Raw genomic sequence first — 113407 nt, 5'->3', positions numbered from 1 at the left:
ACGCGGAACGCGTTTGCGCGGAGATCATGCCCAAACTAAAGGCCTGAAGCGCGAGGACGATTCACCCCAATCTCATCGCGCTTAGCGCGCCTCCAGCATGGCGACGCGGACGCCGAGATAGATGAAGAGCGCGCCGAGCGAGCGGTTGATCCAGGCGATCACGCCGGCCGATTGCCTGATACGGCCGGCGGCCGTCGCCGCAAAGGCGGCGAGACCGAAGCACCACAGCGTGCCGCCGGTGATGAAGATCAGCCCGAGCACCAGGAAGGCCAGCGTCTTGTGCGGCGCGTCCCCCGCCACGAACTGCGGCAGGAAGGCCAGGAAGAACAGCGCCACCTTGGGATTGAGGATGTTGGTGAGCGCGCCCTGCCAGAACACGCGCGAGATCGAGGTCTCACCGCCCTGCCCGGCGATCTCCGCGACCGGCTTGGCGCGCGACAGCAGCATCTGCAGGCCGGTCAACACCAGATAGGCCGCGCCGATCAGCTTGACGGCCAGGAACGCGGTCGACGACGCCATCAGCAGCGCCGACAGCCCGATCGCCGCGCCCAGCACGTGGACCAGGCAGCCGCAGCTGATACCGATTGCCGCAGCTGCGCCGCCGCGCCATCCCAGCTGAATCGTGCGCCCGATGATGTAGGCGGTATCCGGGCCCGGCGTGATGTTGAGCAGCAGCCCGGACAGGACGAAAAGCCAAAGTTCGTGAATTCCCAGCATATCGGCGCAATTAACCTATGTAAGTAACGGCCGGATAAGGATGGTCAGCCGACGGGCGCCATCCCGGCGACACACGAATTCAGTAGACAAACGGACTGTACGATCCGTTGGTCGCATGCCAATTCCTGCTACTATGCATTATAGGTGCCTGCAAACCGAGCTTCCGCCGAACCCGGCCTGTCTTGTAAGTATCGGATTCGGTCACCTCGGCTGAGTGGCCATTCCAGGGCACAGGAAATATGGAAAGACGGCTCGCTGCCATTCTTTGCGCTGACATTGCCGGCTATTCCCGCATGATGGGCGCCGACGAGGCGGGGACGCATGCCTCGTTCAAGGCGCACCGCAGCGCGATCTACCCGATCATCCTCAACCATGGCGGCCGAATCGTCAAAAACACCGGCGACGGCTTCCTGCTGGAATTTCCGAGCATCATCGGCGCCATCGAGGCTGCCGTCGCCATGCAGACCATGATGGCCGAGCGCAACGAGCATTTGCCGGCCGACCGCGCCATGCACTTCCGGATGGGCGTCCACATGGGCGACGTCATGGCCGACGAGGACGAGGTGTTCGGCGACGACGTCAACATTGCCGTCCGTCTCGAGACGGTCGCAGCGCCCGGCGGCATCGCGGTATCGGACAAGGCCCGCACCGAAGCGGGGCGGCGGCTTGCCGTCATCCTGGCGGACGCCGGCCCGCACCGCTTCAAGAACATCGCCGAACCGATCCATGTCTGGACCTGGGCGCCGGCCGGATCCGATCTGCAGGAGAAGACCCCGGACGATGGCCCGCATCTGCCGGGGCAATACCGGACCGCAATCGTCGGCGTGCTGCCGCTCGACAATCTCAGCGGCGGCGCCGACGAGTATTTCTCCGACGGCCTGACTGAGGATCTGATCCACGCGCTGTCGCTGCAATCCTTCTACCGCGTGCTGAGCCGCAACTCGACCTTCGCCTACAAGGGCAAGAGCGTCTCGACCCGCCTGATCGCGCGCGAGATCGACGCGACCTATTTGATCCAGGGTTCGGTCCGGCGCGCCGGCAACAAGATCCGCGTCTCCGCCGAACTGATCGCGCCCGAGAAGGGCGAGCAGCTGTGGACCGGCCGCTATGACCGCGACATGGGCGACCTGTTCGCGATGCAGGACGAGATCACCGCCAACCTCTCCGCCGCGGTGGCCCAGGAGATCTACCGTGCCGAGGCCTCGGCACCGGCGCGCTCGCCGAATGCCGAACTGACGGCGTGGGACCGCTTCCTGAAGGGCCTGTCGCACTACTATCACCAGACCAAGGACGACTGCGACACCGCGATCGCGCTGTTCAAGGAGGCGATCGAGCTCGACCCCGCGCTGTCGATCGCGCGCGCCTATCTCGCGCTGATCCAGATCCAGAGCATCCAGTTCGGCTGGATTCCGAGCACGCGCGAATTGTGGGCCTCGTCGGTCAGCCTGGCCGAGAGCAGCGTCCGGCTCGACCCACGCTCCTCGTTCGCGTTTTCGCTGCTGGCCTATCTGCACGCGATGCAGGGCCACTACGAAGCCGCGATGGATGCCATCAAGCGGGCGATCGAGCTCAACCCCTACGACATGGGCGCGCGCGGCGTGCTCGGAATCTGTCACATGGTGATCGGCGACCACCGCAAGGCGGTCGACCTGTTCTCGACGGCGGTCCAGCGCGGCAACAGCGACCCGCGCTACCAATGGGCCGGGCTGAATGCGTTCAGCCACTATCTGCTCGGACAATATGACGCGTCGCTGTCGTGGTCGCGCGAGGGGCTGTATCTCAACCCGAACCATCTGCAGTGCCTTGCGGTGCGCAGCGCGGCGCTCGCCCAGCTTGGCCGCGCCGACGAGGCCGCCCAGGCGGCAGAGGCGCTGCTCGCCGATCATCCCGATCTGACGGTCGAACGTCATTTGCGGAATTTCCACTGGAAGAACCCGGCCGACATCGCGCATTACCGCGAAGGCCTCTTGAAAGCCGGCCTGCCCTTCGGCAAACTCGTTCTGGTTGCATCTACGCCGAAATTCGCCGCTGAATCCTGAGCGAGTTCATCCGCTGTAATGGATGCTTTTTGGGCTGAAGCTTTTCAGGATGTGGTTTGATGTCCGATATGCCTGCAGCTGAGTCCCCTGCCCGGCAGGTCTCTCCCAATAATCCCTGCCCGTTCCTGCGCGCACTCGTCGCCGGCAACTATGTCGGCGGTCATATCGTGCCGCTGCCCGAACTGACCGGGACGATCGGACGCGCCACCGGCAAGACGGGCCTGGCGGGTGCGGACGCAAAGGCGAAGATCTTCATGGTCGCGCAGATGGCCAACGGCATCGGCCCGTTCAGCCAGTTGCGCAGCCTGACCCAGGGCGCGATCCTCGACGAGCTGCGCAACGGCCCGCTCGACAAGCACGGCGCCGGCTCACGCATCCTCGACCAGCATGCGGTGGTGCATGAGGACGAGATCGCCCGGCTCGCCACCTTCGGCAAGGACTATCCGAATCCTGACGGTGGCACCGAACGCGGGCTGTCGGCGTCCGACATCAAGACCTTCATGGCCGCGAACTTCCAGCGCGCCAAGAACGAGCAACCGCCGTCCTACGCGATCCTGCACGGCTACTATCCGCTCTTGATGCTCGGCGAGTGGCCGGTGCTGCTCGACATCATGGGCAAGGGCGACGGCAACGACCGCTATCTCAGCGTCGCCGAGGTCAGGACGCTGTTCGTCGAACGGCGCTTTCCTGACCGCATCGTCGCCTTGCTCAACGGCTGAGCCACAGGCCTTCCGCAAACACGTGGATCATTTGAAAAGCGGCGTGCCCGGCACGAAGGCGTCGAACGCCGCCCAGAATTGCGCGCGGTAGCGGTCCTGCTCCTGCAGGATCTCGTGCTTGGAGCCGGCGATCACGAGATGCGAGCCGGCGCGCAAATGATAGGCGAACTCCTCGATCGCCGCCGTCGACACCACCTCGTCATTGCTCGCTGCCAGCATCAGGATCGGCTGACGGATTTCGGACGGATACGACATGCCGCGGAAGGTGCGCATCGCCTTGAACGCGGTATCGGCCCAGGCAATGGTCGGCGCCGCGATACCGAGCGTCGGGTCTTCCTCCAGGATCGCCGCGTTGCGGGCGTGGCGCACCAGATCGCTGGTCACCGGATTGCCGATGAAGGGCGCGAGGCCGACCAGCTCGCCGCCGCCGCCCGGAACGTAGCGGCCGCCCTGCCCGGCCAGGCGCATGATCCGGAGCAGCGTGCTCGGAAAGAACGACACCCGCCGCCGCGGCAGGTCGATCATCGGCGCCGACAGCACCATGCGGTCGAACCAGCGCTTGCCGGCATGCGCAAGCCGCAGCATCACCGCGCCGCCCATCGAATGCGCCAGCGCGAAATAGGGCGGCGGGCAATCCGGCAGCACCACCTGCTGCACGAAGGTCTCGACGTCGACCTCGTAGTCGGCGAAGTCGCGCACGTAACCCTTGCGCGGATCGCGCAGCCGCCGCGACGAGTGGCCCTGCCCGCGCCAGTCGATCGTCGCCACCGCAAAGCCGCGGTCGCGCAAATCGCGCACGGTCTCGAAATATTTTTCGATCATCTCGCCGCGCCCGCCGAACACGCAGACCGTGCCCTTGCGGCCGGGCGGCGGGGCCCAGCGCGCAAAGCGCAGCTCGGCCCCGTCGGGTGTCTTGATGGTGCCACTGACCACGTCGTCCGGAACCGGATTGGCGGGAATCGAGACGAGCGTCATGCGGGGAACCGGTAGGTGGGACGGAGTGGAGATCAAGGGCACGGGCGTCAAAAGCGACGCTGTTTCCGTCCCTTGAACGCGACGTAACCCCTCCCATATCACCTCAGTGCAGGCCGCTACCAGTGTTTCGGAACCGGAACATCAGGCTGCACACATCTAAGCCCGGCCCGATGGCGGGCGGGTAACTGAAACAGTCGCTCACTGGAGGACTAACCCTATGCGTACCTACGACCTCACTCCGTTCTATCGTTCGACCGTCGGCTTCGACCGCCTCTTCAACCTGCTCGATCAGGTGACCTCGGACGGCAGTCCCGGCTATCCCCCCTACAACATCGAGCGCACCGGCGAGAATGCTTACCGGATCAGCGTCGCGGTCTCCGGCTTCTCGCAGGCCGAGCTGTCGATCGTCGCGAAGGAGAACACGCTGACGATCAAGGGCGAGAAGACCGCCAACGAGAACTCCGGCAACACCTCCGAAGTGCTCTATCGCGGCATCGCCTCTCGCGCCTTCGAGCGCGTCTTCCAGCTTGCCGACTTCGTGCAGGTGAAGAACGCCTCGCTCGAGAACGGTCTGCTCCACGTCGATCTCGTCCGCGAGATTCCCGAGGCCAAGAAGCCCCGCAGCATTCCGATCGGCGGCGGCGAGAAGGCTCCGCAGGTCGTTGACGGCTCGGCGAAGGTCGCGGCCTAAGCAACACGTCCCGCGTCAGCAGATATTGGCTGCACGCGAAAACGCCCCGGGAAACCGGGGCGTTTTTTGTTGCTGGTAACCGTCACTCCAACCCCTGCACCTTCGGCATGTCCTGGGTGGGCAGGATCGCGGGCGCGGGTGGCGGCGGAGCGGCCTGGCCGACGGTGGGAACTTCGGCACGCTGAACGGCCTGCGGCGCCGGAACGGCCTGCGGCGCCGCCTGGGCCTCGGCCGGCTTCGGCGCTGCTGTGGCCTGCTGGTCAGGCTCAGGCGCGGCCGCCTGGGTGGGCGCGGGCTGCGGGACCGCGGCCGGGACAGCCGCTTGGGCAGCCGGAGCCGAAGCGTCCGCGGGAACCTGCGCCTTGGCCGCAAGCGGACTGCGCTTCGGCACCGGCACGCGGCTCGCGACATGGGGAATCGGAGCCGGCGGCCGCGGCACCCGGGCCTGGATCGGCCACGGCATCGGGCCGACCGGGCCGTAGTTCGCGCTCAGCTCCTCTTCGTAATTGTCGCCGAGCCGGTAGGCCGGGGTGAAGCGGATGATGTGCCCGTCGCGGGCGTCGATCACCAGCCGGCCGTCGTCGCCGCCCTGGTCGATCACAGAGATCGTGTAGACGAAACCGCGCTGCCGGGGGGCGCCGAGCGGCAGGTACCCGTTCTCGCGAAGCACGGTGTAGACCTCGACCGGCGGCAGCAGGCTCGGGACTCGGCCGAAGCGCGGCGGTGGCGGAACCTCGGGCATGGCGGCATAGGGCCCGCCCATGTCGGATACCTTGATCAAAACCGGGCTGCCGATCCGGGCCGATGTGGCCAGCTGGGCCTGGGCCGAGAGTGCGCTGAGCGCGAGGGCGGCGGCTGCAACCGAACCTGTGAACAACTTCATCGCCGTTACTCCTGTCTTGCCCACGCCCTTAAGGAGCTTCCCGCTCTCTGGCCGGCTTGCCCGGAGTAAAATTTCAGTTTGAAATCCGGCGGTCCTTGGTCCCTCCTTGGGCCAGATCACGGCGTGTTTGCTTCGAATCAGGGGCGCGGCGGGCCGGCCGAGCCGTTCGTTCCGAGCATGCGGGCGAGGACTTCCTCGCGCTTGTGTGATAGACAAAAATTTGGCAAGGTCGAAGTTAGGACAGCAAGACTGTCTCAAATTCGAGGCCATTCCGGCATAGGGATTGCAACGAAACCTCGGCGCCCCGGGCTCCGAGAATGCTGCAGGCAGGGCCGTTCCGCAGGGGACGTTGAAACGCCCGACGTCTGAATTTAGGAAAATGCGGCTCGCGGCGGACGAGCGGTGGCCCGGTGGGTGCCGCAACGTCCAAGGTGCGCCAAATACGGTGAGGCCCCTGACGCAAGGGAGAGGACACATGAGCGGGTCGGAATTCGAGCGCGAAATCATCGTGGCAGGTGCGCTGTCGGCGACCGCGGACTCGAAAGCCGCCGATGCCGCGCATGATGGGTCTTTTGGACCCTTCACTCCCGAACTGCACACTTGGCGCCCGCAAGCCGAAGGCCTGTACGACCTCAGCCTGGAAAAGGATTCCTGCGGCGTCGGCTTCATCGCCAACATCAAGGGCCAGAAGTCGCATCAGATCGTCTCCGATGCGCTGAGCATCCTGTGCAACCTCGAGCATCGCGGCGCCGTCGGCGCCGACCCGCGCGCCGGCGACGGCGCCGGCATTTTGGTGCAGATCCCGCACGCCTTCTTCGCGCGCAAGGCCGCAGAGCTCGGCTTCAAGCTGCCGCAGCCCGGCGAATACGCCATCGGCGCGCTGTTCATGCCGCGCGATGCCGCGTGGCGGAACGTGATCAAGAGCATCATCGCCGACGAGATCAAGAACGAGGGCTTCAAGCTGCTCGGCTGGCGCGATGTACCCAGCGACAATTCCTCGCTTGGCGTCACCGTGAAGCCGACCGAGCCCTATCACATGCAGGTCTTCATCGGCCGCAACGGCGCCGCCAAGACCGAGGACGATTTCGAGCGCCGGCTCTACATTCTGCGCAAGTCGATCTCGCAGGCGATCTATCAGCGTCGCGACCGCGGCATGGCGGGCTACTACCCGTGCTCGCTGTCGTGCCGCACTGTGATCTACAAGGGCATGTTCCTGGCCGACCAGCTCGGCAAGTATTATCCCGACCTGCATGAAGCCGATTTCGACAGCGCGCTGGCGCTGGTGCATCAGCGCTTCTCGACCAACACCTTCCCGACCTGGTCGCTGGCGCATCCGTACCGGATGATCGCCCATAACGGCGAGATCAACACGCTGCGCGGCAACGTCAACTGGATGGCGGCGCGGCAAGCTTCGGTGCATTCGGAAGCTTACGGCAAGGACATCAGCCGTCTCTGGCCGATCTCCTATGAAGGCCAGAGCGACACCGCCTGCTTCGACAACGCGCTCGAATTCCTGGTGCAGGGCGGTTACTCGCTGCCGCACGCGGTGATGATGATGATTCCGGAAGCGTGGGCCGGCAATCCGTTGATGGATGAGCAGCGCCGCGCCTTCTACGAATATCATGCCGCGCTGATGGAGCCGTGGGACGGCCCGGCCGCGATCGCTTTCACCGACGGCCGCAAGATCGGCGCCACGCTCGACCGCAACGGCCTGCGCCCGGCGCGCTATCTCGTCACCAAGGACGACCGCATCGTGATGGCGTCCGAAATGGGCGTGCTGAAGATTCCGGAGGACCAGATCGTCACCAAGTGGCGGCTGCAGCCCGGCAAGATGCTGCTCGTCGACCTCGAGCAGGGCCGCCTGATTCCGGACGACGAGATCAAGGCCGACCTCGCCAAGAGCCATCCCTACAGCGACTGGCTGCATCGCACGCAGATCCAGCTCGAGGAGCTGCCGGATGCGGCGGCCAAGGGCGTGCGCTCCAACCTGCCGCTGCTCGATCGCCAGCAGGCGTTCGGCTACAGCCAGGAAGACATCACCATCCTGATGACGCCGATGGCGGCCACCGGTGAGGAAGCCGCCGGCTCGATGGGCAACGACACGCCGATCTCGGCGCTGTCGGACAAGCCGAAGCAGCTGTTCACCTACTTCAAGCAGAACTTCGCGCAGGTCACCAACCCGCCGATCGACCCGATCCGCGAGGAGCTGGTGATGAGCCTCGTCTCGATCATCGGGCCGCGGCCGAACCTGTTCGACCTGCAGGGCCTGGCCTCGACCAAGCGCCTCGAAGTGCGCCAGCCGATCCTGACCGACGCCGACCTCGAGAAGATCCGCTCGATCTCCGACGTCGCCGAGACCCACTTCAAGTCGCGCACGCTCGACACCACCTTCCACGCCGGCTTCGGCGCGGCGGGCATGGAGCAGGTGCTCGACGAGCTCTGCGCGCGTGCCGAGGGCGCGGTGCGCGAGGGCATCAACATCATCATCCTGTCGGACCGCATGACCGGCACCGACCGGATTCCGATCCCGTCGCTGCTGGCCTGCGCCGCCGTGCATCATCATTTGATCCGCACCGGCCTGCGCACTTCGGTCGGCCTGGTCGTGGAATCCGGTGAGCCGCGCGAGGTGCATCACTTCGCCTGCCTCGCCGGCTACGGCGCCGAAGCGATCAACCCCTATCTCGCGTTCGAGACCATCCTCGCGATGAAGGACCGGCTGCCCGCAGCACTCGACGACTACGAGATCGTCAAGCGCTACATCAAGTCGATCGGCAAGGGCCTGCTCAAGGTGATGTCCAAGATGGGCATCTCGACCTACCAGTCCTATTGCGGCGCGCAGATATTCGACGCGGTCGGCCTGAAGGCGGACTTCGTCGCCAAGTATTTTGCCGGCACCCATACAAGGATCGAGGGCGTCGGCCTCGCGGAGATCGCGGAAGAGACCGTGCGTCGTCACGACGACGCGTTCGGTGACGGCCAGATCTACAAGAGCGCGCTCGATGTCGGCGGCGAATATGCCTACCGGACCCGCGGCGAGGACCATGCCTGGACCGCGGAATCGGTCTCGACGCTGCAGCATGCCGTGCGCGGCAACTCGCTGGAGCGCTACCGGGCGTTTGCCAAGATCCTCAACGAGCAGTCGGAGCGTCTGCTGACGCTGCGCGGCCTGTTCCGGATCAAGAGCGCCGAGGACGACAAGCGCAAGCCGGTCAAGCTCGAGGACGTCGAGCCGGCCAAGGACATCGTCAAGCGGTTCTCGACCGGCGCGATGTCGTTCGGCTCGATCTCGCGCGAGGCGCACACCACGCTCGCGATCGCCATGAACCGGATCGGCGGCAAGTCGAACACCGGCGAAGGCGGTGAGGAATCCGACCGCTTCAAGCCGCTGCCCAACGGCGACAGCATGCGCTCGGCGATCAAGCAGGTTGCCTCGGGCCGGTTCGGCGTGACGACGGAATATCTCGTCAACTCCGACATGATGCAGATCAAGATGGCGCAGGGTGCCAAGCCCGGCGAAGGCGGCCAGCTGCCCGGCCACAAGGTCGACGCGACCATCGCCCGCGTGCGGCATTCGACGCCGGGCGTCGGCCTGATCTCGCCGCCGCCGCATCACGACATCTACTCGATCGAAGACCTCGCCCAGCTGATCTACGACCTCAAGAACGTCAATCCTGACGGCCAGGTCTCGGTCAAGCTGGTGTCGGAGGTCGGCGTCGGCACGGTTGCCGCCGGCGTCGCCAAGGCGCGCGCCGACCATGTGACCATCGCGGGCTTCGAGGGCGGCACCGGTGCCTCGCCCTTGACCTCGATCAAGCACGCCGGCTCGCCGTGGGAGATCGGTCTCGCCGAAACCCATCAGACGCTGGTGCGCCAGCGGCTGCGCAGCCGTATCGCGGTGCAGGTCGACGGCGGCTTCCGCACCGGCCGTGACGTCGTGATCGGCGCGCTGCTCGGCGCCGACGAGTTCGGCTTCGCCACCGCGCCCTTGATCGCGGCGGGCTGCATCATGATGCGCAAGTGCCACCTCAACACCTGCCCGGTCGGGGTTGCGACCCAGGATCCGGTGCTGCGCAAGCGCTTCACCGGCCAGCCCGAGCACGTCATCAACTACTTCTTCTTCGTCGCCGAGGAAGTCCGCGAGATCATGGCGCAGCTCGGCTACAAGAACTTCGACGAGATGGTCGGCCAGGTCCAGATGCTGGACCAGACCGCTTTGGTCTCGCACTGGAAGGCCAAGGGCCTCGATTTCTCCAAGCTGTTCGTGCGGCAGCAGGAGGAGAAGGGCCAGACGATCTATCACTCGGAAAGCCAGAACCACCATCTGGACGCCGTGCTCGACCGCCGGCTGATCGACAAGGCGCAGGCCGCGCTCGATCGCGGCGCGCCGGTCAGGATCGAGGAAGAGATCAACAACACCGACCGTTCCGCCGGCGCAATGCTGTCGGGCGCGGTGGCCAAGATCTACGGCCACGCCGGCCTGCCGCTCGACAGCATCCATGTCAGCCTGAAGGGCACCGCGGGACAGGCGTTCGGCGCCTGGCTCGCCAAGGGCGTCACCTTCGATCTCGAGGGTGAAGGCAACGACTATGTCGGCAAGGGCCTCTCGGGCGGACGCATCATCGTCAAGCCGCCGAAGATCTCCGGCATCGTTCCGGAGGAATCGATCATCGTCGGCAACACCGTGATGTACGGCGCGATCGCGGGTGAGTGCTATTTCCGCGGCATCGCCGGCGAGCGTTTTGCCGTGCGTAACTCCGGCGCGGTCGCGGTCGTCGAAGGCGCCGGCGATCACTGCTGCGAATACATGACCGGCGGCATCGTGGTGGTGCTCGGCAAGACCGGGCGCAACTTCGCGGCCGGCATGTCCGGCGGCATCGCCTATGTGCTCGACGAGGCCGGCGACTTCGCCAAGCTCTGCAACCTGTCGATGGTCGAGCTCGAGCCGGTGCTGTCGGAGGAGCTGATCAACGCCGGCACCTACCACCACTCCGGCGATCTCGAAGCGCATGGCCGGGTCGACGTGTTCCAGAACCTGCTCGACTCCGATGTGGAGCGGCTGCATGTCCTGATCACGCGTCACGCCAAGCTGACCGGCTCGAAGAAGGCGGCCGAGATCCTCGCCGACTGGAAGAGCTGGCTGCCGAAATTCCGCAAGGTGATGCCGGTGGAGTACCGCCGCGCGCTGAAGGAAATGAAGGCGAACGCCGACGCCGAGCCGAAAATCGCGATCGGCGCGTAATATCACCAGGCGTCATTCCGGGGCGCGCGAAGCGCGAACCCGGAATCTCGCCAACCGACTTCGGGACCTTCGGGTCTGCGCCTCGCGGCGCAGCCCGGAATGACGGAACAACTGAGATGCAGGGGCATCGGGTTTCAATGGGTAAGATCACAGGTTTTCTCGAGATCGAGCGGCATGAGCGCAAGTACGAGCCGGTCGCCGAGCGGCTCAAGAACTTCAACGAGTTCGTCATTCCGCTGAGCGAGAAGGACACACGCGACCAGGCGGCGCGCTGCATGAACTGCGGCATCCCCTATTGCCACGGCACCGGCTCGACCGCGCCGGGCACGCCGGGCTGCCCGGTCAACAACCAGATCCCCGATTTCAACGACCTCGTCTATCAGGGCAACTGGGAAGAGGCCTCGCGCAATCTGCACTCGACCAACAATTTCCCCGAGTTCACCGGCCGGATCTGCCCGGCGCCGTGCGAAGCGTCCTGCACGCTCAACATCGACGACAACCCGGTCACCATCAAGACCATCGAATGCGCGATCGTCGACCGTGCCTGGGACAATGGCTGGCTGAAGCCGGAGATCGCTCCCCAGAAGACCGGCAAGAAGGTCGCCGTGATCGGCTCCGGCCCCGCCGGCATGGCCTGCGCGCAGCAGCTCGCGCGCGCCGGCCACGAGGTGCATGTCTACGAGAAGTTCGCCAAGGCCGGCGGCCTGCTGCGCTACGGCATTCCCGACTTCAAGATGGAGAAGAACATCATCGACCGCCGCGTGGCGCAGATGGAAGCCGAGGGCGTCACCTTCCACTACGGCATGGCGGTGGGTGGCTCAACGCCCGGCGCGATCGATCCGCAGGAGCTCGCCAAACAGTATGACGCAGTGGCGCTGACCGGCGGCGCGGAGGCCCCGCGCGATCTGCCAATCCCGGGCCGCGAGCTCGCCGGCATCCACTTCGCGATGGACTTCCTGCCGCAGCAGAACCGCCGCGTCTCCGGCGAGCCGCTGGACGGTACCGCCGACATCCTCGCCGGCGGCAAGCATGTCGTCGTGATCGGCGGCGGCGACACCGGTTCGGACTGCATCGGCACCTCGTTCCGTCAGGGTGCCAAGTCGGTGACCCAGCTCGAGATCATGCCGGCGCCGCCCGAGCACGAGAACAAGGGCGTGACCTGGCCGAACTGGCCGCTGAAGATGCGGACGTCGTCGAGCCAGGCCGAAGGCGCGGTGCGCGAATACGCCGTGCTGACGACGAAGTTCGAAGGCAAGGACGGCAAGGTCGCCAAGCTGCATTGCGTCAAGGTCGACGACAAGTTCAAGCCGCTGCCCGGCACCGAGTTCACGCTCGAGGCCGAGCTCGTGCTGCTGGCGATGGGCTTTGTCCATCCGGTGCACGAGGGCCTGCTCAAGACGCTCGGCGTCGAGCTCGACCAGCGCGGCAACGTCCGCGCGTCCTTGCACGACTACCAGACCTCGCGCGCCAAGATCTTCTCCGCCGGCGACATGCGCCGCGGCCAGTCGCTGGTGGTCTGGGCGATCCGCGAAGGCCGCCAGTGCGCGCGTTCGATCGACGGCTTCCTGATGGGGAAGACCGACCTGCCGGGGTAATTGCCCGGGCGGTTGCCTCGAATTGTAGCCACACACCGAACTGTCATCGCCCGCGAAAGCGGGCGATCCAGCATTCCAGAGGCGTCAGAGTTCGAACGGACAGGCCGCGGCGTGCTGGATGCCCGCACGCGCGGGCATGACGATCAATGGGTGATGTAGCTACAGCGAACTCCCCGTCACGCATTCCCGCATTGTCATACCCATCACGTTGACGTTCCGGCACACTGCACCGGAGCCCGGGATTTCCGGATTATCGCAATCGTTGTGGCACACCCGCATTCCGTTCTCGGTGTGCCAACCGACCGACGGGTCCCGCGAGTCGCGATTGTAAACGGTCGCGGGCCGCCCACTGCGCTTCAGCGTGTCGGACATGAAGCGGTATCCGAAACCACGCATGCAATCCTTGAAGGCCTCGGGAATATAGCCCTGATCCGGTTCGCCCAGTCGCTGGTTGCAGGCGCTCACGGCGGCCATGCCGACGGCATTCGGCCGCTTGTGTCCGTGCGGTCTGATGGTGTCGTACCACCTGACCGTGAGTTGATCGGCGTGGGCTTGAACGGCGGCGCTCATCAGCAATGCGGCGACGATGACGATGCGTTTCATGTGACTCTCCAGCTCTGCAGAGAGTGGTGGGTCCCAGCGCGCGCCTCGTTCAAGGCCGCCGGATTACAAGTTGGCAATAACGCGGCGACGACATCCTATCCGGGCAGAAGAGGCTAGTTCTGCACTCGCACGCCGAGCATCACCACGGTCGATGCCGAGCTCTGTCCTACGAGGTTCGAATCCAGCCAGTCGCGGCGCAGCGTGCCCTTGATCCAGAGGCTGCGGGTCATCTTGTAGATCAGGTCGCCGGACACCGAGTAGATGGTGTCGTTGCGGTTGTCGCCCTGGTAATCGAGCGTGCCGTAGGTGAACTTGCCGATGCCGGTCAGCCAGCGGCGGAAGTCGTGGTCGACCTCGACGGTGTAGGTGCGCGACAGCACGCCCGAGGTGCCGGGCAGCGTGGTCTCGCCGAGCTGGGTGTCGGAATAGAATTTGGCCGTGGTCAGCGGCGTCGCATTCCAGGTCAGCGAGGCCGTGGTGAGCAGGCCTTCGAGTGGGCTAAGCCGCGGGTCGACATAGTCGCGCCTAGCATAGCCAATCGAGACCTCGCCGAACAGAATCCGCGTGAACTCGAACGACGTACCGACCTTGGCATAACCGCCCGACGAATTGCGCGCGTAGCCGGAGCGGTCGAGATAGAGATCATGGAAGCGGCTGTCGCCCTCCACTTCGACAAAGGCCTTCACGGCCGGATTGAGCTCATAGCTGACGCGGCCGACGCCGCCATACTGGGTGAAGTTGCGGTCGTCGTTCGACGACGAGGTGCCGTCGGTGAGCTTCGACCATTGGTAGTCGGTGCGGTCGACGGTGGCGCCGAGCGAGACCTGCATGCGGTTGAAATGCTGGTCGATGCCGAAGGTGCCGCCGACCGTGGTGTAGATCGGATATCTGGCGAGACCAGCCTGCACGTTCGGGCTGCCGGGATTGTCGGTCGAGACCAGCAGGCGGGCCTGCCCCAACAGATGCGTGTCTCTGGAGACGTCAAGACGGCCGTCGATATGGCCGGTGAAATTCGGACGGTCGACATCGAGCGGCGCCGACAGCGGCGTGCCGTCGGCGTTCGGCGTCAGCTGCGAGCCATAGCCGGTGAAGGAGCCGCGCAGGTCGGCGACGACAGCGTGACGCTCCCAGTCCGACACCGCGAGGAATTCCGGCGCGACCATGTAGAACGCCCTGCCCTGCGGCGAATTGAGACGGCCGGGATTGGTGTCGTAGCCGGCCATCACCTCGACCGCAGTTTTGACCATGAACGAGCCGGCGTAGTCGCCGACCGCACCGAACGGATCGTCGTCGATCTTGAGCCGCCTGCGCGGCGGCTGGCCGACGATGGTGCCGGCCATCGCCGGCGGCAGCGGCGGCTTGCTGGCGGTTTCCGACGGCGGGATCGACAGCCGCAACTGCCCGCTCGCGTTGAGCGGCGGCGGTGTAGGCACCGGCGAGCCGGGTCCCGGCGGCGGCTTCGGCTTGGCCTGGCCCGGATAATATTTCGGCTTCAGGCGTTTGCGGTTGAGCGAGTCATAGCCCGACGTCGCGGCGCCGTTCGCAGCCGGCAGCCCGTAGGTCGGGACCTGCCCGATCCGCTGTGACGTCGACATCGATGAAGATGACGAACGCCGGTCGCGATCGGCGTCCGGCAGCCTTAAGCTGTTGAGCGGATCGAGCGCCTCGGCCGTGGTCCGGCGCAGCGGCGAATCCGGTGTGATCACCTGGCTCTGGCGGCTCGGACTGAACAGATCCGGCGTCACGGTCTGGGCCTCGGCGAGCCCACCGCTGGCGGTCAGCGCAAGAGCAGTCAGCAAAGGACATGGCAAAACCACGCGAACGAGGCGTCCGCGCCGATTTGGGCCGCTTGCTGGCCGCCGCCACACGATGGAAATACTCCAACGAATTCATGTACTTGACGTATGCATCCCGCCGGGCGGCGGAAAACGTCCTTAATGGAGTTAAAACAATTATGGTTAATGACCCGTTGAGGATCGGCCGCCGCGCGTCGCATCGCGGAATCGAACGTGCTAAGGGAGACGCCCGGGTGCAAAACCCCTCCCCTGGAATGCGAAATGGCCAAACCGAAACCGCTGATGACCAAATCATCCGGCCCCGATGACGGCGCCATTCAGTCGGCGCTCCGCACCCTCGATGCCGAAGCAAGCGGCGTCGCAGCCCTTTCCGCGGCCCTGAAGTCCGACCTCGGCGCGCCGTTCGCGGCAGCGGCCGAGCTGATCGGCAAGGCCAAGGGACGCCTGATCGTCACCGGGCTCGGCAAGTCAGGCCATATCGGCCGCAAGATCGCCGCGACCTTCGCCTCGACCGGCACGCCTTCGTTCTTCGTGCACGCCGCCGAAGCCAGCCACGGCGACCTCGGCATGATCACCGTCGATGACGTGATCCTGGCGCTGTCATGGTCCGGCGAGCAGCCGGAGATGCGCAATCTGATCGCCTATGCCGCGCGGTTCGGCATTCCGCTGATCGCGATGACCGCCGACAAGGATTCGACGCTGAGCAAGGCCGCCGACGTGCAGCTGACGCTGCCCAAGGCCCGCGAGGCCTGCCCGCACAATCTGGCGCCGACCACCTCCTCGCTGATGATGCTGGCGCTCGGCGATGCGCTGGCGATCGCGCTGCTCGAAGGCCGCGGCTTCACCTCGACCGATTTCAGCGTGCTGCATCCGGGTGGCAAGCTCGGCGCGCTCTTGAAATATGCCCGCGACCTGATGCACAGCGGCGACACGCTGCCGCTGAAGCCGCTCGGCACCAAGATGTCGGATGCGCTGGTCGAGATGACCTCCAAGGGATTCGGCTGCGTCGGCATCGTCGACCGCCACGGCCATCTCGTCGGCATCGTCACCGACGGCGATCTGCGCCGCCAGATGCGCCCCGATTTGCTGGCGCTGTCGGTCGACGAGGTCATGACCAAAACGCCGAAGACAATCAGCCGCGACACGCTGGCCGGCGAAGCGCTGGAGCTGCTCAACGCCTCGAAGATCACGACGCTGATCGTGACCGATGCGAAGAAGCCGGTCGGTATCATCCATCTGCACGATCTGCTTCGCGCCGGCGTGGCGTAAGCCCTTTTGTCATTCCCCGATGCGCAATTGCGCATCTGAGGGCGCGCCTCTTGGCGCGAGCCCGGAATCCATACTCACGATGGTGGTTATGGATTCTCAGATGTGCAATTGCACATCATAGCTCGCCGCTTCGCGTCGCCCCCGAATGACGGTTAGCTCGGAAACCGCGCCGCCGTCGCCTCGAGCGGCAGGGCCAGCGCGTTGGCGAGGTAGGAGACGGTGCGGTAGAAGCCGCACAGCAGGATGATCTCCAGCACCTGATCGTCATCATAATGCGCCGACAGCGCCGCATACTCCGCGTCGCTCAACGTCGCGTGTGCATGCAGCGCATCGACCGCCGCGATCATCGCCTGCTCGGCCGGCGACCAGCAGTCGGCGTCGGCCTTGCCGCGCACGGTGGCGTCGACCTGCTGCTCCGACAGCCCGGCGGCGGCGCCGAACGCCGTGACATGCACGCCCCATTCATATTCGCATCCATTGAGCGCACAGGTGCGGTCGATCACGATCTCGCGCTCCCGCAAGGGAAGCGGCCCGCGGTCGAGCAGGCTGCCGCCGCGAAACTTCTCCCAGGCGCGCGGATGGCCGGCCATCATGCGGAACAGTACCAGCGGCGGCTTGCCGCGCATGATGCGATCGAAATGCTGTTGAACGTCCGCCGCGTAGGGCGGATCGAGCGGCGCGATACGTGACATGGCTCGATCTCCTTGCTACATTTACTGTAGCATCACGCTACAATATCTGTAGCGCCCGACGCAAGCGGGATTCAGGAGGGATTCACGGCATGGCAAGGCAGGCTCCCGCCACAAAACCCGGCGTTCGCGGCTCGCGGAGCGGCCGCCCGATCATGGCGCTGCTCGATCTCTTGGGACGGCGCTGGACCTTGCGCATCATCTGGGAGCTGCGCGAGACCGCGCTGACCTCGCGCGCGCTGCGCAGCGCGTGCGACGAGGCCTCACCGACGATCCTGCAGACGCGATTGACCGAGCTGCGCGAGGCAGGGTTCGTCGAGCTGACGAATGATGGTTACGGCCTCACCGCGCTCGGCAGGGAGCTGTTCCAGACCTTCACGCCGCTCAATCGCTTCGCCGAGCGATGGAGCAAGCGCTGATCTTCCCCCTCTCCCCGTTCTTACGGGGTCGAGACGAGCGGAGCTCGCTCTGAGAGGGTTGGGGTGAGGGGCTCTATCCGCGAGTGAGCCGAGAGTTGGGACCTGTACCCCCTCACCCGGATCGCATCTGGACGATGCGATCCGACCTCTCCCCGCAAGCGGGGCGAGGTAAGCAAGGGCCTCGTTTGGCGGAGGTTAAGCTATCGCCACCGTCAGGCTCGCACCGTCGGCGCGGACCACCTTGACCCGGCTGCCGGCCGGCGCATCGGGGCCGGCGACACGCCAGACCGTGTCGTCGATCCGCACCGTGCCTGAGCCGTCGACGATCGGCTTCTCCAGCGTGAATTCGCGGCCGACCAGGGCTTCGTTGCGGCGGTTGAGGAATGGATTGCTCTTGCTCGCCTCGGTCGCGCCCCTGGCGAAATGCCGCCAGACCGGCACCGCGAGCGCAGCAAAGACTGCGAACATCAGGAGCTGCATCTGCCAGGACGGCGTGAAGACGAACGACAGCAGGCCGACCAAGAGCGCTGCGAGCCCGAGCCAGAACAGGAACACCCCGGGCGCCGCGAGCTCCAGCGCCATCAGGATGAAGCCGAAGATCAGCCAGTTCCAGGTACCCAATGTCGAAAACATCTCGGCCATGACATGACCTCTATCATTGCGGGCGTGACGCCGTCACGCCCTACCGCTGCGGCGGCACCGGCGGCGGCGGCGTTGGACCTGCCGGCGGCACCGAGCCGCGCCGCGCGGCGGCCGCGGCGGAGGCAGCGCTCTCACCGAAGGTGGCCTTGGCGATCTCGCCGATGCCGGCGAGCGAGCCGAGGATGCTGGTCGCCTCGATCGGCAACATGATGATTTTCTGGTTCGGCGAGTCGGCCAGTTGCCCGAACGCCTTGATGTACTTGTCGGCGATGAAATAGTTCAGCGCCGCGACGTCGCCCTTGGCGATGGCATCGCTGACCATCTGGGTTGCCCTCGCCTCGGCCTCGGCGGAACGCTCGCGCGCCTCGGCGTCGCGGAACGCAGCCTCCTTGCGGCCTTCGGCCTGCAGGATCTGGCCCTGCTTGGCGCCCTCGGCGCGCAAGATCTCGGACTGCCGCTGGCCTTCGGCCTGCAGGATGTCGGCGCGCTTGACGCGCTCGGCCTTCATCTGCCGGCCCATCGCCTCGACGAGGTCGGCCGGCGGCACGATGTCCTTGATCTCGATGCGGTTGACCTTCAGGCCCCAGGGCGAGACCGCGGCGTCGACCACGCGCAGCAGCCGCTCGTTGATCTCGTCGCGATGCGACAGCACCTGGTCGAGATCCATCGAGCCCATCACCGAGCGGATGTTGGTCATGGTCAGCACGATGATCGCCTGGTTGAGATTGGCGACCTCGTAGCTCGCCTTCGCGGCATCGAACACCTGGAAGAATGCGACGCCGTCCACCGTCACGGTGGCGTTGTCCTTGGTGATCACCTCCTGCTCGGGGATGTTGATCACCTGCTCCATCATGTTCATCTTGCGCCCGATGCGATCGAAATAGGGCACGATCAGATTGAGGCCGGGCGACAGCGTGCGGGTGTACTTGCCGAACCGTTCGATGGTCCAGTCATAGCCCTGCGGAACGGTCTTGATCCCGGCGAACAGCGTGACGATGACGAGAAGAACAAGCGCGATCGCGAAAATGTCGAAGCCAGTCATAAAGTCCTCCAGGGCCCGCGAGACCATCGCCAGGCACGGTCCGTGCATTGGTCGGCAGGACCGCTCCGCCGGTTCAGCCAGCGGTTGTTCTCCCTAGCACATAGGAAGCTGTTGTCGGATGACCAGATACAAGCGAATGGCCGTGTCCGGTGTCACGGATCGTTAACAATGAGCCTCAGCCTTGTTAGATCCAGCCTTGCAGCTCGCGCAGCACGAGCTGGCGGATCACGTCCATGCCGCCGTCGCTGTCGTTGAGGCAGGGGATGGCGGCGAACTGCTCGCCGCCATTGTGACGGAAGATTTCCGCGTTCTCCTGCGCGATCTCCTCGAGCGTCTCCAGGCAATCGGCGGAGAAGCCGGGCGTAACCACTGCCATCCGCCGCACGCCGTCCTTGGCCAGCTTCTCGACCGTCTTGTCGGTATAGGGCTGCAGCCACTCGGCATTGCCGAAGCGCGACTGGAAGGTGAGGATCAGCCTGTTCGCATCGAGCCCGAGCCGCTTGCGTAGCGCGTTGGTCGTGGCAATGCATTGCGCCTGATAGGGATCGCCCTTGTCGACATAGTCCTGCGGCATGCCGTGGAACGAGGCGATGATGATCTCGGGTTGGAACGGCAGCGTCGCAAGATGCTCATTGATCGAGACCGCGAGCGCCTCGATGTAGTCGGGGTCGTCGTAATAGGGCGGCGTCACCCGCAGGATCGGCTGCGCGCGCATGGCGGCCAGCACGCGAAACGCTTCGTCGCAGACGGTCGCCGACGTCGCGGCGGAATATTGCGGATAGAGCGGCACCAGCAGCAGCCGGCCGCAACCCTGCGCCGCCAGCGTCTCGATCCGCTGCTTGATCGAGGGATTGCCGTAGCGCATCGCCCAGTCGACCACGACATGGTCGTGATCGGCGATCGCCTCCGCGAGCTTGTCGGCCTGCGAGCGCGTGATCGTCTTCAGCGGCGACTCGTTCTTCTCGGTGTTCCAGATCTTCAGATAGTCGCGCGCCTTGCGGGCCGGGCGGACGCGCAGGATGATGCCGTTGAGGATCAGCTTCCAGACGAGGCCCTGATCCTCGATCACCCGCGGATCGGATAAAAATTCCTTGAGATAGACCCGTACCCCCGTGGCATCCGCGGTATCCGGCGTGCCGAGATTGACCAGCAGCACGCCGACGCGTTCCGGCTTCGGCGCCGCGGCAGGCTTCGCGCTCTCGAAGGGGATGACGGTGCTCATGATCGCCTTGCGCTTGGGGAAGTTGGGCTTCGCGCGTTGCTCCAACCTTGTCAAGCCGAGTGCCGGTTGGCTACGTTCCCGTCCGGAATATGGGAGGAACCATGACGATCGCCGAATGGTGCGTCTTCGGGACGCTGATGCTTTCGCTCCTGACGATCGTATCGGTGAAATGGGCCGGCATCCGCGGGTTCGACAATTCGAAGCCGCGCGATCCCGACTTCTACGACGACCCGATCCGCGCGCGGGCGCTCGGCGCCCACCAGAACGGCATCGAGGCCTTCCCGTTCTTTGCATTCGCCGTGCTGCTCGCCGAATTCCGCGTCGGCCCGCTGCGGCTGATCGACGAGCTCGCGGTGCTGTTCCTGATCGTGCGGATCGCTTACGTCTTCACCTATATCGGCAACCGCCCGACCTTGCGCTCGATCCTCTGGAGCATCGGCTTTGCGATCAACATCGCGATCTTCTTCCTGCCGGCGATAAGGGGATACCTGACGAGCTGAGCGCGGCTCTCCCCCGTTATCCGTCATCCTGAGGCGCCCGCGGAACGCGGGCCTCGAAGGATCGACGGCCACCGGCCGGGCCGTTCATCCTTCGAGGCTCGCTCCGCTCGCACCTCAGGATGACGGATCAGATACGCTATGGGACCTCAAAGGCACGTCGCCCGTTCGGCCGCGACATAGCCGAGCAGCAGCCCGAGGCCGAACAGCAGCACCAGGCCGGCGGCGGCGAACTCCAGGCCGCGCATGATGACCATGCCGCCGCCGTCGCGCGCCGCGCTCAGCCGCTCGGCCAGGCCGCGCGCCGACACCGCGACCAGCGCGATCGCGGCCACCGTGATGGCGGTACCGAGTCCCATCACGAAGGTCGCGGCGATGCCGGCCCAGAACAGGCCCTGCGCCAGCGCGAACACCAGCACCAGGATCGCGCCCGAGCAGGGCCGGATCCCGACCGTGAGGATCGCGCCGAGGCCGCGCCGCCAGCCGCCGGGACCGGCGAGCTCGGCCGGCGTCGGCCCGTGCGAATGGCCGCAATGCTCGTCATGGACATGCTGCGCGTCATGATCATGATCGTGGCCGTGATGGTGATCGTGGTGATGATGGCCGTGATCGTCATGGGCATGGTCATGGTCATGGGCATGGTTTTGGGCGTGCCGATGATGTTGATCATGGCCATGGTCGTGGTCATGGTGACCATGGTCGTGATCGTGCTGATGCGCGCCAGCCATCGCCAGCGCCGGGCGCGGCACCTGCAGCGCGCGGAAGAAGCCGCCGCCCTTGACCCAGACCAGCCGGGCGCCGAACGCCGCGATCAGCGCGTAGCTTGCGATCTCGATCCCCTTCTCGGCCCCGCACATGGTCTTCGCCGTCGCATTGAGCAGCCAGGCGCAGACGCCAACGATGAGAACGGCGACCAGCGACTGCATCAGCGCCGAGGCGAACGACAGCACGATGCCCCGTCGCGCAGTCTCGCGATTGGCGACCATGTAGGACGAGATCACCGCCTTGCCGTGACCAGGGCCGGCCGCATGGAAGATCCCGTAGGCAAAGGAGATCGCAAGCAGCGTCCAGACCGCCGAACCGTCGGATTTCGCGGCGCGGATGGTCTGCGAGATCTCGCGGTAAAATTCCGACTGTTTTGCCAATAGCCAGCCGACCAGCCCGCCCTGCGGCTCCGCCGCACGCGGCGCCCCGAACGGATTTTGCGCCAGCAGCACATGTACCGCGCCATCGAACAGCGCCATTGCAGCAACCACGACGGCGGAGACGACGAGGCCGCGGGTCACCCGGGAGACGATCGACGTCATGGGCATTCCACCGTGATCTTGTTGGCGAACATCATGGCGAAGTTGCCGGCATTGCCGTCGAGGAAGTTCTGCTCGCCGAGCTTTGCCGCGGCGGCGGTGCCGTCGTTCGGCCGCTGGAACGCCAGCTTGCAGTCGGCCGCGGCGCCGACCAGCTTGATCGGCTCCTTCTCGGCATACTGGAAGTCGATGAAGTAGGTCGGGTCGAACACTTCGAGCGAGAGCTGCCTGGCCTTGAACGGCGTCTTCACCGGCAGAGTGAAGTGCAGCGTCAGCGCCGAATCCTTGTATTCGAGGTAGTAGTCGACCGGCTCGGTGAACTTCTGCTTCTTGCCGTCGCCCTTGGCGAAGGTGAAGTAGGCGTATTCCTTCAGCGATTCGACGTTGGTCTGCGCCAGCGGCGCCAGTTCCTCGCGGCTGTAGGCGCCCTTCACCTTGGTCTCGATGCCCTGCAGCGCGTAGGTCGAGAACATATCGTCGAAGGTCCAGGCGTGGCGGACCCCGGTGATGGTGCCGTCAGGCGCGTAGATCAGCTCGCTCCGGGCGGTGATCCAGACATGCGGATGGGCCTCGGCGGCCGCCGTGCCGAGCACGACGGAGGCCGCAAGCACCAGCCAGGCGATCAGGCGGCTGAAGGCGGGCCGCACCTTCAGGCCGCCTCGGGCGTTTCAAGCAGGCCGCGACGGCGCAGCAGCGCGTCCGGCTCGGGCTCGCGGCCGCGGAAGGCGACATAGGCCTCCTCCGGATCGCGCGAACCGCCCGACGAATAGATGTCGTCATGCAGCCGCTTGGCGGTTGCCGGATCGAAGATGTCGCCGGCCTCCTCGAAGGCGCCGAAAGCGTCGGCGTCCATCACCTCCGACCACATGTAGCTGTAATAGCCGGAGGCATAGTGGTCGCCGGAGAAGATGTGGCCGAACTGGGTCGGCCGGTGCCGCAGCGAGATTTCCGCGGGCATGCCGATCTTTTCCAGTTCCTTCTGCTCGAAGGCCCTGATATCGCGGCTCGCCGCCGCCGGCTGGGTGTGGAATTCGAGGTCGACCAGCGCCGAGGAGACGAACTCCACGGTGGCAAAGCCCTGGTTGAACTTGCGCGCGGCGAGGAAGCGCTTGAGCAGGTCGTCCGGCAGCGCCTCCCCGGTCTGGTAGTGGCGGGCGAAACGCTGCAGCACCTCGGGCCGCTCCTGCCAGTGCTCGTAGAGCTGCGAGGGCAGCTCGACGAAGTCCGTGAACACGCTGGTGCCCGACAGCGACGGATAGGTCACGTCGGAGAGCATGCCGTGCAGGCCGTGGCCGAACTCGTGGAACAGGGTCCGCGCATCGTCGGGCGACAGCAGCGACGGCGCGCCGTCGGCGCCCTTGGCGAAGTTGCAGACATTGATGACCAGCGGCGCGACGGCGCCGTCGAGCTTCTGCTGGTCGCGCAGCGAGGTCATCCAGGCGCCGGAGCGCTTCGAGGGCCGCGCGAAGTAGTCGCCGTAGAACAGCGCCTTGTGCTTGCCGTCGCGGCCCTTGACCTCCCAGACCCGGACGTCCGGATGCCAGACCGGCACGTCCTTGCGCTCCTCGAAGGTGACGCCGAACAGGCGGGTGGCGCAGTCGAAGGCGGCCTCGATCATGTGGTCGAGCACCAGATAGGGCTTGATCGCGGAATCGTCGAAATTGGCGCGGCGCTGGCGCAGCTTCTCGGCGTAATAACGCCAGTCCCAGGACGCCAAAGTGAAATTGCCGCCCTCTTCAGTGATCAGCGCCTGCAGCGCGTCGCGGTCGGCAAGCGCCCGCGCCCGCGCCGGCTTCCAGACCCGCTCCAAGAGGCCGCGCACCGCCTCCGGCGTCTTGGCCATGGAATCCTCGAGGCGATAGGCGGCGTAGGTCGGGAAGCCCAGGATCTTCGCGGTCTCCTCGCGCAGCGCGAGGATCTCGACGATGGTCGCGTTGTTGTCATTGGCGTTGCCATTGTCGCCGCGTGCTGTGAAGGCCTTGTAGACCTTCTCGCGCAGGTCGCGGCTTTCAGAGCTCTGCAGGAACGGCTCGACCGAGGAGCGCGACAGCGTCACGATCGCCTTGCCACCCATGCCGCGCAGTTCCGCCGCGGCCTTGGCGGCCGCCACGAATGTATCGGAGAGGCCGGCGCGGTCGTCCTCGCCAAGCTCCATGGACCACTCCTGCTCGTCGCCGAGCAGATGGTGGCTGAACGAGGTGCCGAGATGAGCGAGCCGCTCATTGATCTCGGCCATGCGGGCCTTGGCCGCGTCGTCGAGCCCGGCGCCGGAGCGGTGGAAGCGGGTATAGGTGCGCTCCAGCAGCCGCATCTGCTCGCCGGTCAGGCCGAGCGAGGCGCGCTTCTCGTGCAGCATGGCGATGCGGCCAAACAGCACAGCGTTCATCATGATCGGATTCCAGTGCCGCGCCATCCGGGGCGACACCTCCTTGTCGATCTCCAGGATCGCGGGGCTCGAATGGGCCGAGACCAGGTCGTAGAACACCGCGGAGACCTTCGACAGCAGCTTGCCGGAGCGCTCCAGCGCCGTGATGGTGTTGTCGAAGTCGGGCAACGCCGGATCATGGGTGATCGCAGCCACTTCAGCCGAATGGTCGGCGAAGGCCTGCTCGAAGGCAGGGAGGAAATGCTCCGGCTTGATCTCGGCAAAGGGCGGCGTCTCGAGCGGCGTCTGCCATGCCTTCAGGAGGGGGTTGGCCAAACTCTGGACTTCGGCCTCTGCGCTGGTTTCTGACATCGAATGTCCCGTTTTTCGCCTTGAAAATGCGGCCCAATCTATATCACGCGATACGGCATTTTTGGGCCTTTTGCGCTTGATAGATGGGCACTTTTCGGAGAGATTGCGCCCCCTGAACAGGACCTATTCCATGACCATGCAGCCTTCCACCTCAGGCAACCGCACCATCGCCTGGCCGAGCGTCATCACCGTCATCTCGGCGGCGATCCTGATCGGCGCGGAAGTGTTCGGCGCGGCGTTCGCCGGCGGCTGGGCGCTCGCGATCCTGCTTGGGCTCAGTGATGTCGGCGCGCACATCCTGCAGGCCGTGCTGTTCGGCGTCGGAGTCCTGATCATGATCGCCTTCATCCGCGCGGCGCAGCGCGTCGAGCCGTTCACGCGTCGCGCCTGACCGCTGCGATTCAAGAAAGCGCTGTGGCACAGGGCTAAAGCGCCACACGCTTCGTTAGTCATTCTTAACAGCCGTTCATCCTCACCGCCCCGACCGTGTGCTGCGCGCGAGATCGCAAGCACGCGTTAGGGAAATTTGTCGCTACCGCAAAAAAAATCTTGCACCCCGAATTCAAAAGACTTATTTCCTGCCTTGCCCAATTTCGCACGTGCCTGTGGTCGTGTGTCAGTCGGTAGGTATCCGGACAAGAGGCCGGACAGCCGCCAAGGGGTGGAAGAACCGAGGGTCGCTTACGTCCATCAGGACACGAGGCGGCCAGCCTCCCTCTCCAGGGATGCCGTTGAAGGTCTCACCACTCTTTGCAACCGTGACTGGCAGCCGGAGGCGAACCGGCGCACCCCGCTCTCAACGGGGGACGCGACTTAAAGCAACGACGGATCGGGCTTTTTTGGTCTCTACCGGCAGTCCAAAGCCGGCGCGGGCTACTGAAAAGGCTTGTCCTTCATTGCCAGGTGTGCGGGCGGGAAACTCTCCCAACCAATCCACGGCAGCACAGTCTGGTTTGAGTCTTTTGGCTTCGTTGCGCCTCCATTGCGCAATGTGGCCAGAGCACTCCTATCCGACGTCACGTTGATGCGGATCCCGTCGCTGGGGCCGTTGGAGAGTGCCATGACCGAACGTATCCAGGAATTCCTGCGTCACCGCCGCAGCGAAGGTCTCGACACCGAGCCGTGCCTCGTCGTCGACCTCGACGTCGTGCGCGACAATTACCAGACCTTCGCGAAGGTGCTGCCGGACAGCCGCGTGTTCTATGCCGTCAAGGCCAACCCGGCGCCCGAAGTGCTGTCGCTGCTCGCCTCGCTCGGCTCCTGCTTCGACACCGCGACCGTCGCGGAGATCGAAATGGCGCTGGCCGCCGGTGCGACGCCGGACCGCATCTCCTATGGCAACACGATCAAGAAGGAGCGCGACATCGCGCGTGCCTTCGCGCTCGGAATTCGCCTGTTCGCGGTCGACTGCGCCGCCGAGGTCGAGAAGATCTCCCGCGCCGCTCCCGGCGCCAAGGTGTTCTGCCGCATCCTCTATGACTGCGCCGGCGCCGAGTGGCCGCTGTCGCGCAAGTTCGGCTGCGACCCGGAGATGGCGGTCGATGTGCTCGACCTTGCCAAGCGCCTGGGGCTGGAGCCATGCGGCATCTCGTTCCATGTCGGCTCGCAGCAGCGCAAGGTGAAGGCGTGGGACCGCGCGCTCGCGATGGCCTCGACCGTGTTCCGTGACTGCGCCGAGCGCGGGATCAACCTCACCATGGTCAACATGGGCGGTGGTTTCCCGACCAAGTATCTCAAGGACGTTCCGCCGGTCCTGCAGTATGGCCGGTCGATCTTCCGCGCGCTGCGCAAGCATTTCGGCAACCAGATCCCGGAGACGATCATCGAGCCGGGCCGCGGCATGGTCGGCAATGCGGGCATCATCGAGACCGAAGTCGTTCTGATCTCGAAGAAGAGCGACGAGGACGAGGTGCGCTGGGTCTATCTCGACATCGGCAAGTTCGGCGGTCTCGCCGAGACGATGGACGAGTCGATCCGCTACGCCATCCGCACCCCGCATGACGGCGCTGACATGACGCCGTGCGTGCTCGCGGGCCCGACCTGCGATAGCGCCGACGTGCTGTACGAGAAGCTGCCGTATCCGCTCCCGGTGACGCTCGAGATCGGCGACAAGCTGCTGATCGAAGGCACCGGCGCCTATACGTCGACCTACTCGTCGGTGGCGTTCAACGGCATTCCGCCGCTGAAGACCTACCACATCTGAGCCGCCTCCTTTTCGAGGCCTGATGAACCGGGAGCCGGCCCCGCCGGCTCCTTCCCGATCATTTTTGATTTTCTCAACGACGCTTGCCGCGGCGTACGACACGCCGTTGCAAGCGGGGACTGACGTGCCATGACTGCAAAACGGAACACCCCCGTTGCCCTCATCCGACAAGCCGCTCCGTTCGCGATCCGTGCGGAGCGAGCCTCGGACGTCGTCGCGCGTGAGGCGCTGCTGGATGCCTGCTTTGGCGAAAATCGCCATGCCCGCATTTGCCAGCGCCTGCGCGACGGACGCGCGCCCGCCGAAGGCCTGAGCCTTGCGGCCGTGCGCCAGGACGGCCGGCTGGTTGGAACCGTGCGGTTGTGGCACGTCAGCGCGGGGGGCCGCAGCGCGCTGATGCTGGGGCCGCTGGCAGTCGACGACGACTGCCGCGGCCTCGGCGTCGGCGCCGCGCTCGTACAGCGCGCGCTCGCCGCCGCCAAGGCACGTGGCCATGGCGCGGTGATCCTGCTTGGCGACGCGCCCTACTACGCCCGTTTCGGCTTCTCTGCCGGCAAGACCGGCGAGCTGTCGCTGCCCGGTGCTTTCGAGCGCGACCGGCTGCTCGGCCTCGAGCTTGTCGAGGGAGCGCTGGATGGCGCCTGGGGCATGATCACGCCGACCGGCGCAGTGCCCAAGGTGAAGGCATCCCGGACCCGGAAGGCACTGCTCGCCGTGCCGCACGCGGCGTAGGGCGGGCCGCCATGTCGGAGCACTTTCCCGCAACCGATGGCGTGCGCCCGCGTTGGCGCGGCCTGGTCACCACGGTCATGTTGATCCTGATCTCGGTCATGATCGTCAGGGACATCCTGATCCGGCGCTGGACCGGCACGCCGCCGGCGCCGCCGGACACCACGCAGCAGTCCCACTAGCGCCGGCCGCAGGGCCAAAACCCAAGTCAGAATCCAAAGTCAGAATACCAGGTCAGAATCCGGGGGTTGCGCGGGCGACAAAAATGCCCGTAAACCCCGCGCAAAGCCATTTTCAGCCGAGGTCCGACATGTCCCGCCGCCTGATTTCCACCGGCTCTCCGTTCGAGAAGACCGCCGGCTACAGCCGTGCCGTGATCGACGGCGATTTCGCCTTCGTCGCGGGAACCACCGGTTACGACTACACCACCATGACCATGCCCGAAGATGTCACGAGCCAGTCACGGAACTGCTTCAAGACCATCGAGGCCGCCCTCAGGGAGGGCGGCTTCGCGATGGCCGACATCGTCCGCGCGACCTACTACCTCACCGACGTCAATGACGCGGACGCCCATTTCGCGGTCTGCGGCGAGGTTCTCGGCGACATTCGCCCGGCGGCGACACTGCTGATCGTCGCGGGGCTCTACAAGCCCGAGATGAAGGTCGAGATCGAAGTCACCGCGAAGCGTCGCAACCCCTGATCCACCCTACCCGCCGCTAGGCACTCTCCTGGAGAAAATGATGAGTCCCTCCTCGCAGATCTTCGCGAAGATCACCGGCCCCATCGTCATGGTCGGCTTCGGCTCCATCGGCAAAGGCACGTTGCCGCTGATCGAGCGACACCTCGACTACGACAAGTCGCGCGTCACCGTGATCGATCCGAAGGACGAGGGCCGCAAGGCACATTGCGAGCAGCACAATGTGCGATTCATCCAGAAGGCCGTGACCAAGGACAATTATCGCGACTTGCTGACCCCGCTGCTCACTGAAGGCGGCGGCCAGGGTTTTTGCGTCAATCTCTCGGTCGATACCGGCTCCACCGACATCATGGAGCTCTGCAACGAGCTTGGCGCGCTTTATATCGACACCGTCAACGAGCCCTGGCTCGGCTTCTATTTCGATTCCTCGAAGGGCCCGGAAGCGCGCTCCAACTACGCGCTTCGCGAAGTGACGCTGGCCGCCAAGAAGGCGCGCCCCGCGGGCTCGACGACTGCCGTCTCCTGTTGTGGCGCCAATCCCGGCATGGTCTCGTTTTTCGTCAAGCAGGCGCTGCTCAACGTCGCCGCTGACCTGAAGCTCAATGCCCCGAAGCCAAAGACCAAAGCCGAATGGGCGGACCTGATGCGGCAGGCTGGTATCAAGGGCATCCACATCGCCGAACGCGACACCCAGCGCGCCAAGTCGCCGAAGGAGCCGGATGTCTTCGTCAACACCTGGTCGGTGGAAGGCTTCCTGTCGGAAGGCGTGCAGCCGTCCGAACTCGGTTGGGGCACCCATGAAAAATGGATGCCCGAGAATGCGCATACCCACGAAGCCGGCTGCGGCGCAGCGATCTATCTGATGCAGGCCGGCGCCAACACGCGCGTGCGGACCTGGTGCCCGACCCGCGGCGCGCAGTATGGCTTCCTCGTCACCCACAACGAGTCGATCTCGATCGCCGATTACTTCACGGTGCGTGACTCATCCGGGAAGGCGATCTATCGGCCGACCTGCCACTATGCCTATCATCCGGCTGACGATGCCGTGCTGTCGCTGCATGAAATGTTCGGCCGCGCGGCGAAGATGCAGGAGAAGCACCACATCCTCGATGAGAACGAAATCGTCGACGGCATCGACGAACTCGGCGTGCTGCTGTTCGGCCACGACAACAATGCCTATTGGTACGGCTCGCTGCTCTCCATCGAAGAGACCCGCAAACTCGCGCCCTATCAGAACGCCACCGGCCTGCAGGTGACCTCGGCCGTGCTCGGCGGCATGGTGTGGGCGCTGGAAAACCCGAACCAAGGCATCGTCGAAGCCGACGAGATGGATTTCGATCGTCTGCTGGAAATCCAGCTGCCCTATCTCGGCCCGGTGAAGGGTTTCTACACCGACTGGACGCCGCTGACGGATCGCCCGGGACTGTTTCCGGAAGATATTGACACGAGCGATCCCTGGCAGTTCCGGAACATTCTGGTGCGCTGATCGACCACCACGTCTTGAGAACAAAATGCCCGGCCTCGCGCCGGGCATTTTGCTGTCGGCCACCGCTCACTTCGCCATGTAGTCGAACGCCACCGAGCCGAGGCCGAGCGTCAGGTCCGCCTTGTAGTGCAGCGCCGAGATCACCTCGCGCACCGGCAGGCGGGCGACGTCGCACAGCGCGTGCGGAAACAGGCCGAGCGCGGCGGGGCCGGTCCAGGCCTCCTTCAGCACGACATCGTCGAGATGAAAGCGCACCAGCTCGCAGATCCGCGGGGTGCCGTCGACATGCGGGATGATCTTCAGGATGAAGTTCGGCGCCTTCATCGCATTCAGCACGGTGTCGTGGTCGACCTTGCGGTGCTTGTAGCCCATGGTGGCGGAGGCACAGAGCACCGAGCCGTAATGCAGCGAGCCGACCAGGACATCGCTTTCGATCTCGATCTTGGGCCGCGCCAGCTTCTTCGGAAATCCCCACAGCTCGCGGCCGCCGGCGATCGGGGCCTCGTCGTCGAGATACATCGCGTGGGTATAGGCCCCGAGTTCGCCCTTGAAGCGGACCGGGATCACCTGCCCGGTCTCGGTGTAGTCGCCGAAGCCGGTCGAGTCGGGCATGCGGATGAATTCGTACTTCACCACCGGCTCGGCGACCTCGAGCGGCTCCGGCACCACGGCGGCGAGCGCTTCCGGGTCGGTCTTGTAGGTGATGATGAAATATTCGCGGTCGAAGAACCGGTACGGCCCCGGCGGGAACGACGGGTTGGTAAGCGGCATCGAATAGGCGGTGCGGCGGACGTCCTCGATCTTCATGAAATGCCCCGATCTGTCGTTGGCGAGACGGCAGATTATGGCGGGCGCGGGCGGCGGAAGCGAGACCGTATAAGCGGCAGCGTTCGTCAAATGCGCGTCACAATGCGCTCGGCCCGAGCGCGCCTATTTCTTCTCGATCGGCGGCGCGGTCTTCTCGGCGGGCGCCGGCGGCAGCGCCGGCCTGGCGCCGGCCTTCTGGGCGTCGGCGTCGGGACGGGCCGGCTGCGGCGCCGGCGTGGTCGGCCGCTCGCCGCCGGGTTTTGACTCGGCCGGCGCGGTCTGCTGCGGCTCGGGCGACGGCGTCGTCTGCAGCGGCTGGGTCGCCTGCGCCATCTCCTGCGGCGGGGCCGCATTGATCGCGTGCAGCGACAACACCGCGATCGCAACGCCCGCCACCACCAACGTGGAGGCGATCAGCATGTCGTTCCGCAGCCTAGTCCGATCAGCAGCCATCTCGTTCACCCGCATTGTCCGCGAGGTCAACGATCCTGCCATGGCATGGTTCCGAAGCGCCCGGCTGCGGAACCCAGCGTCAATCCGTGGTGCTGATTTCCCAGGTCGCGTGCCGCACGCCGGGCTGGTGCTGCAGGTCGACGACCACGGCATTCAGCTCATTGGGGTCGACCGCGGTAGAGACCAGTGTTGCCACGATTTCCAGGAAGTCGTCGCCGGCCTCGACCACATTGACATCGGCGACCGGATAGTTCGCGGCCTCGAGCTTTTCGACCACACGGTCGCGCATGTCGGGCAGCGCCTCGGGGGTGACCGCGAGCTTGAAGTAGTAGGTCGCCTCCGAGGCCTTCTCATTCAGCGGGATGCGGTTGATGGCGTTGACCAGCGGACGCAGCAGCGTGTTGCCGGCGATCACGAACACGGTCAGCGCGGCCGCCTGCGCCACCAGGTCGGCGCCGGCACAGGAGCCGACCGCGGCCGAGGCCCACAACGTCGCTGCGGTGTTGAGGCCGCGCACGTCCATGCCCTGCTTCATGATGACGCCGGCGCCGAGGAAGCCGATTCCCGACACCACATAGGCGATCACCCGCACCGCGCCGTCGGCGCCCGCCAGATGCATCGCGAGGTCGACGAAGGCGGCCGCGCCGACCGCGACCAGTACGTTGGTGCGCAGCCCCGCAGTACGCTGCCGGTACTGCCGCTCGGCGCCGATCAGCGTGCCGAGCACGAAGGCGGTCGCCAGGCTGACCAGCGTGTCGATGAAGTCGGCGAGCTGGAATGTGGTGAGAAATCGCATGACCCTGCCAGTTCGCTCGAAACGCTTCGGATGCCGCGATCTCTTACATTTCCAGGATGCCCGCGTCACCATCTTCCGTGCCGAAGGCGAGCAGCGTGCCCTTGGCATTCCATCCGAGCGCAGACACCGCCGCGCCGGTGTTCCGGCGCACCAGGATCTCGGCACCGTCTTCGAGCCGAACCATCAGCACGGTGCCGTCGGCATAGCCGACCGCCATGACGTCGTTCTTCGGATGGCAGGCGACCACCGCGACCCGCGCCGGCATCGGCGCCAGCATCGCCGGCTCCTTGCCCATCGGGCCGTCCTTGCTGGTGAACGGCCAGACGATCACGGTATCGGCGCCCGAGGTCGCGAGCCCCTTGCCGCCGGCGCTCCATGACATCGAGCGGACGCGGCCCGGATAGCCGCTCATCCGCATGTGCCTGTTGTCGGCGAGCCGCCAGCCATGCATCGCCGGCTCATGCATCGCGGTGACGAGGAATTTGTTGTCCGGGCTGAACATCACAGCGAGATGCGAACCCGCCCATTCCAGGAATTCCGGACTGGCCGCCATGTTGGGAAACCACAGCGTCACGCCGTTGTAATGCGCGATCGCAAGCCGCAGGCCCTTCGGCGCGAAGGCGAGCCCGCCGACGGTCGACGGCACCTCGAAGGTCTTGGGTTCACCCTTGGCGCCCTGCACGAACGCGGTCTTGCCCGCCGACCACGCCACGGTGCCGTCGCCATGCAGCGCGACATTGTCGATCCAGCGCCGCTTGGCGTCGGTTGCGATGGTTGAGGTCTCGCCCTTGGCATCGATCGCGATCAGCTTGCCGTCGTCACCGCCGGTGACAATCCGCTTGCCGTCGGAGGCCGCGCACAGGATGGCGCCGAAATGCCTCTCTGTCCGCGTGATCTCGCCGTCGGCGGTCGCGATCGCGACGCTCTCTTCGGCGCCAACGAAGAACGCGCGGTCACCGAGGAAATGCACCGAGCTGACCGCCGCGCCGAGCGGGAGCTGCTTGACGCGGTCGGTGATCGAAACGATGGAAGAAGGGGCCTCGCCCGGATCGAACTCTTTCATCACGTGGTGATGCACTGCTCGAAGCCGTCGCGGATCGCCTGCTCGGGCAATTCGCGACCGATGAACACAACGCGGCTCTCGCGCTTCTCGCCGTCCTTCCATTTCCGCTGGTGATCACCCTCCAGCATCATGTGGACGCCCTGGAACACGTAGCGGTCGTCATCGCCGGTGAAGGCGAGGATGCCTTTCGAGCGCAGGATCTTCTGGCCCTCGGTGGCGACGAGCTGCTGCAGCCAGGGCATGAACTTGGTCGCGTCGAGCGGCTTCTCCGAGCGCAGCGACAGCGATTGCATGTCCTCGTCGTGATAGTGCTTCAGGCCATGGCCATGGCCGTGATCATGATGATGGTGGTGATCATGGTCGTGATGGTGATGATCGTGGTCATGATCGTCGCCGGCCTCGAGGAAATCGGGCTCGATCTCCAGGATGCGGTCGAGGTCGAACGCGCCGCGCTCCAGCACGTCGGCGATTCCAACCTGGCAGCGCTCGGTGCGATGCAGCTTGGCGTACGGATTGATGCCGCGGATGCGGGCCTCGACCTCGGCGAGCTCGGGCTTGGAGACGAGGTCGGTCTTGTTCAGCACGATGACGTCGGCGAACGCGATCTGGTTCTTGGCTTCCGGCGCGTCCTTGAGGCGGTCGCTCAGCCATTTGGCGTCGGCGACGGTCACGACCGCGTCGAGCCGGGCGTTCTTCTGCACGTCCTCGTCGACGAAAAAGGTCTGGGCGACCGGCGCCGGGTCGGCAAGGCCGGTGGTCTCGACGATGATGGCATCGAACTTGCCCTTGCGCTTCATCAAGCCGTCCATGATGCGGACGAGGTCGCCGCGCACCGTGCAGCAAACGCAGCCATTGTTCATCTCGAACACTTCCTCATCGGCACCGATGATGAGGTCGTTGTCGATGCCGATCTCGCCGAATTCGTTGACGATGACGGCGTATTTCTTGCCGTGGTTTTCCGACAGGATGCGGTTGAGCAAGGTGGTCTTGCCGGCGCCGAGATAGCCCGTCAGCACGGTCACAGGAATTTTTTGCGAAGCTTCAGCCATAACAACTCCGGGAACTTGGGTCCGCGCTCAATCCCCGGCAGGGAGGCCCCTGCCCCTAGTCGGCGAGCGCGCTGGTCAGGGCCTTTATATTGTGCCTGACCATATCAATGTAAGTGGGGACTTGGCCCTTTTCGCCGGTCAAACTGTCCGAATACAGGGTGCCGCCGACCCTGGTCCCGGTCTCGGCCGCGATCCGCTCGATCAGGCGCGGATCGCTGATGTTTTCGAGAAAAACTGCTGGAATTTTTTCAGCTCTGATCTGGGAAATGATGGCGGCGATATCGCGTGCGCTCGGCTCGGAATCGGTGGAGACCCCAAGCGGGGCGATGAAGGCGATGCCATAGGTATCGGCGAAATAGCCGAAGGCGCCGTGGGTCGAGATCACCTTGCGCCGGCCTTGCGGTATTTTCGCCACCGCCTCCCGCACCTCGCGGTCGAGCGCGTCGAGCTTCGCCAGATAGGCCTCGGCATTGGCCTTGAACGTCGCGGCATCGTTGGGGGACGCGGCCACCAGCGCGTCGCGGATGTTCTCGACATAGACCTTTGCATTGACGACCGATTGCCAGGCATGCGGATCCTCATGGCCGCCACGCTGGCGCGGCGTGATCCCCGTCGTCGCGACCGCAATCGCGGCCTTGCTGCCGGAGGCCTGCAATAGCCGTGGCATCCAGCCCTCGAAGCCGAACCCATTGACGACAAGCAGCCGCGCAGAAGCGACTGTCTTGGCGTCCGCCGGCGTCGGCGCATAGACATGGGCGTCACCGTCGGGCCCGACCAGCGCCGTGACATCGACCCTGTTACCACCGATGTTGCGCACCATGTCGGCAAGGATCGAGAAGCTCGCGACGACATTGATACGCTCCGCGGCATGCGCCGGACCGCTCGCCACCACCAGCGCCAGACAGATCAACCCAAGCAAACGCCGCATCGCACTCACGCCTCGAGATGGCGGCCGGGGAACAGCTGCCGCACCAAACCACTGACATTGCCGAACAGCAGCGACACCAGATAGAGCCCTGCCGCGACTAGGATGATCGCCGGACCGGACGGAATCCGGGTCTGGTACGACAGCACCAGCCCGGCATAGCCCGACACAATCGCGCTCGCGACCGCGATGCAGATCATGGTGGTGATGTCGCGCGACCAGAACCGCGCAATGCCTGCGGGCAGGATCATCAGCCCGACGCCGAGCAGCGTGCCGAGCGCATGGAAGCCGTTGACCAGGTTGACCACAACCAGCGCGAGGAAGGCGAGATGCGCCGGCGCGCCGGCCCGGCTCACGGTGCGCAGAAACACCGGATCGACGCATTCGATCACCAGCGGGCGATAGATCACCGCGAGCACCAGCAGCGTGAGGGTGGCGTTGAAGGCGATCACCAGCAGCGTCTGGTCGTCCATCGCCAGGATGTTGCCGAACAGCACGTGCAAGAGGTCGATATTGGTGCCCTTGATGGAAACAATCGTGACGCCGAGCGCGAGCGACACCAGATAGAAGGTCGCGAGCGAGGCGTCCTCCTTCAGCTCGGTGGTGCGGGCGACCAGACCCGCGAGCAGCGCCACGGTGAAGCCCGCGATCAGGCCGCCGGTCGTCATCGCGAACAGATTGAGCCCGGACAGCAGGAAACCGATCGCAGCCCCCGGCAGGATCGCATGCGCCATGGCGTCGCCGACCAGGCTCATACGCCGCAGCATCAGGAACACGCCGATCGGCGCGCCGCCGAGCGACAGCGCGATCACCGCCGCCAGCGCTCGGCGCATGAACTCGAATTCGGTGAAGGGCGTGATCAGCGCGTCAGTGAGCATTGGCGTCAGGCAGCCCGCGAGCGCGGATCGGCGGCGCAAGCGCCGGCAGAGTCGTCGAACGCCTCGCACATCCGCATCGCGACCATCAGATTGTCCGCCGTCAGCGCCTCTGCGGTCGGGCCCCATTCCACCGGACCGCGCGCCAGGAGTAGCGTCTCCGGGAAATTGTTGCGCACCATGTCGAGGTCGTGCAGCGCCGCCAGCACCGTGCGCCCCTCGCCGTTCCAGCGCTTCACCAGCGCCAGCAAATCGGCTGACGTCTTGGCGTCGATGGCGTTGAACGGCTCGTCGAGCACGATCAGGCGGGCGTCCTGCAGTAGCACGCGCGCGAACAGCATGCGCTGGGTCTGGCCGCCGGACAGCGTACCGATCGGGCGGTTCTCGAAACCATTGAGGCCGACAGCGGCGAGCGCCGCCAAAATCTTCTCGCGCGCACCCTTGCCGATGCCGCCGAAGAAACCGGTGGTGCGCCACAGCCCGGTGCCGACGAAATCAAACACCGAGATCGGGAACGTGCGGTCGATGTCGGCGGACTGCGGCAGATAGGCGATGTCGCGATGGTCGAGCCCGTCGAGATCGATCACGCCCGACAGCGGCTTGAGCACGCCGGCGATGCCGCGCAGCAGCGTTGACTTGCCGGCGCCGTTCGGGCCGATCACGGCAAGCAGCGCGCCCGCCTCGACGGCGCCGTTGAGATGATGCACCGCCGGGTGGCGGTCATAGCCAAGGGTAACGTCGCGGAATGTGACAAGCGCACCCATACTCACCTCATCGCCAGCCAGACCACGCCCCACAGGCACACAGAGACCGCAACCGCCGCGGCAAGCCGCGCCGGCACGGTCATGCGCAGGATCGACCAGTGCGCCGTCTGGGCCGGGTGCCCCGCCGGGCCGTGGCTGTGGGCGTGCGGATGGGGGTGGCCGTGCTGGTGGTCGTGATCGTGGGTATGTGTATGCGCCATGGACAGACTGTTATATTATAACATAACGCGAGTCTACAAACGAGGAACTCATGGCGGATCCGCAAAACCGGGAGAGATTTGAGCTGCGCCGGCAGAGTGACGCCCTCGTCTATGTCTTCGTCCGCAGGGCCCGCCCCGATGGAACCGTCGGCTACCAGCGTCAGGATCAGGATCTTTGGATCGAGCACCGGCCGGATTGGGGCTGGGTCGCCTGGGACCCGGAGAGCGGGTCCTGCACCGGCAGGCCGTGGAACGTGCTGCCGGCCGACCAGGGCGACCACCCGCCCGAAGGCGACTGGGTGAGCCGCAAGGGGGCGAAGTCGTATGTCTATCGGCTGGTGTATGTGAGTTAGGGCGAAGGGTCGTCGCGGCGCGGTCTGTATTCGCTCGTCGTCCTGCCGCGAGCCTCTCCGTTCATAGTCCTGGCGAAAGCCAGGACCATAACCAGCCTTCAGTGATGAACCGGATCGGGGCCTCAGCGTCGAGCAACAATTGAGATTTGGGGTAATGGGTCCTGGCTTTCGCCAGGACGACACCGAGTGTGTTGCGCGATGGAGGATAATCTCGATTCAAGATGTCAAACACGCGGTGTCATCACCCGCGCATGCGGGTGATGCAGTATTCCAGAGACGCCCGTTGTTGAGCCGAGAGGCCGCGACGTACTGGATCGCCCGGTCGAGCCGGGCGATGACAATTTGGGTTGGGACGCAGCTTCGCGTTCTCGCGACATGATTTGTCCGAGCTTTTCATTTCGTTTCGCCCTCTCTCGCAGAGGGCGCAAGGAAAGCCGGGTGCCGATCCCACCCATGGGCCCCGGCTTTCAGACGGCAGCGAGTGGCAGGCGGCCTACGCCGGTCCGGCTTCACTGCGCCTCCGTGGGAACGTCGGTGTCGTAGACCACACCGCAGACCCTGTGCGCGTAACAGGAGCGCAGATGACATCGTTGATCCAGCGCACAGCCTCCGTAGATCAGGGCGAAATAGCCGAGCACGGCGAAGGCGGTCACGCCAAGAAGGCATCTGGTCCAAATATCCATCGACGACGACCTTAATCCATCCGCCAGCGAGACCAACAAGGACCCGGCTCCTCTTTGTGCGCCCCGATCGCAAACAGGTTCGGGCTGCCGGCCCTGCTGACACCATGCTGTCAGCAGCACGGGCGTAGGCAGACCTTGCCCGGGCGCAACCGCGGCAGGGTTCGTGGAGGAAGCGCGGCATGCACGATCGCTCGTCTCAGGTCGCCCCACATCGACCGAGCCTGATCACGTCAGTTCTTGGCCTTGGCGTATTCCTGATCCCGTTCGATGTGACCGCTGTCGTGGTTGCGCTGCCGGGCATTGCAGGGGATCTCGGGTTTGCCGCTGCCGGAGCCGCCTGGGTCATCGACGCCTACAGCCTGGCCCTCACCGGCGCGCTGCTGGCATCGGGCGCACTCGCGGATCGCTTCGGTCGCCGGTGTGCGATGCTGGCCGGCAACATCGTGTTTCTGCTGGGTTCGATCGCCTGCGGTGCGGCGACGAGCGGTCCGCTGCTGCTCGCTGCACGGGCCCTGCAAGGTATCGGCGCGGCCTTCCTGATCACGGGCGCGATCGCGCTGGTCGCCGGGGCATTTCCCCACCAGAGCCAACGGGCAAGGGTCTTCGGCACCATTGGCGTGATCTCGGGCGTTGCCATGGCGCTTGGCCCAACCTTGGGAGGCCTGCTGGCTGCCTGGTGTGGCTGGCGCTGGATCTTCCTTGCCAATATCCCGTTCTGCCTGACGCTGGCGCTCGCCGTGCCACGGCTTATCACCGAGACGAATGAACCGGGCGGGCGCCCGCTCGATCCTGTTGGCATCGTGCTGCTGACGCTGGCGCTGGGTCTTGCCATCGACGCGCTGTTGAGACATGACGCCTCGCCGATCATGAGAGCGACCGGCCTGATCGCAGGCGTGGCGACCGCCTTCGGGTTCGTCCGGCAGCAGTGGCGCTGCCTCAATCCAGTGCTCAACCCGCGCGTGTTCGCGACAGCACCGATGATCGGGGTCGGCGCGTCGTTGACCGCCCTCCAGTTCGGTTACTGGGCAACACTGGTCTACCTGCCGCTGTTCCTGAGCACCGGCCTGCATGTCAGCATGGAAGTGGCGGGCGTGGCGCTGCTTGCGGCGACATTGCCGATGCTGCTGGGTGGGCGCTTTGTCACCCGATGGGGCTGGCGACGTTTCTTCATGGCGGCCCTTGGTGTTGTCGCTTCGGGAGACGCGCTGCTTGTGGTTGCCGCGCTGTCTGCCGACGCTACGATGCGTAGCATCGCGACGTCGGCCGGCATGCTGACGATCGGCATCGGAGCAGCACTGGCGAACCCGCAACTGGGAAACGTCGCGCTGGCCCTCGCTCCGCCCGCGCAAGCCGGCATGGCGTCGGCCATGACAATGATCGTCCGTCAGGCCGGCTTTGCCGTCAGCATTGCCGCGCTGGGGGCGATGCTCAAGACAACGGATATGGCGTCGGCATTCGCGGCTCCATTCATCCTCGCGGCAGTCGGAGCCATCGCCGGTGTGGTCGGTGCAGCCACGCTGTTTCCTGCAGCGCAGACCGAGATGTCGGAAAGCCGGGCGGAGCAGCGGTAGCAGCGCGCCTGCATCCACCGTCATTCATCCATGGAACATGTGGCCCGATGGATTCCGGGCTCGTGCTTCGCACGCCCGGAATGACGAAAGCTGTTCACGCCTCCCGTGCGTAGCTCTTCAGCCTCGCCTCCAGCACCGCCATCACCTGGTCTCGCACCGGGTCGCGGGAGCCTTTCAGCCAGGCGGCGGCGAGCGGCAGGCGGCCGGCGGCGCTGCCGCGCTTGAGTCTGAGGGGAACGAAACGCACGCCCGGGATCGCCATCCGCGCGGTCCAGCGCGGCACGATGGCAACGCCGAGCCGCGCCGCGACCATGTTGACGATGGTCTGCTTCTCGTCGGCGATCTCCTGGATGCGCGGCGTCAGCCCGGCCTCGTCGAACAGTTTTGTCGTGAGATCGTGGCTGTGCGGTCGCGAGCGGCGCTCCGGCACGATCAAAGGCTGATCGGCGATATCGGGCAGCACGATCTGCTTGCACCGCGCCAGCGCATGTGTGTGCGACAGCGCCACCACGGCGGTTTCCCGAAATAACGGAACGAACTCGATGCGCCGGTCGGGCCGCTCCGGCGGGCGCACGAAAGCGAGATCGAGCGCGCCCGACAGCAGTTTTGGCAACAGACGGATGGTCTTCTCCTCTAGCAGCTGCACCGTGACGTCGGGATGGGCGGTGCGGAGGTCGCGCAGCAGCGGCGGCAGCAGGCCGGCCGCGGCGCTGTCGATCGCACCGATCCGGAATCGTCGCGCCTGTGGCTTGCGCAGCCGGCGGCGAAAGCCGTCCTCAATCGCCTCGGCGCGGCCGAGCAGCGCACGTCCCTCGCGCAGCAACGTCGCGCCGTCTTCGGTCAACGACACCGCGCGCGTGGTGCGCGCGAACAGCCGCACCCCGAGGTCTTCTTCCAGCAGCTTGATGTGGCGGCCCAGCGCCGACGGCATCATCTGCAGGCGCTGCGCGGCGCGGCCGAAATGCAGTTCCTCGGCAGCGGCCACGAAGCAGCGAAGCTGGTGCAGTTCCAAGGTGCTGGCTCCTTTAGACATCGATTCCGTCATGCCCGGCCTTATGCCGGGCATCCACGTCTTGGCGGCACGAAGAAAGGCGTGGATGGCCGGGACAAGCCCGGCCATGACGACCCGGCGAGAAGACGGAGAAGCGATTATATCATTTTTTTGTATAAACCGGCGCGGATTGAAGCGGAAGGGCGCGAGCCTCTAGGCTTTCCGGTGGCGCGGCGAAATGCGCCGTCCCAACAAACAAGACGAACCCCGGGGAAGCCCATGGAAAGCGAGCTTGGCACTCGCGTGTTGCGCAAGATCTCACTGCGCATCGTGCCGTTCATCATGCTGCTGTACTTCGTGGCCTTCATCGACCGGGTCAATATCGGCTTCGCGTCGCTGACCATGAACAAGGACATCGGCCTGTCGCCGACCGTCTATGGCTTCGGCGCCGGTATCTTCTTCTGGGGCTACTTCCTGTTCGAGGTGCCCTCCAACATCATCCTGCACAAGATCGGCGCGCGGATCTGGATCGCGCGGGTGATGATCACCTGGGGCCTGGTCTCGGCGGCGATGGCGCTGGTGCAGGGCGCGACCAGCTTCTACGTGCTGCGCTTCCTGCTCGGCGCTGCCGAAGCCGGCTTCTTCCCCGGCATCATCCTCTATCTTTCCTACTGGTTCCCGGCGCGGCAGCGCGCCGCGGTCACCGCACTGTTCATGGCCGCGGCGCCGCTCTCGACCGTGCTCGGCTCGCCGGTATCGGGCGCGCTGCTGGAGATGGACGGCCTGTTCGGCTTCAAGGGCTGGCAATGGCTGTTCGTGCTGGAAGCGGTGCCCGCCGTGCTGCTCGGCTTCGTGGTGCTGGGCTTCCTGACCGACCGGCCGGAGCAGGCCAAATGGCTGGCCGACGACGAACGGGCCTGGCTGGTCAAGACCATGAAGGCCGAGAACGACGGCAAGGCCGCGACCGCGAGCCACAGCATCTGGCGCGGCCTTGCGGACCCGCGCGTGCTGGCGCTGTCGCTGGTCTATTTCGGCACCTCCGCCGGGCTTTACACACTTGGTGTGTGGGCGCCGCAGATCATCAAGGCGTTCGGCCTGTCGTCGCTCCAGGTCGGCTTCCTCAACGCGGTGCCGGCAACCATCGCCGTGATCGCGATGGTGCTGTGGGCGCGGCATTCCGACCGCACCGGCGAACGCACCTGGCACGTGGTGCTGGCCTGCCTGATGGCATCAGCGGGACTCGCGCTGGCCGGCCTGTGGACCGGCCTTGCCGCCGTGATCGCGGCGCTGACCTTGGTCAATATCGGCATCTCCTCGTCGAAGCCGCCGCTGTGGAGCATGCCGACCATGTTCCTGTCGGGCTCGGCCGCCGCGGCCGGGATCGCCACCATCAACTCGATCGGCAATCTCGGCGGCTTCGTCGGCCCGGCGATGATCGGCTGGATCAAGGAACGCACCGGCAGCTTCGAGGGCGGCCTCTATTTCGTCGCCGCCCTGCTGGTGCTGTCAGCCGTGCTCACGCTGCTGCTGTCGCGCGCGCAAGCCGCACCAGTGCAGGCCGACCCGCAACCCAATCCTGTCCAAACCCGCTAACAACAGATCCGGAGACAACCCATGCGCACCCATTCCATCGCCGCCATCCCCGCCGACGGCATCGGCCCCGAAGTGATCTCCGCAGGTGTCCGCGTGCTCGAGGCGCTGGCCAAGCGCAGCGGCGACATCAGCTTCAACGTCAAGACCTTCGACTGGGGCTCGGACTATTACAAGAAGCACGGCGTGATGATGCCGGCCGACGGCTTGGCCGAACTGAAGAAGTTCGACGCGATCTATTTCGGCGCGGTCGGCGCGCCCGATGTGCCCGACCACATCACCCTGTGGGGCCTTCGCCTGCCGATCTGCCAGGGCTTTGACCAATACGCCAATGTGCGGCCGACCAAGATCCTCCCCGGCGTCGCCTCGCCGCTGCGCAATGTCGGCGTCGGCGATCTCGACTGGGTGATCGTGCGCGAGAATTCCGAAGGCGAATATGCCGGGATGGGCGGCCGCGCCCACAAGGGCCTGCCGGAGGAAGTCGGCACCGAAGTCGCTGTCTTCACCCGGGTCGGCGTGACGCGGATCATGCGCTACGCGTTCCAGCTCGCGCAGTCGCGGCCGCGCAAATTCCTCACCGTGGTGACCAAGTCGAACGCGCAGCGCCACGGCATGGTGATGTGGGACGAGATCGCGGCCGAGGTGGCGCGGGAGTTCCCCGACGTCACCTGGGACAAGATGCTGGTCGACGCCATGACGGTGCGGATGACGCTGCATCCGAAGAGCCTCGACACGATTGTGGCGACCAACCTGCACGCCGACATCCTCTCCGATCTCGCCGGCGCCCTGGCCGGCAGCCTCGGCGTGGCGCCGACCGGCAACATCGATCCGCAGCGCCGCTTCCCCTCGATGTTCGAGCCGATCCACGGCTCGGCCTTCGACATCACCGGCAAGGGCATAGCCAACCCGGTGGCGACCTTCTGGACCGGCGCGCAGATGCTGGAGCATCTCGGCGAAAAGGACGCCGCCGCACGATTGATGGCGGCAGTCGAGAAGGTCTGCGCCGCCGGCGTGCTGACGCCCGACGTCGGCGGCACGGCGACGACGAAGGAAGTGACTGACGCGGTGATCGACGCGATCCATGGGTCGAATGTGTAGGGGGCGCGCGCTAGCTAGCCGCGAACTCCGTTCGCCTCTCCCGCTTGCGGGCAGGGCTATCGCATATGGGCCAGGGCTTTGAGGAGGTAGTCGTCGTTCCATGCGCATTTTTTGATGCGGTGGCTGATAGGGACCTTCGGCGGGTCGGTCATCTGCAGGATATTTTTTGCGATTCGCTTGAGGATGGCGATGTTGGCAGGTGCGTGGTCCTTGCGAGCTCGGTTCATATCCTCGGCGAGATGAACATCAAGCATCCAGTGCAGGCCGTTCTCGACCTGCCAATGGGCTCGCGTGATGTCGAGGGCCTGCTGCGGCGAGAACACGCGCGAGGTCATGAACAAGCGCGTCAGCGGCTCGGACCGATCACGCCGGGAAGTGATCCGGATGATGGCGGCATGGCCGGGCATCAGCGCGGTCTCGACCGGCACCACCTCAGCTTTCCGCCATTCGTCGCGGCCATGACCGCGTTCCGTCTGCTCGACAACCGGTGGCGAGGGCGCTCGTGCCAGCAGGCTCTCGGCTTCCTTGTGCCAGTGACCACGGTTGCCTTTCAGCGCCAGCACATAGTCCGCATTCTGTTCGACGACCGCCTCGGCCATCCGGCGATGGCAATGCAGCGCGTCGGCCGTGACGATCTTGTCAGTCAGATCAATCAGCGCGATCACCTTCAGGGCGGCCTCAATCTCGTTCTCGGCCGCCGTCGGCGACGCGGCCGCAAGGCAAAGCCGGGTTTGCGTGGCGAAGGCCGAGACCGTCAGCGGCGGATAGGCCTGCTGGCCTTGTTCATAGGCGCGCCGCAAGGCCTTGCCGTCGAGCGCGACCACCTCGTCTGGCGTGGCCACAGTCGTGCCGCTGGATTCGCCGAGCGCCCGGGCAAAACCCGCGGCAAACGACGCAAAAGCCTGCTCGAACGCCCGCGGATCCAGCAGCCGCAAAAGCCGCGAGAAAGTATCGTGGCTGGGGGCCACGTCGTAATCGATCAGGCGAGACAGCACAGCCCTACGGGTCTCCGCGAACAACGCAAATTCGGTTGCTGTCGCGGCCCCGCACAGGCTCGCGGCGACCATCATCACGATCAGGTCGCCCAACCGATGCGTCGCGTTTCCGGCTCGGGGGTCGGGAACCGATCCAAAACAGGTTTCCAGGCAGATGGCCGTTTCTCCTTCGAAAAACTGCCTCCCTCAAGAATCCCTATTCAGCCTCAACACAAGAAAAATCCATATGCGATTCCCCTGCGCTTGCGGGGGAGGCCGGATCGCATCGTAGATGTGATCCGGGTGGGGGCTGTCTCCACAGCACGACTCGCGTGTTCAACCGGCATGATTCCCGACATTTTGGACCGGCATGATCCCCGACAGTTTGGGTTAAGCGGTCTGTTCGCCCGGTTCGCGCAGCCCCTCACGAGGCGGAGCGAACCGGGTGAACAGGCCGCGGCGGTCGATGAGACCGACGTCGAGGTCGCAGAAGCGGACGACGTGGTCACCGGTATCGAGTTCGGCGATGCCGACAAGTTCGTTCACCAGCGCCTGACCGATAAAGACGAACTTGCCTTTCCATTTAATCTCCCCATTGCCGCGAACACGGCGGGCCTGGTGATCGGCGTCATACCAGGGGTCTTGCTCGCGATCCGGCATGGTGCGTTGAGATGCTCGATAGGCGTCCTCCGGCGGCCGTTGGCCCAGCGCTTCGTGAGGACGTTCCTTATTGTAATGCTCTCGGAAGGCGTCAAAGCGGGCCTGTTGCTCGGACGCATTATCTGCCGGTGGGCTCGATGTTTGCGCCTTCAAGGTGCGATGCATGCGCTCATGGCGACCGTTCTCCTGCGGCGAGGCCGGACGGATGAAGTGCGGCGTAATGCCGAGCTTCAGCCACCAGACCGACAATGTGGTGAGACCGCCGGCGCCGCGCGAGCCGAACGGCGAACCATTGTCGCAGCGGATTGCCCGCGGCAGGCCATGCTCGCGGAAAGCCCTCTCGAAGCGGGGGCGGACGCCCTCGGTCGTCGGTGCGACGATCTGCAGTTCGATCAGGAAGCGACTGTGGCTGTCAGCCACCGTCAACGGATCAATCCGGCACTGGTCGCGGGTGCGGAACCAACCCTTGAAGTCCACGCTCCACTCGTCGTTCGGCTCCTGCACCGGCGTGCAGGGACGCCGCTGGTCGAGCGGACGGCGGCGGCGCTTCACCGGCGAGATCAGCCCCGCGCGCTTGAGAATGCTCCCAATCGTCGACGCCGCCGGCCAATCGATCTCCGGCGCCTGGCGGTCAAGCAGGGCGAGCAGCTTGCGCGGTCCCAGATAGGGAAAGCGCTGCCGAGCCGCGATCACCTTCTCTGCAATCGCCGCATCGGTCGTTTGTCGGCATTGCTGCGGCGCGTGCGAACGGTCCCTGAACCACTCCGGATCGCCGCTCTGCTTCCGCTGGCGCCATGCGTAAAACGTGTCGCGGCAGATACCGTGACGGCGGCACAACTCCGACACGCTCCAGTTCCCGCTCTCGTACTCCATAAGCATCCGGATACGCTCTTCCATCCGACTGGTCTCTCTGAACGGCATCGTCGGGCCCTCCCGCCGATGCTTCTAGAAACCTGTCGGCAATCATGCCGGTCTAAACTGTCGGGTATCTATCCGGTCTGTACCGCGGAGAGAGCCCCCACCCCAACCCTCCCCCGCAAGCGGGAGAGGGAGCCCTACCAGGGTGCTCACCTAACAAACTCTAGGATTGCGCCGACGTCTCCGCCTCCGCGCAGTTCGTCAGCCGCGCCGGCACGCCGATTGCGGTGCAGCCGGCGGGCACATCCGAGGTCACCAGCGCGCCGGCGCCGATCTTGGCGAAATCGCCGATCGAGAGATGTCCGATCACCGTTGCGCCGGCACTGAGCAGCACACCGCGGCCGATGGTCGGGGCGTGGCGCGGGTCGTCCTGATGGCGCGCGATGGTGACGTTCTGCAAAATCGTGACCTCGTCGCCGACAGAAGCCAGCGCGCCGATGATGATGCCGGTGCCGTGATCGAGGAACACCGCGGTTCCGATTTGGGCCGACGGGTGAATACTGATCTGCAACTGGTCCGCCGCCGCACTCTGCATCAGCAGCGCGAGGTCGGGGCGGTCCTGGCGCCACAGCCAGTTCGACACGCGCCAGGCCTGCAGCGCGGCGTAGCCCTTGAAGTTGAGGAGCGGCGGCAGGAAGCCTGAGATCGCCGGATCGCGGCGCACGACCGCCGTGAGATCAACGGCCGCGGCATCGACCAGCGCGGGCTCGGCCGCATACGCCTCGCGGGCCGCGCGCGCAAACTGCGCACGATCGACCTCGGCGCGGCCGATGCGCCGACCGATCAGGAACGCAAGCGCGCCGCCGAGCTCGCCCTGATCGAGGATGAAGGCGGCCGACGCTTCGAGAAAGGGATCGGCGACGACGGCGGCTTCCGCTTCGCGCCGGATCGAACGCCAGAGATCGTCAGAACTCGCCGTCACGTGCGTCGCCATGATCTTCGCCTCATCGTCCGGGCCGCCGACGATAGAGTGGGCGCGACGCTCCCAAAATGCAAACCGCCCGCTTGCTCATCGCAAACGGGCGGCTCAGGGCCATCAGGTGTTATGGGGGCACATCGCCTGAAGGCTAGCGCTTACCTTCCGTGATCAGCTCTGCGGCGGCTGGTCGTTCGGCGGGGTCGGACGGGTCTTGTGTTGCGCCATGAAGGCGTCGAACTCTTCCTTGTCCTTGGCGTGGCGCAGGCGATCGAGGAAGTTCTTGAACTCGACCTGCTCCTCCTCGAGCCGGCGCAGCGTGTCCGTGCGGTATTCGTCGAAGGCGCGGTTGCCGCTCGAGGGCGGGCCGAAGCCGCCGAACGGGAAGCCGTGGCGCTCCATGCGGCTCTTCATCCGCTCCATCCTGTCCTGCATGCGCTCCATCTTGTTCTGCCAGCGATCCATGTCGTTGTGACTCCAACAGGCCATCTTTCTGCTCCCGAGTGTGAAAAAGAGAAGGGCGAGACCGATCGGCCACCAGATCATGAAACCAAGGATGATCCCGGCGATCTTCAGGGGATGCCACGGCGTCGCGTAGAAGTAGGGGCGGTAGGGTTCTTCGACGGGGCCGCGCCAGCGATTGACATCAGCGGTGTAGGCCATTTCCTTCTCCATGACGGCATCACGCCGTTGTGAATGTAAATAACATTTACATAGATAGCCGACCCCTTGGGAAAGTCAAGCAGCGCGGATGACGCACCCCTGCGATTATTTTTGAAATTTTATTTCGGCTTGCCCCAGGGACCCGCAGGCTTGTCGTCGTCGGCCGCCGCGGTGGCGGCCGGCCTGCGGTCAGTGCGGAAGCCGAGGCCGCGCAGATAGATCAGCACTTCGGCTTCGAGCAACTCCTCCGGCGACATCGGCAGCTTGCGCCGCGCCGCATCGCCGCGGCCGAACAGCGAGGCCACGCCATGCGACATCGACCAGATGTGCAGCGCCATCATCATCGCCGGCGGACGCGGCGTGCCGGGCGGCGCCAGCGCTGCGAGCCGCTCAGCGGCGGCGCGGATGATCGCAAACGCGCGTTCGCTCGCGGCCATCAGGGTTGGATTGGAATCGATCGGCAGGCCGGATTCGAACATCGCGGAGTAGAACGCAGGCTCCTCGCGGGCAAAGGCGAGATAGGCCTTGCCGACCCGCTCGAACGCCGAGACGGTGTCGGGACGGCCGTCGTCCCAGGCCTGCGTCAAGAGCGATTCGAACTGCTCGAAGCCGCGCTGCGCGATGCTGGCGATCAACTCGTCACGGTCGCGGAAGTGCCGGTACGGCGCGGCGGGGCTGACGCCGGCCATCCGCGCGGCGTCGGCGAAGGTGAAGCCGGCCGGCCCCTTCTTCGTGATCAGGTCGAGGGCTGCCTGCAGCAACGCCTCTTTGAGATTGCCGTGATGATAGCCGCGCTCGGCGCGGCCTTGGTCCTTGCGCCAGCTCATGTGAACGGCTTTTACATGAGCCGGCGGTAAAGGTCACTAGGCCAACGGTCCTGGCCGACCCAGGACCGTTGGCCTGGATTCTTGTTTCAACGCGTTTTCCGCGGAAAACGCTATGCGGCGGGGCGCGGGTTAATCAAGATTAACGGATAGGTGGCGCAGGCTCGCTGCTCTCGACCAGAGCAGCCCGGCTCAAGCCAATGGCTCCATCTTCCCCTTCCCCCTGAAAGGGGGAAGGTCGGGATGGGGGCCAGCCGCAGGCGACGAAGCATGTGGAGAGAGCAGATCCCCACCCGCTTTGCTCTGGCGAGCAAAGCGACCTCCCCTTTTCAAGGGGAAGTGAATGGTCCGGCCTCAGCGGCCCGGGATCGGCAGCACCGGCATGATCTCGACGGCCTCGCCCGGGAAGATCGCAAAATGCGGGTGGTTCTCGAACAGCTTTGCCGCCGCTTCGTGCGACGCCGCGCGCACCACGGTGAAGCCGGTCATCAGATTGGCGATGTCGGCGGTGCCGTCAGCGGCGACCTTCTTGGTCTTGCCGAGCGGTCCGCCCATCTCGACGATCACGTCGTGGTGCTTCTCGACCCAGGCGCCCCAGGCGGCCATGCCCTGCTGCTCCTTGGCACGCCGTTCGGCCTCCGGCATCGCGTTCCAGGCTGCCATGCGCGAACCGGTTTTGCCGCCGCCGAGATAGACGGCGAGGAAGGTGTTGGTGCTCATCTTGCGTCTCCGTTGTGGTGGTTGGTTGATCGTCGTGCGTGACGCGATGACGCTCTGAAGCGGCATCGCTGTGTTGGTTAGCGCAGCGCCTTGCCCCAGCCGCCCTGCGGGTGCTCGAAGGTGGCGGCGGCCTGTTGCACCTCCTCGGAGAAATCGCCCATCTCCTGCACCTGGCGGATCTCGATCATCTCGTTGGCGGAAGCCGGGCACTTCTTGGCCCATGCGATCGCTTCAGCGCGCGAGGCGACGTCGATCATCCAGAAGCCGCCGATCACTTCCTTGGCCTCGGTGAACGGACCGTCGGTCACGACGGGCAAGCCGCTGTCGAACCTGACCCGCGCGCCGGTCGCCGGCGGATGCAGGCCTTCCAGGGTGATCAGCACGCCGGCATCCTTCAGCGCCTGATTGTATCGCATCATCGCGGCGACCCGTTCCGGGTCGAGGTCGAGCTTGGCCGGTGCGGACTCGTAGCCCTGCGGGATCATCAGCATCATGAAACGCATTGGTCGATCTTCCTTGCTTGTTGAACCATTCGCGATTCTCGCTCCCGTCATCTCGGGTATGCGCCGTCGGACGCAAGCCCGCGATGACGAAGACGTCACTTCTTTGCGGCCTGCGCGCGCAACCGCTCTTCCCGCTCGCGCAGCTCGGGCGTCAGCGCCTCGCCGAAATCCTCCGCGGCAAACACCTGACGGATCTCGATCTCGGAGCCACCGTCGAACGGTGCGCGCTTCATCCAGCCAATCGCTTCGTCGAGCGATTTGGTCTCGATCAGCCAGAAGCCGCAGACGAGATCGCCGGTCGGGCTGAACGGTCCGTGGCTCACGGTGCTCTGCCCGCCGGCATATTTGACACGGGCGCCCTTATTGGTCGGATGCAGGCCCTCGCCGGCCTGCATCACGCCGGCCTTGACCATCTCCTCGTTGAACTTGCCCATCGCGGCGAGCAGCTCGGTGCTCGGCATCACGCCGGCTTCGGTATCCTTGTTCGCCTTCACGATCACCATGAACTTCATCGTCCTGCTCCGTTGTGGTGGACCGGCGTCGGCCGGCGCTCGTCAGAAGGACGCCGCCGCTCTTGCCACGCCGACAGGTCGAGCGAAATTATTTCGGAGGTCATTGCATCGCGCGCCACAGCCTTCAGCGCTCCTGCCTGACGAGTTCGCCGTCCTGGTGCGACGGACCGAAATAGACGTCGATGCGCGACACCTTGTCGCCGTCGAACACGACAAACTCGGTGTTACGAAAGCTCTTGCCGTCGCGGCCGACGCAGCGATAGGTGACGAAGGCCTCTCCTCCGTCGACCATGATGCGCTCGATCTCGTGGCGGCCGATCCAGCCGGAGTCGCGCCAGCACTCGGCGAAATAGCGCGGCTTGTCGATGTTCTCGCCATAGGGCGTCGAGAAGCGGAAATCCTCCGCAAATGCCGCCTCGACCGCCGCGCGGTCGTTGGCGAGATAGGCGGCGAAGAGCCCGCGGATGATCTCGGCCCTGTTGCCAGCTGCAGCCATGTCGTCTCCACACAATTCGCCCGGGCCTCCGGAGCGCGCTCCAGAACCCGGGCCTCAGGGAGATGACGAACAGGGCGGCGCGAAAACGACATCGCGCCGCAGTTTATTTCGGGAACCGGATGGGACTTCAGCCTTCCTTGGGGAACATGCCGAAATAGGGTTCGGCCTCGCGGAGCACACGCGCGAAGGACGGCCGCGCCTGCAGCCGCGCCAGATAGCCGGCCAGATGCGGATGGCCGTCGCCGAACGGCTCGACCCTGTTGCCGTAGAACAGCGCCGGCGCGGCGGCACAATCGGCCAGCGAGAAGCGTTCGCCCATCATCCAGCCGCCATGCGCGAGTTGCTGATCCCGGATCAGTTGCTGATCCAGGATCGCATAGGATGTACGGAGCTGCGCCCGCGCCTCGGCGACCCCACGTGGGTCCTTGCTGTCCGCCGGCCGCAGCCGGTCGCCGACGATCCTCTGCATCGGCAGATGGACATAGAGATCGAGGAAGCGATCGCGCAGCCGGGTCTGCAGCGCGAGATCCTGACCTTCGGGGATCAAGGCGACGGTGCCGGGATAATGCCGGTCGAGATATTCGATGACGATGCTCGACTCCGGCACGGTCTCGCCCCGCGCCTCGTCGCGGAGCACGGGGAAACGGCCGATCGGCCACAGCGCGAGCAGCGCCGCGCGTTGCGCGGCATCGCCGAGATTGACCATGTTGGGCGTGAACGGTGCGCCGTTCTCGTAAAGCGCGACCAGCACCTTCCAGCAGAACGAGGACAGCGGGTGGTAATGCAGGGTGAGCGACATCAGAACTCCATGGTGAAACCAGTGCCCGGAGGACGACGTGGAGAACGCGCCGCCGACATCCGGCACAGTAATTATTTTTGGCCGTCGCCGGGCATGGATATGAGCTTGGACATTGAGCATCGACGCGACGCGGATTCGTCAAGCACGCGAATCACGATGCTGGATTGCTCTGCGAAGCAGTCAGCAATATCAGGCTTCGTAATAGGTCTATCAGCGTTGCTGAAGTGCACCCGTTCCGATCATCCGCATCAGATGAAAGTTGTCATCGATTCTCGTCCGTAGGATTACGGTGAACATCGCATGCCGACTATGGATGATAGCGTGCACATCGGAAAATTTCTTCGCAAGTTGAAATAGATGGGCGCGCGACGCAACGCGTTGTGCAGTCCGTGCCAGACGCGCGCGAGCAACAGGCTTTACGGATGCTAAACGGCTCGCTGCAACCTTTCCGTGAGTTGCCGCGATCCGCTTTTCCGACTCCCGTTTCTTTTGAACCCTTCACGGAGCCCTGATGTTCAGTTTCAGCAACAAGGCAAACATCGACAGTGCGCTGGCGCAAGCCGCCGCGATCGGCAAGTCGCAGGCGGTGATCGAGTTCAAGCTCGACGGCACCATCGTCACCGCCAACGAGAACTTCCTGAACGCAATGGGCTACACGCTCGACGAGATCAGGGGCAAGCACCACGGCATGTTCGTCGAGCCGGCGTATCGCGACAGCCACGACTATCGCGCATTCTGGGCGAGCCTCAACCGCGGCGAATTCCAGGCCGCACAGTACAAGCGCGTCGCCAAGGGCGGCCGTGAGATCTGGATCCAGGCCTCCTACAACCCGATCCTGGACAAGAGCGGCAAGCCGGTCGGCGTCATCAAATTCGCCACCGACATCACCACGCAGAAGATCCACAGCATGGAAGACGCCGGCAAGATCGCCGCGATCGGCCGCGCGCAGGCGGTGATCGAGTTCAACATGGACGGCACCATCGTCAATGCCAACGAGAACTTCCTCGGCGCGATGGGCTATTCGCTCGCCGAGATCCAGGGCAAGCATCACGGCATCTTCATGCCGCCGGCCGACCGCGACAGCGCGGCCTATCGCGATTTCTGGGCGCGGCTGAACCGCGGCGAGTTCGAGTCCGGCGAATTCAAGCGCCTCGCCAAGGGCGCCAGGGAGATCTGGATCCTCGCCAGCTACAACCCGATCCTCGACGACCGCGGCAAGCCGTTCAAGGTCGTCAAATTCGCCACCGACGTCACCCAGCAGAAGCTCAAGGCCGCCGACAATGACGGCCAGATCGACGCGATCGGCAAGTCGCAGGCGGTGATTGAGTTCAACATGGACGGCACGATCCGCACCGCGAACCCGAACTTCCTCGGCGCGATGGGCTATCTGCTTGCCGAGATCCAGGGCAAGCATCAAAGCATGTTCGTCGAGCCGGTCGAGGCGAGCTCGGCCGGCTATCGCGAGTTCTGGGGAGCGCTGAACCGCGGCGAGTTCCAGGCCGCCGAATACAAGCGCATCGCCAAGGGGGGCCGCGAGATCTGGATCCAGGCTTCCTACAACCCGATCCTCGATCTCAACGGCAAGCCCTACAAGGTGGTGAAATACGCCACGGACATCACCGCGCAGGCGATCGGCCGCAAGAAGGCCGACAGCGCGCGCGGCCTGATCGAGGCGGTCGCCGCCGGCAGCGAGGAGATGAGCGCCTCGATCCGCGAGATCTCGGAAACCATGACCAAGTCGAAGCAGAACGCCGCGGTCGCCTCTGGGCGCGTCGAGGCTGCCGACGGCCAGGCGCAGAAGCTCAATGCCGCAGCTCAAGCGATGAGCGGCATCGTCGAGATGATCTCGAGCATCACCGGGCAGATCAACCTGCTCGCGCTCAACGCCACGATCGAATCGGCGCGTGCGGGCGAAGCCGGCCGCGGCTTCGCGGTGGTCGCCTCCGAGGTGAAGAGCCTCGCCAACCAGGCCAAGCAGGCGACCGACACGATCTCCTCGGAAATCGACGCGCTGAACTCGATCGCCGCCGAGGTGGTGACCTCGCTGTCCGAGATCAAGGCGGCGATCGCCGGCGTCAACGAATACATCACCTCTACCGCCGCCGCGGTCGAGGAGCAGAGCATCGTGACGCAGGACATGTCGACCAACATGCAGCGCGCCTCCGCCGAGCTCGCAGCGTAAGCCGCGGTGCGATCCTCGAAGGGTGCACGGCCCAGGCTGGTGGCCGTGCATCCTTCGGAGACGCGCCCCGGGTGACGAAGAATCCTCGTCGGGTTGACACGTCAGGGTAAAGGTCGCAGACGGTCCGGACTTTGCCCGAACCGATGGACCACCCCGATGACTACAGCTCCCCAAAAAGTCGCACTCGTGACCGGCGCCGCGCGCGGCATCGGGCTTGCCGCGGCGAAACGCTTTCTCGCTGACGGCTGGCGCGTCGCGCTGCTCGACATCGAGGGTGAATTGCTGGCGAGCGCCGTTGCGGCGCTGAAGCAGCGCGACACCACGCTGGCGCTGACCTGCGACGTATCCGATGCCGCCGGCGTGACCAAAGCGATGGCGGCGATCGCTGGCTGCTTCGGCCGGCTCGACGCGCTGGTCAACAACGCCGGCATTGCCGTATTCACGCCGGTGCTGGAGACCTCGGACGCCGACTGGAGCCGGATCATGGCGGTCAACCTCACCGGCCCGTTCCTGTGCACCAAGGCGGCCGCGCCCCTGATGCGCGAGCATGGCGGCGGCGCGATCGTCAACATCACCTCGATCTCGGCGGTGCGCGCCTCGACGCTGCGCTCGGCCTACGGCACCAGCAAGGCGGGGCTTGCGCACCTCACCAAACAGCTCGCGGTCGAGCTCGCCGCGCTCGGCATCCGCGTCAACGGCGTGGCGCCCGGGCCGGTCGAGACCGCGATGGCCAAGGCCGTGCACACGCCGGAGATCCGCGCCGACTATCACGACGCCATCCCGCTCAATCGTTACGGGCTGGAAGAGGAGCTGGCGGAAGCGATCTTCTTCCTGTGCTCGGAGCGCGCCAGCTACATCACCGGACAAATCCTCGCCGTCGACGGCGGCTTCGACGCCGCCGGCATCGGCCTGCCGACCCTGCGCGGCCAGCGGCGGAATGGGTAAGGACACGCAAGCCCTTTCCCCGTCATTGCGAGCGAAGCGAAGCAATCCATCGTTCCGCAAGTGGAGAAATGGATTGCTTCGTCGCTGGCGCTCCTCGCAATGACGGGATGGAGCTACGCGCTGATCAATCCCGTCACCCTGAGGTGGCCGCTTCTTCAGCGGCCCTCGAAGGGTCGACGGCCCGGCCGGCGGCCGATTCATCCTTCGAGGCTCGCCCAGCGGCGCAATTGCGCCGCAAGGCTCGCACCTCAGGATGACGGACAGAGACCGGCGCAATTATCTTAACGCCAGTTCACTGCAACGACACGCCAAGCATTCTCCAGCCGGTCGATCCGCGTCAGCGATAGCGGATCGATGACGAAGCGCAGCGCGAGCTCCGGCGCGAGATCGAGCGCGATCGCAAGCACCGCACGGATGGTGCCGGAATGCACGACCAGCACGACGTCACCTTCCGGCAGGCGCGCGAGCCCTGCCCACGTCCGCGCAATCTGGTCGGCGAAGCTTTCGCCGCCGGGCGGCCGGTTGGTGCCCGGCGATTGCCAGAACGCACGATAGGCCGCCGCGCCGAGCTCTCGCTCGATCTCGCTGTGGCGCCGGCCGGTCCAGTCGCCAAAATCCTGTTCGCGAAAGGCGTCGTCCTCCGACGCCGTCAAACCGAATCGCGTCGCGGTCTCACGCGTGCGCCGCGCCGGGCTGCAAACGGCGAAGGCGCCAGCCGGCAGCCGCGCCTGCAACGTTGCGAAGGCCGCGGCATCGCCGAGATCCGCGGGCGCATCGGGTGCGTGGATCACGCCGCGCGGACCGTCGACCGGCGCGTGGCGGATCAGCCAGAGATGCGTTTCGCCGTCCATCTTCGGCTTACCCCAACCGTGCCGCGAGCAGCACCAGGATCGCGGTCTCCGCAACCTGCTCGGCACCGCCAAGCACATCGCCGGTCTGGCCGCCGATCTGCCGCTTGGCCAGAAGCGCCATGATCAGCGCGCTCGCGCCGGCCGCGATCGCTGCCAGCAGCGCGGTGCTGAAGGGCAAGGCGAGGAGTGCGATCACCAGCGTGATGCCGGCCGCGACCGCCGCGATTCCGCCATCGGGCCGGCCGGCATTGGCCGCGAGCCCATCCTTGCGCGCGTAAGGCAGGCTGATCGCGATCCATGGCAGCACGCCGCGGCCAAGCGCATGCGCAGCGATCAGGCTCTGCACCACCAGACCGTTCGGAAGTGCCGCGAGCGCGGCAAGCTTGACGGCAAAGCTCACCACCAGCGCCAGCGCGCCATAGGTGCCGAGCCGGCTGTCACGCATGATCTCGAGTTTTGCGGCCGGATCGCGGCCGCCACCGAAGCCATCGGCTACATCGGCGAGCCCGTCCTCATGCAACGCACCGGTCAGCAGCGCACCGCCACCGAGCGCGAGCGCCGCGGCGGCGAGATCCGGCACGCCGATCGCCCGCAGCAGCAGGCAGAACAGGCCGATCGCCGCCCCGATGCCGGCCCCAACCAGCGGGAACAGCCGCTGCGCCCGCGCAAAACTCTCCGGCCGCGCACCGTCCGGATGCGGCATCGGAAGGCGGGTCAGAAAGGCGGTGGCGATCCTGAGATCGTCGAGCCACTCACGCATGGTCTTGGTATTCAAAGTCCTGGCCTTCAAATTGCTCCAAACCGCGATGAGATCAGGCCGGATCGTCATCCCGTTTCAGCGTCCAGTTTGAGCATAATCTTCCCGGAAAACCGCTTCACAGCGTTCCGGATCATGCTTTAGTTTGCGGCCCGCTCGACGAGGGAATCGCATGCAGTTCAGTACTCTAGACGACATCCGCAGCTTTTGTCGCGACCTGCCACCAGGCGACGAGGCGAGCGCTGCGGCAGCAAGCCAGCGCCAGCAGAATCTGACCAAGCCGCCGGGAAGCCTCGGCCGGCTGGAAGAGGTCGCGATCTGGCTGGCGCGCTGGCAACGGCGCGAGATCCCCCGGCTCGACCAGGTCACCATTGCCGTGTTCGCCGGCAATCACGGCATCGCCGAGCGCGGCGTTTCGGCCTTTCCCTCTGAAGTCACCGCGCAGATGGTAGCGAATTTCGCCGCGGGAGGCGCGGCGATCAACCAGATCGCAAAACTTGCCGGCGCCACGCTGCGCGTCGAGCCGCTCGAGCTTAAGCGTCCGACCCGCGATTTCACGATGTCCACGGCGATGGATGGCGCCGATTTCCTGGTCGCGCTCGACACCGGCTGGCGCACCGTGCCCGAGCAATGCGACCTGCTCGTGGTCGGCGAGATGGGCATCGCCAACACCACTGTGGCCGCGACGCTGTGCGCGGCACTGATGGGCGGGCGCGGCGCGCGCTGGGCCGGCCGCGGCACCGGCGTCGACGATGCCGGCCTGCTGCGCAAGCGCACGGTGATCGACACCGCGCTGAAACTGCATCGCAACCTGCTCGACGATCCCTTGGCTGTCGCAGTCGCGCTCGGCGGGCGCGAGCTCGCGGCGATCGCGGGCGCCGTGCTGGCGGCGCGTGCAAGATCGATCCCGGTGCTGCTCGACGGCTTCGTCGCGACATCGGCGGTGCTGCCGCTGGCGCGGCTTGCGCCCGACAGCCTCGCGCATTGCCGCGCCGGGCATGTGTCGGCCGAACTCGGCCACCGCGAATTGCTGCGCGAGCTCGCGCTCGCTCCCCTGCTCGATCTCGAGATGCGGCTCGGCGAAGCGTCCGGCGCGGGGGTCGCGATCCTGCTTCTGCGCGCGGCACTCGCCTGTCACGGCGGCATGGCGACCTTTGCCGAGGCCGGCGTTTCCGGCGCGGACTGACAAACTGTCGCCGCATGCGCTAGCGTAACTAGGCACGAGCCGGGACGACGCCAACGGAAGGAACCGCCGCATGCGTATCGGGGCGATCTGGACGATCCTCTGGACGATCCTTGGATTGGTTTTGGGGGTGGGAGCGCTCTTTGCCGGCATCTCCAGCGCACAGGCCGACGTTCGAATCCTTGCCAGCCCCGGCGGGCAGGTCGGCCCGTTCATCGAACTGTTCGACAAGGTGCGCGAGTCCGGCGAGCGCGTGGTGATCGACGGGCCGTGCCTGTCGGCGTGCACGCTGGTGCTCTCGATGGTGCCGGGCGACCGCATCTGCGTGACGCGCCGCGCGGTGCTCGGCTTTCATGCCGCGCGCTCGATCGACCAGCGCGGCCGGACCTATGCGGAGCCGGAAGCATCCGTCGCAGTGCTGGAAGCCTATCCGGCACCGGTGCGCAGCTGGATCGTGCGCCGCGGCGGCCTGACCTCACGCCTGCTGCTGCTGCGCGGCCGCGAGCTCGCCGCGATCTATCCGCGGTGCAGATAAGAATTTGTAGCCTGTAGAGTGGGCAAAGGCACGTCTGCGCCATGCCCACTCCGCGATCTCAAACCCGTCATCCTGAGGTGCGAGCCCTTGCGAGCCTCGAAGGATGCACGGCCACCAGCCGGGCCGTCGATCCTTCGAGGGCCGCTGAAGAAGCGGCCACCTCAGGATGAAGGCGATAGAGCGCGCGCCGGGATTGAAGGCTCTGTGGCCTACATCTGCGCCGGGCAGTTCACCATCCAGGGGATGCCAAACTGATCGACGCACATGCCGAAGCCGTTGGAGAAGAAGGTCTTGCCGAACGGCAGGGTGACGGTGCCGCCTTCGGACAGCGCCTTGAAGCGGCGTTCGGCATCAGTGGGGTCCTCGACCTGCAGCGCGACGTGGAAGCCCTGCGGCTTCTGGAAGTGGCCGGGCGGGGCGTCGGAGGCCATGATGATCTCGCCGTCGATCGTGAGGCGGGCGTGCATGATCTTGTCCTTCCAGCCGGGCGGCGTCTGCATCTCCGCATTGCCCTCGCCGTAAGGGAAGGTTTCCTCGATCCGCGCGCTGAGAACCGTCTGGTAGAATTTCAGCGCGGCGTCGCAATTGCCGTCGTAGGAAAGATAGGGGTTGACCTGCATGACATGCTCCCTGAGTAGATTCTCGTTTTGACGCGTTTTCTTCACGCGAACCGGTAACCACTTCGCTCGAAAACGCTCTCTATTTTTCCGTCAGCTTCTTCAGATTGGCCAGACCGATCTCGAAATCCCTGCCGATCATGCGATCCAGGTTCATGAACACCTGCATCACCTTCGACATGAAGACGGCCGGACCATACATGGTCCATGTGACGCTGGTCGCATCTCCCTGCGGCAGCATTGTGAATTCCGCGGTGTTGTGGCCCTCGAACGGCTTGATGAAATCGAGCTTGATGACGATCTTAGACGCCGCGGAGGACTGCAGGATTTCCATCCGGCCGGCGCCGACATTCTTGTTGCCGTCCCAGGCATAGACCGCACCCTGCCCGCGCTCGGCGCCGCTATAGATGCGTTTCATGTCCGGATCACGGTTCTCGTAGGGCGACCACACCGTCCACTGATGGAAATCGTTGATCAGCGGAAACACCCGCTCCGCCGGCGCGTCGATGCTAATCGCACGCGTCACCCGAAGCGTGCCCGGCTTGGTCGCCGCGAGGATCAGGATGACGGCAATCGCGAGCGCAAGGATGACGGCGATGATGGCAATGGTCTCGAACATGACAGTCTCCACGTGGATGAATAAACGGCTAGAGCGTTTTCGAGCGAAGTGGGTACCGGTTCGCGTGACGAAAACGCGTCAAAACAAGAATCCAGAGCCTCGTTCCGATGGGAACGAGGCTCTGGCTCAGCGGCGAAACGGAAGCAGCGCGCGCAGATTGCCGTCGCGCAGATAGAGCCCGCCCCACGCCATCAGGCCGAGATAGAGCCCGAACAGCGTGTGGGTGAACAGCGGACTATCGATCCGCACATGCGATGCGATCGCGCCGCCGAGATAGCCGGTGAGCAGGATGGCGCCGAGGATCGAGGTCGGCGGCACCGAATACAGCAGCGTGCAGACGATGGTGATGATGCCGAGGCTGCGCGCCAGCGTGTCGCTCGCACCGTAACCCATCTTGTCCATGGTCTCGGTGACGACCGGCAGCGGCACCAGCTTGATCGCGCCGTCGAACAGCAGGAAGAGGACGACCACGCCGCTCATGACGCGGCCGGTGATGCGGGCGGGCTTTGAGACTTCGGCGTCGACGATCGTCGGCATGACAGGCTCCGTAACGCTTGGTGATGCTCTGTCATCAAGACGAACGGCAGGGTACGAGGCCGACAACCCCGGTGAAATTTTTCGATGTCGTCGTCATGCATGATCGAAACTCTCGGTTTCGGAGCTTCGATCACGGGTATCAAGCCGAATTCAACGCGGCTTGCCTTGGTGGCCTTTTGCCCTCAGTCACCTTGCGTGAAGTAGGCATTCTCGGTGGGCAGCGAGGGCGGTCCGTGCGCCGCCCCCTTGACCGCCGAAAACGCGTCGACAAGAAACAGGGATTTGGCGCTCTCTTTGGCGAGTTGCTCGACGCGGGACTGCAGCTCCCTGACCTTCTGAGGATTGCTGTCAGCCAGGTTGTTTTTCTCCGAGGGGTCCTGCGGGATATTGTACAGCTCAATCGAGGAAGGCAGCACCGTCCGCCAGATCAGTTTCCAGTCACCTAGACGTACACCGCCGCGAAACGGCTCGATGTTGTAGACGACCTCCTGCCGGGGTGAGGGAGCGCCTTTGCTGACGGTGGACCAGACGTCCAACCCATCGAGCGGCTTTGCCTTGGCGAGGTTGGCGCCGGCGAGCCCGGCGAGCGTCGGGAACATGTCGACGACGTGCATCATTTCCCTCACCTCGCCGGCCTTGATCTGCCCGGGCCAGTTCGCAAGCGCGGCGACGCGCGTACCGCCTTCGTACAGCATGCCTTTTCCGCCGCGATAAGGACCGTTGTCGGCCGGCAGCTTCAGCTTCGACACGTCCGCATCCCCGGCGAGGAGCGCAGTCTGGTTGCCACCATTGTCGCTCATGAAAACGATCAACGTGTTCTCGCGCATCTTCTTCCGTTCGAGCGCGGAAACCAGCTTGCCGATCTCGTCGTCCATGCATGTAATCATGGCCGCGTAGGTGCGTCTCGTCGGGTCTTCGATGTGCCGGTACCTGTCGATGTATTCTTTCGGAGCCTGGTACGGCGAATGGGGAGCGGTAAAGGCCAAATAGAGAAACAGCGGTGTCTTTGGATCATGGGCGTTGATTTGCGCGACAGCATCAGCACCCCACAATTGAGTGACGTAGCCCGACTCATTCACCGGCTTGTCGTTGCGATACCAGTCGCGCACATTTGCCGACGAATGAGTGAAATAATCGACCTCGCCCACCATCGATCCGTAGTGATAATCGAACCCGCGTTGACGCGGCCAGAACTTGCGGTCGGCATGTCCCAAGTGCCACTTTCCCACCATCGCGGTCTTGTAGCCTGCTTCCTTGAGCGCCTGTGGCAGCAGCCATTCGTCGGTCGGCAATCCGTATTTGGCGGGGGTTGGAATGACCAGGGTTTGCAGGCCATAGCGGCATGGATAACGGCCGGTCATCAATGCTGCGCGCGTGGGAGTGCACATCGGCTGGACGTAGAATTGTTCGAGTCGCGCCCCGTCCTGCGCAAGCTTGTCGATATTCGGGGTCTTGATATCGGAGCCATGAAATCCGACGTCCTTCCAGCCGAGATCGTCCGCGACGATGTAAACAATGTGCGGGCGCGGCGAGGTCGGTTGCGCGACGGCAGACGTGAGGCTCGCGGGCGCAATTGAGGCCAGTGACAGAGAGGCCAGGGCCGAACTGCCGTTCAACAGGAGATCGCGGCGGCTAATTCGCCGGTTGCCTTGTGCCGAATGCAACGATTCATCGAGCGGGGGATCAATCACTTCGTTCTCCAGGCAATGCGTTTGCGTTTAATTCACGCAAACTACCGCGCGGCTGTTCGGCAGGGAAGGAGGTAACGGCCACTGGCGTTTGTTTCACTGCCGAGCAGCAATCCAGGGGAAAGCAGAGACATCGCTTTCGAGGAGGAGTGGGTACGACCTTAGGTCCGGGCATGATAGCCGCGCGGCAGCCTGACGACTATTACTTCGCCTTCACATTGCGCGGCTTGCTGTCGCGCATCAGGCGGTCGATATGCATGCGGATGTGGGCGGCTTCGGCGGTGGTGTTGGCGAGCGCGATGGCGCGGTCGAAGGCGATGCGGGCCTCCTCGTTGCGGCCGAGCTGCATCAGGAAGGCGCCACGCACGCCGAAATAATGGAAGTAATTGGACAGCCGCGGCGCCAAGGGCTCGATCATCTCGAGCGCGGCCTCCGGCCCCTTCACCTTGGAGACCGCAACCGCGCGATTGAGCGTGATCACCGGCGACGGCTGCATCACCTCGAGCGCGCCGTAGAGCAGGTCGATCTGGGTCCAGTCGGTATCCTCGGGCTTTTCGGCGCGGGCGTGCAGCGCTGCGATCGCCGCCTGCACCTGATAGGGCCCGCTGCGGCGGTGACGCATCGCCTTGTCGATCAAGGCGAGGCCCTCGGCGATCAGCTTCTGGTTCCACAGGCTGCGGTCCTGGTCATCGAGCAGGATCACCTGGCCGTCGGCGTCGAAGCGCGCGGCGGCGCGGGCATGCTGCAACAACAATAGCGCCGTCAGGCCCATGATCTCGGGCTCGCTCTGGAACAGCCGCAGCAGCAGGCGGGCCAAGCGGATCGCCTCCTCGCACAGCGGCGAGCGGATTTCGGCGGTGTCGCCGCTCGCCGAATAGCCCTCGTTGAAGATCAAATAGATCATCGCCGCGACCGAGACCAGCCGCTCGCTGCGCTCGACCGCACCCGGAGTCTCGAACGGCACGTTGGCATCGGCGACGCGCGTCTTGGCCCGCGTGATGCGCTGCTCCATCGCGGCTTCCGAGACCAGGAAGGCGCGCGCGATCTGCTTCACCGACAGGCCGGAGACGATGCGCAGCGCCAGCGCGATCTGCTGCGTCGCCGGCAGGTCCTTGTGACAGCAGACGAACAGCAGCCGCAGGATGTCGTCGCGGTAATGCGAGCCGTCGAGCCGCTCGGCGATCTCGTCCTCGGCATCGTCGAGGTCGGAGATCGCCTGGTCGTCGTCGGGCAGCGGCTGCTGCTTTTTGCCGCGCCTGATATCGTCAATCGCGACGTTACGGCCGACCATGATCAGCCACGCCGCGGGATCGCGCGGCGGGCCGTTCTGCGGCCAGCTCTTCAGCGCCCGCAGGCAGGCGTTCTGGAAGGCCTCCTCGGCGGTATCGAGATTGCGGAAATAGCGCAGCAGTGCGCCGACCGCCTGGGGACGCGCCGACGTTAGCGCGGCATCGATCCAGGCGGTGTCGTTCATGCTCACGCCTTCGTACCCCCCTGATTGAAGTAGCCGACCGGGCGGATCTCATAGGTGCCACCGGGATTGGCCTCGCCGAGGTCGCGCGCGATGTCGAGCACCTCGTCGAGGTTCTTGCCCTCGACCAGGTAGAAGCCGAGCAGCTGTTCCTTGGTTTCGGCGAACGGGCCGTCCAGCACCACCGGCGGGTTTTCCTTGCGCAGCGTGGTCGCGGCGGTGGTCGGCAGCAGCCGGGCCACCGGACCGAGTCGGCCCTGCTTGGCGAGCTTGTCCTGCACCGCGGACAGTTTCTGCATGACCGAGGCGTCGTGCTCCTTGCTCCAGGAACCGACCATGTCTTCGTCGTGATAGCAGAGGATGGCGTACAGCATCGAAGAGGCATCTCCGTTCATTGCAAGAACGAACGACTATGCCCGCTGCCGACAGGGGGAGCGAAAGAAATTTAGGTTCCGGATATCGGCGATGGATTTCGCCGAAGCTGCATGGCGAGCCGCGACAGACCAAGCCGAGGCACGGCGACGCGCGTCAGGTCACCACCGTGACGATCGTGCTGCGATTACCGGGTGACGCCGTAGCGGGCGGCGAGCACGAGGGCCGCGGCTCTGGCCAGCATGGACGTGGCGATGGAGGCTGCGATGAATGCCGGGACCAGGATCAGTTTGCGCATGGAAGTTCTCCCGCGTTGATGGCAGGAGACTGGGGGGCGGCCGGACCCGCTCTGTGATATCAGTCACACTGGCGTTGGAGGTATCTGGATGGGTAAGGACGTACTCGCGCTGCTGATCAATGGCGGCTCGGAAAACTGGTCGTCGGCGCGCTGGAAGGCGCGGTTCGACACCGTCTGCCCGGATCGCCGCGTAGTGCTGCTGCCGGACGGCGCGCTCGACCCGGCCGAGGTGCACTATGCCGCGGTGTGGAAGCCGCAGCCGGGCGAGCTCGCCGCGTTCAAGAACCTGCGCGTGATCTTCAATCTCGGCGCCGGCGTCGACGCGCTGATGGCCGACCGCTCACTGCCCGAGGTGCCGCTGGTGCGGGTTTCGGTCGGCGATCTCACCGACCGCATGACCGAATATGTCGTGCTGCATGTGCTGATGCATCACCGCCAGGAGCTTTACCTGCGAGAGTCGCAGCGGGAAAAACGCTGGGCGCCGAAATATCAATGGGCGGCGGGCGCGATCACCGTCGGCATCATGGGCCTCGGCACGCTCGGCGCCGCCGCGGCGCATGCGCTGCGCGCGCTCGGCTTCCGGGTCGTCGGCTGGAGCCGCAGCGAGAAGCGGATCGACGGCATCGCTTGCTACCACGGCGCTGCCGGGCTGGACGCATTCCTGCGCGAGACCAACATCCTGGTCTGCCTGCTGCCGCTGACGCCGGACACAAGGCATGTGCTGAACCGCGACGTGTTCGCAAGGCTCAATCGTGGCAGCCCGCTCGGTGCGCCCGTCATCATCAATGCCGGCCGCGGCGGCCTGCAGAACGAAGCGGACATCTTGCGCGCGCTCGACGACGGCACGCTGGGCGCAGCCTCGCTCGACGTCTACGAGACCGAGCCGCTGCCCGAGGCGAGCCCGTTCTGGAGCCATCCCAAGGTGGTGCTGACACCGCATAACGCCGCCGACACCGACGCCGACGAGATCTCGAAATACGTCGCGCAGCAGATCGCGCGATATGAGGCGGGTGGCGAACTGGAGAACCTGGTCGATCGCGGGCGGGGATACTAACTCAGTGTCGTCCCGGGCAAGCCAACGGGTCGGCGCGAAGCGCCGCCCGATGACAGGCTCCGCGCGACCCGGGACCCATAACCACGAATGGCAGTTGCGCGCGCTGCGCTGTGGCCGCAGCGTGCTTCAACAACTCAATCCTGTGGTTATGGGTCCCTGCTTTCGCAGGGACGACGAGGTTGATAGGGCAGCCTTCGCCGCTGGCCAGGCTGCTTCTCACGCCATCCCCGCGACGATCTTCGCGAGCCGGTCGTAGGCGGGCTCGACGCCCTTCTCGATGCCGGAATTGAGGTGGCCGTCGCGCGCCTCCTTGGTGGGATGGCGGATGGTGGTGGTCAGCGTGGTCGTGCCGGCTTCCTCGACGAAGGTCGAGGTGACCAGATATTCGTCGCTGGCGAAGCCCGGCATCGAAAACGTCTCGCCGAAGGCGATGCGATCCGGGCGCGCGACCTCGCGGAAGGTGCCGGTGAGGACGTGCTCGATGCCGTCAGACGAACGGAACACGTAGCGATAGCGGCCGCCGACGCGCAGGTCGACCTCGCAGACCGGCATCGCCATCGCGTCGCAGCCGAGCCAGCGAACCAGATATTCCGGCTTGGTCATCGCATCGAAGACCAGGTGCCGCGGCGCGTCGAACTGGCGCGTCATGGCGAACTCGACATCCGACGGGGTGGTGATCCTCAGCGTCTTATCCACGCGTGCGTCCACGTTGCTTCTCCTTGGTTACTCTGACTTTACGGGTGCGCGGCGGGGCCTTTGCTGCCTCCTCCGCCTTCATCTCCTCGAGCAGGCCGTCGAGGCGGTTGAAGCTCTCGTCCCAGAAGCGGCGGAAATTCCCGAGCCAGCCGTCAACCTCTTTGAACGACGCGGGCGCGATGCGGCACGGCCGCCACTGCGCCTCGCGCCCGCGCGAGATCAGCCCGGCATGCTCGAGCACCTTCAGGTGTTTTGAGATCGCCGGCAGGCTCATATCGAACGGCTTTGCCAACTCCATCACCGAGGTCTCGCCGAGCGCGAGCCGCGCCAGGATCGCGCGCCGGGTTGGATCGGCCAGCGCCGCGAAAGTCGAACTGAGGGGGTCGGGCGGCATCTACTTAGCTCATCGGTTAAATAACCTTTGGGTTAAGTACGACCAAAGCGCGCCCGCGTCAACGGCGGATTCTTGCCGCCGGGTCGAGTGGCGGTCGCGACGGCGCCGCGCTCCCTCTCCCCGTTCTTACGGGGAGAGGGTTGGGGTGAGGGGCCGCTTCCGCGTAATCGGGGATAGCTGCGTTTGCGGAGACTCCCCCTCACCCGCATCGCATCTTCGATGCGACGCGACTGAACCTCCTCCGAATGAGTGGACACCTGTAGTAGGCTCAGAGAGCCCGGAGGTGTCGGATGCAAGAGCGTCAACGTCGGTCGTTTACCGAGGAGTACAAGCGGCAGGCCGCTGAACTCGTGGTATCGAGTGGCCGGTCGATCACGTCGGTCGGCAAGGAACTCGGTCTGCGTGATTCGGTGCTGCGGCGCTGGGTGGAGAAGCTCCGGCAGGAGCCGGCAGCGGCGGCGCGGCGCCCCACGACGCAAGCGACGCCGATGCCGGCGGACCAGGCTGCCGAGATCGCCCGGCTGCGCGAGGAGAATGAGCGGCTGCGCATGGAGCGGGACATTTTAAAAAACTGTCCAGCGCCGTGGCGTGCCTGCGCGGGGTAGAAACAGCCTTGTGCTATCGTCTGAGGCCGGGAGGGTAGCGGCCGTCAGCTTATTGGAGGCACTGTCCCCGTTAAAAAACGTGGTCCATGGGTGCATGCGGACTTGAGAGTGGTGACGGCGCTCCGGCGGCGATCCCGATTAGGAAGATGACAAATTGGCATAACCCAGACCCTCCTGCCCATGATTGGACGGAGGACCCGCAATGCTCAAGACGACAACTGCAGATCGCCCGGAATTGAAGCCAGTCAACGTCGGGGCGGCTGCCATCGACATCGGATCAAAGATGCACATGGCCGCCGTGAACCCGGCCTGCACCGATGTCCCAGTGCGCACGTTCAGCACGTTCACACAGGACCTGCATAGTCTGGCGGACTGGTTCAAGACATGCGGTGTGACCAGCGTCGCGATGGAATCCACTGGCGTCTATTGGATCCCGGTCTACGAGATTCTGGAGCAGCGCGGGTTCGAGGTCATTCTGGTCAACGCGCGGTATGCCAAGAATGTGCCCGGGCGCAAGACCGATGTCAGCGATGCTGCGTGGTTACGCCAGCTTCATTCCTATGGGCTGTTACGCGGCAGCTTCCGTCCCGATGCCGAGATTGCGACCCTGCGCGCTTATCTGCGCCAGCGGGAGCGGCTGGTTGAATATGCTGCCGCCCATATCCAGCACATGCAGAAGGCTCTGATGGAGATGAACCTGCAGCTCCATCATGTCGTCTCGGATATCACCGGAGCGACTGGTATGCGGATTATCCGAGCCATTGTTGCAGGCGAGCGCAATCCCGACGTTCTGGCAACCTATCGAGACGTGCGCTGCCATTCTTCAACGGAGACGATCCGCGCGGCGCTGATCGGCAACGACCGGGAGGAACATGTCTTCGCTCTGACCCAATCGCTGGAACTCTACGACATCTACCAGGCGAAGATGCTGGACTGCGACCGCAAGCTCGAAGTCTTGATCGCCGCGCTTAGCAACAGAGAAGCAAAGCCGGTCGGAAAGCTATCCCAGCCACGCGTAAAGACCAAGCAGGTCAACACACCCACCTTCGATGTCAGGACCGCGCTGTACGGTGTGCTCGGCGTTGATCTGACTGAGATCCATGGGCTGGGTCCGTCACTCGCATTGAAGCTCGTCGGCGAGTGCGGCAAGGATCTGAGGGCGTGGCCAACCGCCAAGCACTTCACCTCTTGGCTCTGCCTCGCACCCGGCAACAAAATCTCCGGTGGCAAGGTACTATCTTCACGCACGCGGAGATCCTCCAGCCGGGCAGCCGCACTACTGCGATTGGCAGCCACAACCGTGGGGCGGAGCGATACGGCGCTCGGAGCATTCTATCGCCGGCTGTCCTCACGCGCGGGCAAGTCGAAGGCGGTGACGGCGACCGCCCGCAAGATTGCAGTTTTATTCTACAACACACTCCGGCATGGCATGAGCTACAGGGATCCAGGTGCCGACCAATATGAGCGACAATATCGCAGCCGCGTCCTCGCTAACCTTCAGCGCCGGGCCAAATCGCTCGGCTTTGTCTTGCAGGCCATTCCGTGCAACGCCAATCAGGCTGTTTCTTAGGAAGTCGATCGCGATCTTTGCCGGAACCCGGACATGAGCTTCCGCTTCATTGAGGACCATCGCGACGCCTATCCGGTGCGGCTGATGTGCGCCGTGCTCGGGGTCTCGGCGGCCGGCTATTACGCTTGGCGTGAGCGCCCGGTAAACGCACGCGCAACCACCAATGCCGCGCTGCTGGCTGCGATCCGACAGGTCCATCAAGACAGTGGCGGACGCTATGGCAGTCCGCGGGTCCATGCCGCTCTGCGGGTACAGGGACGTGGCGCCAGCCGTGGCCGGATCGAACGCTTGATGCATCGGCACGGCATCCGCGCCATCATGGCATCACCGCGTCGCGTTCGGACCACCGACAGCCGCCACGGCCTGCCGATCGCGCCGAACCTCATCGAACGTCATTTTGCAGCCGCGGCCCCAAACCGGATCTGGCTCGCCGATATTACCTACATTCCGACTGCAGAGGGCTGGCTCTACCTGGCGGCCATCATGGACCTCTTCAGCCGCAAGATCGTCGGTTGGGCGATGCGGGATCACATGCAGGTCGAACTCGCCTCGTCCGCCTTGAAGATGGCAATCCAGCAGCAGCATCCGGAAGGCGGATTGATCCATCACTCCGATCGCGGCGTGCAGTACGCCTCACAGGACTATCGCGCGATCCTGTCGGCCGCCGGCATCACGGCATCAATGAGCCGCAAAGCCGACTGCTACGACAATGCCCCGATGGAGAGCTTCTTCCATACCCTGAAGACCGAGCTCGTTCATCATCGCCAATATGAGACCCGGGCCGAGGCCCAGCGCGATATCTTCGCCTTCATTGAGGGCTTCTACAATCGAACTCGACTCCATTCCGCCATCGGGTACCTCGCCCCGATCGAGATGGAGCTAAAACCAGCTTAACCCTGTCCACTTTTTCGGGGGAAGATCACGACCTCTCCCCGCACGCGCGGCGAGGTGAAGCGGAGCCCGTTGCCGATTCTAGCTCTTGCGCGCGAAGGTGACGTGCGTGGCGTACGGGCTCGCGACATGAGAAACCACGGCGTAGCCGAGAGCAGGCAGATCGAGGCCCGCGAACAGGCTCTCTCCGGCGCCGAGCACGACCGGCGGCAACACCAGCTGCAATTCGTCGAGCAGACGCGCCTGCAGGAATTGCCGCACCACCGAGACGCCGCCGCCGACGCGGATGTCCTTGTCCCCCGCAACCGCGCGCGCCCGCTCCAGTGCGGCAAGCATGCCGTCGGTCACGAAGTGGAAGGTGGTGCCGCCTTCCATCTCGATGTCGGGCCGCGCGTGATGGGTCAGCACGTACACCGGCGTGTGGTAAGGCGGATTGTCGCCCCACCAGCCCTTCCAGGAATCATCCGGCCATGGCCCTCGGATCGGGCCGAACATGTTCCGCCCGAGAATCCAGGCGCCGATACCCTCCATCGACTTGCGCGCGATCTCGTCGTCGAGCCCGGTGGTCCCGCCGTCCTGGCCGATCATCGCGCGAAAGGCCCGCGTCTCGAACAACCAGGAGGCGGGCAGCGCCAGGCCGCCCTCGCCGAATGGATGTTCGAGGCTTTGGCGCAACGCCGCGCCAAATCCGTCGATTGAGACCGTGAATACTGAAGTCCTGACTTTTCCCATGATATTCCGCTTCCGTGGTTGAGAGACCTTACGGAGGACGGGCGGGAAAACCAGCACCCGACATTTGATGCAGAGGAATTTCGCGCGCCGCTATTTCGGCCCGCACATCACGTCGACGGCGCCCTTCACGATCGCCTCGAGCTCCTTGCGCGACACCCGGGCGCGAGCACGAATCGCAATGGTGTGGATGGTGGCGGAGGCGAGATGCGCCAGCGCGGCCGGATCGGCACCGTCAGCCAGCTCGCCGCGCTCCTTGGCGTGGCGGAAGCAGATGCCGAACGCCTTGTCGAGCTCGGTCAGGCCCTCCACCACCATGCTGCGGATGCCCGGATCCGACACCGCCTCGGACGCCGCGGTCATCACCGTGAAGCAGCCGCGCGGGCCGGACTCGCCCGAGAGATAGATGTCGAGCGCGATGCGGTAGATGCGCTCGAGCCGCTCGCGCAGCGGTGCCTCGGCGCGGAAGATGTCGACCATCGCGGCGCGCGCGTCGTCGCGATAGCGCTGGTAGCTCTTGATGTAGAGCTCGCGCTTGTCGCCGAACGCGCCATAAAGGCTTGGCCGGTTCATGCCGGTCGCAGCGCTGAGATCATCGAGCGAGGTCGCGGCAAAGCCGTCGCGCCGGAACAGATCGAGCGCCTTGCCGAGCGCGACATCCGGCTCATAGGCGCGCGGCCGTCCGCGGCGCTTCGGTGCGACCGGCGCCTCGATCTTGGCAGCAGATGGCGGCCTCTTACTTTTTTGTACCATTTCGCATTAAATTCCTTGACGGCACCAATACTATCCAAGACAGTACAAAAATCAACAACGGCCCGGAACACCCGCGCCAGACGCCCCAAGGAGGCACCAATGGACCTTTATTTCTCGCCGCTTGCCTGCTCGATGGCGACCCGCGTCGCGCTCTATGAGGCCGGCCAGCCGGCCAACTATCTCGAGGTCGATCCGAAGACCAAGCAGGTGCGCAACGACGGCTCCGACTTCAACAAGGTCAACCCGCTCGGCCTGGTGCCGACGTTGCGCACCGACGACGGCGTGGTGCTGACCGAGAACGCCGCGATCCTGCAATATGTCGCCGACCAGTTCCCGCGCGCCGGCCTCGGCACCGTGTCGAACGCCGAGCGGTCACGGCTGCATCAATGGCTGTGCTTCATCGGCACCGAGCTGCACAAGGGCCTGTTCCTGCCGCTGCTCGACAGGAAGGCGCCGCCGGACGCCAAGACTTACGCGCTGGAGAAATACGTCTCGCGGCTCGACTATGTCGAGAACCATCTGAAGGGCCGCGACTATTTGCTCGATCATTTCAGCGTCGCCGACGCCTATCTCGTCACGGTCATCAACTGGACGATGGCGACGCCGCCGATCGAACTCGCAAAATGGCCGGCGCTGAAGGCCTATTACGAGCGACTGCGGACCCGGCCATCGGTCGCAAAGGCGGTCGCGGAGGAGTTCGAGCTCTACAAGGCCGAGATCGCGCGGCACAAGGCAGCGGCGTAGCGCGCAATAGCGTTTTCGAAACGTGACGGCCGCCGGATTCGGGGGCCGTCCATCCTTCGAGGCTCGCTGCGCTCGCACCTCAGGATGACGGGGCGAAATAGCGCGAGCGACATCACGCAAGCCGCGGGCTCACTCTACCCCCGTCATGCTGAGGAGCGCGGAACGCGCGTCTGGAAGCACGACGGCCCAGTTCACGCTTCCACCTTGTAGATGGGGTAACGGGCCGGCCGTCCGCTCGCTACGGCGCGCTTTGGAAGCGCGCTCGCGAGCGGCCTGTTGGTTGGAAGGCGGTCGTCCCTCAAACTGATGGTGTCAACGGAGTCGGGCAAGCCCGCTCCAAGCATCATTAAGGGACGACCATGTACCACTATGCAGGAATCGACGTGTCTTTGGAATGCTCGAGCGTCTGCCTTGTCGATGGGACGGGTAAGATTTTGCGCGAGGCGAAGGTTGCGAGCGAGCCGGAGGCCCTGATCGGCTGGTTCCGGTCGCTGGGGTTGGTGCTGGAACGGATCGGGCTGGAGGCTGGTCCGCTGTCGCAATGGCTCTACGCAGCGATGCAGGATGCGGGCCTGGCAGTCGAACTGTTGGAGACGCGGCACGTCCGCGATGCCTTCAAGGCGATGCCGGTGAAGTCGGACCGCAACGATGCCCGCGGGATCGCGCAACTGATGCGGCTGGGCTGGTTCCGGCCGGTGCACTGCAAGTCGATCGAAGCGCAGGAGACGCGGGCGGTTCTGACGGCACGCAAGCTGCTGCAGTCGAAGCTGCGCGACATCGAGAACAGCCTGCGCGGCGTGCTCCGCGGCTTCGGTCTGAAGGTCGGCCCGACCACCGAGCGCACGTTCGCCGAACGCATCCGGGAGCTCGTAGCGGGCCATCCTGGACTTGAGGTGGTGGCCCAGGCACTGCTCGAAGCCCACGCCGTGCTGCGGCGCGAGTTCAATGGCCTGGATAAGCACACCCAAAGGCTCGCCAGGTCGCACCCGCAGGCGAAGCTCTTGATGACGACACCGTCCGTCGGCCCGATCGTGGCGCTCACCTATGCCTCGGCGATCGACGACCCGAAGCGCTTCCGGTCATCGAAGGCGACGGGAGCGCATTTTGGCCTCACCCCGAAGAAGTACCAATCGGGCGAAACCGACTATACCGGCCGCATCAGCAAGATCGGCGATGCCTCCGTGCGCGAGGCGCTCTATCAGGCGGCTCATGTCATGCTGACCAAGCCGGTCAGGAACTGCTCGGCGCTGAAGGGCTGGGCGATGCGGATCGCCCGGCGCGCAGGCATGCGCAAGGCCAAGGTGGCGCTTGCACGCAAGCTCGCCGTGATCCTGCATCGCATGCTCGCCGACGCCAAACCGTTCAACCCGATGGCCAAGGCCTCGGCAACCTAAGCAAGGAGCAGCAATCGGTTCCGGGCGGGCCACGACACCAGGCTCTCCCTGAGCGAGGTCCCTTCGCCGGGACGATGGATCCGGTCAGGCCGCCATCCGGGAAGTGGCTCACAACCACGCTTCCGTAGATTGGCCGGCCGGCTCCTCAATGCACCCCATCAGGCGACGGCCACCGCGCCGATCCCGTACAGAAGCAAGTGCCCGGCGACTGGATCACGCAAAAAGGGATTGACTTACCAAGGCCCGTTACAGAAGCCGGATGGAGCGCAGCGCAATCCGGGACGGACTTAGCTACAGGTGAGACTTATCCCGGATTTCGCTTCGCTTCATCCGGGCTACGCACCGATCAGAACGGCTCCTGCCCCAACCCCGGCACGTCGGCCGGACGCGGGCCGGGCGCGGGCCAGTGGAAGCGGCGGTCCTTCTCCGATATCGCGATGTCGTTGATCGAGGCCTCGCGGCGGCGCATCAGGCCGTGCTCGTCGAACTCCCACTGCTCGTTGCCGTAGGAGCGAAACCAGTTGCCGTCGGCATCGTGCCATTCGTACTGGAAGCGCACCGCGATGCGGTTGTTGTCGAACGCCCAGAGATCCTTGATCAGGCGATACTCCAGTTCCTTCTCCCATTTGCGGGTCAGGAAGGCCACGATCGCCTCGCGTCCCCCGAACACCTCGGAGCGGTTGCGCCAGCGGCTGTCCTCGGTATAGGCGCCGGCAACCCGAACGGGGTCGCGCGAATTCCAGGCATCCTCCGCCATGCGCGCCTTTTGCGCGGCGGTCTCGCGGGTGAAGGGCGGCAGTGGCGGGCGTGACATCGGCGATCCCTCGCGGTTGTTATCAGCGCAAATCTATCGCCGCGCCGGGCAGAGTCGATGGGGCATTTCCTATCGCCCGATAGTCAGGCCAGATCGGCCTTCATCAGTGTGCGGATGCTCTTCGGTATAGGCTGTGCCCTGCCCTGACTGACGAAAGCAACGCGCACCTGCGCCTTCACAAGCGCGTCATCGCCGCGCCTGACCTCCTGCGCGAGCATGATCGAGGCGCCCTTCACCGCGATGGGCCAGGTCACGATGTCGAGCATGTCGTCCATCCGCGCGGGCTTGAGGAAGTCCAGCGTCATCGAGCGCACGACAAAGGCGAAGCCGCCAGTCTCCTCTTGCGCCTCCTCGAATAGCGCGTTCTGCTCGGCGCCCATCAATCGGAGATGATTGGTGCGTCCGCGCTCCATGAAACGCAAATAATTGGCGTGGTACACGATCCCGGAAAAATCGGTGTCCTCGTAATAGACGCGGACCGGCATATGGTGGCGGCCATCGCGGATCGCGCCGTCGATATGGGGTAAGGTCATTTAGAAAACTCGCGCTCTATATCCCTGCGACCGTCGAGAAAGCGAACGATCACGATCCGATCCGTCTCTACCAGATAGAATGCAATGCAGCCCTCGATCAACAGCCCACGTAACGACGGCCGCAACTCACTTCAATTGCCCCATCGTGCAACGAACACTGAACCATAATATCCGTGCTTCACTCCGACTTGTCGATATTCCAGAAGATCGGCGTGGCAGGGCCGTCAAGCACGCCTGAGAGCGATTTTCGCCACGCGCCGACCCCGCGCCATTGCCCGAGGGGGACATAGATCACCTGATCATAGACGACCGCCTGGATATCTGCGGCGATCTTCTTCTGCTCGGCCGGCGTGGATGCACGCGCGAACTGGTCTTTCAACGCTTCGAGCCGGGCCGATTCCGGCCAACCAAACCAACCACCGTTCCTGCCTCGACCGTTGACCAATATGTTGACGACGGGGTCCACCACATCGGCAATGATGAAGTTGGTGAAAAACATGTTCCAACCGCCCTCTTTGGGCGGCTTCTGGCTGGCGCGACGGGAGACCACTGTTTGCCAATCGGTCGCCTGCAGGTCCACGTTGAAACCAGCCCTGCGCAGCAGTTGCGCCGCGACGATCGGCTGTGCCTTGAACACCAGGACGTCACCGGGCGCCATGATCACGACAGGTGTGCCGTCGTAACCGGATTCGCCAAGCAGCTTGGTCGCTTCTGCGAGACCACTGCCTTTCACCAGCGACTCCGAACCGGTGTCGGTGGCCAACGGCGTATCACAACCGAAAACCGCGCCGCATAGCTGGTAGTATTCTGAATTGCCGACCAGTGCGTCCAGCACATCCTTCTGGTTCAGCGCCCGCAACGCCGCGCGGCGCACCAGGACGTTATCGAACGGCGGGTAAAGAAAATTCATGCGTCCGACGATCTGGAAGCCATGCTTGTCCAGGGTTTCAAGCTTCAAGTCCTTGTTGGCAGCCAACTTCGTTACGAGATCGAAGGGGATATTCTCCACGAAGTCTATGTCGCCAGATTGCAGCGCGTTCACGGCGGTCTGTGCATCTGGCATCCTGATCCATTCGACGCGATCGACCTTCACGACCTTGCCGCCCGACGTCCAGCTCGGCGGCTCCTTGCGTGGCACGTAGTCCGTGTTTTTCTCATAGACTGCCTTTACGCCGGGCTGGAATTCAGACTGAACGAACTTGAAGGGACCGGAGCCGACCTGCTCCTTGATTTGCTGGCCCGGCGGCGTTTCGGCCAGACGCTTGGGCATCATGAACGGAACAATCGATGAAGGTTTTCCAATCGATTCCAGCACCAACCCGTAAGGCTCTTTCAGTTTCAGCGTGATGGTTTTGTCGTTAGTGGCCTCAATGCTGGCCGTGAAGTCCATCAGCGTCTGGCCCATGGTCTCGTTCTTGCTCCAGCGCTTGAGCGACGCAACGCAGTCTTCCGCGGTGACCGGGCTGCCATCATGCCATTTAAGTCCGTCGCGGAGAGTGAAGGTGTAGGTGAGCTTGTCGTCGGAGACCTTCCAATCCGCCATCTGCGGCTGGATCTTGAAGTTGGAGTCCGTGGCGAGCAAAGTGTCAAAGACCATGTAGCCGTGATCGCGCGTGATATACGCCCCGGTGAAGCCCGGGTCGAGGATGCGCAGATCGGAATGCATCACCGCAATGAGAGTCTTCGCATGCACTAGCGACGAGATCGGTTGCGCCGAAGCGAACACTGCCGACAAGGCGCCAACGGACACCACAGTGCAAAGTTTCCGACATGATATCTGAAGCATTGGATGTCTCCTGATATCGGCTGGTCAAATCCTCGAATTCGGGCTGAGCTGAGCGTGCAGGCTTGATACGGCGGAGCACCGCACCAGCGACCGCATGCAGAGATCTCCGCCCGGCACCTTGTCCGCAATCATCCTCGGGTGCTGCGCTGGACGGCGCTCGTTGCGCCGCGAGCGGAATGAGTACCCATGAGCCGACCTTGTCGATCGACTGCGATTATTTCATCCCCGCCTGCTGCAATCCCTTGAAGAGTTCATTCAAGGTAGCCTGAAACGCTAGATGCTGATTTGGAATTTCCTGGGAATAGATGTCGCGGATACGCGCCAGTGTGTAGCCCGGCAGTGCGCCGTTGAAATCATTCAACGCGTCGACCGCTTCGGTTTGCTTTCCGGCCAGCGCAAAGGCGCTCACCAAATGCGCTCGACTGAACCAAACCGTGCGTCTCTCCTCAACGGCTCTTCGAAGCCAGACAATTGCATCGTCGTAGTTTCCCATCGCGAAGTATGCGCGCCCCAGGACCCAGGAAAATACACTCCTGGCAGGATCGCGAGGACTGAGTCTGATCGCCTTCAACACCAGCGGAGGCGCTTCCTTGGGATGCCCCGTCAGGACAAGTTGATTGGCTTTCTGAGCATATGCGAGGGCAAGATTGGGATCGAGGGCAAGCGCCCGTTCGAAAGCGTCCAGGGCTCCTTGATGATCCCCCTTCGCACGGCGAATAAAGCCATCATCCATGTGGCTCAGAGCAATGGTCGGGTCGAGACTGAATGCCTGTTGCAGCGCATGCTCGGCCTGGTTCAGCAGCTCAATGCGTGCGTTGGAATCCGTTCCAGCAGCTTCGTTCCAGCGATTCAAATAGTCACGCATCAAGACATCTGCCAGTTGGCTCCAGGCGATGGCCGATTGCGGGCTGAGCTGCAGAGAATCCTGAAGATACTTGCGTGCGATAAGATTGTGCTGCGGGGTAATCGATTCAATGAGAATAGCCATGGCGCGTAACCTCATATCAATCGCATTGGAATCTCCCGATCGATTACGTCGACGGCTCTCGGCCTTGACCAGTTGAAGTCCGAGCGACGACGCGATTCGACCCGTTACAACTTCCTGCAATTCGAAAAGGTCAGTAACATCAGTATCAAATTGATCCGCCCAAATAGCCGTCGCGGAACGCGCATCTACCAGGTGCGCGTTAGCTTGCACCTTGGTACCGATTTTCCGGATGCTGCCTTCCAAGAGATATCGAACGTCGCAGTCCTGTCCGATCTGTCGAGGGTCGATATCTTTCCCTTTGTAAGTGAAAGCCGTTGCACGCGCAATCACCACAGTATCAGCCAAGCGGGAAAGGTGCGTGGTTAGATCATCGGTGACCGCGTCGGCGAAATAGCCCTCCTGCGGATCATTGCTCATGCTGCGAAACGGCATGACCATGATGGAAGCTTGAGCAGACTGCGCTTTTTGGCCATGCCAAAGCGGCACTGTGCCTACAAACGTCGCGATGGCCAATAAGACGGCTAATGCAGCGACCACCGAACGACGCATCGGAGGAAGTGCGACAGTTCGGCGCGCGACGAGACGCATTCGTCCCAGGAGGGATTTGTCTTGCTCCTGGGCCTGGGTGACCCGAAAGACCTGAATCGGAGGGTCAATGTTCTTGAGCCGGTAACGGCCCCTGTCCTCAAATGCGAGGTCCGGATGACCCAGGAGCTGATCCCGAACAGTATTGGTAACAAATAGCTCGCCCGGCTCGGCGAGAGTCTCTAGCCGTGCTGCAATATTGACGCTGTTTCCGTAGATATCGCGCTCGTCGAAAATGACGTCACCGGCATTTACGCCGATGCGCATTTGGAAGCGGCGCTCGGGGGCGGCACCGGCATTGCGCTTGCTCAATTCCTGCTGAATTTCGATACCGCAACGTACGGCATCCAGAGCGCTGCCAAACTCGACAAGTAATCCATCGCCGCTGGATCGGATAAGGCGACCACCATGCTCGGAAACTTTGGGTTCGATCAGGCCGCCGAAACATTCGGCCAGCATCACGTGTGTGGCGTCCTCGTCGGTCGACATGAGCCGACTGTAGCCAACGACGTCCGCCAGCAGGACGGCTGTCATCCTGCGTTTCACAGGGCACCTCCTTCCCGCGGCATCGGGGCTTAATGTTTTTACAGGAGCGGGCGGCTGTTGTCACGCGCCGAGGTCGGCGTGGGTGCACACCACCCGTTTGGGTGACGAACGTGCGTACCTCACTAAAGGATGCCGCGTTTCAAGGCACTCCCCATGCAGCCTGATCGCCAAACGCCGGCGTCCGCGCCTTTATGAGTGCACGGCCGGGCTCGTCAGGACACCGCCGGCCCCTTGGCGCCGAGTGTCACCTGCACGATCTCGGGTGGCACGCCGAGGCGGAACGGCATGATGCTGCAGCCGAGGCCGCCGGAGACGACGACGTCGCATTTCAGCTTCAGATGGCCATAGGCGAGCCGCATGCCGTGCTTGACCGGCACCGCCGGCGACCAACCGAGCAGGCGGACCTGGCCGCCATGGGTGTGGCCGGACAGCTGCAGCGCGACGCGCGAGGGCACGCGAAGCGCAACGTCCGGCTCATGCGCGAGCAGGATCACCGGCGCGTCGTCGGTGACTTTTGCAAGCGTCGCGTTGAGATCGTCGACGCCGATGCGGGTGACCTGGCGATAGTGCCGCGCCGGCAAATAGGCGAGCTGGTCACCGAGGCCGGCGAGCCAGAACGCACGGCCGTCCTTGACGAGCCGCACCGCATCGTTCTCGTAGACCGGGATGCCCGCCCGTTCCAGCGCACGGCGCGCGACCGGCGTGCCCTGCCCCAGGCGCTGCACCGCCTTGTCTTCCCAGTAGTCGTGATTGCCGAGCACGGCATGCACGCCGAGCGGCGCCTTCAGGCCCTTGAGCACCGCGGCCCATTCGGAGGCCGGAATGAAGCGCGTGACGTGGCGCAGCCCCGCGACATAGTCGCCGAGCAGCACGATGATGTCGGCGTTCAACGCATTGGTGCGCTCGACGATTGTCTCGATACGATCGAGCGACATCCAGGGATCGCAGGCGTGGATGTCGGCGAGCACGGCGATCTTGAGCGGAAAGTCCGCCGGCCATTGCCGCGGCGACAGATCGTAACGCGTGAGCGTGAGCCGGGCGACCGGCTCGCTCAGGCCGTAGGCCGCGGTCGAGGCGGTGACGGCGGTCAATCCGCCGAACCCGCGGAGCAAATGACGACGTGAAATCATGGACGTTTGATCGGTGATGCCTGACGCTTCCTGGAAACGCTCCGACCAATCATAAGCCCTTTGATTGGAGCGGAATTGGGCCGCGTTTGTGCAGACGGCCTGCAGAGACCTCGCAATGGTTAGCGGGCAAGGTTACCGGCAGCGCGATGCGCTGCATCAACACGTCTTTTCACGACTTCGGGAGCAGCTCAGTCCTCGTCGCCATTGTTGCCGAACAGGCCGAACTGCGAGGGGTCGCGGTTCGGCTCGGCAAGCCCGAGATGACGGAAGGCATGCGACGTCAGCAGCCTTCCGCGCGGCGTACGCTGCAGATAGCCGCACTGGATCAGATAGGGCTCGATGATGTCCTCGATCGCGTCGCGCGGCTCCGACAGTGCCGCCGCCATGGTCTCGACGCCAACCGGCCCGCCGCCATAGTTCAGGGCGATGGTGGTCAGATAGCGCCGGTCCATTGCGTCGAGCCCGGCACTGTCGACCTCGAGCGCGCTCAGCGCGCGGTCGGCGATGCCGCGATCAATCGCATCGGCATCCGCCGCGGAGGCAAAGTCGCGCACCCGGCGCAGCAGGCGGCCGGCGATCCGCGGCGTGCCGCGGGCGCGGCGCGCGATCTCGTTGGCGCCGTCGGGGCTCATGCCGATGTTGAGCACGCGGGCGCCGCGGGTGACGATCTTCTCCAGCTCTTCCTCGGTGTAGAAATTGAGCCGGATCGGAATCCCGAAGCGATCGCGCAAGGGATTGGTGAGCAGCCCCGCGCGCGTCGTCGCGCCGACCAGGGTGAATTTCGACAGCTCGATCTTCACCGAGCGCGCGGCCGGGCCCTCGCCGATGATCAGGTCGAGCTGGAAATCCTCCATCGCCGGATAGAGCACTTCTTCCACCGCCGGGCTCAGGCGATGGATCTCGTCGATGAACAGCACGTCGCGCTCTTCGAGATTGGTGAGCAGCGCCGCGAGGTCGCCGGCCTTGGCGATCACAGGACCTGAGGTGGCACGAAAGCCGACGCCGAGCTCGCGCGCGACGATCTGCGCCAGCGTGGTCTTGCCGAGGCCGGGGGGACCGACGAACAGCACGTGATCGAGCGCCTCGCCGCGCTTCTTCGCGGCCTCGATGAAGATCGAGAGATTCTTGCGCGCCTGGGCCTGGCCGACGAACTCCGTGAGCGACTGCGGACGCATCGCGGTGTCACCGACATCATCGGAGCGGCGTTCGGGCGTGACCATGCGGGACGGGGTGTTCATGTTCGCAGACCAATGCAACGCAAGCCGCGTCGGTGGTGGTTAGGCTCCCCTCCCCCTTGTGGGGAGGGGTTGGGGAAGGGGGGCCACACGAAGACTGCCGCCGTGGCACCCCCCTCCCTAACCCTCCCCCAACGCAAGTCGGGCCTGCCCGACTTGCGCAAGAATTCAATGCGCAACCGGGGTAGACCCCGGTTGCGGGGGGGAGGGAACGCAGCGAAGCGCTCGGCCCAATTGGCGCATAGATTTGAACGGGCCCTCACTTCGACAATTCCTTCAGACCCAGCCGGATCAGCTGCGCGGTCTCGGCCTTCTCACCGGCGCTGCGCGAGGCGGCGGCGATGGCGGCGGCGGCCTGCGGCTGGCCGTAGCCGAGATTGACCAGCGCAGAGATCGCGTCGGTGACCGGGCGCGGCGCGCGGTTGTTGTCGATCGCGCCGGACAGCTGCACCACCGCGGGATCGACATCGGCAAAGCCCGGCGCCTTGTCCTTCAATTCGCTGACGATGCGCTCGGCGACCTTCGGCCCGACCCCCGGCGTGCGCGCGACCGCCGCCTTGTCGCGCAGCGCGATCGCGTTGGCGAGATCGGTCGGCGGCAGCGTGCCGAGCACCGCGAGCGCGACCTTGGCGCCGACGCCCTGCACGGTCTGCAGCAGGCGAAACCATTCGCGCTCCAGATCGCTGCGGAAGCCGAACAGTTTTATTTGATCCTCGCGGACATAGGTCTCGATCGAGAGCACCGCCGCTGCGCCCGGCGACGGCAGCGCCTGCAACGTGCGGCTCGCGCAATGCACCTGATAGCCGACGCCGCCGACGTCGAGGATCACGTAATCCTCGCCATAGGAATCGATCAGGCCCTTGAGCTTGCCGATCATCGTGGCCGTCCCGGCACTTTGGACGCCACTCTTTCGTCATGGCCGGGCTTGTCCCGGCCATCCACGTCTTCGACGCCGGCAAGAAAAGACGTGGATGCCCGGCACAAGGCCGGGCATGACGGCGATTGGTATCGGACGATCATAGGCTCGCCACCCTGAGCCGCAGCGCCGTGCTCTGGCGGTGATGGGCGTGGGTGATGGCGACCGCGAGCGCGTCGGCGGCGTCGGCGGATGGTGGCTCGGCTTTCGGCAACAGTATCTTCAGCATCACCTGGATCTGGTTCTTCTCGGCATGTCCGGCGCCGACCACGGTCTTCTTGACCTGGTTCGGGGCGTATTCGGCGACCGAGATACCGAACATTGCGGGCGCCAGCATGGCGACGCCGCGCGCCTGGCCGAGCTTCAGCGTGGCGACGCCGTCCTTGTTGACAAAGGTCGCCTCGACCGCCGCCTCCGCCGGCCTGTAGTCGCCGAGCACTGCGGCAAGCCCCTCATGGATCGCGAGCAGCCGGCTCGCCAGCGGCAGATCGTCCGGCGGCTCGACCGAGCCGCAGGCTATATAGACGAGACGATTGCCCTCGGTCTCGATCACCCCCCAGCCGGTGCGGCGGAGACCCGGATCGATACCGATGATGCGGACGGGAGAGCGAATCGGCTGCGATGTCATGGGGTAGTGATACCGCCTGCGCCGGGAGAACGAAACACAAACGGAGCGCCATCCCCGCCTCTGTCGCACCCACGGCCCAATCCTATATACTGGCGACAGCATCGACAGGAGCCGCCATGTCCTCCCTGATCGTCTTGATCGCCATTCCCGTTGTTGCGGTCGCGCTCCTGTCCGGGCGATTCACGGCCAACTCCGCAGTCGAGAGGGGACGCTCGAGACGCGCCTGGTTCGTCTGGGGTGCGCTGCTGTTCCCACTCTTTCCCATTCCGTGGATGGTCCCGGCGCTGCTGCCAAACAAATAAGGCCGCCTCGGCGGCGGCCTCATCGCAGCACGTGCGGCGAAGCCGCCTCAGCCGCCCATCTTCGCGATCAGCGCGTCGGACACCTCGAAATTGGCGAACACGTTCTGCACGTCGTCGTGCTCGTTGAGCAGGTCCATCAGCTTCAACAGCTTTTCGCCGGTCTCGTCGTCGACCGCGACGGTGTTCTGCGGCTTCCAGGTCAGCGCGGCCTTGCGCGGCTCGCCGAACTTCGCTTCCAGCGCCTTGGCGACTTCGCGGAAGGTGTCCTGCGAGGCGTAGACCTCGTGGCCGGCCTCGCTGGAGATCACGTCGTCGGCGCCGGCCTCGATCGCGGCGTCCAGCATGGCATCGTCGGAGGCGACCTTGGCGTCGTATTCGATGATGCCGGTGCGGTCGAACATGAAGGCGACCGAGCCGGTTTCGCCGAGATTGCCGCCCGACTTGGTGAAGAAGGAACGGATGTCGGAGGCGGCACGGTTGCGGTTGTCGGTCAGCGCCTCGACGATGACGGCGACGCCGCCGGGGCCATAGCCCTCGTAGCGGATCTCGTCATAGTTCTCGCCCTCATTGCCCGCGGCCTTCTTGATCGCACGATCGATATTGTCCTTGGGCATGTTCTCGGCGCGGGCCGCGACCACGGCGGCGCGCAGGCGCGGGTTCATCGCCGGGTCCGGGGTGCCGAGCTTGGCCGCCACGGTGATTTCGCGGGCCAATTTGCCGAAAAGCTTCGACTTCTGGGCATCCTGCCGGCCCTTGCGGTGCATGATGTTCTTGAATTGGGAATGGCCGGCCATGCGACGTCTCTTCGAAAGCGTAGGGTCTGAACGGGTGGAAAACGCGGCCTTATAGGCCCCTGGCGGTCAAAATCAAAGATCGGCGGGGGCGGTCCGGCCCCGGAATACTACCGCAAGCCGGAACATGAGGCACTTGTTAACCATGACTTCATGCCCCGGTGCGAGGATCGCCCCGTCCCGCCGCAACTTTCCATGGCAACTTCCAACAGCCCCCACAGAGCCCACATGGCGTTCGGTTTGTTTCGAAAGCAAGTGCCGGAGCCGGCTGCGCCTGCCGCTGAGCCGAAGGTTCCGGCCACGGTAGCTGCGCCCTCCGCGACCGAGACTGATTCTGCCAAGGATTCAGCCAGGGAAATCCTCGAACTGCTGGAACTCGAGCTCGGCGCGATGATCCGCCAGCTCGAGCGCGCCGCAGGCTCGGTCGCCGACGGCGCCGAGGCGACGGCAACCAAGCTTGCGACCATCCGCGCCCGCACCGACGCACTGAGCGGCCGCAGCAGCGACGCGCAGAACACCGCGACGACGTTCTCGGAAGCTGCCGGCCGATTCACCCATTCAGCCGAGGGCATCGGCCAGCAGGTGCGCAGCGCGAGCCAGCTCGCCGACGATGCCGCAGCCGCAGCGCGCGAGGCCACCGCCAATGTCGATCGCCTGCGCGAATCCTCGGCCGCGATCGGCAACGTCGTCAACCTGATCGCGCAGATCGCGCGGCAGACCACGCTCTTGGCGCTCAACTCGACCATCGAGGCGGCGCGCGCCGGCGCGGCCGGCAAGGGCTTTGCGGTAGTTGCCACCGAGGTCAAGGCGCTGGCGGTGCAGACCCAGAGCGCCACTGAAGAGATCACGAGGAAGATCGAGGCGCTGCAGAAGGATGCCACCGGATCGGCGGACGCGGTGCACCGCATCTCGCAGGCGATCGAGGCGATCCGCCCGGTGTTCGAGAACGTCAACGGCGCGGTCGCCGAGCAGAATGCGATCACCGGCGAGATGGGCCAGAACGCCGCCTCCGCCTCCAGTTTCATCGTCTCGGTCGGCACCAGCGCCGGCGAGATCGACTCTGCCACGCGCGAAGCGGCCGCGCATGGCGACAATGTCGCGAAGGCCGGCAAGGCCGTGACCGCTTTCGCCCAGAAGCTGAAGGCGCGCTGCGCGGTGCTGCTGCGCCAGGACGGGCGCGGCGATCCGCGCAAGAACGAGCGCCTGCCCTGCAGCCTCAAGATCGAGATCACAACCGCGCGCGGAATCATCACCGCGCCGGTCTACGAGATCGCGATGGACGGCATCCTGATCGGCGGGCCCGATGCCGAGGAGCTCGCGGCCCATGAGACCCTGAGTGCGACCTTACAGGATATCGGCGCGTGCCGGATCAGGATCGGCGACCGCACCAAGGCCGGCGCGCAGGCCCGTTTCGAGGGCGCAACCGCCGCGCTGCGCGAGAAGGTCGAAGACCGGATGTGGGCGATCCACGAGGAGAACGCGGAGCTGATCACCCGTGCGATGGAAGCAGGCACGGCGCTGACCAAGGTGTTCGAGAGCGGCCTTGCGAGCGGCGCGATCACCATCGACGACATGTTCGACACCGACTATGTCGAAATATCCGGCACCAATCCGATGCAATACCGCACGAGGATGCTGGATTGGGCGGATCGCGCGCTGCCCGCTCTGCTCGAGGCGTTCCTCGCCAACGACAAGCGGCTGGCGTTCTGCGCGACGGTCGATCGGAACGGCTATCTGCCGGTCCACAACAAGATCTACTCGCATCCGCAGCGGCCGGGCGATGTCGCCTACAACACCGCCAATTGCCGCAACCGCCGCATCTTCAACGATGCCGCGGGCCTCGCCGCTGCGCAGAACCAGCGCGCCTATCTGGTCCAGAGCTATGCGCGCGACATGGGCAACGGCACCACCGTGATGATGCGCGAGATCGACGTGCCGATTCGCGTCCGCGGCCGGCATTGGGGCGGCTTCCGCACCGCCTACAAGCTTTGATTGGAATTTTTGGTGCCCGATGCAGCGAAGCGTAATCCGGGCCGAGTGTTCCCGCAGCCAGCAATCCCGGATTTCGCTGCGCTGCATCCGGGCTGCGTAGTGCACGCTCAGGCAAGACCGGCGGCGCGAATCACGCTTTAGATTGAGATGGGGAATGTGCGGCGGCTCAACCGACCGCTGTGATGGAGGAAGCGCTGATATGTCGGCCGTGCAGCTTGCAGTTCTGGACACCTCATCGAACCGGACGCTGGCCGAACGGCTCGTTGACCAACTCGCCGACCGCATCGGCGGCCTCGGAGTGGAACTCGCCGACATCGCCGGCAACGTCCAGGAGGTCGCCAACCGCGTCACCAACCAGTCGGAGCGGTTCCATCATTTGCAGGCGACGGCCGAGACGATGGTCTCGGCCAATCACGACATCGCCAACGCATCGCAGGCGGTGCAAACGACCGCATCCGCCGCGGTTGGCCAGATCGCGGAGTCGCGCCATGCCGTGGACACCGCGGTCAGCCACATCTCCGAACTCGTCGCCGCGGTCGCGCGGATCGAGGCGCGGCTTGCCGCTGTCGGCTCCGCGCTGAGCCAGGTCGCCAAGGTCTCCGGTTCGATCGAGGCGATCGCCAAACAGACCAATCTGCTCGCCCTCAATGCCACGATCGAGGCGGCGCGCGCCGGCACCGCCGGCCGCGGCTTTGCCGTAGTCGCAAGCGAGGTGAAGAGCCTTGCGGAGGCGACCCGCCAGGCGACGCATCAGATCTCCGACACCGTGCGCGATCTCGACGGCCAGATCGGCAGCCTGATCGGCGAGAGCAGCGACGCCTCGCTGCGCGCCAAGAGCGCCGGCGAAGGCGCCCAGCAGATTTCCGGCATCATCATGCGCGTGCAGGAAGGCTTTTCATCTGTCGGTGCCGAGATCGACAACGTTGCGCGCGCCGCGACCTCCAATCTCGGTCATTGCGACACCGTGATCGCGGAGCTGAACGAACTCGCCAAGGGCGTCGATCTCTCGTCGCGCGACCTCAAGCACGCCGACGGCCGCGTCGCGAAGCTGCTTGAGCTGTCCGAGAGCCTGATCGTGACCATCGCCGACAGCGGCGTGGAGACCAGCGACGCGCCGCTGATCCGCGTCGTGATCGACACCGCGAAGCAGATTTCCGAGCTGTTCGAGAATGCCGTTGCGCGCGGCGAGATCACGCTCACGCAATTGATGGACGAGAACTACCGCGAGATCGCGGGTTCCGATCCGAAGCAATATCTGACCAACTATGTCAGCTTCACCGACCGCGTGCTGCCCGCGATCCAGGACCCGATCCAGAAGACCGATCCGCGCATCGTGTTCTGCGTCGCCTGGGCGCGCGGCGGCTATCTGCCGACCCACAATCCGAACTACCGGCTGCCGCAGGGGCCCGACCCGGTCTGGAATAACGCCAATTGCCGCAACCGCCGCCTGTTCAACGACCGCGCGGTGAGCAAGGTCGCAGCCAACACGAAGCCGTTCCTGCTGCAGACCTACCGCCGCGACATGGGCGGCGGCAATTTCGTGCTGATGAAGGATGTGTCATCGCCGATCGTCGTGAACGGCCGCCATTGGGGCGCATTCCGGATGGGCTTTCGGCAGAGCTAGCAACACCCGTCATTGAATTGGGCGGCCATCGACGTCTCTCGCATTAAAGATCATATTTCTGAGCCCGGGCACGATCATCGGTTTCCCCGTGGGCCTCGTCATCGTTTATCTGTTCAGCTTGTGGAATTGGAAACCGTCAGCGGGACTGTGGTCGCTCGCGGCGCTTCTGAACACACCAACCTGCATCGTGCTTTTCTCGACCGTCGCGGGAAACGATCCGAACCATTCAAGCTGGGCCATCATCGCAACACTTGTGATGTTCTTCTGGGGGACCGCCGGCCTCGGTCTGGCACTGCTTCTTTGGCTGCTGCGCGGCACGTTTACGCAGCGCCGCGCAGAGTCCCCCGCCAATCTCACGAACTGACCCAGAACCCCGGCACCGCGGGCTCGAGTCGTCCGCCGGCGCGCACCGGCGCGACCTTCACCGCAAGCCCGGTCGCATCGTCGGTCTCGACCGCGATGCCGCTGAGCGTGGCTGTGCCCGCGGCCGGCTCGAAGCGGCCGGAGGGAATGCCGGTGAGGAAGCGCTGCAGCGGCTCCTCCTTCTGCATGCCGATCACCGAATCATAGTCGCCGGTCATGCCGGCATCGCTCATATAGGCGGTGCCGCCGGGCAGCACCTGGTGATCGGCGGTCGGCACATGGGTGTGGGTGCCGACCACGAGGCTGACGCGACCGTCGCAGAAGAAGCCGATGCCCTGCTTCTCGCTGGTCGCCTCGGCATGGAAGTCCAGCACGATGGCGTCGGCGCCCTCGCGCAACGGGCAGGCCTCGAGCTCGCGGTCGATCGCGGCAAACGGATCGTTCGACGACGGCTCCATGAACACGCGGCCGATCGCGTTGATGACCAGCGCGCGCTTGCCGTTCTTGGTGTCGATCAGGGTCGAGCCGCGGCCCGGCGAATGGCGCGGGAAATTCAAGGGGCGGATCAGCCGCGGCGCGCGCTCGATGAAGACCAGCGCCTCCTTCTGATTCCAGGCGTGGTTGCCGAGCGTGATCGCATCGGCGCCGGCGTCGAGCAGCTCCTGGTAGATCGCCTCGGTAATGCCGAAACCGCCGGCGGAATTCTCGCCATTGACGATGACGAGATCGAGCGACCAGTCCCTGATCATGCCGGGAAGGTGGTCGGCGATGGCGGTGCGGCCGGTCCTGCCGACGACGTCACCAACGAAGAGAATACGCAATGCTAGGGGCTCCGGAAATCGAACGTCTTGCGCTCGGTTAGCACATAATCCAGCGGGACGTCGTGCGACAACGCCGGAATAGCCTTGCTTTCCTGTGCAGCGAAGGCAATCCCGACCCCGATCACATGCTTGGCCTTTCGCAGATGCGCAAAGGTATAGTCGTAATAGCCGGCGCCATAGCCGATGCGGTGGCCGAGCTTGTCGAACGCCGCGAGCGGCACCAGCATCACGTCGGGATGCACCTCGGGTGAGGCCGGCGACGGTTCGGGAATGCCGAGCGGCCCGAGCATCAGCCGGTCCTGCGGCGACCAGCTGCGGAAGGTCAGCGACTGGCCGCGCGCATTGATGCAGGGCAGCGCGAGCCGCGCGCCCTTCTCGGCCAGCTTCTTCATCAGCGGCGCCGGATCGAACTCGCTGCGGATCGGCGCATAGCCGGAGACGATCATGCCTTGCGTGATCTCGAACGGTGCACCGCGCTTGGCGAGCGCCTCGGCCGCCGTCGCGCGCTGCTCGTCGCTCAGCGCGTCACGCTTGGCGAGGGCAAGCGCCCGAAGCTCGGCCTTCGATGGAGCTGCGTGCATGATCCATCTTCCGCTGTCGTCGTCCGCGACAACGGACGATCCATCATTCCAGTGACGCTAGATCCCAGAGACGCTAGCATTCGTATGGCCAGGCCGCGGCGCACTGGACGCCCCGCTTCGCAGGGGACAGCGCTACACCACAATCGAACCGCCGCCGCGCGACGACAAGGCAACAGCAAAAATTCAGTGCGAAGCCGCAGAGGCCGTTGGAGCGCTCGATCCCGGAGTTCCCTACGAAAGTAGGTGGGCACCATATGTCCGGGTCCACGGACCCGGCCAGGGACAGTTCCCTAAAGGATCGATAAGGCCCCGGGGATATATGGCTCCTGACGCACGACGCAGCTTCGCAGGGTCAATGTAGCGACGAAGTGCCGGTTCCGCCAGCGGCAAGAAACCGCGATCAAGGCTCGGGCTCTCTCCGCCGTCATGGCCGGGCTTGACGAAATCTCGCAGGGGATCACATCACCCGATCGCGATGCCGCCGCCGATGGTGCGGTTGAGCACCTGGGTGGTGCGCTCGATCCGCTCGGCGGCGGCGTTGAGCGCGTTGGAGACCGCTGTCTGGGTCGCGCGGGCGCGGTCGGTGGCGGCGACGCGCGCATTGCGCAACTGCTCGACCTCTTCCTCGAGGCTGCGGAGGCGTGCGCTGGCATCGGCCAGTTCGTCGCAAGCGGTGAGCGCCGCCATCACCGTGAGCCGCGCATCACCGATCTCGCCGAACTTGCCGCGCAGCGATTCGACGCGCTGCTCGAGGTTTTCCGCGAGCTTCAGCAGCCGCACCTCCTGGCCCTCCTCGCAGGCCATCCGGTATTGCCGGCCATTGATGGTGACGTTGATGTGGCTCATCTCTTGTCTCCGCCCTCGAGCACGGCGCGAATGCTGCCGATCGCCGCGTCGAGCTTTTCCGCGATGTCGCGATTGACGCGCTCGAGCTTGCGCGTCTTGACCAGCGATCCGTCGAGTTCGTCGGCAAGTCTGGAGCGATCGGCGCCGAGCGCCTGGATCCGGCTCGCCAATTCGTTTTCGTCGCGGTCGGCCTCGCGGCGCCGCTCCACCGAGCTTTCCAGCGCGTCGAGCGCAGCCATCAGCCGCTTGGTCGCAGCATCGATATCGGCAAGCGGTGCCTCGGTATTGCCAGACCCGTTGGCGAGACGATCACTCATGACACGCGGCGTGGACCCTTCTTGGGTTGGCTGGGTAGCCTGCTGGAGATAAGCCTGCCGCACGGCAAAACTGGCGGTTCGGCAAGCGCTTACGGGACGAAATTTACGTGGCAAGCGAGCCGAGCGCAACGGCGGCGCAGAACTATGCACCGTTGAATGAAATAGGGCCATTTCGGGCAACTTTTCCCCGTTTTGGGGCGTTTCATCGCCTTGGACTTGCGGAATTGAGGTGCTAATCCACCCTCCAACCCGTAAGGCCATCCACGCGCGTATCGCGGCTGCCCGCCCCGATGCGTCCAGCAATCAGCTCCTCATTTCAGGCGGACTTTTCATCATGTCGCAGGTCGATCACACCCGTATGGCCAATGCGATCCGTGGCCTTGCCATGGACGCCGTCGAGAAGGCGAAATCCGGTCATCCCGGCCTGCCGATGGGCGCCGCCGATATCGCGACCGTGCTGTTCACCCAGTTCCTGAAATTCGACGCCGCCGATCCGGCCTGGCCCGACCGCGACCGCTTCGTGCTGTCGGCGGGCCACGGCTCGATGCTGCTCTACTCGTTGCTGTACCTCACCGGCAACAAGGAGATGACGCTCGACCAGATCAAGCATTTCCGCCAGCTCGGATCGCTGACGCCTGGACATCCGGAGAATTTCCACACCAAGGGCATCGAGACCACCACCGGCCCGCTCGGCCAGGGCATTGCGACTGCGGTCGGCATGGCGCTCGCCGAGAAGATGCTCGCCGCCGAGTTCGGCAAGAAGATCGTCAGCCACCACACCTATGTGCTCGCCTCCGACGGCGACCTGATGGAAGGCATCTCGCAGGAAGCGATTGCGCTCGCCGGCCACTGGCGCCTCAACAAGATGATCGTGCTGTACGACGACAACGGCATCTCGATCGACGGCCCGACCTCGCTTTCCGACTCCGTCGACCAGGTGAAGCGCTTCAAGTCCGCAGGCTGGGCTGCCGAATTGATCGACGGCCACGATCCGAAGGCGATTGCGGCTGCGATCACCCGCGCGCAGAAATCCAGCAAGCCCTCGCTGATCGCCTGCAAGACCACGATCGGCTTTGGCGCACCGACCAAGGCCGGCACCGCGAAGGCGCATGGCGAAGCCCTCGGCGCCGAGGAGCTCAAGGGCGCCAAGGAGAAGCTCGGCATCTCGCTCGAGCCGTTCTCGGTGCCTGATGACGTGCTGAAGGCCTGGCGCGAGGCAGGTGCCCGCGGCGCCGCCGAGCACAAGGCCTGGGACGAGCAGTTCGCACAGCTCGGCAACCGCAAGCGCGCCGAGTTCGAGCGCCGGCTGCGTCACGAGCGGCCGGCATCGCTCGCCAAGGGCCTGCGCGCCTTCAAGAAGGGGCTCCTGGAAAATCCGCTCAACGTCGCGACCCGCAAATCGTCGGAAGCTGCGATCGAGGTGATTGCGGCTGCGATGCCGATGGAGTTCGTGGCCGGCTCCGCCGACCTCACCGGCTCCAACAACAACAAGGCGAAGTCCGCGGTGGGGTTTGCCGCCAAGACGCCGAAGGGCCGCTTCATCCATTACGGCATCCGCGAGCACGGCATGGCGGCGTGCCTCAACGGCATCTTCCTGCATGGCGGCTTCGCGCCGAACGGCGCCACCTTCCTGGTGTTCACCGACTATGCACGCGGCGCGATGCGGCTGTCGGCGCTGATGGGCACCGGCGTGGTCTATGTCATGACCCATGACTCGATCGGCCTCGGCGAGGACGGTCCGACGCACCAGCCGGTCGAGCATCTCTCCGCGCTGCGCGCGATGCCCAACATGCGCGTGTTCCGTCCCTGCGACGCGGTCGAGACCGCCGAGTGCTGGGAACTGGCGCTCAACCGCATCGACGGACCGACGGTGCTGGCGCTGACCCGCCAGAACCTGCCGCAGCTCCGCACCACGGTGCCGAATGACAGCCCGTGCAGCCACGGCGCCTACGAGCTGGTCGCGGCGCAGGGTGACGCAAAAGTGTCATTGTTCGCGTCCGGTTCCGAGGTCCAGATCGCGGTCGAGGCGCAGAAGCAGCTCGCCGGACGCGGCATCGCGACGCGGGTGGTCTCGGTGCCGTCACTGGAATTGCTGCTGGCGCAGCCCGCCGAGCGGCAAAATGCCATTATCGGCAACGCCCCGGTCAAGATCGCGATCGAGGCCGCCGTGCGCTGGGGCTGGGATGCCGTGATCGGCCACGATGGCGAATTCATCGGCATGCACGGCTTCGGCGCAAGTGCCCCGGCGAAGGACCTTTTCCCGCATTTCGGCATTACCGCGGAGGCCGTCGTTAACGCTGCCCTGAAGCGCGTCTGACGCTGGCCTGACACCCGCAGGTCAAAGGTTGAGCTTGCCGCGAAAAAGGATTAACAAAGCTCCATCTTTTCCGCTCGCGTCCGGCTGAACCGGACGTTCCGCCGTAAAAGCTTCGTGGGAGCCCTCCCGCGGGGCTGGCAGCAGCTTTTAGAGGAGACACCAGCATGGCAATCCGCGTCGCGATCAACGGGTTTGGGCGTATCGGCCGCAATGTGTTGCGCGCCATCGCCGAGTCCGGCCGCAAGGACATCGAAGTCGTCGGCATCAACGACCTCGGCCCGGTCGAGACCAACGCGCATCTGCTGCGCTTCGATTCCGTGCATGGCCGCTTTCCGGGCACCGTGACCGTCGACGGCGACTCGATCAGCCTCGGCGACAACAAGATCAAGGTCTCGGCCGAACGCGATCCCTCCAAGCTGCCGTGGAAGGCGCTCGGCGTCGACATCGCGCTGGAATGCACCGGCATCTTCACCGCCAAGGACAAGGCCTCTGCGCACCTCACCGCCGGCGCCAAGCGCGTGCTGGTCTCGGCACCGGCCGATGGCGCTGACGCCACCATCGTCTACGGCGTCAACCACGACACGCTGACCAAGGATCAGCTCGTCGTCTCCAACGGCTCGTGCACCACCAATTGCCTCGCGCCGGTTGCCAAGGTGTTGAACGAGACGGTCGGCATCGAGACCGGCTTCATGACCACGATCCACGCCTATACCGGCGACCAGCCGACGCTCGACACCCTGCACAAGGATCTCTATCGCGGTCGCGCCGCGGCGATGTCGATGATCCCGACCTCGACCGGTGCGGCGAAGGCGATCGGCCTGGTGCTGCCGGAACTGAAGGGCAAGCTCGACGGCGTCTCGATCCGCGTGCCGACCCCGAACGTCTCGGTGATTGATCTCAAGATCGTCGCCAAGCGCGCCACCGACGCCAAGGAGATCAACGAGGCGATGAAGCGCGCCGCCGAGCAGCAGCTCAAGGGCATTCTGGGCTTTACCGCCGCGCCCAACGTCTCGATCGACTTCAACCACGATCCGCACTCGGCCACCTTCCACATGGACCAGACCAAGGTGCAGAACGGCACGCTGGTGCGCGTGATGGCCTGGTACGACAATGAGTGGGGCTTCTCGAACCGCATGGCCGACACGGCCGTCGCCATCGGCAAGCTGATCTAACTCACGTCTCGTGTCCCGGACGCGGTGCAGCGTCGAGACGCTGCACCGCTGAGCCGGGACCCATTCAACCCAAGGTCCCGGTTTTGCACAGCGGCACCTCGCGCCGCAGTGCGCCGGGGACAAGAGACCTCCCATGACAAAATCATTCCGCACCCTCGACGACGTCGACGTGAAGGGCAAGCGCGTGCTGCTGCGCGTCGACCTCAACGTCCCCATGGAAGGCGGCCGCGTCACCGACGCCACAAGGCTCGAGCGCGTCGCCCCCACCATCACCGAGATTTCCGACAAGGGCGGCAGGGTGATCCTGCTCGCACATTTCGGCCGGCCCAAGGGACGCGATCCCAAGGAGTCGCTGAAGCCGGTCGCTGACGCGCTGTCGAAGGTGCTCAAGCGCCCGGTCGCCTTCGCCGACGACTGCATCGGTGATCCTGCGGCCAAGGCGGTCGCGGCCCTCAAGGACGGCGACATCCTCTGCCTCGAGAACACCCGCTTCCACAAGGAAGAAGAGAAGAACGACGCCGGCTTCGTCGCTGAACTCGCAAAGCTCGGCGACATCTGGGTCAACGACGCCTTCTCTGCCGCGCATCGCGCCCACGCCTCGACCGAAGGCCTCGGCCACAAGTTGCCGGCCTATGCCGGCCGCACCATGCAGGCCGAGCTCGACGCGCTCGGCAAGGCGCTGGAAGCACCGACCAAGCCCGTCATCGCGATCATCGGTGGCGCCAAGGTCTCGACCAAGATCGACCTGCTGGAAAATCTCGTGAGCAAGGTCGATGCGCTGGTGATCGGCGGCGGCATGGCCAACACCTTCCTGCACGCGCAAGGCATCAACGTCGGCAAGTCGCTCGCCGAAAAGGACCTCGCCGCAACCGCGCTGCGGATCATGGAGAAGGCCAACGCCGCGAACTGCGCCATCATCCTCCCCGTGGACGCCGTCGTCGCCAACAAGTTTGCCGCCAATGCGCCGTCGCATGCCTATGGCCTCGATGCGATCCCGGCCGACGGCATGATCCTCGATGTCGGCCCGCAGTCGATCGCGCGGATCCATTCCGCGATCGACGACGCGGCGACGCTGGTCTGGAACGGTCCGCTCGGCGCCTTCGAGCTGACGCCGTTCGACCGCGGCACTGTGGTGTCGGCCAGGCATGCCGCCGAGCGCACCAAGAGCAAGAAACTGGTCTCGGTCGCCGGCGGCGGCGATACCGTCGCGGCGCTGAACCAGGCGGGCGTGGCGGGCGATTTTTCCTACGTCTCGACCGCGGGCGGCGCGTTTCTTGAATGGATGGAAGGCAAGCCGCTGCCGGGCGTCGAAGTTCTGAAACACGGCTGATTTAGGTCAACCCGCGAACGCTTTACAGGGAGAAATGGAATGGCTCGCATAACGTTGCGGCAACTGCTCGATCACGCGGCCGAGCACGATTACGGCGTACCTGCCTTCAATATCAACAACATGGAGCAGGCGCTGTCGATCATGGCGGCGGCCTCCGAGGTCGACGCGCCCGTCATCATCCAGGCCTCGCGCGGCGCGCGGTCCTACGCCAACGACGTCATGCTCAAGCACATGATGGACGCCGTCACCGAGATCTACCCGCAGATCCCGGTCTGCGTGCATCTCGACCATGGCAACGAGCCCGCCACCTGTATGACCGCGATCCAGGCCGGCTTCACCTCGGTGATGATGGACGGTTCGCTGAAGGCCGACGGCAAGACCCCGGGCGATTGGGACTACAATGTCGGCGTCACCCGGACCGTGACCGGTATGGCCCATCTCGGCGGCATTTCGGTCGAGGGCGAGCTCGGCGTGCTCGGCTCGCTCGAGACCGGCATGGGCGACAAGGAAGACGGCCATGGCGCCGAGGGCAAGCTGTCGCATGACCAGCTGCTGACCAATCCCGACGAGGCCGTGAAGTTCGTCCAGGAAACCAAGGTCGATGCGCTTGCGATCGCGATGGGCACCTCGCACGGCGCCTACAAGTTCACCCGCAAGCCCGACGGCGACATCCTCGCCATGAACGTGATCGAGGAAATTCATCGCAAGCTGCCGAACACGCACCTCGTCATGCACGGCTCCTCGTCGGTGCCGCAGGAGCTGCAGGAGATCATCAACGCCAATGGCGGCAAGATGAAGCCGACCTGGGGCGTGCCGGTCGCCGAGATCCAGCGCGGCATCAAGAACGGCGTGCGCAAGATCAACATCGACACCGACAACCGGATGGCGATGACCGGCCAGATCCGCAAGGTGCTGAAGGACAATCCGGAAGAGTTCGATCCGCGCAAATACCTGAAGCCCGCGATGGAGGCGATGACCAAGCTGTGCAAGCAGCGCCTGCAGGAGTTCAACACCGCGGGCCAGGCCAGCAAGATCAAGAAGGTGCTGACCACGGCTGAGATGGCCAAGCGCTACGCTGCGGGTCAGCTCGACCCCAAGGTTGCCTGAAGCGGCCGCCTGAAGAGATTGCCTGACACCATATCGCCTGAAACATTAAGGCGGGACACCGGCTCCGACGCAGTTGGAAACGGTGTCCCGGGGCTTGATCGCCGGCTGCGACAAACAGCGGCCGCGACGAACGTTTTCTAGGCATTTGCCCGAGAACCGCCTATTTTGGTTTGCAAAGGCAATGCGCTCTGGAGAACGTTTCCATGAACCTCGCTGACCTCAACAAGATTGCCCTCGCCATGGTCACCCCGGGCAAGGGCATCCTTGCCGCCGACGAATCCTCCGGCACCATCAAGAAGCGGTTCGACGCCATCAAGGTCGATTCGACCGAGGACAATCGCCGCGACTATCGCGAGATGCTGTTCCGCTCGCAGGAAGCGATGAGCAAGTATATCTCGGGCGTGATCCTCTACGACGAGACGATCTGGCAGAATGCCAAGGACGGCACGCCGCTGGTCAAGCTGATCGAGCAGGCCGGCAGCATTCCCGGCATCAAGGTCGACGAAGGCACCCAGGCGCTGCCGAATTGTCCGGGCGAACTCGTCACCGTCGGCCTCGACAAGCTCGCCGAGCGACTGAAGAAATATTACGAGCGCGGTGCGCGCTTTGCGAAATGGCGCGCAGTGATCGATATCGGCTCTGGCGCCGGCAGCCGCGGCATCCCCACCATGACCGCGATCCGCGTCAACGCCCATGCGCTGGCGCGCTACGCCGCGCTGTGCCAGGCCGCGCAGATCGTCCCGATCGTCGAGCCGGAAGTGCTGATGGACGGCGATCACGACATCGACCGCTGCTACGAGGTCACGCAGCGCGTGCTGAACCGCACCTTCCAGGAATTGCGGGTGCAGCGCGTGGCGCTGGAAGGCATGATCCTGAAACCGAACATGGCGATCTCGGGCAAGAAGTGCCCGAAGCAGGCGTCGGTGCAGGAAGTCGCCGAGAAGACCATCCGCCTGCTCAAGAGCTGCGTGCCGGCCGCAGTGCCCGGCATCGCCTTCCTCTCCGGCGGGCAGAGCGACGAGGAAGCGACCGCGCATCTCGACGCCATGAACAAGATCGGTCATTTGCCCTGGCGGCTGACCTTCTCCTATGGCCGCGCGCTGCAGGCGGCGCCGCAGAAGGCGTGGTCCGGCAAGCCCGACAACGTCCCTGCGGGCCAGCGCGCCTTTTCGCATCGCGCCCGGATGAACGGGCTGGCAAGCACCGGCAATTGGGAAGCCGGCCTCGAAAAGCAGGCGGCATAGTTGGCCACCAAGCCCGTTCCGCCGCGGCCGGCGCCGCGCCTCTATCTGGCAACGCCGCCGCGCGATGAGCCCGCGCAGCTTGCGGCCGAGCTTGCCGAGCTGCTTGTCGTGGCTGACGTCGCGGCCGTTCTGGTGCGGCTGCGCGAGAGCGACCCGCGCAGCATGATCTCTTACGTCAAGGCGCTGGCGCCGGCGGTCCAGAACGCGGGCGCAGCGTTATTGATCGACGGCCATCCCGATATCGTGGCTCGTGCCGGCGCCGATGGTGCGCATCTGACCGGCGTCGCCGCGATGGAAGAGGCAATGCCCTCGCTGAAACCCGACCGTATCGTCGGCGTCGGCGGGCTCGCGACGCGCCACGATTCCATGGCCGCAGGAGAGGCCGGTGCCGACTACGTGCTGTTCGGCGAGCCCGATGCCCGGGGACAGCGGCCCTCGACCGAGGCGATCGCCGAGCGGCTGCAATGGTGGGACGAACTGTTCGAGCCGCCTTGCATAGGCTTTGCGACCTCGCGCGAGGAGGCCGAGGCGTTCGCGGCGGCCGGCGCCGATTTCGTGCTGGTCGGAGAATTCATCTGGTCCGATCCGCGCGGCGCCAAGGCTGCGCTCGTCGAGATCGGCGAAGCGATTGCGCAGGCCCATGCCAGCACATTCGGCACGGCCAGGGCCGAGGGAAAGGCCGAGGGATGACGCCGGAATGAAATGGCTGCGTCCGATAGGTGTTGCGCTCGGCTGCACGATGCTGGCGAGCGGCGCGATGGCGCAGCTCTCGATCACGCCGCCGGCCCAGACGCCGCCGCCTGCGCAGAAGGAGGCGCCGAAAGAGAAGCCGAAGGTGCATGCGCCGGTTGCGAAGAAGCCGACGCCGAAGCCTGCCGCCTCGGCGACGCCCAGCCCGACGCCCTCGCCAACCCCGACGCCTGATGATCCCAATGTCGACCTCGTCTACGGCGCCTATCAGCGCGGCATGTACAAGACGGCGTTCGACCTCGCGACCGCGCGCGCGCAGAACAACAACGATGCCAAGGCGATGACGATGCTGGGCGAGCTCTATGCCAACGGGCTCGGCGTCAAGCGCGACTACGTCAAGGCCGACGAATGGTACAAACGCGCCGCCGATGCCGGCGACCGCGAGGCGATGTTCGCGCTCGCGATGATGCGGATCGCGGGCCGCGGCGGCACGGTGGACAAGGATTCCGCGGTCAAGCTTTTGGCATCGTCGGCCAAGCTCGGCGAACCCAAGGCGGCCTATAATCTCGCGCTGCTCTATCTCGACGGCCAGACCCTGCCGCAGGACCTCAAGCGCTCCGCCGAATTGCTGCGGATGGCCGCCGACGCCGGCAGCCCCGAGGCACAATACGCGCTCGCCACCTTCTACAAGGAAGGCACCGGCGTGCCGAAGGACCTCGAAAAGGCGGCGCGGCTGCTGCAGGCCGCCTCGCTGGCCGACAATGTCGATGCCGAGGTCGAATATGCTATCGCGCTCTACAACGGCTCCGGCACGCCGCGGAACGTGCCGGCGGCGGTGGCCATGCTGCGCAAGGCGGCCCGGCAGAACAGCGCGATCGCGCAAAACCGCCTCGCCCACGTGCTGGCGACCGGCGCCGGCGCGCCGGTGGACAAGGTCGAGGCGCTGAAATGGCACACCGTCGCCAAGACCGCCGGCAAGGGCGACCCCGATCTCGACGACATCCTCGCCGATATGAGTCCGGAAGACCGCGCCAAGGGTGAGGCAGCTGCCCGGAAATGGATCGGAAACAACGTCAAATGACGCCTTGACGGGGCGGCCTCCAGAGGGCACCCCAGTCCGCGAATCCAAGGCAGTTCCCCTCCCGCCCCGTCATCCTGAGGTGCGAGCGGAGCGAGCCTCGAAGGATGCACGGCCCCGTTGATGGGCCGTCGGCCTTCGAGACGCGCGTTCCGCGCTCCTCCAGCGACAATGGCGTAGCCATTGCGCGGGGATGACGGGACCACTTTGAACCCGCCGTCAGCTCAATCGCACCGAAGAAGCCGCCATCATGCTCTACTCCGCCCTCATCAATGTCATGGTCAAGGCCGCGCGCCGCGCCGGCCGCAGCCTCAAGCGCGACCTCGGCGAGATCGAACATCTCCAGGTGTCGCTGAAGGGGCCGGCGAACTTCGTCTCGCTCGCCGACAAGCGCGCCGAGGAGATGCTCTACACCGACCTCGAAAAGGCCCGGCCCGGTTACGGGTTCCTCGGCGAGGAAGGCGGCCAGCGCGAAGGCTCGGACAAGAGCCACACCTGGATCGTCGATCCCTTGGACGGCACCACCAACTTCCTGCACGGCATCCCGCAATTCGCGATCTCGATCGGGCTCAAGCGCGAGGACACGATCATCGCCGGCGTGATCTACAATCCCGCCAATGACGAACTCTACATCGCCGAGCGCGGCAAGGGCGCGTTCCTCAACGACCAGCGGCTGCGCGTCGCCGGCCGCCGCCAGCTCAACGAATGCGTGGTCGCCTGCGGCCTGCCGCATATCGGCCGCGGCAATCACCAGCTGGCGCTGCAGGAGATGGCCGCGCTGCAGACCAAGGTCGCGGGCTTCCGCCGCTTCGGCGCCGCCTCGCTCGACCTCGCCTTCGTCGCCGCCGGCCGGCTCGACGGCTTTTGGGAGCGCAATCTGCAGCCCTGGGACATCGCGGCGGGCCAGATCATGGTCCGCGAAGCCGGCGGCACCGTCTCCGGCATCCAGGGCAATGACGACCCGTTGCAGACCGGCCACGTCGTCTGCGGCAACGAGTTCGTGCACGGCGAGCTGATCAAGATTTTGAAGCCGCTCGGGCATTGATAGCTCGTCATGCGCGGGCTTGACCCGCGCATCCATCAATCTTCGCAAAGAGTCGTCGTTTCAATGGATGGCCGGTTCATAGGCGAGCGGAAGCGACGCCGTCCTTCGGACGGCTATGCCCGGCCATGACCATTTAGTGCGCCCCCCTTTGCCGGCGCAGACGGGCTGTGCACCGCACCCTGCTCCGGCGCCCTCTCCCGATCCCCCGCCAGCACGCGCTGCACGCTGACGAAGAACACCGGCACCAGCAACAGCGCCAGGATCACCACGGCGATCATGCCGCCCATCACCGACGTGCCGAGCGCCTGCTGGCTGGCGCCGCCGGCGCCGGTCGCGATCGCCATCGGCAGCACGCCGCAGACGAAGGCGAGGCCGGTCATCAGGATCGGGCGGAATCGGAGGCTGCACGCCTCGATGGTCGCCTCGACCAGCGGCTTGCCCTGCGCGCGCAGATCCTTGGCGAATTCGATGATCAGGATCGCGTCCTTGGCAGCGAGACCGATGATGGTGATCAGGCCGACCGTGAAATAGACGTCGTTGGACAGGCCGCGCATCGTTGCGGCCACCACCGCGCCGAGAATGCCGAGCGGAATCGTGAGTAGAACCGCGAGCGGAATGGTCCAGCTCTCATAGAGCGCGGCGAGCAGCAGGAACACCACCAGCACCGACAGCGCGAGCAGGAAGGGTGCCTGCGAGCCCGACAGTTTCTCCTGCAGCGACTGGCCGGTCCACTCGTAGCCGAAGCCGCGCGGCAGCTTGTCGGCAAGCCGCTCCATCTCGGCGATCGCATCACCCGAGGTGAAGCCGGGCCGCGCCTCGCCGGAGATGCGCACCGCCGGATAGTAGTTGAAGCCCGCAATTTGCGTCGGCCCCTTCGACCACTCGATGGTGGCGAAGGCCGAGAACGGCACCAGCTGGCCGCGGCTGTTCTTGACGTTGTAATTCAGGATGTCGTCCGCGTTCATGCGGCTGGTCTTGTCGGCCTGCACGATGACGCGCTGCATGCGTCCGCGGTTCGGGAAGTCGTTGATGTAGTTCGAGCCGAGATTGGTCGAGATCGTGTTGTTGATGTCCTCGAAGGTGAGACCGAACGCGCCCGCCTTCTCGCGGTCGATCATCAGATTGACCTGCGGCGCCGGCGGCAGGCCTTCGACATAGACCTTCTGCAGCACGGCACTGGCATTGGCCTCCGCGATCAGGCGGTCGGATGCGGCGATCAGCGCCGCATAGCCCTTCTGGCCGCGATCCTCCAGGCGGAACGAGAAGCCCGAGGAGTTACCGAGATTGTCGATCGGCGGCGGCTGCAGCGCCGAAATCCTGGCGTCGCGGATCGACGACGACAGGTCGCGGTTGATGTCGGCAACGATCGCGGCAGCGGAATCCTTCGGGCCGCGCTCCGACCAGTCCTTCAGCGTGATGAAGGCCTGCGCGGTGTTCATGCCCTGGCCGAGGAAGCTGAAGCCGGTCAGGAACGTGACGTTCTCGATGCCGGCACGGGTCTTCAGGTACTTCTCGACCTGCTCGACCGCAGCTTCGGTGCGGGCATAGGACGACTCCGACGGCGTCTGCACGTCGGTCGTGATGAAGCCCTGGTCGTCGACCGGCAGGAAGCCGCCGGGCAGCCGCACGAAGCCATAGGCGACGCCTGCGAACAGCACGAGATAGATCAGCATCAGGCGGCCGGTGCGCTTCAGTCCGGCCTGCACCGTGCTGACATAGCCGGCGCGGCTGGAGTCGAGCACACGGTTGAACCAGCCGAACACACCCCTGCGGGCATGGCCGTGGCCCTTCTCGACCGGCTTGAGCAAGGTCGCGCACAGCGCCGGCGTCAGCGACAGCGCGAGCAGCGCCGAGAACGCGATCGCCGCCACCATGGTGACCGAGAACTGGCGGTAGATGATGCCGACCGAGCCGGGGAAGAACGCCATCGGCACGAACACCGCCATCAGCACCAGCGTGATGCCGATGATGGCGCCGGTGATCTGCGACATCGCCTTTTTGGTGGCCTCCTTCGGCGGCAGGCCTTCCTCGGCCATGATTCGCTCGACGTTCTCGACCACGACGATGGCGTCGTCGACCAGGATGCCGACCGCCAGCACCATGCCGAACATGGTCAGCATGTTGATCGAGAAGCCCACGACCATCAGCGTGGCGCAAGTCCCGAGCAGCGCCACCGGAACCACGATGGTCGGAATGATGGTGTAGCGGATGTTCTGCAGGAACAGGAACATCACGATGAACACCAGCACCACCGCCTCGACCAGCGTCATCAAAACTTTCTCGATCGAGGCCTTGACGACGGGGGTGATGTTGTAGGGGATCTCGTAGCCGATATTGGCCGGGAAGAAGCGCGACAGCTCCTTCATCTTGGCCTCGACCGCGCTCGCGGTCGCCAGCGCATTGCCCTTCGGCGACAGCAGCACCGAGAGGCCCGCGGTCGGCTTGCCGTTCAGACGGGTGTTGAACTGATAGCTGAGGCCGCCGATCTCGATCCGAGCGACGTCGCGCAGGCGGACCGTCGAGCCGTCCGGGTTGGCACGCAGGATGATCGCGCCGAACTCGTCGGGCGAGGAGAGCTGGCCCTTCACCAGCACCTGCGCGGAGATCTTCTGCATATCGGTGCTCGGCTCGGCGCCGATGCTGCCGGAGGCGACCTGGGCGTTCTGCGCCGTGATCGCCTTGTTGACGTCGTCGGCGGAGAGGCCGTAGCCGACCAGCTTGGCCGGATCGATCCAGATGCGCAGGCTGCGCTCGGTCGAATACAGCGTAGCCCGGCCGACGCCGGGGATGCGGCGCACCTCGCCCAGCACGTTGCGGATCATGAAGTCGCCGAGGCCGACTTCATCCAGCGAGCCGTCGGTCGAGTTCAGCGTGATGATCTGCAGCACGGCAGAGGAGGCTTCCTCGACCAGGATGCCCTGCTGGATCACGGCGCGCGGCAGCCGCGCCTCGACGCGCTTAAGGCGGTTCTGCACCTCGACCGAGGCCTGGCTGGTGTCGGTGCCCGGCTTGAAATTGGCGATGATCTCGACCTGGCCGAGCGAGTCGGAGGTCGATTCGAAGTTCAGGATGTTGGCGGCGCCGTTGAGCTCCTCCTCGATCAGCCGCGTCACGCTGTTGTAGAGGTTTTCAGGCGACGCGCCGGGATAGCTCGTCGAGATCAAGATCGAGGGCGGCGCGATGATCGGATATTGGGCGACCGCGAGCAGCGGAATCGAGATCGCACCGACCAGACAGATGAACAGCGCGACGACCCAGGCGAAGATCGGCCTGTCGATGAAGAAGCTGGGCATGTCGGATCACCGCACCGCGTGCGCGGTCTGCTGCGAATCCGTCATTGCAGCAGCGTCGATGTCACGCCAGGCCTGCGGCCGCACCTTGTCGCCGGCGGCGAATTTCTGGAACCCCTCGACCACGACCATGTCGCCGGCCTTGAGGCCTTCGGTCACGAACCAGTGGCCGCCCTGCAGCGAGCCGGTACGCACCGGCTGCACCGCGACGAGGTTGTCGTCCTTGACGACGAACACCTCGCTGCCGCCGCCGCCATTGCGCTGGATCGCCTGCTGCGGCACCGCGATCGCATCCGAGTCGATGCCCTGCTCGATCTGCACACGGACATACATGCCCGGCAGCAGGATGCGATTGGGATTCGGGAACTCGCCGCGCAGGGTCACCTGCCCGGTATGGGCGTCGACCTTGGCGTCGGAGAACAGCAGCTTGCCCGGTATCGGATAGATCGAGCCGTCGTCGAGCACGAGGCGGACCTTCATTGCGTCCGACGCAATGCGGTCGAGGTCACCGCTCTCGAAGGCGCGGCGCAGCTGATTCATCTCGGTGACCGACTGCTGGAAGTCGGCATAGATCGGATCGAGCTGCTGGATGGTCGCAAGGCTCGCGGCGTCGTTCTGCACCACGAGCGCGCCCTCGCTGACCAGCGCGGCACCGATGGTGCCGTCGATCGGCGCGCGGATCGTCGCGTAATCCAGATTGAGCCTGGCGCGCGCGACATCGGCCTCGCGGCCCTGCACGTCGGCTTCGGCCCCCTTCAGGGTTGCGATCGCCTTTTCGTTCTCGGCTTCCGCCGCCGCGCGCTGGGCAGTCAAAGTGGCTATACGGCGCGCCTGCAGCGACGCCTGCTCCTGCACCGCCTTGGCGCGCGCCAGCGCCGCCTCGGTCGACTGCAATTCGACTTCGAATGGGCGCGGATCGATCTGGTACAAGGGATCGCCGACCTTCACCTCGCTGCCCTGATGGAACATGCGGTTCACGACGATGCCGGAGACGCGCGGGCGCACCTCGGAAACGCGGGTCGGTGCGATGCGGCCCGGCAGCTCGCGCACCATCGCGCGCACCTGCGGCTTCACAGTGACGACACTGACGTCCGGCTCGGGTGATGCTTGTACGGCGGCGGCTGCAGTACTCGGCTCGTCGCAGCCAGCAAGCAGTGGCGCCGTCACGGCCAGCATCAGAGCAATGCATGCCGATTGCGCGCGAAGTCCAGACATTGAGATGATCGCCCCTGTGGGTTGCAATAAACAAACGGCGGCGTCACACCGACACCGCTTCTGTTGCTGAAAGTAAAACCCGCTTGCTGCGATGCAAAGCGTTTGTCGGGCGGCTCAATGTCACACAAACCTATCGCACTGATTTCGTGGCATGTTTTAGCGAGTCACCGGATTGTGAGTGGGTTCCATCGCAGGCTGTGGGAATGCATTAACGACTGCGTGAGCGGGAATAGGTCAATTGCCTGCGCAGGAATGCCGCACATCGCAACATCATGAGGCGCAGCGAACGAATCACCGGTCACGGCACTTGCCTCACCCGATGGTGCGTGCGGCCCGCACGCGATCTGCTGACCGGACCGGCTCCGGCGCCAATGGCGATGCGCGGACCGGGCTGGAAAGCTAGGCGAAGCGGCAGCAACCCGCCCGGTTTCAACCCAAGGTTCTGCGCGCCCGCTTTGGATTCGGCTTTCCTCACTCCGCCGCTGTGCCATATTGCTGGCAGATGCGGCCTTCGCGAACGGATGATCCGGCAATGCCCCCTTCCCGCTCCGATATGGAGATCGAACTGAGCAAACTGTCCTCGCCCCGGATCTTCCTGGTGCGGATGCTGGTGTTCCTGGTGCTTTGCGGCCTGGTCGGGGTCGTGCTGTACAAGCAGATCGTCACCGCCTTCTTCGCCAATCCCGGCCTGAACGCCCTGATCGGCGCGGTGCTCTTGATCGGCATCATCCTGGCGTTCCGCCAGGTGATCCGGCTCTATCCCGAGGTCGCCTGGGTCAATAATTTCCGCATCGCCGATCCCGGGCTTGCGATCGACCGCCGCCCGAAGCTGCTTGCCCCCATGGCCGCCATCCTCGGCGGCGAGCGCTCGGGCCGGATGTCGATCTCGCAGCAGACCATGCGGCATCTGCTCGATTCGATCGCAACCCGGCTCGATGAAGCCCGCGACATCTCGCGCTACATGACCGGCCTTTTGGTGTTCCTCGGCCTGCTCGGCACTTTCTGGGGCCTGATCGAGACGGTGGGCTCGGTCGGCAAGGTGATCGACGGGCTCAAGGTCGGCGGCGATTCCGGCGCATTGTTCGATACGCTGAAGGAGGGGCTGGCCGCCCCGCTCGGCGGCATGGGCATCTCGTTCTCGTCCTCGCTGTTCGGCCTCGCCGGCTCCCTGATCCTCGGTTTCCTCGATCTGCAATCGAGCCAGGCCCAGAACCGCTTCTACACCGACCTCGAGGACTGGCTCGCCACCACCGTGCGCGGCATTTCCGGCGACGAAAGTGGCGTCACCGGCGACATGCAGGGGGCGATCGACCGCCTCCGGACTGCGCTCGAGGACGGAAGCGGCGGCGGCCGCAACACTACGGCGGCGATGGCCAATCTCGCGGAGGCGATCCAGGGGCTGGTCGCGCATATGCGCACCGAGCAGCAGATGATCCGCGAATGGGCCGACGGCCAGGGCGAGCAGAACCGCGAGATCAAGCGGCTGCTCGAGCGCCTTGCCCGACAGCCCGAGAAGAGTTGAGCCGCGGAGGCCTGTGTGCTGGACCACGTGACCATCGGCATCAGCGATATCGAGCGATCCAAGGCGTTCTATGACGTGGCCTTGCGGTCGCTCGGCATCAGCCGCCTGTACGCCGAAGGACCGGAGTTCGCGGGTTATGGCGTTGGCCCGAAGGCGTTCTTCTGGATCGGCCGCCGCGACACGCCGCAGACCGGCGCCCACATCGCCTTCACCGCAAGCGATCGCGCCACCGTCGATCGCTTCTACGAGGACGCGATCAGGGCCGGCGGCAGGGACAATGGACGGCCGGGAATTCGGCCGCACTATCATGCAAACTACTACGGCGCCTTCGTGCTCGATCCCGACGGCCACAACATCGAGGCCGTCTGTCACGCGCCGCAGGACTGACTGCGTCAAAGCCTTCTTGTTTTGACGCGTTTTCTTCACGCGAACCGGTATCCACTTCGCTTGAAAACGCTTTAGATAAAGGGAAACCGAATGGCCCTCGCCCGCTCGCGCCGCAGCGAATCCGGCTTCAACTACTGGCCCGGCTTTGTCGACGCGCTGTCGACGCTGGTGCTGTCGATCGTGTTCCTGTTGTCGGTGTTCCTCGTGGTGCAGTTCTTCCTGTCGCAGGAGGTCACCGGCAAGGACAAGGCGCTGGAACAGCTCACCGCCAAGATCGCCCAGCTCAACGAGCTGTTGTCGCTGGAGAAGCTCTCCAAGCTGACGCTCGACGACCAGATCTCGCAGCTCCGCGCCGGGCTCGCCTCCGCCGAAGGCGAGCGCGACCGCATGAAAGGGCTCTATGAGGGGCTCGCCAGTTCCGGCAACGACGCGCAGGGCCGCGCCAACGAGCTCAACAAGGCGCTGGAGTCCGAGAAGAGCGTGTCGTCGCGCGCGCTGGCGCAGATCGAGGTGCTGAACCAGCAGATCAGCGCGCTGCGCCGCCAGCTCGCCGCGCTCGAGGAAGCGCTCGACGCCTCCGAGAAGCGCGACAAGGAATCGCAGAGCCGGATCGCCGATCTCGGCTCGCGCCTCAACGTCGCGCTGGCGCAGCGGGTGCAGGAACTGTCGAAATACCGCTCGGAGTTCTTCGGCCGGCTGCGCGCGATCCTCGGCAACCGGCCGGACATCCGCATCGTCGGCGACCGCTTCGTGTTCCAGTCGGAAGTGTTCTTCGACACCGGCCAGGCGACGCTGCTGGCGGAGGGCAAGACCGAACTCGACACCGTGGCCAATGCGCTGATCGATCTGGACAAGCAGATCCCGGCCGAGATCGCCTGGGTACTGCGGGTCGACGGCCATACCGACGTGCGGCCGATCAACAGCCCGCTGTTCAAGTCGAACTGGGAGCTGTCGTCGGCGCGCGCGATCTCGGTGGTGCAATATCTGGTCTCGCTCGGCGTGCCCGCGCAGCGCCTGGTCGCCGCCGGCTTCGCCGAATTCCAGCCGCTCGACACCGCGCAGACCGAAGACGCCTACAAGCGCAACCGCCGCATCGAGCTGAAGCTGACGGAACGGTAGGTGGCACACGCCTTCGCGCTCCGTCCCTATCGCGCCGCGGATGAAGACGCCGCCATCGAGCTGTGGCGGCAGACCTGGCAGCAGGCCTATCCGTCGATCGATTTCGACGCACGCGTGGCATGGTGGCGCGAGCGCTGGCGCAACGAATTGGTGCGCGATGCCGCGATCGTCGTCGCGGAAGAGAGCGGCGCGCTGGCCGGCTTCGTCACCATCGACAACACCGGCTATCTCGACCAGCTCGTGGTCGATCCCGCGCACTGGGGCTCGCCGCTGGCAAGCGCGATGCTCGATGAAGCCAAGCGCCTGTCGCCAACCGGCGTCACGCTCTTGGTCAACAAGGACAACGCCCGCGCCATCCGCTTCTATGAACGCAACGGCTTTGTGCATGCCGGCGAAGACATCAACCCGACCTCGGGACGCCCGGTGCTGAAGATGGCGTGGAGGCGGTGAACAACTTATTTGCGGTGTCATCACCCGCGCATGCGGGTGATCCAGTATTCCAGAGACAGCTTTGCTTGGGCCGAGAGGCCGCGGCGTACTGGATCGCCCGGTCGAACCGGGCGATGACAGTGTGGGTGGGGACGCAGCTTCGCGTTCTCGCGACATGATTTGTCCGAGTCTTGCTCTTCGTTTCACCCTCCTCTTGAACAGAGGGCGCAGGGAAAGCCGGGTGCCGATCGCACCCATGGGCCCCGAGCAATGGGTAGAAAGCTCGGGGGTAGGACCACAGGTGTAACCGGAGCAATCCGGCTTTCCCTGCGCGATGGGTTACGGCTTATTTCGTGCTCTCCCCGGCGAGACTGGGCTTGTTTGTCACCGCCCTCGCATCACGCCTTCGCGTGTTGCGACGAGACACCTGCCGCTAGGGCGTCAGGACCACACGACTTCACCGTCCGCCTTGCGTGTTCTCGTCAGTCACACGCTCGGCGTCCACCGCATCCCACACCGCGTTCGTGACGACCGCGAAGCGCCCCTCGATCGGGTGAGACGGGCGAACCATACACCGAGTTATATTTCTGATAAAGCGAAATGTTTTTGCTGCGGGGGCTTGCCCCGTCGGGCAACTCAGTAGCACGCGCGCGTGAGGCAGCCACCGGCGGCAGGGTTCCCTCTCCCCTTGTGGGAGAGGGTCAGGGAGAGGGGTGCCACACGACGTACGCTCTCCGGGTCTGTCACGGCGATAAGCAAACGAAATTTTGCGAGGGCAATGCGCTCATCGAACAGTTCAGCCCGGGGCCACCCCTCTCCTCACCCTCTCCCATCGCAAGTCGGGCCTGCCCGACTTGCGCAAATCAATGATGCGCAACCGGGGTAAACTCCGGTTGCGTGGGAGAGGGAGCCTGAGAGGTGTGCTCACCTCACCATCATTCCACGCCTCACCGTCATTCCGCGGTATGTGAAGCGCGAGCGCGACTTGACGAACAAACGTCCCCTCACCGGCCGACCATCTGCTGCAAATGCTCCGGATATCGCGCGCCCTGCACCTCGATCGCGGCCAGCGCCGTGCCGATCTCGGCAAGATCGGCGGGCGTGAGCTCGAGCCGCGCGGCGCCGATGTTCTCGTCGAGACGATTGAGCTTGGTGGTGCCCGGGATCGGCACGATCCACGGTTTTTGCGCGAGCAGCCAGGCCAGCGCGATCTGGGCCGGTGTCGCGCCCTTGCCGGCGGCGATCCGGCCGAGCTGATCGACCAGCGCCTGGTTGGCGCGGCGGGCTTTCGGCGAGAAACGCGGCACGAGGTTGCGGAAGTCGTCGCTCGCAAACGTGGTGGATGCGCTGATCGCGCCGGTGAGAAAACCTCGGCCGAGCGGGCTGTAGGGCACGAAGCCGATGCCGAGCTCCTCCAGCACCGGCAGGATCTCCGCTTCCGGCCCGCGCTCCCACATCGAATATTCGCTCTGCAATGCGGTGACCTTCTGCACCGCATGGGCGCGGCGAATGGTCTGCACGCCGGCCTCCGAGAGACCGAAATGCCGGACCTTGCCGGCAGCGATCAGGTCTTTCACGGTGCCGGCGACATCCTCGATCGGCACCGCGGGATCGACCCGATGCTGATAGAACAGATCGATGACATCGGTCTTCAGCCGCTTCAGCGAGGCGTCCGCGACCGCCCTGATGTGCTCAGGCCGGCTGTTCAACGAGCGGTGCCGCTCGGCCATGGAGCCGATATCGAAGCCGAACTTGGTCGCGATCACGACATCGTTGCGGAACGGCGCCAGCGCCTCGCCGACCAGTTCCTCGTTGACGAAGGGGCCGTAGACCTCCGCGGTGTCGAACAAGGTGACGCCGCGCTCGACGGCGCCGCGCAGCAGCGCGATGCCGGCCGCTTTGTCGACCGCTGGACCATAGGCGAAGCTGAGGCCCATGCAGCCCAAGCCGATCGCCGATACCTCCAGATTGCTGTTTCCGAGTTTACGCTTCTGCATATCGTCTCTCCGCATCAAGGACTGGAACCTGCCGCTGCGGCATTTAGGGCGTGCACAGGCGCGCCATTAGACGTAAAAATCGGGATGGACTTATGAGTTGGATTCATCAATGCCGCGGCATGACGTCAACGACCTGATCGCCTTCCTCGCGGTCGCGCGCGACCGCAGCTTCACCCGCGCCGCGGCAAGGCTCGGCGTCTCGCAATCGGCGCTCAGCCACACCATGCGCGCGCTGGAGGAACGGCTCGGCGTGCGGCTTCTGACCCGCACCACGCGCAGCGTCGCGCCGACCGAGGCCGGCGAGCGGCTGCTGCAGGGCGTCGGTCCGCGCTTCGAGGAAATCGAGGCCGAGCTCGCCGCGCTCAACGCCCTGCGCGAGAAACCGGCCGGCACCATCCGCATCAATGCCGGCGAGCACGCGGCCGAGACCATCCTGTGGCCGGCGCTGGAAAAGTTTCTGCCGCGCTATCCCGACATCAAGGTGGAGCTGACCGTCGACAACGGGCTCGCCAACATCGTAGCCGAGCGTTTTGACGCCGGCGTTCGCCTCGGCGAACAGCTGGCCAAGGACATGATCGCGGTGCGGATCGCGCCGGATTTCCGCATGGTCGTGGTCGGCGCGCCCACCTACTTCAAGAGGCGGGAGCGACCGAAGCGGCCGCAGGACCTGACACAGCACACCTGCATCAACATTCGCCTGCCGACCCATGGCGGCATCTATGCCTGGGAATTCGAGAAACGCGGACGCGCGATCAAGGTCCGCGTCGACGGACAATTGATTTTCAACAGCACCGCGCTGCGGATCAAGGCCGCGTTGGCCGGGCTGGGGCTCGCCTATGTGGCCGAGGATCAGGTGGAGGCGCAACTGGCCAAGGGCCAGCTGGTCCAGGTGCTCGACGACTGGTGCGCGCCATTCCCCGGCTATCACCTCTATTATCCGAGCCGCCGGCAATCCTCACCGGCCTTCGCCCTGCTGGTCGACGCGCTGCGCTATCGGGACTGATCGTGAACGTCCGCGCACCAAGTGCGCTCCACACGGATATTTGCTTCGCAGTTGACGCGGCTGCCGGGAACGAGACCAACATGGCCGCCGTTATTGACACGCAATCTTGAGGGCCTGCTTGACGGCCAGGCGGATGTCTCGTCTCCGTCGCGGCCCTATATAGTGAAGCAGCCTCACCGCCTGATCTCGGAGTAGCGCATGCTCAGGAACAAACACGCCATCATCATCGCCGCCGGCCTCGTGCTCGCGCCGGCCCAGCTTCTTGCGCAGAGCACGGGCGGCGGCAGCGCCCTGCCGCCCCGGCCAGGCGACCGTGCGACTTCGTCGGGCGGCGTCGGCGGGAGCGCGCTTCCGACCCAGACCGGCCAGCGCGTTGCGCCGTCGTCCGGCAGCAGCGCCGGCAGTGCGGCACCGGCCCTTCCGGGAAGCTCGATGGGCACGACCGGCAACAACGCATCAACGGGACGCTGAGGCGCGCTTGCGCGAGCCGCCGAGGTCGCGGCGATACGATCGGCGGTTTGCTCCGCTGAGCAACCGGTCGAATACTAGTCGATGAATGCTAGATAACGCCGGCCGGTTCCGCGGCCGGCTCGGCGGGCTCAGGCTCCGCCACCACGAATTTGAGCCCGTAGGTCTTGCCGCGCCGCCACACCACCTCGCAGGGATAGCGCTTGGCGTGATCGGCGAGCAATGTCAGCGCAAGGCGGTCCTTCACCTCGAACTCGACCTCGGTCGTGATCTTGGCGCCGCCGGGCGAGATGTCGACCACGGCGCAGGCGCTTTCGGTTGCGCCGTCATCGACCGTGATCCAGGCCGCACGATTGTTGAGCTGGCGCCGCGGCTCGCGACTGACCTTGATCCGTGCTCCATTGCTCGTCATCGTCGTCGTCCTCGAAGACATTGGGGACCGGGCGCGTCGATCGACAGGCCCGGCACGCAACCGCACGGGCCACCATGCCGTCCCCCCGTAAAGTCCGGCTTAGCGCGATCGCTTGAACTTTACCGGAATCTTGACGGGGCTTTTAGGTAACCGGGATTCCGCAATTCCCTCAGCATGATACCGGCCGTATCGGCGGCCGTCGGCTTGACACGGCGACCGCATAGTTGGTGAAGTGGCGGCCGTGGCTTTGGCCACATCCCTGCAACAAGAGCGCTTCAAGCCGCCCCCTTTCTGACGGAAACGCCCCATGCTGATCCCCTTAGCCGACGTGCCGCGCTGGTATGCCGAACGCAAGCCGCTCGACGCGATCGCCGTCAGTCACGGCGCTGAAGCGCTGACCTGGCTCGAGCTCGAGCGCCGCGCCAATGCGCGGGCGCGGGCGTTCGCCGCCAAGGGCGTCAAGCCCGGCGACTTCGTTGCGATCGGGCTGCCCAACAGCAACGCGTTCTTCGAGACCTCCTTTGCGGTGTGGAAATGCGGCGCGACGCCGACCTCGCTGTCGTGGCGGCTGCCGCGCGGCGAAGCCGCCGCGGTGCTCGAGATCCTGAAACCGTCGCTGGTGGTCGGCGGCGAGGCCGACTGGAATGCGCCGAATTCTCTGCCGGTGAATTTCGTGCCTGAAGGATTCTCCGAGGAGCCGCTCGATGCGCCGGTTGCGCGCTACTGGAAGGCGATGACGAGCGGCGGCTCGACCGGACGGCCGAAGGTGATCCTCGATCACAACCCCGCCGTGATCGATACCACGACGCCGCCGCTGCTCGGGATTCCGTTTGAGGCGTCGCTGCTCAATCCGGGGCCGCTCTATCACAACGCGCCGTTCATCCTGTCGCATTCCGCGCTGTTCGGCGGCGGGCGGCTGACCGGCATGGTGAAGTTCGACGCCGAGGAGACGCTGCGGCTGATCGAGCGCGAGCGCGTGCAATGGGTCAACTTCGTGCCGACCATGATGCACCGGATCTGGGCGCTGCCAGAGGAAGTGCGCAACCGCTACGACGTCTCCAGCCTGCAGATCGTATTTCACATGGCAGCGCCGATGCCGCCCTGGCTGAAGGAGAAGTGGATCGAGTGGCTCGGCCCGGAGCGGGTCTGGGAGCTCTATGGCGGCACCGAGCGGCAGGGCGCCTGCGTGATCTCCGGCGTCGAGTGGATGGCGCACAAGGGTTCGGTCGGCAAGATCGGCGAGACCGCGAAGCTCCGCATCATCGGCGAGGACGGCAACGACGTCGCGCGATGATTCCGGCAAGGTCCGCCGCACCATGCTGCGCGACGAGCGCGCCGCCTGGATCAAGGAGAACCGCGCCTTCCGCATCATGCCAGCGCGCGCATCGGCGAAAACGGAGTAGCGCCTTGGCTTACCTCGCCCCGCTTGCGGGGAGAGGCGTAGGCCGCCGTTGGCGGCCGTCGTTCGAGAACGCCGAAGCGGCGCTTCGGCTATGACGCATCGTGAGACGCGTTCCGGGTGAGGGGGTACAGGTCTCACGGCGTTCACAGGTGGCGGAAGCAGCCCTCACCCCAACCCTCTCCCCGTGAAGAACCGGGAGAGGGGGTTTCAGCAAACTCGGTTTGAGAAACATTTCACTATACTACATTCTGAGGTAGCATCACGGATCGGCAGGCGCCGCTAACCGTGGCAGGTAGTCCCATGTCGTTTCGCAGTGACAACAAGGCGTTCGAGGCCTGGCTCGCCGAACAGTGCGACGTCGTCAAATCCGACATCGTCTACAAGCACCACCGGATGCGCAAGAGCGCGTTCATCTTCCTGCGTGCGACCTATTTCCGCTGGGCGCGCAAGATCGGCGACTGGTGCCCGGATCTGATGGATGCGCCCGCGGTGCTCTCGGTCGGCGATCTGCATCTGGAGAATTTCGGCACCTGGCGCGATGCCGACGGACGCCTGGTGTGGGGCGTCAACAATTTCGACGAGGCCGCCGTGATGCCCTATGTGCTCGACCTGGTGCGGCTTGCGACCAGCATCCGGCTCGCGCCGCGCCCGGCGATCAGCGCAAGCGAGGCGGCTGCCGCGCTGCTCGACGGCTACCGCGAAGGGCTCGACGATCCGCAACCAGCGCTGTTGTTCGAAGGCCAGGCGTGGCTCAGGCCCTACGCCGAACCGGATGAGGCGAAGGTGAAGAAATTCTGGAAAGACGTCGCAGATTATCCGACCGCAGCGCCGCCGCCGAAGATCGCCGCAGCGCTGCGCGCGAGCCTGCCGCGCGATGTCGCGCGCAACAGCATTCGGCTGTGCCGCATCCTGCGCAAGGGTGGCGGCGGCCTCGGACGGCCGCGCTATGCGGCGATTGCCTATTGGCGCGGCGGCCAGGTCGTTCGCGAGGCGAAGGCGCTGGTGCCGTCGGCATGGAGCTGGGCGCATGGCAGCCGCGCCCGCAGCGCGCCTCACTTCATGGCACTGGCAACCGGACGGTACCGGGCGCCGGATCCATTC

Annotated in this window: 108 protein-coding genes, 1 other RNA gene and 2 pseudogenes (1 of these 111 only partly in view); 48 read left to right on the top strand and 63 right to left on the bottom strand. The window is 65.0% G+C overall.

The annotated features are described in order from the left end of the window. Positions 1-81: 81 nt before the first annotated feature. Positions 82-717, bottom strand: a complete 636-nt coding sequence (locus HAP48_RS21150; protein WP_166210424.1) for a LysE family translocator — start codon at positions 715-717, stop codon at positions 82-84. A 239-nt stretch (positions 718-956) separates the two neighbouring features. Here HAP48_RS21150 and HAP48_RS21145 point away from each other — a divergent pair, with 239 nt between their 5' ends. Beyond that, positions 957-2756, top strand: coding sequence for an adenylate/guanylate cyclase domain-containing protein (locus HAP48_RS21145; RefSeq protein ID WP_166210427.1), 1800 nt, complete (start codon positions 957-959; stop codon positions 2754-2756). A 59-nt stretch (positions 2757-2815) separates the two neighbouring features. Beyond that, positions 2816-3475 (top strand): hypothetical protein, encoded by a 660-nt coding sequence (locus HAP48_RS21140; RefSeq protein WP_166210430.1) that lies wholly within the window; start codon positions 2816-2818, stop codon positions 3473-3475. Between the two features lie 27 nt (positions 3476-3502). On the opposite strand, the gene HAP48_RS21135 is transcribed toward HAP48_RS21140, so the two are convergent. Then, a complete protein-coding gene (locus tag HAP48_RS21135; RefSeq protein ID WP_166210433.1) occupies positions 3503-4450 on the bottom strand; it encodes an alpha/beta hydrolase in 948 nt (315 codons plus the stop codon). Between the two features lie 217 nt (positions 4451-4667). Here HAP48_RS21135 and HAP48_RS21130 point away from each other — a divergent pair, with 217 nt between their 5' ends. Further along, positions 4668-5141, top strand: a complete 474-nt coding sequence (locus HAP48_RS21130) for an Hsp20 family protein (protein WP_029077522.1) — start codon at positions 4668-4670, stop codon at positions 5139-5141. A gap of 82 nt (positions 5142-5223) precedes the next feature. On the opposite strand, the gene HAP48_RS21125 is transcribed toward HAP48_RS21130, so the two are convergent. Further along, entirely contained in the window at positions 5224-6024 is an 801-nt protein-coding gene (locus HAP48_RS21125; RefSeq protein ID WP_166210436.1) for a hypothetical protein, read from the bottom strand. Positions 6025-6499: 475 nt separating this feature from the next. On the opposite strand from HAP48_RS21125, the gene gltB reads away from it, so the two are divergent. Continuing rightward, the gene (gene gltB, locus HAP48_RS21120; protein WP_166210439.1) at positions 6500-11263 is read left to right on the top strand and encodes a glutamate synthase large subunit; all 4764 of its coding nucleotides are present in this window, start codon (positions 6500-6502) and stop codon (positions 11261-11263) included. Positions 11264-11400: 137 nt separating this feature from the next. Continuing rightward, a complete protein-coding gene (locus HAP48_RS21115; RefSeq protein ID WP_166210442.1) occupies positions 11401-12858 on the top strand; it encodes a glutamate synthase subunit beta in 1458 nt (485 codons plus the stop codon). 159 nt (positions 12859-13017) lie between these two features. On the opposite strand, the gene HAP48_RS21110 is transcribed toward HAP48_RS21115, so the two are convergent. Continuing rightward, entirely contained in the window at positions 13018-13461 is a 444-nt protein-coding gene (locus tag HAP48_RS21110) for a hypothetical protein (protein ID WP_166210445.1), read from the bottom strand. A 113-nt stretch (positions 13462-13574) separates the two neighbouring features. Then, positions 13575-15332 carry an outer membrane beta-barrel protein gene (locus HAP48_RS21105; RefSeq protein ID WP_420869904.1) on the bottom strand — a complete coding sequence of 586 codons (1758 nt, stop codon included), beginning with the start codon at positions 15330-15332 and terminating at the stop codon, positions 13575-13577. A gap of 186 nt (positions 15333-15518) precedes the next feature. Between HAP48_RS21105 and HAP48_RS21100 the strand changes: the two genes are divergently transcribed. Continuing rightward, positions 15519-16526, top strand: a complete 1008-nt coding sequence (locus HAP48_RS21100; RefSeq protein WP_166210451.1) for a KpsF/GutQ family sugar-phosphate isomerase — start codon at positions 15519-15521, stop codon at positions 16524-16526. 152 nt (positions 16527-16678) lie between these two features. On the opposite strand, the gene HAP48_RS21095 is transcribed toward HAP48_RS21100, so the two are convergent. Next, positions 16679-17218 (bottom strand): carboxymuconolactone decarboxylase family protein, encoded by a 540-nt coding sequence (locus HAP48_RS21095; RefSeq protein ID WP_166210454.1) that lies wholly within the window; start codon positions 17216-17218, stop codon positions 16679-16681. An 89-nt stretch (positions 17219-17307) separates the two neighbouring features. Here HAP48_RS21095 and HAP48_RS21090 point away from each other — a divergent pair, with 89 nt between their 5' ends. Next, positions 17308-17634: a winged helix-turn-helix transcriptional regulator gene (locus tag HAP48_RS21090; protein ID WP_166210456.1), complete on the top strand. Its 327-nt coding sequence runs from the start codon at positions 17308-17310 to the stop codon at positions 17632-17634. Between the two features lie 195 nt (positions 17635-17829). Here HAP48_RS21090 and HAP48_RS21085 read toward each other — a convergent pair whose 3' ends face one another. The 3 genes from HAP48_RS21085 to hemH all read right to left on the bottom strand — a co-directional run bounded on the left by HAP48_RS21085 (position 17830) and on the right by hemH (position 20540). Beyond that, the gene (locus HAP48_RS21085) at positions 17830-18276 is read right to left on the bottom strand and encodes an NfeD family protein (protein WP_166210460.1); all 447 of its coding nucleotides are present in this window, start codon (positions 18274-18276) and stop codon (positions 17830-17832) included. 40 nt (positions 18277-18316) lie between these two features. Then, on the bottom strand, positions 18317-19318 hold the full coding sequence (locus HAP48_RS21080) for an SPFH domain-containing protein (RefSeq protein ID WP_029077532.1): 1002 nt from the start codon (positions 19316-19318) through the stop codon (positions 18317-18319). Positions 19319-19502: 184 nt separating this feature from the next. Continuing rightward, positions 19503-20540, bottom strand: coding sequence for a ferrochelatase (hemH, locus tag HAP48_RS21075; protein WP_166210463.1), 1038 nt, complete (start codon positions 20538-20540; stop codon positions 19503-19505). Between the two features lie 101 nt (positions 20541-20641). On the opposite strand from hemH, the gene HAP48_RS21070 reads away from it, so the two are divergent. Continuing rightward, positions 20642-21040 carry an MAPEG family protein gene (locus HAP48_RS21070; RefSeq protein ID WP_029077534.1) on the top strand — a complete coding sequence of 133 codons (399 nt, stop codon included), beginning with the start codon at positions 20642-20644 and terminating at the stop codon, positions 21038-21040. A 146-nt stretch (positions 21041-21186) separates the two neighbouring features. Here the strand turns inward: HAP48_RS21070 and HAP48_RS21065 are convergent, their stop codons facing one another. From HAP48_RS21065 to HAP48_RS21055, 3 genes are read right to left on the bottom strand one after another with little or no spacing between them, the layout of a single operon-like run. Continuing rightward, positions 21187-22350, bottom strand: a complete 1164-nt coding sequence (locus tag HAP48_RS21065) for a nickel/cobalt transporter (protein ID WP_166210466.1) — start codon at positions 22348-22350, stop codon at positions 21187-21189. Next, a complete protein-coding gene (locus HAP48_RS21060) occupies positions 22341-22988 on the bottom strand; it encodes a DUF1007 family protein (protein ID WP_224496527.1) in 648 nt (215 codons plus the stop codon). The genes HAP48_RS21065 and HAP48_RS21060 overlap by 10 nt, the downstream gene beginning before the upstream one ends. A gap of 2 nt (positions 22989-22990) precedes the next feature. Next, positions 22991-25078 carry a M3 family metallopeptidase gene (locus HAP48_RS21055; RefSeq protein ID WP_166210469.1) on the bottom strand — a complete coding sequence of 696 codons (2088 nt, stop codon included), beginning with the start codon at positions 25076-25078 and terminating at the stop codon, positions 22991-22993. A gap of 130 nt (positions 25079-25208) precedes the next feature. Here HAP48_RS21055 and HAP48_RS21050 point away from each other — a divergent pair, with 130 nt between their 5' ends. The 6 genes from HAP48_RS21050 (at position 25209) to HAP48_RS21025 (ending at position 30193) form a co-directional block, all read left to right on the top strand. Then, positions 25209-25469: a hypothetical protein gene (locus HAP48_RS21050; protein ID WP_166210472.1), complete on the top strand. Its 261-nt coding sequence runs from the start codon at positions 25209-25211 to the stop codon at positions 25467-25469. Positions 25470-26138: 669 nt separating this feature from the next. Then, positions 26139-27281 (top strand): type III PLP-dependent enzyme, encoded by a 1143-nt coding sequence (locus HAP48_RS21045; RefSeq protein WP_029077540.1) that lies wholly within the window; start codon positions 26139-26141, stop codon positions 27279-27281. Between the two features lie 129 nt (positions 27282-27410). Further along, positions 27411-28013, top strand: coding sequence for a GNAT family N-acetyltransferase (locus tag HAP48_RS21040; protein WP_166210475.1), 603 nt, complete (start codon positions 27411-27413; stop codon positions 28011-28013). 11 nt (positions 28014-28024) lie between these two features. Continuing rightward, positions 28025-28192: a hypothetical protein gene (locus HAP48_RS21035; protein ID WP_166210478.1), complete on the top strand. Its 168-nt coding sequence runs from the start codon at positions 28025-28027 to the stop codon at positions 28190-28192. Positions 28193-28320: 128 nt separating this feature from the next. Beyond that, positions 28321-28710: a RidA family protein gene (locus tag HAP48_RS21030; RefSeq protein ID WP_166210481.1), complete on the top strand. Its 390-nt coding sequence runs from the start codon at positions 28321-28323 to the stop codon at positions 28708-28710. A gap of 40 nt (positions 28711-28750) precedes the next feature. Beyond that, entirely contained in the window at positions 28751-30193 is a 1443-nt protein-coding gene (locus HAP48_RS21025) for a homospermidine synthase (RefSeq protein ID WP_175612309.1), read from the top strand. A gap of 66 nt (positions 30194-30259) precedes the next feature. Here HAP48_RS21025 and HAP48_RS21020 read toward each other — a convergent pair whose 3' ends face one another. The 9 genes from HAP48_RS21020 to HAP48_RS20980 form a co-directional block, all read right to left on the bottom strand. Continuing rightward, positions 30260-31000, bottom strand: a complete 741-nt coding sequence (locus HAP48_RS21020) for an acetoacetate decarboxylase (protein ID WP_166210487.1) — start codon at positions 30998-31000, stop codon at positions 30260-30262. 123 nt (positions 31001-31123) lie between these two features. Then, positions 31124-31453, bottom strand: coding sequence for a hypothetical protein (locus tag HAP48_RS21015; protein ID WP_166210490.1), 330 nt, complete (start codon positions 31451-31453; stop codon positions 31124-31126). Positions 31454-31532: 79 nt separating this feature from the next. Next, positions 31533-32249: an MgtC/SapB family protein gene (locus HAP48_RS21010; RefSeq protein WP_029077546.1), complete on the bottom strand. Its 717-nt coding sequence runs from the start codon at positions 32247-32249 to the stop codon at positions 31533-31535. Between the two features lie 43 nt (positions 32250-32292). Then, positions 32293-33312: a WD40 repeat domain-containing protein gene (locus HAP48_RS21005; RefSeq protein ID WP_166210493.1), complete on the bottom strand. Its 1020-nt coding sequence runs from the start codon at positions 33310-33312 to the stop codon at positions 32293-32295. Then, positions 33312-34361, bottom strand: a complete 1050-nt coding sequence (locus HAP48_RS21000) for a CobW family GTP-binding protein (protein ID WP_166210496.1) — start codon at positions 34359-34361, stop codon at positions 33312-33314. The genes HAP48_RS21005 and HAP48_RS21000 overlap by 1 nt, the downstream gene beginning before the upstream one ends. Positions 34362-34416: 55 nt before the next feature. Beyond that, positions 34417-35289, bottom strand: a complete 873-nt coding sequence (locus tag HAP48_RS20995) for a metal ABC transporter substrate-binding protein (protein ID WP_166210499.1) — start codon at positions 35287-35289, stop codon at positions 34417-34419. Between the two features lie 5 nt (positions 35290-35294). Then, the gene (locus tag HAP48_RS20990; RefSeq protein ID WP_166210503.1) at positions 35295-36164 is read right to left on the bottom strand and encodes a metal ABC transporter permease; all 870 of its coding nucleotides are present in this window, start codon (positions 36162-36164) and stop codon (positions 35295-35297) included. Between the two features lie 5 nt (positions 36165-36169). After that, entirely contained in the window at positions 36170-36925 is a 756-nt protein-coding gene (locus tag HAP48_RS20985; RefSeq protein ID WP_166210506.1) for a metal ABC transporter ATP-binding protein, read from the bottom strand. A gap of 2 nt (positions 36926-36927) precedes the next feature. Further along, on the bottom strand, positions 36928-37125 hold the full coding sequence (locus HAP48_RS20980; RefSeq protein WP_175612310.1) for a hypothetical protein: 198 nt from the start codon (positions 37123-37125) through the stop codon (positions 36928-36930). 50 nt (positions 37126-37175) lie between these two features. On the opposite strand from HAP48_RS20980, the gene HAP48_RS20975 reads away from it, so the two are divergent. Beyond that, the gene (locus HAP48_RS20975; protein ID WP_166210509.1) at positions 37176-37478 is read left to right on the top strand and encodes a hypothetical protein; all 303 of its coding nucleotides are present in this window, start codon (positions 37176-37178) and stop codon (positions 37476-37478) included. Positions 37479-37987: 509 nt separating this feature from the next. On the opposite strand, the gene HAP48_RS20970 is transcribed toward HAP48_RS20975, so the two are convergent. Beyond that, on the bottom strand, positions 37988-38161 hold the full coding sequence (locus HAP48_RS20970; RefSeq protein WP_166210512.1) for a hypothetical protein: 174 nt from the start codon (positions 38159-38161) through the stop codon (positions 37988-37990). Positions 38162-38340: 179 nt separating this feature from the next. Here HAP48_RS20970 and HAP48_RS20965 point away from each other — a divergent pair, with 179 nt between their 5' ends. Next, positions 38341-39732, top strand: coding sequence for an MFS transporter (locus HAP48_RS20965; RefSeq protein WP_166210515.1), 1392 nt, complete (start codon positions 38341-38343; stop codon positions 39730-39732). Positions 39733-39826: 94 nt separating this feature from the next. Here the strand turns inward: HAP48_RS20965 and HAP48_RS20960 are convergent, their stop codons facing one another. Beyond that, on the bottom strand, positions 39827-40744 hold the full coding sequence (locus HAP48_RS20960) for a LysR family transcriptional regulator (protein WP_166210520.1): 918 nt from the start codon (positions 40742-40744) through the stop codon (positions 39827-39829). 258 nt (positions 40745-41002) lie between these two features. On the opposite strand from HAP48_RS20960, the gene HAP48_RS20955 reads away from it, so the two are divergent. Together HAP48_RS20955 and HAP48_RS20950 are read left to right on the top strand one after the other, a co-directional pair. Next, a complete protein-coding gene (locus HAP48_RS20955; RefSeq protein ID WP_166210523.1) occupies positions 41003-42316 on the top strand; it encodes an MFS transporter in 1314 nt (437 codons plus the stop codon). Between the two features lie 21 nt (positions 42317-42337). After that, positions 42338-43411 (top strand): tartrate dehydrogenase, encoded by a 1074-nt coding sequence (locus HAP48_RS20950; RefSeq protein WP_166210526.1) that lies wholly within the window; start codon positions 42338-42340, stop codon positions 43409-43411. Positions 43412-43467: 56 nt separating this feature from the next. Here HAP48_RS20950 and HAP48_RS20945 read toward each other — a convergent pair whose 3' ends face one another. From HAP48_RS20945 to HAP48_RS20900, 10 genes are all read right to left on the bottom strand, one after another. Beyond that, positions 43468-44556: an ISAs1 family transposase gene (locus HAP48_RS20945; RefSeq protein ID WP_210292854.1), complete on the bottom strand. Its 1089-nt coding sequence runs from the start codon at positions 44554-44556 to the stop codon at positions 43468-43470. A 219-nt stretch (positions 44557-44775) separates the two neighbouring features. After that, positions 44776-45942 carry an integrase core domain-containing protein gene (locus HAP48_RS20940; protein ID WP_224496526.1) on the bottom strand — a complete coding sequence of 389 codons (1167 nt, stop codon included), beginning with the start codon at positions 45940-45942 and terminating at the stop codon, positions 44776-44778. Between the two features lie 184 nt (positions 45943-46126). After that, complete coding sequence (locus HAP48_RS20935; RefSeq protein WP_166210529.1) at positions 46127-46897, bottom strand: serine acetyltransferase domain-containing protein; 771 nt, start codon at positions 46895-46897, stop codon at positions 46127-46129. A 153-nt stretch (positions 46898-47050) separates the two neighbouring features. Continuing rightward, positions 47051-47542, bottom strand: a complete 492-nt coding sequence (locus HAP48_RS20930) for a DUF2852 domain-containing protein (RefSeq protein WP_166210532.1) — start codon at positions 47540-47542, stop codon at positions 47051-47053. 119 nt (positions 47543-47661) lie between these two features. Then, positions 47662-48369, bottom strand: a complete 708-nt coding sequence (locus HAP48_RS20925) for a TetR/AcrR family transcriptional regulator (RefSeq protein ID WP_166210535.1) — start codon at positions 48367-48369, stop codon at positions 47662-47664. Between the two features lie 351 nt (positions 48370-48720). Then, positions 48721-49086 (bottom strand): YciI family protein, encoded by a 366-nt coding sequence (locus HAP48_RS20920; RefSeq protein WP_166210538.1) that lies wholly within the window; start codon positions 49084-49086, stop codon positions 48721-48723. 77 nt (positions 49087-49163) lie between these two features. Continuing rightward, positions 49164-49589 (bottom strand): YciI family protein, encoded by a 426-nt coding sequence (locus HAP48_RS20915; protein ID WP_166210541.1) that lies wholly within the window; start codon positions 49587-49589, stop codon positions 49164-49166. A 95-nt stretch (positions 49590-49684) separates the two neighbouring features. Then, positions 49685-50101: a YciI family protein gene (locus HAP48_RS20910; RefSeq protein WP_166210544.1), complete on the bottom strand. Its 417-nt coding sequence runs from the start codon at positions 50099-50101 to the stop codon at positions 49685-49687. A 124-nt stretch (positions 50102-50225) separates the two neighbouring features. Next, the gene (locus tag HAP48_RS20905; RefSeq protein ID WP_166210547.1) at positions 50226-50597 is read right to left on the bottom strand and encodes a nuclear transport factor 2 family protein; all 372 of its coding nucleotides are present in this window, start codon (positions 50595-50597) and stop codon (positions 50226-50228) included. Positions 50598-50724: 127 nt separating this feature from the next. After that, positions 50725-51396 (bottom strand): glutathione S-transferase family protein, encoded by a 672-nt coding sequence (locus tag HAP48_RS20900; protein ID WP_166210550.1) that lies wholly within the window; start codon positions 51394-51396, stop codon positions 50725-50727. 511 nt (positions 51397-51907) lie between these two features. Between HAP48_RS20900 and HAP48_RS20895 the strand changes: the two genes are divergently transcribed. Together HAP48_RS20895 and HAP48_RS20890 are read left to right on the top strand one after the other, a co-directional pair. Then, positions 51908-53578, top strand: a complete 1671-nt coding sequence (locus tag HAP48_RS20895; RefSeq protein WP_166210553.1) for a methyl-accepting chemotaxis protein — start codon at positions 51908-51910, stop codon at positions 53576-53578. Positions 53579-53734: 156 nt separating this feature from the next. After that, complete coding sequence (locus HAP48_RS20890; protein ID WP_166210556.1) at positions 53735-54523, top strand: SDR family NAD(P)-dependent oxidoreductase; 789 nt, start codon at positions 53735-53737, stop codon at positions 54521-54523. 281 nt (positions 54524-54804) lie between these two features. On the opposite strand, the gene HAP48_RS20885 is transcribed toward HAP48_RS20890, so the two are convergent. Continuing rightward, positions 54805-55374 (bottom strand): histidine phosphatase family protein, encoded by a 570-nt coding sequence (locus HAP48_RS20885; protein ID WP_166210559.1) that lies wholly within the window; start codon positions 55372-55374, stop codon positions 54805-54807. A gap of 7 nt (positions 55375-55381) precedes the next feature. Next, positions 55382-56134, bottom strand: coding sequence for an adenosylcobinamide-GDP ribazoletransferase (cobS, locus tag HAP48_RS20880; protein ID WP_166210562.1), 753 nt, complete (start codon positions 56132-56134; stop codon positions 55382-55384). 169 nt (positions 56135-56303) lie between these two features. Here cobS and cobT point away from each other — a divergent pair, with 169 nt between their 5' ends. Together cobT and HAP48_RS20870 are read left to right on the top strand one after the other, a co-directional pair. After that, positions 56304-57317 carry a nicotinate-nucleotide--dimethylbenzimidazole phosphoribosyltransferase gene (gene cobT, locus HAP48_RS20875; protein ID WP_166210565.1) on the top strand — a complete coding sequence of 338 codons (1014 nt, stop codon included), beginning with the start codon at positions 56304-56306 and terminating at the stop codon, positions 57315-57317. Positions 57318-57387: 70 nt separating this feature from the next. Beyond that, positions 57388-57849 carry a hypothetical protein gene (locus HAP48_RS20870; protein WP_224496525.1) on the top strand — a complete coding sequence of 154 codons (462 nt, stop codon included), beginning with the start codon at positions 57388-57390 and terminating at the stop codon, positions 57847-57849. A gap of 209 nt (positions 57850-58058) precedes the next feature. On the opposite strand, the gene HAP48_RS20865 is transcribed toward HAP48_RS20870, so the two are convergent. The 6 genes from HAP48_RS20865 to HAP48_RS20840 all read right to left on the bottom strand — a co-directional run bounded on the left by HAP48_RS20865 (position 58059) and on the right by HAP48_RS20840 (position 63155). After that, positions 58059-58469 (bottom strand): VOC family protein, encoded by a 411-nt coding sequence (locus HAP48_RS20865; RefSeq protein WP_166210568.1) that lies wholly within the window; start codon positions 58467-58469, stop codon positions 58059-58061. Between the two features lie 79 nt (positions 58470-58548). Continuing rightward, positions 58549-59085 carry an SRPBCC family protein gene (locus HAP48_RS20860; protein ID WP_166210571.1) on the bottom strand — a complete coding sequence of 179 codons (537 nt, stop codon included), beginning with the start codon at positions 59083-59085 and terminating at the stop codon, positions 58549-58551. 126 nt (positions 59086-59211) lie between these two features. After that, entirely contained in the window at positions 59212-59622 is a 411-nt protein-coding gene (locus HAP48_RS20855) for a DoxX family protein (RefSeq protein WP_166210574.1), read from the bottom strand. A gap of 182 nt (positions 59623-59804) precedes the next feature. Then, entirely contained in the window at positions 59805-61313 is a 1509-nt protein-coding gene (locus tag HAP48_RS20850) for an arylsulfatase B (protein WP_224496524.1), read from the bottom strand. 199 nt (positions 61314-61512) lie between these two features. Continuing rightward, a complete protein-coding gene (locus tag HAP48_RS20845) occupies positions 61513-62790 on the bottom strand; it encodes an RNA polymerase sigma factor (protein WP_166210577.1) in 1278 nt (425 codons plus the stop codon). After that, a complete protein-coding gene (locus tag HAP48_RS20840) occupies positions 62787-63155 on the bottom strand; it encodes a YciI family protein (RefSeq protein ID WP_166210580.1) in 369 nt (122 codons plus the stop codon). Before HAP48_RS20840 ends, HAP48_RS20845 begins: the two co-directional genes overlap by 4 nt. 384 nt (positions 63156-63539) lie before the next feature. Here HAP48_RS20840 and HAP48_RS20835 point away from each other — a divergent pair, with 384 nt between their 5' ends. Next, on the top strand, positions 63540-64505 hold the full coding sequence (locus HAP48_RS20835) for a 2-hydroxyacid dehydrogenase (RefSeq protein WP_166210583.1): 966 nt from the start codon (positions 63540-63542) through the stop codon (positions 64503-64505). A gap of 216 nt (positions 64506-64721) precedes the next feature. Here the strand turns inward: HAP48_RS20835 and HAP48_RS20830 are convergent, their stop codons facing one another. Next, the gene (locus tag HAP48_RS20830) at positions 64722-65213 is read right to left on the bottom strand and encodes an SRPBCC domain-containing protein (RefSeq protein ID WP_166210586.1); all 492 of its coding nucleotides are present in this window, start codon (positions 65211-65213) and stop codon (positions 64722-64724) included. Continuing rightward, positions 65194-65595, bottom strand: a complete 402-nt coding sequence (locus tag HAP48_RS20825; RefSeq protein ID WP_166210589.1) for an ArsR/SmtB family transcription factor — start codon at positions 65593-65595, stop codon at positions 65194-65196. Before HAP48_RS20825 ends, HAP48_RS20830 begins: the two co-directional genes overlap by 20 nt. A gap of 290 nt (positions 65596-65885) precedes the next feature. On the opposite strand from HAP48_RS20825, the gene HAP48_RS20820 reads away from it, so the two are divergent. The 3 genes and pseudogenes from HAP48_RS20820 to HAP48_RS20810 form a co-directional block, all read left to right on the top strand. Further along, on the top strand, positions 65886-66200 hold the full coding sequence (locus tag HAP48_RS20820; protein ID WP_166204213.1) for a transposase: 315 nt from the start codon (positions 65886-65888) through the stop codon (positions 66198-66200). A 202-nt stretch (positions 66201-66402) separates the two neighbouring features. Continuing rightward, a complete protein-coding gene (locus HAP48_RS20815) occupies positions 66403-67770 on the top strand; it encodes an IS110 family RNA-guided transposase (protein WP_166204212.1) in 1368 nt (455 codons plus the stop codon). 9 nt (positions 67771-67779) lie between these two features. Continuing rightward, positions 67780-68664: pseudogene (locus HAP48_RS20810) on the top strand (IS3 family transposase); the annotation flags it as partial. Between the two features lie 78 nt (positions 68665-68742). Here HAP48_RS20810 and HAP48_RS20805 read toward each other — a convergent pair. Together HAP48_RS20805 and HAP48_RS20800 are read right to left on the bottom strand one after the other, a co-directional pair. Further along, entirely contained in the window at positions 68743-69393 is a 651-nt protein-coding gene (locus tag HAP48_RS20805; RefSeq protein ID WP_166210594.1) for a dihydrofolate reductase family protein, read from the bottom strand. A 90-nt stretch (positions 69394-69483) separates the two neighbouring features. Continuing rightward, positions 69484-70143: a TetR/AcrR family transcriptional regulator gene (locus HAP48_RS20800; RefSeq protein ID WP_166210597.1), complete on the bottom strand. Its 660-nt coding sequence runs from the start codon at positions 70141-70143 to the stop codon at positions 69484-69486. Between the two features lie 99 nt (positions 70144-70242). Here HAP48_RS20800 and HAP48_RS20795 point away from each other — a divergent pair, with 99 nt between their 5' ends. Further along, positions 70243-70887, top strand: coding sequence for a glutathione binding-like protein (locus HAP48_RS20795; protein WP_166210600.1), 645 nt, complete (start codon positions 70243-70245; stop codon positions 70885-70887). A gap of 359 nt (positions 70888-71246) precedes the next feature. Then, positions 71247-72281: an IS110 family RNA-guided transposase gene (locus HAP48_RS20790; RefSeq protein WP_166210603.1), complete on the top strand. Its 1035-nt coding sequence runs from the start codon at positions 71247-71249 to the stop codon at positions 72279-72281. A 346-nt stretch (positions 72282-72627) separates the two neighbouring features. Here HAP48_RS20790 and HAP48_RS20785 read toward each other — a convergent pair whose 3' ends face one another. The 8 genes from HAP48_RS20785 to ruvC form a co-directional block, all read right to left on the bottom strand. Further along, positions 72628-73095, bottom strand: coding sequence for a nuclear transport factor 2 family protein (locus tag HAP48_RS20785; RefSeq protein ID WP_166210606.1), 468 nt, complete (start codon positions 73093-73095; stop codon positions 72628-72630). Positions 73096-73178: 83 nt separating this feature from the next. Further along, a complete protein-coding gene (gene ybgC, locus HAP48_RS20780) occupies positions 73179-73628 on the bottom strand; it encodes a tol-pal system-associated acyl-CoA thioesterase (RefSeq protein ID WP_166210609.1) in 450 nt (149 codons plus the stop codon). Positions 73629-73806: 178 nt separating this feature from the next. Continuing rightward, on the bottom strand, positions 73807-75414 hold the full coding sequence (locus tag HAP48_RS20775; RefSeq protein ID WP_166210612.1) for an ABC transporter substrate-binding protein: 1608 nt from the start codon (positions 75412-75414) through the stop codon (positions 73807-73809). A 214-nt stretch (positions 75415-75628) separates the two neighbouring features. After that, positions 75629-77521: an adenylate/guanylate cyclase domain-containing protein gene (locus tag HAP48_RS20770; protein WP_166210615.1), complete on the bottom strand. Its 1893-nt coding sequence runs from the start codon at positions 77519-77521 to the stop codon at positions 75629-75631. Between the two features lie 224 nt (positions 77522-77745). After that, a complete protein-coding gene (locus HAP48_RS20765) occupies positions 77746-78663 on the bottom strand; it encodes a metallophosphoesterase (protein WP_166210618.1) in 918 nt (305 codons plus the stop codon). 188 nt (positions 78664-78851) lie between these two features. Continuing rightward, a complete protein-coding gene (gene ruvB / locus HAP48_RS20760) occupies positions 78852-79901 on the bottom strand; it encodes a Holliday junction branch migration DNA helicase RuvB (RefSeq protein ID WP_166210621.1) in 1050 nt (349 codons plus the stop codon). 256 nt (positions 79902-80157) lie between these two features. Continuing rightward, the gene (gene ruvA, locus HAP48_RS20755; protein ID WP_166210624.1) at positions 80158-80775 is read right to left on the bottom strand and encodes a Holliday junction branch migration protein RuvA; all 618 of its coding nucleotides are present in this window, start codon (positions 80773-80775) and stop codon (positions 80158-80160) included. 139 nt (positions 80776-80914) lie between these two features. Further along, positions 80915-81442, bottom strand: coding sequence for a crossover junction endodeoxyribonuclease RuvC (ruvC, locus tag HAP48_RS20750; protein WP_166210627.1), 528 nt, complete (start codon positions 81440-81442; stop codon positions 80915-80917). A 116-nt stretch (positions 81443-81558) separates the two neighbouring features. On the opposite strand from ruvC, the gene HAP48_RS20745 reads away from it, so the two are divergent. Next, on the top strand, positions 81559-81744 hold the full coding sequence (locus HAP48_RS20745; RefSeq protein ID WP_166210630.1) for a hypothetical protein: 186 nt from the start codon (positions 81559-81561) through the stop codon (positions 81742-81744). 47 nt (positions 81745-81791) lie between these two features. Here the strand turns inward: HAP48_RS20745 and HAP48_RS20740 are convergent, their stop codons facing one another. Further along, positions 81792-82538 carry a YebC/PmpR family DNA-binding transcriptional regulator gene (locus HAP48_RS20740; RefSeq protein WP_166210633.1) on the bottom strand — a complete coding sequence of 249 codons (747 nt, stop codon included), beginning with the start codon at positions 82536-82538 and terminating at the stop codon, positions 81792-81794. A gap of 225 nt (positions 82539-82763) precedes the next feature. On the opposite strand from HAP48_RS20740, the gene HAP48_RS20735 reads away from it, so the two are divergent. The 3 genes from HAP48_RS20735 to HAP48_RS20725 all read left to right on the top strand — a co-directional run bounded on the left by HAP48_RS20735 (position 82764) and on the right by HAP48_RS20725 (position 86515). Next, complete coding sequence (locus HAP48_RS20735) at positions 82764-84527, top strand: methyl-accepting chemotaxis protein (RefSeq protein WP_166210636.1); 1764 nt, start codon at positions 82764-82766, stop codon at positions 84525-84527. Positions 84528-84726: 199 nt separating this feature from the next. Beyond that, the gene (locus tag HAP48_RS20730) at positions 84727-86151 is read left to right on the top strand and encodes a methyl-accepting chemotaxis protein (protein WP_166210639.1); all 1425 of its coding nucleotides are present in this window, start codon (positions 84727-84729) and stop codon (positions 86149-86151) included. 88 nt (positions 86152-86239) lie between these two features. Continuing rightward, the gene (locus tag HAP48_RS20725) at positions 86240-86515 is read left to right on the top strand and encodes a hypothetical protein (protein WP_166210642.1); all 276 of its coding nucleotides are present in this window, start codon (positions 86240-86242) and stop codon (positions 86513-86515) included. Here the strand turns inward: HAP48_RS20725 and HAP48_RS20720 are convergent. From HAP48_RS20720 to HAP48_RS20700, 5 genes are all read right to left on the bottom strand, one after another. Next, a complete protein-coding gene (locus HAP48_RS20720) occupies positions 86505-87335 on the bottom strand; it encodes a TIGR00282 family metallophosphoesterase (RefSeq protein ID WP_166210645.1) in 831 nt (276 codons plus the stop codon). The two genes, HAP48_RS20725 and HAP48_RS20720, sit on opposite strands and share 11 nt — an antisense overlap. Before the next feature lie 2 nt (positions 87336-87337). Beyond that, positions 87338-87916: a 5-formyltetrahydrofolate cyclo-ligase gene (locus HAP48_RS20715; RefSeq protein WP_166210648.1), complete on the bottom strand. Its 579-nt coding sequence runs from the start codon at positions 87914-87916 to the stop codon at positions 87338-87340. A gap of 187 nt (positions 87917-88103) precedes the next feature. Then, positions 88104-88264, bottom strand: a non-coding RNA gene (gene ssrS / locus HAP48_RS20710) — 6S RNA. A 114-nt stretch (positions 88265-88378) separates the two neighbouring features. Next, on the bottom strand, positions 88379-88762 hold the full coding sequence (locus tag HAP48_RS20705; protein ID WP_029077595.1) for a cell division protein ZapA: 384 nt from the start codon (positions 88760-88762) through the stop codon (positions 88379-88381). Then, entirely contained in the window at positions 88759-89079 is a 321-nt protein-coding gene (locus HAP48_RS20700; protein WP_166210651.1) for a DUF4164 domain-containing protein, read from the bottom strand. Before HAP48_RS20700 ends, HAP48_RS20705 begins: the two co-directional genes overlap by 4 nt. A 334-nt stretch (positions 89080-89413) precedes the next feature. Between HAP48_RS20700 and tkt the strand changes: the two genes are divergently transcribed. The 8 genes from tkt (at position 89414) to HAP48_RS20660 (ending at position 99062) form a co-directional block, all read left to right on the top strand. Further along, the gene (gene tkt, locus HAP48_RS20695; RefSeq protein WP_166210654.1) at positions 89414-91396 is read left to right on the top strand and encodes a transketolase; all 1983 of its coding nucleotides are present in this window, start codon (positions 89414-89416) and stop codon (positions 91394-91396) included. 164 nt (positions 91397-91560) lie between these two features. Next, complete coding sequence (gene gap / locus HAP48_RS20690; protein WP_166210657.1) at positions 91561-92568, top strand: type I glyceraldehyde-3-phosphate dehydrogenase; 1008 nt, start codon at positions 91561-91563, stop codon at positions 92566-92568. Positions 92569-92701: 133 nt separating this feature from the next. Beyond that, positions 92702-93898: a phosphoglycerate kinase gene (locus tag HAP48_RS20685; RefSeq protein WP_166210660.1), complete on the top strand. Its 1197-nt coding sequence runs from the start codon at positions 92702-92704 to the stop codon at positions 93896-93898. Between the two features lie 39 nt (positions 93899-93937). Beyond that, positions 93938-95005 carry a class II fructose-bisphosphate aldolase gene (gene fba, locus HAP48_RS20680; protein WP_026192208.1) on the top strand — a complete coding sequence of 356 codons (1068 nt, stop codon included), beginning with the start codon at positions 93938-93940 and terminating at the stop codon, positions 95003-95005. Positions 95006-95208: 203 nt separating this feature from the next. After that, positions 95209-96249 carry a class I fructose-bisphosphate aldolase gene (locus HAP48_RS20675; protein WP_166210663.1) on the top strand — a complete coding sequence of 347 codons (1041 nt, stop codon included), beginning with the start codon at positions 95209-95211 and terminating at the stop codon, positions 96247-96249. Then, on the top strand, positions 96250-96939 hold the full coding sequence (locus HAP48_RS20670) for a thiamine phosphate synthase (RefSeq protein WP_166210666.1): 690 nt from the start codon (positions 96250-96252) through the stop codon (positions 96937-96939). It begins immediately after the preceding gene. Between the two features lie 7 nt (positions 96940-96946). Further along, complete coding sequence (locus HAP48_RS20665) at positions 96947-98020, top strand: tetratricopeptide repeat protein (RefSeq protein WP_166210669.1); 1074 nt, start codon at positions 96947-96949, stop codon at positions 98018-98020. 247 nt (positions 98021-98267) lie between these two features. Next, positions 98268-99062 (top strand): inositol monophosphatase family protein, encoded by a 795-nt coding sequence (locus HAP48_RS20660; protein WP_166210672.1) that lies wholly within the window; start codon positions 98268-98270, stop codon positions 99060-99062. Between the two features lie 113 nt (positions 99063-99175). Here the strand turns inward: HAP48_RS20660 and HAP48_RS20655 are convergent, their stop codons facing one another. Beyond that, a complete protein-coding gene (locus tag HAP48_RS20655; protein ID WP_166210675.1) occupies positions 99176-102355 on the bottom strand; it encodes a multidrug efflux RND transporter permease subunit in 3180 nt (1059 codons plus the stop codon). A gap of 6 nt (positions 102356-102361) precedes the next feature. Further along, positions 102362-103567 (bottom strand): efflux RND transporter periplasmic adaptor subunit, encoded by a 1206-nt coding sequence (locus tag HAP48_RS20650; protein ID WP_175612311.1) that lies wholly within the window; start codon positions 103565-103567, stop codon positions 102362-102364. Between the two features lie 532 nt (positions 103568-104099). Between HAP48_RS20650 and HAP48_RS20645 the strand changes: the two genes are divergently transcribed. The 4 genes from HAP48_RS20645 to HAP48_RS20630 all read left to right on the top strand — a co-directional run bounded on the left by HAP48_RS20645 (position 104100) and on the right by HAP48_RS20630 (position 107045). Continuing rightward, on the top strand, positions 104100-105089 hold the full coding sequence (locus tag HAP48_RS20645) for a flagellar motor protein MotA (protein WP_166210678.1): 990 nt from the start codon (positions 104100-104102) through the stop codon (positions 105087-105089). A 15-nt stretch (positions 105090-105104) separates the two neighbouring features. Further along, entirely contained in the window at positions 105105-105476 is a 372-nt protein-coding gene (locus HAP48_RS20640) for a VOC family protein (protein ID WP_166210681.1), read from the top strand. Between the two features lie 90 nt (positions 105477-105566). Beyond that, complete coding sequence (locus HAP48_RS20635; RefSeq protein WP_166210684.1) at positions 105567-106595, top strand: peptidoglycan -binding protein; 1029 nt, start codon at positions 105567-105569, stop codon at positions 106593-106595. Further along, on the top strand, positions 106596-107045 hold the full coding sequence (locus tag HAP48_RS20630) for a GNAT family N-acetyltransferase (RefSeq protein WP_166210687.1): 450 nt from the start codon (positions 106596-106598) through the stop codon (positions 107043-107045). A gap of 983 nt (positions 107046-108028) precedes the next feature. On the opposite strand, the gene HAP48_RS20625 is transcribed toward HAP48_RS20630, so the two are convergent. Then, positions 108029-109021 carry an aldo/keto reductase gene (locus tag HAP48_RS20625; protein ID WP_166210690.1) on the bottom strand — a complete coding sequence of 331 codons (993 nt, stop codon included), beginning with the start codon at positions 109019-109021 and terminating at the stop codon, positions 108029-108031. A gap of 109 nt (positions 109022-109130) precedes the next feature. On the opposite strand from HAP48_RS20625, the gene HAP48_RS20620 reads away from it, so the two are divergent. Together HAP48_RS20620 and HAP48_RS20615 are read left to right on the top strand one after the other, a co-directional pair. Continuing rightward, positions 109131-110024 carry a LysR family transcriptional regulator gene (locus HAP48_RS20620; RefSeq protein ID WP_166210693.1) on the top strand — a complete coding sequence of 298 codons (894 nt, stop codon included), beginning with the start codon at positions 109131-109133 and terminating at the stop codon, positions 110022-110024. 198 nt (positions 110025-110222) lie between these two features. Then, positions 110223-110495, top strand: coding sequence for a hypothetical protein (locus tag HAP48_RS20615; protein WP_166210696.1), 273 nt, complete (start codon positions 110223-110225; stop codon positions 110493-110495). Positions 110496-110583: 88 nt separating this feature from the next. Here the strand turns inward: HAP48_RS20615 and HAP48_RS20610 are convergent, their stop codons facing one another. After that, positions 110584-110904 carry a PilZ domain-containing protein gene (locus HAP48_RS20610; protein WP_166210699.1) on the bottom strand — a complete coding sequence of 107 codons (321 nt, stop codon included), beginning with the start codon at positions 110902-110904 and terminating at the stop codon, positions 110584-110586. Positions 110905-111211: 307 nt separating this feature from the next. Here HAP48_RS20610 and HAP48_RS20605 point away from each other — a divergent pair. After that, positions 111212-112192, top strand: a pseudogene (locus HAP48_RS20605) (AMP-binding protein); the annotation flags it as partial. A 414-nt stretch (positions 112193-112606) separates the two neighbouring features. Next, a protein-coding gene (locus tag HAP48_RS20600; RefSeq protein WP_166210702.1) for a DUF2252 family protein crosses the window boundary here: on the top strand, positions 112607-113407 show its 5' portion. It continues 273 nt past the right edge of the window; only the first 801 of its 1074 coding nucleotides appear in the window; the start codon lies at positions 112607-112609; its stop codon lies off the right edge, out of view.

Source organism: Bradyrhizobium septentrionale, assembly GCF_011516645.4.
In the GTDB taxonomy this organism is placed as follows: domain Bacteria; phylum Pseudomonadota; class Alphaproteobacteria; order Rhizobiales; family Xanthobacteraceae; genus Bradyrhizobium; species Bradyrhizobium septentrionale.
The sequence above is the reverse complement of the archived record's forward strand: the minus strand, read 5'-3'. Positions and strand labels throughout refer to the sequence as shown.

Bases quoted from the DNA above. Each gene is read 5' to 3' on its own strand.
- HAP48_RS20715 (WP_166210648.1), bottom strand. From the start codon at position 87,916: ATGCACGCAGCTCCATCGAAGGCCGAGCTTCGGGCGCTTGCCCTCGCC.
- ruvC (WP_166210627.1), bottom strand. From the start codon at position 81,442: ATGACATCGCAGCCGATTCGCTCTCCCGTCCGCATCATCGGTATCGAT.
- HAP48_RS20920 (WP_166210538.1), bottom strand. From the start codon at position 49,086: ATGAGCACCAACACCTTCCTCGCCGTCTATCTCGGCGGCGGCAAAACC.
- HAP48_RS21115 (WP_166210442.1), top strand. From the start codon at position 11,401: ATGGGTAAGATCACAGGTTTTCTCGAGATCGAGCGGCATGAGCGCAAG.
- HAP48_RS20995 (WP_166210499.1), bottom strand. From the start codon at position 35,289: ATGCGGCGTTTGCTTGGGTTGATCTGTCTGGCGCTGGTGGTGGCGAGC.
- HAP48_RS21080 (WP_029077532.1), bottom strand. From the start codon at position 19,318: ATGACTGGCTTCGACATTTTCGCGATCGCGCTTGTTCTTCTCGTCATC.
- HAP48_RS20910 (WP_166210544.1), bottom strand. From the start codon at position 50,101: ATGAAGTTCATGGTGATCGTGAAGGCGAACAAGGATACCGAAGCCGGC.
- HAP48_RS20925 (WP_166210535.1), bottom strand. From the start codon at position 48,369: ATGAGCTGGCGCAAGGACCAAGGCCGCGCCGAGCGCGGCTATCATCAC.
- HAP48_RS21130 (WP_029077522.1), top strand. From the start codon at position 4,668: ATGCGTACCTACGACCTCACTCCGTTCTATCGTTCGACCGTCGGCTTC.
- HAP48_RS20635 (WP_166210684.1), top strand. From the start codon at position 105,567: ATGGCCCTCGCCCGCTCGCGCCGCAGCGAATCCGGCTTCAACTACTGG.
- ruvB (WP_166210621.1), bottom strand. From the start codon at position 79,901: ATGAACACCCCGTCCCGCATGGTCACGCCCGAACGCCGCTCCGATGAT.
- HAP48_RS20985 (WP_166210506.1), bottom strand. From the start codon at position 36,925: ATGGGTGCGCTTGTCACATTCCGCGACGTTACCCTTGGCTATGACCGC.
- HAP48_RS20870 (WP_224496525.1), top strand. From the start codon at position 57,388: ATGCGTATCGGGGCGATCTGGACGATCCTCTGGACGATCCTTGGATTG.
- fba (WP_026192208.1), top strand. From the start codon at position 93,938: ATGGCTCGCATAACGTTGCGGCAACTGCTCGATCACGCGGCCGAGCAC.
- HAP48_RS20890 (WP_166210556.1), top strand. From the start codon at position 53,735: ATGACTACAGCTCCCCAAAAAGTCGCACTCGTGACCGGCGCCGCGCGC.
- HAP48_RS20865 (WP_166210568.1), bottom strand. From the start codon at position 58,469: ATGCAGGTCAACCCCTATCTTTCCTACGACGGCAATTGCGACGCCGCG.
- HAP48_RS20990 (WP_166210503.1), bottom strand. From the start codon at position 36,164: ATGCTCACTGACGCGCTGATCACGCCCTTCACCGAATTCGAGTTCATG.
- HAP48_RS20930 (WP_166210532.1), bottom strand. From the start codon at position 47,542: ATGGCCTACACCGCTGATGTCAATCGCTGGCGCGGCCCCGTCGAAGAA.
- HAP48_RS20620 (WP_166210693.1), top strand. From the start codon at position 109,131: ATGCCGCGGCATGACGTCAACGACCTGATCGCCTTCCTCGCGGTCGCG.
- HAP48_RS21140 (WP_166210430.1), top strand. From the start codon at position 2,816: ATGTCCGATATGCCTGCAGCTGAGTCCCCTGCCCGGCAGGTCTCTCCC.
- HAP48_RS21025 (WP_175612309.1), top strand. From the start codon at position 28,751: ATGAGTCCCTCCTCGCAGATCTTCGCGAAGATCACCGGCCCCATCGTC.
- hemH (WP_166210463.1), bottom strand. From the start codon at position 20,540: ATGAGCACCGTCATCCCCTTCGAGAGCGCGAAGCCTGCCGCGGCGCCG.
- HAP48_RS21055 (WP_166210469.1), bottom strand. From the start codon at position 25,078: ATGTCAGAAACCAGCGCAGAGGCCGAAGTCCAGAGTTTGGCCAACCCC.
- HAP48_RS21090 (WP_166210456.1), top strand. From the start codon at position 17,308: ATGGCAAGGCAGGCTCCCGCCACAAAACCCGGCGTTCGCGGCTCGCGG.
- HAP48_RS20820 (WP_166204213.1), top strand. From the start codon at position 65,886: ATGCAAGAGCGTCAACGTCGGTCGTTTACCGAGGAGTACAAGCGGCAG.
- HAP48_RS20675 (WP_166210663.1), top strand. From the start codon at position 95,209: ATGAACCTCGCTGACCTCAACAAGATTGCCCTCGCCATGGTCACCCCG.
- HAP48_RS21070 (WP_029077534.1), top strand. From the start codon at position 20,642: ATGACGATCGCCGAATGGTGCGTCTTCGGGACGCTGATGCTTTCGCTC.
- HAP48_RS21010 (WP_029077546.1), bottom strand. From the start codon at position 32,249: ATGCGATTTCTCACCACATTCCAGCTCGCCGACTTCATCGACACGCTG.
- HAP48_RS20895 (WP_166210553.1), top strand. From the start codon at position 51,908: ATGTTCAGTTTCAGCAACAAGGCAAACATCGACAGTGCGCTGGCGCAA.
- cobT (WP_166210565.1), top strand. From the start codon at position 56,304: ATGCAGTTCAGTACTCTAGACGACATCCGCAGCTTTTGTCGCGACCTG.
- HAP48_RS21035 (WP_166210478.1), top strand. From the start codon at position 28,025: ATGTCGGAGCACTTTCCCGCAACCGATGGCGTGCGCCCGCGTTGGCGC.
- HAP48_RS20815 (WP_166204212.1), top strand. From the start codon at position 66,403: ATGCTCAAGACGACAACTGCAGATCGCCCGGAATTGAAGCCAGTCAAC.
- HAP48_RS20785 (WP_166210606.1), bottom strand. From the start codon at position 73,095: ATGTCACGCCCGCCACTGCCGCCCTTCACCCGCGAGACCGCCGCGCAA.
- HAP48_RS21135 (WP_166210433.1), bottom strand. From the start codon at position 4,450: ATGACGCTCGTCTCGATTCCCGCCAATCCGGTTCCGGACGACGTGGTC.
- HAP48_RS20950 (WP_166210526.1), top strand. From the start codon at position 42,338: ATGCGCACCCATTCCATCGCCGCCATCCCCGCCGACGGCATCGGCCCC.
- HAP48_RS20900 (WP_166210550.1), bottom strand. From the start codon at position 51,396: ATGTCGCTCACCCTGCATTACCACCCGCTGTCCTCGTTCTGCTGGAAG.
- gap (WP_166210657.1), top strand. From the start codon at position 91,561: ATGGCAATCCGCGTCGCGATCAACGGGTTTGGGCGTATCGGCCGCAAT.
- HAP48_RS20735 (WP_166210636.1), top strand. From the start codon at position 82,764: ATGGCGTTCGGTTTGTTTCGAAAGCAAGTGCCGGAGCCGGCTGCGCCT.
- HAP48_RS20855 (WP_166210574.1), bottom strand. From the start codon at position 59,622: ATGCCGACGATCGTCGACGCCGAAGTCTCAAAGCCCGCCCGCATCACC.
- HAP48_RS20980 (WP_175612310.1), bottom strand. From the start codon at position 37,125: ATGGCGCATACACATACCCACGATCACGACCACCAGCACGGCCACCCC.
- HAP48_RS21065 (WP_166210466.1), bottom strand. From the start codon at position 22,350: ATGCCCATGACGTCGATCGTCTCCCGGGTGACCCGCGGCCTCGTCGTC.
- HAP48_RS20685 (WP_166210660.1), top strand. From the start codon at position 92,702: ATGACAAAATCATTCCGCACCCTCGACGACGTCGACGTGAAGGGCAAG.
- HAP48_RS20645 (WP_166210678.1), top strand. From the start codon at position 104,100: ATGCCCCCTTCCCGCTCCGATATGGAGATCGAACTGAGCAAACTGTCC.
- gltB (WP_166210439.1), top strand. From the start codon at position 6,500: ATGAGCGGGTCGGAATTCGAGCGCGAAATCATCGTGGCAGGTGCGCTG.
- HAP48_RS21000 (WP_166210496.1), bottom strand. From the start codon at position 34,361: ATGGCTGAAGCTTCGCAAAAAATTCCTGTGACCGTGCTGACGGGCTAT.
- HAP48_RS20835 (WP_166210583.1), top strand. From the start codon at position 63,540: ATGGGTAAGGACGTACTCGCGCTGCTGATCAATGGCGGCTCGGAAAAC.
- HAP48_RS20770 (WP_166210615.1), bottom strand. From the start codon at position 77,521: ATGACAGCCGTCCTGCTGGCGGACGTCGTTGGCTACAGTCGGCTCATG.
- HAP48_RS20885 (WP_166210559.1), bottom strand. From the start codon at position 55,374: ATGGACGGCGAAACGCATCTCTGGCTGATCCGCCACGCGCCGGTCGAC.
- HAP48_RS20745 (WP_166210630.1), top strand. From the start codon at position 81,559: ATGTCCTCCCTGATCGTCTTGATCGCCATTCCCGTTGTTGCGGTCGCG.
- HAP48_RS20805 (WP_166210594.1), bottom strand. From the start codon at position 69,393: ATGGGAAAAGTCAGGACTTCAGTATTCACGGTCTCAATCGACGGATTT.
- HAP48_RS21145 (WP_166210427.1), top strand. From the start codon at position 957: ATGGAAAGACGGCTCGCTGCCATTCTTTGCGCTGACATTGCCGGCTAT.
- HAP48_RS21085 (WP_166210460.1), bottom strand. From the start codon at position 18,276: ATGGCCGAGATGTTTTCGACATTGGGTACCTGGAACTGGCTGATCTTC.
- HAP48_RS20700 (WP_166210651.1), bottom strand. From the start codon at position 89,079: ATGAGTGATCGTCTCGCCAACGGGTCTGGCAATACCGAGGCACCGCTT.
- HAP48_RS20730 (WP_166210639.1), top strand. From the start codon at position 84,727: ATGTCGGCCGTGCAGCTTGCAGTTCTGGACACCTCATCGAACCGGACG.
- HAP48_RS20825 (WP_166210589.1), bottom strand. From the start codon at position 65,595: ATGCCGCCCGACCCCCTCAGTTCGACTTTCGCGGCGCTGGCCGATCCA.
- HAP48_RS21125 (WP_166210436.1), bottom strand. From the start codon at position 6,024: ATGAAGTTGTTCACAGGTTCGGTTGCAGCCGCCGCCCTCGCGCTCAGC.
- HAP48_RS20795 (WP_166210600.1), top strand. From the start codon at position 70,243: ATGGACCTTTATTTCTCGCCGCTTGCCTGCTCGATGGCGACCCGCGTC.
- HAP48_RS20840 (WP_166210580.1), bottom strand. From the start codon at position 63,155: ATGCTGTACGCCATCCTCTGCTATCACGACGAAGACATGGTCGGTTCC.
- HAP48_RS21030 (WP_166210481.1), top strand. From the start codon at position 28,321: ATGTCCCGCCGCCTGATTTCCACCGGCTCTCCGTTCGAGAAGACCGCC.
- HAP48_RS21110 (WP_166210445.1), bottom strand. From the start codon at position 13,461: ATGAAACGCATCGTCATCGTCGCCGCATTGCTGATGAGCGCCGCCGTT.
- HAP48_RS20860 (WP_166210571.1), bottom strand. From the start codon at position 59,085: ATGTTCGAGACCATTGCCATCATCGCCGTCATCCTTGCGCTCGCGATT.
- HAP48_RS20625 (WP_166210690.1), bottom strand. From the start codon at position 109,021: ATGCAGAAGCGTAAACTCGGAAACAGCAATCTGGAGGTATCGGCGATC.
- HAP48_RS21100 (WP_166210451.1), top strand. From the start codon at position 15,519: ATGGCCAAACCGAAACCGCTGATGACCAAATCATCCGGCCCCGATGAC.
- HAP48_RS20765 (WP_166210618.1), bottom strand. From the start codon at position 78,663: ATGATTTCACGTCGTCATTTGCTCCGCGGGTTCGGCGGATTGACCGCC.
- HAP48_RS20970 (WP_166210512.1), bottom strand. From the start codon at position 38,161: ATGGATATTTGGACCAGATGCCTTCTTGGCGTGACCGCCTTCGCCGTG.
- HAP48_RS21005 (WP_166210493.1), bottom strand. From the start codon at position 33,312: ATGAAAGAGTTCGATCCGGGCGAGGCCCCTTCTTCCATCGTTTCGATC.
- tkt (WP_166210654.1), top strand. From the start codon at position 89,414: ATGTCGCAGGTCGATCACACCCGTATGGCCAATGCGATCCGTGGCCTT.
- HAP48_RS21045 (WP_029077540.1), top strand. From the start codon at position 26,139: ATGACCGAACGTATCCAGGAATTCCTGCGTCACCGCCGCAGCGAAGGT.
- HAP48_RS21020 (WP_166210487.1), bottom strand. From the start codon at position 31,000: ATGAAGATCGAGGACGTCCGCCGCACCGCCTATTCGATGCCGCTTACC.
- ruvA (WP_166210624.1), bottom strand. From the start codon at position 80,775: ATGATCGGCAAGCTCAAGGGCCTGATCGATTCCTATGGCGAGGATTAC.
- HAP48_RS20915 (WP_166210541.1), bottom strand. From the start codon at position 49,589: ATGCGTTTCATGATGCTGATGATCCCGCAGGGCTACGAGTCCGCACCG.
- HAP48_RS21040 (WP_166210475.1), top strand. From the start codon at position 27,411: ATGACTGCAAAACGGAACACCCCCGTTGCCCTCATCCGACAAGCCGCT.
- HAP48_RS20740 (WP_166210633.1), bottom strand. From the start codon at position 82,538: ATGGCCGGCCATTCCCAATTCAAGAACATCATGCACCGCAAGGGCCGG.
- HAP48_RS21150 (WP_166210424.1), bottom strand. From the start codon at position 717: ATGCTGGGAATTCACGAACTTTGGCTTTTCGTCCTGTCCGGGCTGCTG.
- HAP48_RS20660 (WP_166210672.1), top strand. From the start codon at position 98,268: ATGCTCTACTCCGCCCTCATCAATGTCATGGTCAAGGCCGCGCGCCGC.
- HAP48_RS20790 (WP_166210603.1), top strand. From the start codon at position 71,247: ATGTACCACTATGCAGGAATCGACGTGTCTTTGGAATGCTCGAGCGTC.
- HAP48_RS20775 (WP_166210612.1), bottom strand. From the start codon at position 75,414: ATGCTTCAGATATCATGTCGGAAACTTTGCACTGTGGTGTCCGTTGGC.
- cobS (WP_166210562.1), bottom strand. From the start codon at position 56,134: ATGCGTGAGTGGCTCGACGATCTCAGGATCGCCACCGCCTTTCTGACC.
- HAP48_RS20975 (WP_166210509.1), top strand. From the start codon at position 37,176: ATGGCGGATCCGCAAAACCGGGAGAGATTTGAGCTGCGCCGGCAGAGT.
- HAP48_RS21050 (WP_166210472.1), top strand. From the start codon at position 25,209: ATGACCATGCAGCCTTCCACCTCAGGCAACCGCACCATCGCCTGGCCG.
- ybgC (WP_166210609.1), bottom strand. From the start codon at position 73,628: ATGACCTTACCCCATATCGACGGCGCGATCCGCGATGGCCGCCACCAT.
- HAP48_RS20965 (WP_166210515.1), top strand. From the start codon at position 38,341: ATGCACGATCGCTCGTCTCAGGTCGCCCCACATCGACCGAGCCTGATC.
- HAP48_RS20705 (WP_029077595.1), bottom strand. From the start codon at position 88,762: ATGAGCCACATCAACGTCACCATCAATGGCCGGCAATACCGGATGGCC.
- HAP48_RS20935 (WP_166210529.1), bottom strand. From the start codon at position 46,897: ATGGCGACGCACGTGACGGCGAGTTCTGACGATCTCTGGCGTTCGATC.
- HAP48_RS20610 (WP_166210699.1), bottom strand. From the start codon at position 110,904: ATGACGAGCAATGGAGCACGGATCAAGGTCAGTCGCGAGCCGCGGCGC.
- HAP48_RS20905 (WP_166210547.1), bottom strand. From the start codon at position 50,597: ATGGCTGCAGCTGGCAACAGGGCCGAGATCATCCGCGGGCTCTTCGCC.
- HAP48_RS21015 (WP_166210490.1), bottom strand. From the start codon at position 31,453: ATGGCTGCTGATCGGACTAGGCTGCGGAACGACATGCTGATCGCCTCC.
- HAP48_RS20800 (WP_166210597.1), bottom strand. From the start codon at position 70,143: ATGGTACAAAAAAGTAAGAGGCCGCCATCTGCTGCCAAGATCGAGGCG.
- HAP48_RS20955 (WP_166210523.1), top strand. From the start codon at position 41,003: ATGGAAAGCGAGCTTGGCACTCGCGTGTTGCGCAAGATCTCACTGCGC.
- HAP48_RS20940 (WP_224496526.1), bottom strand. From the start codon at position 45,942: ATGGAAGAGCGTATCCGGATGCTTATGGAGTACGAGAGCGGGAACTGG.
- HAP48_RS20650 (WP_175612311.1), bottom strand. From the start codon at position 103,567: ATGTCTGGACTTCGCGCGCAATCGGCATGCATTGCTCTGATGCTGGCC.
- HAP48_RS20665 (WP_166210669.1), top strand. From the start codon at position 96,947: ATGAAATGGCTGCGTCCGATAGGTGTTGCGCTCGGCTGCACGATGCTG.
- HAP48_RS20615 (WP_166210696.1), top strand. From the start codon at position 110,223: ATGCTCAGGAACAAACACGCCATCATCATCGCCGCCGGCCTCGTGCTC.
- HAP48_RS21095 (WP_166210454.1), bottom strand. From the start codon at position 17,218: ATGTCACGTATCGCGCCGCTCGATCCGCCCTACGCGGCGGACGTTCAA.
- HAP48_RS20655 (WP_166210675.1), bottom strand. From the start codon at position 102,355: ATGCCCAGCTTCTTCATCGACAGGCCGATCTTCGCCTGGGTCGTCGCG.